Annotated in this window: 111 protein-coding genes and 1 other RNA gene (1 of these 112 running past the window's edge); 100 read left to right on the plus strand and 12 right to left on the minus strand. The window is 40.7% G+C overall.

The window, feature by feature from the left end:
- From AC1Z3S_RS04875 to AC1Z3S_RS04980, 22 genes are all read left to right on the plus strand, one after another.
- The coding region (locus tag AC1Z3S_RS04875; RefSeq protein WP_461739429.1) for a sodium ion-translocating decarboxylase subunit beta at positions 1-839 on the plus strand (839 nt) is incomplete at its 5' end.
- A gap of 95 nt (positions 840-934) precedes the next feature.
- Positions 935-1,060, plus strand: coding sequence for an OadG-related small transporter subunit (locus AC1Z3S_RS04880; protein ID WP_265456672.1), 126 nt, complete (start codon positions 935-937; stop codon positions 1,058-1,060).
- Between the two features lie 177 nt (positions 1,061-1,237).
- Entirely contained in the window at positions 1,238-1,366 is a 129-nt protein-coding gene (locus AC1Z3S_RS04885) for a hypothetical protein (RefSeq protein WP_461739430.1), read from the plus strand.
- Between the two features lie 71 nt (positions 1,367-1,437).
- The gene (citD, locus tag AC1Z3S_RS04890; protein WP_265457755.1) at positions 1,438-1,746 is read left to right on the plus strand and encodes a citrate lyase acyl carrier protein; all 309 of its coding nucleotides are present in this window, start codon (positions 1,438-1,440) and stop codon (positions 1,744-1,746) included.
- The gene (gene citE / locus AC1Z3S_RS04895) at positions 1,734-2,621 is read left to right on the plus strand and encodes a citrate (pro-3S)-lyase subunit beta (RefSeq protein WP_461739431.1); all 888 of its coding nucleotides are present in this window, start codon (positions 1,734-1,736) and stop codon (positions 2,619-2,621) included. Before citD ends, citE begins: the two co-directional genes overlap by 13 nt.
- A gap of 2 nt (positions 2,622-2,623) precedes the next feature.
- Complete coding sequence (gene citF, locus AC1Z3S_RS04900; RefSeq protein WP_461736736.1) at positions 2,624-4,156, plus strand: citrate lyase subunit alpha; 1,533 nt, start codon at positions 2,624-2,626, stop codon at positions 4,154-4,156.
- Complete coding sequence (gene citX, locus AC1Z3S_RS04905; RefSeq protein ID WP_461739964.1) at positions 4,149-4,700, plus strand: citrate lyase holo-[acyl-carrier protein] synthase; 552 nt, start codon at positions 4,149-4,151, stop codon at positions 4,698-4,700. Before citF ends, citX begins: the two co-directional genes overlap by 8 nt.
- Complete coding sequence (locus tag AC1Z3S_RS04910) at positions 4,693-6,087, plus strand: oxaloacetate decarboxylase subunit alpha (RefSeq protein ID WP_461736734.1); 1,395 nt, start codon at positions 4,693-4,695, stop codon at positions 6,085-6,087. The genes citX and AC1Z3S_RS04910 overlap by 8 nt, the downstream gene beginning before the upstream one ends.
- Before the next feature lie 180 nt (positions 6,088-6,267).
- The gene (citC, locus tag AC1Z3S_RS04915; protein WP_461739432.1) at positions 6,268-7,314 is read left to right on the plus strand and encodes a [citrate (pro-3S)-lyase] ligase; all 1,047 of its coding nucleotides are present in this window, start codon (positions 6,268-6,270) and stop codon (positions 7,312-7,314) included.
- 221 nt (positions 7,315-7,535) lie between these two features.
- Positions 7,536-9,827 carry a DNA helicase PcrA gene (pcrA, locus tag AC1Z3S_RS04920; RefSeq protein WP_461739433.1) on the plus strand — a complete coding sequence of 764 codons (2,292 nt, stop codon included), beginning with the start codon at positions 7,536-7,538 and terminating at the stop codon, positions 9,825-9,827.
- Positions 9,828-9,846: 19 nt separating this feature from the next.
- On the plus strand, positions 9,847-11,871 hold the full coding sequence (ligA, locus tag AC1Z3S_RS04925; RefSeq protein ID WP_461739434.1) for an NAD-dependent DNA ligase LigA: 2,025 nt from the start codon (positions 9,847-9,849) through the stop codon (positions 11,869-11,871).
- A 226-nt stretch (positions 11,872-12,097) separates the two neighbouring features.
- Positions 12,098-12,403, plus strand: a complete 306-nt coding sequence (gene gatC / locus AC1Z3S_RS04930) for an Asp-tRNA(Asn)/Glu-tRNA(Gln) amidotransferase subunit GatC (protein ID WP_461739435.1) — start codon at positions 12,098-12,100, stop codon at positions 12,401-12,403.
- Positions 12,403-13,872 carry an Asp-tRNA(Asn)/Glu-tRNA(Gln) amidotransferase subunit GatA gene (gatA, locus tag AC1Z3S_RS04935; protein WP_461739436.1) on the plus strand — a complete coding sequence of 490 codons (1,470 nt, stop codon included), beginning with the start codon at positions 12,403-12,405 and terminating at the stop codon, positions 13,870-13,872. The genes gatC and gatA overlap by 1 nt, the downstream gene beginning before the upstream one ends.
- Positions 13,872-15,302, plus strand: coding sequence for an Asp-tRNA(Asn)/Glu-tRNA(Gln) amidotransferase subunit GatB (gene gatB / locus AC1Z3S_RS04940; RefSeq protein WP_461739437.1), 1,431 nt, complete (start codon positions 13,872-13,874; stop codon positions 15,300-15,302). The genes gatA and gatB overlap by 1 nt, the downstream gene beginning before the upstream one ends.
- 10 nt (positions 15,303-15,312) lie before the next feature.
- Positions 15,313-16,353: a diacylglycerol kinase gene (locus AC1Z3S_RS04945; RefSeq protein WP_461739438.1), complete on the plus strand. Its 1,041-nt coding sequence runs from the start codon at positions 15,313-15,315 to the stop codon at positions 16,351-16,353.
- Positions 16,354-16,706: 353 nt separating this feature from the next.
- Entirely contained in the window at positions 16,707-18,077 is a 1,371-nt protein-coding gene (gene rlmD, locus AC1Z3S_RS04950) for a 23S rRNA (uracil(1939)-C(5))-methyltransferase RlmD (protein ID WP_461739439.1), read from the plus strand.
- Positions 18,078-18,079: 2 nt separating this feature from the next.
- On the plus strand, positions 18,080-18,217 hold the full coding sequence (locus tag AC1Z3S_RS04955; protein ID WP_265457734.1) for a hypothetical protein: 138 nt from the start codon (positions 18,080-18,082) through the stop codon (positions 18,215-18,217).
- Between the two features lie 371 nt (positions 18,218-18,588).
- Positions 18,589-19,989, plus strand: a complete 1,401-nt coding sequence (locus AC1Z3S_RS04960; RefSeq protein ID WP_461739440.1) for a M24 family metallopeptidase — start codon at positions 18,589-18,591, stop codon at positions 19,987-19,989.
- A 23-nt stretch (positions 19,990-20,012) separates the two neighbouring features.
- Entirely contained in the window at positions 20,013-20,492 is a 480-nt protein-coding gene (locus AC1Z3S_RS04965) for a hypothetical protein (RefSeq protein ID WP_461739441.1), read from the plus strand.
- Positions 20,493-20,823: 331 nt separating this feature from the next.
- On the plus strand, positions 20,824-21,459 hold the full coding sequence (gene ccpN, locus AC1Z3S_RS04970; RefSeq protein WP_265457729.1) for a transcriptional regulator CcpN: 636 nt from the start codon (positions 20,824-20,826) through the stop codon (positions 21,457-21,459).
- 27 nt (positions 21,460-21,486) lie between these two features.
- Entirely contained in the window at positions 21,487-22,302 is an 816-nt protein-coding gene (locus AC1Z3S_RS04975) for a pyruvate, water dikinase regulatory protein (protein WP_461736720.1), read from the plus strand.
- Positions 22,295-24,139, plus strand: coding sequence for a fructose-1,6-bisphosphatase (locus tag AC1Z3S_RS04980; protein WP_461739442.1), 1,845 nt, complete (start codon positions 22,295-22,297; stop codon positions 24,137-24,139). Before AC1Z3S_RS04975 ends, AC1Z3S_RS04980 begins: the two co-directional genes overlap by 8 nt.
- An 84-nt stretch (positions 24,140-24,223) precedes the next feature.
- On the opposite strand, the gene AC1Z3S_RS04985 is transcribed toward AC1Z3S_RS04980, so the two are convergent.
- Entirely contained in the window at positions 24,224-25,768 is a 1,545-nt protein-coding gene (locus AC1Z3S_RS04985) for an AcpB/EbpR/MafR family transcriptional regulator (protein WP_461739443.1), read from the minus strand.
- A gap of 196 nt (positions 25,769-25,964) precedes the next feature.
- Here AC1Z3S_RS04985 and AC1Z3S_RS04990 point away from each other — a divergent pair, with 196 nt between their 5' ends.
- The 18 genes from AC1Z3S_RS04990 to AC1Z3S_RS05075 all read left to right on the plus strand — a co-directional run bounded on the left by AC1Z3S_RS04990 (position 25,965) and on the right by AC1Z3S_RS05075 (position 42,451).
- Complete coding sequence (locus tag AC1Z3S_RS04990) at positions 25,965-26,642, plus strand: hypothetical protein (RefSeq protein WP_461739444.1); 678 nt, start codon at positions 25,965-25,967, stop codon at positions 26,640-26,642.
- 1 nt (position 26,643) lies between these two features.
- Entirely contained in the window at positions 26,644-27,150 is a 507-nt protein-coding gene (locus AC1Z3S_RS04995) for a hypothetical protein (RefSeq protein ID WP_461739445.1), read from the plus strand.
- Positions 27,151-27,254: 104 nt separating this feature from the next.
- Positions 27,255-27,524, plus strand: a complete 270-nt coding sequence (locus AC1Z3S_RS05000; protein ID WP_265457718.1) for an ACT domain-containing protein — start codon at positions 27,255-27,257, stop codon at positions 27,522-27,524.
- A gap of 15 nt (positions 27,525-27,539) precedes the next feature.
- Entirely contained in the window at positions 27,540-28,883 is a 1,344-nt protein-coding gene (locus tag AC1Z3S_RS05005) for a PFL family protein (RefSeq protein ID WP_265457716.1), read from the plus strand.
- A 19-nt stretch (positions 28,884-28,902) separates the two neighbouring features.
- Entirely contained in the window at positions 28,903-29,514 is a 612-nt protein-coding gene (locus AC1Z3S_RS05010; protein ID WP_461739446.1) for an HAD-IA family hydrolase, read from the plus strand.
- A gap of 36 nt (positions 29,515-29,550) precedes the next feature.
- A complete protein-coding gene (locus tag AC1Z3S_RS05015; RefSeq protein ID WP_461739447.1) occupies positions 29,551-29,991 on the plus strand; it encodes a DUF1149 family protein in 441 nt (146 codons plus the stop codon).
- A 202-nt stretch (positions 29,992-30,193) separates the two neighbouring features.
- On the plus strand, positions 30,194-31,585 hold the full coding sequence (locus AC1Z3S_RS05020) for an L-cystine transporter (RefSeq protein WP_461739448.1): 1,392 nt from the start codon (positions 30,194-30,196) through the stop codon (positions 31,583-31,585).
- Positions 31,586-31,733: 148 nt separating this feature from the next.
- Positions 31,734-32,105 (plus strand): VOC family protein, encoded by a 372-nt coding sequence (locus tag AC1Z3S_RS05025; RefSeq protein WP_461736711.1) that lies wholly within the window; start codon positions 31,734-31,736, stop codon positions 32,103-32,105.
- A gap of 107 nt (positions 32,106-32,212) precedes the next feature.
- Positions 32,213-33,118: an oxygen-dependent tRNA uridine(34) hydroxylase TrhO gene (gene trhO, locus AC1Z3S_RS05030; protein ID WP_461739449.1), complete on the plus strand. Its 906-nt coding sequence runs from the start codon at positions 32,213-32,215 to the stop codon at positions 33,116-33,118.
- A gap of 181 nt (positions 33,119-33,299) precedes the next feature.
- Complete coding sequence (locus AC1Z3S_RS05035) at positions 33,300-34,034, plus strand: metallophosphoesterase family protein (protein ID WP_461739450.1); 735 nt, start codon at positions 33,300-33,302, stop codon at positions 34,032-34,034.
- Between the two features lie 94 nt (positions 34,035-34,128).
- The gene (locus AC1Z3S_RS05040; protein WP_461739451.1) at positions 34,129-36,306 is read left to right on the plus strand and encodes a Tex family protein; all 2,178 of its coding nucleotides are present in this window, start codon (positions 34,129-34,131) and stop codon (positions 36,304-36,306) included.
- Between the two features lie 20 nt (positions 36,307-36,326).
- Positions 36,327-36,803 (plus strand): SprT family protein, encoded by a 477-nt coding sequence (locus AC1Z3S_RS05045; protein WP_461736707.1) that lies wholly within the window; start codon positions 36,327-36,329, stop codon positions 36,801-36,803.
- Positions 36,775-37,542 (plus strand): YdcF family protein, encoded by a 768-nt coding sequence (locus tag AC1Z3S_RS05050; RefSeq protein WP_461739452.1) that lies wholly within the window; start codon positions 36,775-36,777, stop codon positions 37,540-37,542. The genes AC1Z3S_RS05045 and AC1Z3S_RS05050 overlap by 29 nt, the downstream gene beginning before the upstream one ends.
- Before the next feature lie 363 nt (positions 37,543-37,905).
- A complete protein-coding gene (murC, locus tag AC1Z3S_RS05055; protein WP_461739453.1) occupies positions 37,906-39,240 on the plus strand; it encodes a UDP-N-acetylmuramate--L-alanine ligase in 1,335 nt (444 codons plus the stop codon).
- Positions 39,241-39,466: 226 nt separating this feature from the next.
- Complete coding sequence (locus tag AC1Z3S_RS05060) at positions 39,467-39,955, plus strand: MaoC/PaaZ C-terminal domain-containing protein (protein WP_461736704.1); 489 nt, start codon at positions 39,467-39,469, stop codon at positions 39,953-39,955.
- A 91-nt stretch (positions 39,956-40,046) separates the two neighbouring features.
- Positions 40,047-40,736, plus strand: coding sequence for a Bax inhibitor-1/YccA family protein (locus AC1Z3S_RS05065; RefSeq protein WP_461739965.1), 690 nt, complete (start codon positions 40,047-40,049; stop codon positions 40,734-40,736).
- Positions 40,737-40,892: 156 nt separating this feature from the next.
- On the plus strand, positions 40,893-41,495 hold the full coding sequence (locus AC1Z3S_RS05070; RefSeq protein ID WP_461739454.1) for an NUDIX hydrolase N-terminal domain-containing protein: 603 nt from the start codon (positions 40,893-40,895) through the stop codon (positions 41,493-41,495).
- A gap of 11 nt (positions 41,496-41,506) precedes the next feature.
- On the plus strand, positions 41,507-42,451 hold the full coding sequence (locus AC1Z3S_RS05075; protein ID WP_461739966.1) for an alpha/beta hydrolase: 945 nt from the start codon (positions 41,507-41,509) through the stop codon (positions 42,449-42,451).
- A 60-nt stretch (positions 42,452-42,511) separates the two neighbouring features.
- Here the strand turns inward: AC1Z3S_RS05075 and gap are convergent, their stop codons facing one another.
- Positions 42,512-43,522, minus strand: coding sequence for a type I glyceraldehyde-3-phosphate dehydrogenase (gap, locus tag AC1Z3S_RS05080; RefSeq protein WP_461739455.1), 1,011 nt, complete (start codon positions 43,520-43,522; stop codon positions 42,512-42,514).
- 284 nt (positions 43,523-43,806) lie between these two features.
- Between gap and obgE the strand changes: the two genes are divergently transcribed.
- The 10 genes from obgE (at position 43,807) to AC1Z3S_RS05130 (ending at position 53,571) form a co-directional block, all read left to right on the plus strand.
- A complete protein-coding gene (gene obgE, locus AC1Z3S_RS05085; RefSeq protein ID WP_461739456.1) occupies positions 43,807-45,120 on the plus strand; it encodes a GTPase ObgE in 1,314 nt (437 codons plus the stop codon).
- Positions 45,121-45,271: 151 nt separating this feature from the next.
- Positions 45,272-46,003, plus strand: coding sequence for a polyphosphate polymerase domain-containing protein (locus AC1Z3S_RS05090; protein ID WP_461739457.1), 732 nt, complete (start codon positions 45,272-45,274; stop codon positions 46,001-46,003).
- Positions 45,993-46,679, plus strand: a complete 687-nt coding sequence (locus tag AC1Z3S_RS05095) for a DUF4956 domain-containing protein (RefSeq protein ID WP_461739458.1) — start codon at positions 45,993-45,995, stop codon at positions 46,677-46,679. Before AC1Z3S_RS05090 ends, AC1Z3S_RS05095 begins: the two co-directional genes overlap by 11 nt.
- A 23-nt stretch (positions 46,680-46,702) precedes the next feature.
- Positions 46,703-48,508 (plus strand): carbohydrate-binding domain-containing protein, encoded by a 1,806-nt coding sequence (locus tag AC1Z3S_RS05100; RefSeq protein WP_461739459.1) that lies wholly within the window; start codon positions 46,703-46,705, stop codon positions 48,506-48,508.
- Between the two features lie 82 nt (positions 48,509-48,590).
- Complete coding sequence (locus AC1Z3S_RS05105; RefSeq protein ID WP_461739460.1) at positions 48,591-49,169, plus strand: DUF1269 domain-containing protein; 579 nt, start codon at positions 48,591-48,593, stop codon at positions 49,167-49,169.
- A gap of 67 nt (positions 49,170-49,236) precedes the next feature.
- Positions 49,237-49,920, plus strand: coding sequence for a response regulator transcription factor (locus AC1Z3S_RS05110; protein WP_265457684.1), 684 nt, complete (start codon positions 49,237-49,239; stop codon positions 49,918-49,920).
- An 8-nt stretch (positions 49,921-49,928) separates the two neighbouring features.
- The gene (locus AC1Z3S_RS05115; RefSeq protein WP_461739461.1) at positions 49,929-51,317 is read left to right on the plus strand and encodes a sensor histidine kinase; all 1,389 of its coding nucleotides are present in this window, start codon (positions 49,929-49,931) and stop codon (positions 51,315-51,317) included.
- Between the two features lie 68 nt (positions 51,318-51,385).
- Positions 51,386-52,309, plus strand: a complete 924-nt coding sequence (gene rnz / locus AC1Z3S_RS05120; RefSeq protein ID WP_461739462.1) for a ribonuclease Z — start codon at positions 51,386-51,388, stop codon at positions 52,307-52,309.
- Between the two features lie 12 nt (positions 52,310-52,321).
- Complete coding sequence (locus tag AC1Z3S_RS05125) at positions 52,322-53,110, plus strand: SDR family NAD(P)-dependent oxidoreductase (protein WP_461739463.1); 789 nt, start codon at positions 52,322-52,324, stop codon at positions 53,108-53,110.
- Between the two features lie 14 nt (positions 53,111-53,124).
- Complete coding sequence (locus tag AC1Z3S_RS05130; protein WP_461739464.1) at positions 53,125-53,571, plus strand: LapA family protein; 447 nt, start codon at positions 53,125-53,127, stop codon at positions 53,569-53,571.
- A gap of 122 nt (positions 53,572-53,693) precedes the next feature.
- Here the strand turns inward: AC1Z3S_RS05130 and AC1Z3S_RS05135 are convergent, their stop codons facing one another.
- Entirely contained in the window at positions 53,694-54,554 is an 861-nt protein-coding gene (locus AC1Z3S_RS05135; RefSeq protein ID WP_461739465.1) for a sce7725 family protein, read from the minus strand.
- A complete protein-coding gene (locus AC1Z3S_RS05140) occupies positions 54,554-55,225 on the minus strand; it encodes a hypothetical protein (RefSeq protein WP_461739466.1) in 672 nt (223 codons plus the stop codon). The genes AC1Z3S_RS05135 and AC1Z3S_RS05140 overlap by 1 nt, the downstream gene beginning before the upstream one ends.
- A gap of 149 nt (positions 55,226-55,374) precedes the next feature.
- Here AC1Z3S_RS05140 and recJ point away from each other — a divergent pair, with 149 nt between their 5' ends.
- The 3 genes from recJ (at position 55,375) to AC1Z3S_RS05155 (ending at position 60,712) form a co-directional block, all read left to right on the plus strand.
- A complete protein-coding gene (gene recJ / locus AC1Z3S_RS05145) occupies positions 55,375-57,669 on the plus strand; it encodes a single-stranded-DNA-specific exonuclease RecJ (RefSeq protein ID WP_461739467.1) in 2,295 nt (764 codons plus the stop codon).
- A gap of 89 nt (positions 57,670-57,758) precedes the next feature.
- Complete coding sequence (locus AC1Z3S_RS05150) at positions 57,759-58,271, plus strand: adenine phosphoribosyltransferase (RefSeq protein ID WP_461736682.1); 513 nt, start codon at positions 57,759-57,761, stop codon at positions 58,269-58,271.
- Between the two features lie 302 nt (positions 58,272-58,573).
- Positions 58,574-60,712, plus strand: a complete 2,139-nt coding sequence (locus AC1Z3S_RS05155; RefSeq protein ID WP_461739468.1) for an LTA synthase family protein — start codon at positions 58,574-58,576, stop codon at positions 60,710-60,712.
- A gap of 149 nt (positions 60,713-60,861) precedes the next feature.
- On the opposite strand, the gene AC1Z3S_RS05160 is transcribed toward AC1Z3S_RS05155, so the two are convergent.
- The 3 genes from AC1Z3S_RS05160 to lexA all read right to left on the minus strand — a co-directional run bounded on the left by AC1Z3S_RS05160 (position 60,862) and on the right by lexA (position 63,239).
- A complete protein-coding gene (locus AC1Z3S_RS05160; protein ID WP_461739469.1) occupies positions 60,862-62,055 on the minus strand; it encodes a peptidoglycan-binding protein in 1,194 nt (397 codons plus the stop codon).
- Between the two features lie 241 nt (positions 62,056-62,296).
- A complete protein-coding gene (locus AC1Z3S_RS05165; RefSeq protein ID WP_461739470.1) occupies positions 62,297-62,500 on the minus strand; it encodes a hypothetical protein in 204 nt (67 codons plus the stop codon).
- A 115-nt stretch (positions 62,501-62,615) separates the two neighbouring features.
- Positions 62,616-63,239 (minus strand): transcriptional repressor LexA, encoded by a 624-nt coding sequence (lexA, locus tag AC1Z3S_RS05170; RefSeq protein ID WP_265457656.1) that lies wholly within the window; start codon positions 63,237-63,239, stop codon positions 62,616-62,618.
- 158 nt (positions 63,240-63,397) lie between these two features.
- On the opposite strand from lexA, the gene AC1Z3S_RS05175 reads away from it, so the two are divergent.
- The 15 genes from AC1Z3S_RS05175 to nth all read left to right on the plus strand — a co-directional run bounded on the left by AC1Z3S_RS05175 (position 63,398) and on the right by nth (position 78,890).
- Positions 63,398-63,637 (plus strand): DUF896 family protein, encoded by a 240-nt coding sequence (locus AC1Z3S_RS05175; RefSeq protein ID WP_461739471.1) that lies wholly within the window; start codon positions 63,398-63,400, stop codon positions 63,635-63,637.
- 111 nt (positions 63,638-63,748) lie between these two features.
- Positions 63,749-65,734 (plus strand): transketolase, encoded by a 1,986-nt coding sequence (gene tkt / locus AC1Z3S_RS05180; RefSeq protein WP_461739472.1) that lies wholly within the window; start codon positions 63,749-63,751, stop codon positions 65,732-65,734.
- Between the two features lie 123 nt (positions 65,735-65,857).
- Positions 65,858-66,787 (plus strand): cysteine synthase A, encoded by a 930-nt coding sequence (gene cysK / locus AC1Z3S_RS05185; protein ID WP_461739473.1) that lies wholly within the window; start codon positions 65,858-65,860, stop codon positions 66,785-66,787.
- Positions 66,788-66,906: 119 nt separating this feature from the next.
- A complete protein-coding gene (locus AC1Z3S_RS05190) occupies positions 66,907-67,575 on the plus strand; it encodes a response regulator transcription factor (RefSeq protein WP_461739474.1) in 669 nt (222 codons plus the stop codon).
- On the plus strand, positions 67,566-68,669 hold the full coding sequence (locus tag AC1Z3S_RS05195) for a sensor histidine kinase (protein WP_461739475.1): 1,104 nt from the start codon (positions 67,566-67,568) through the stop codon (positions 68,667-68,669). The genes AC1Z3S_RS05190 and AC1Z3S_RS05195 overlap by 10 nt, the downstream gene beginning before the upstream one ends.
- Before the next feature lie 224 nt (positions 68,670-68,893).
- A complete protein-coding gene (locus tag AC1Z3S_RS05200) occupies positions 68,894-70,168 on the plus strand; it encodes an ABC transporter permease (RefSeq protein WP_461739476.1) in 1,275 nt (424 codons plus the stop codon).
- The gene (locus AC1Z3S_RS05205) at positions 70,165-70,845 is read left to right on the plus strand and encodes an ATP-binding cassette domain-containing protein (protein ID WP_461739477.1); all 681 of its coding nucleotides are present in this window, start codon (positions 70,165-70,167) and stop codon (positions 70,843-70,845) included. Before AC1Z3S_RS05200 ends, AC1Z3S_RS05205 begins: the two co-directional genes overlap by 4 nt.
- A 15-nt stretch (positions 70,846-70,860) precedes the next feature.
- Positions 70,861-72,348: an FtsX-like permease family protein gene (locus tag AC1Z3S_RS05210; RefSeq protein WP_461736670.1), complete on the plus strand. Its 1,488-nt coding sequence runs from the start codon at positions 70,861-70,863 to the stop codon at positions 72,346-72,348.
- 41 nt (positions 72,349-72,389) lie between these two features.
- On the plus strand, positions 72,390-73,064 hold the full coding sequence (locus AC1Z3S_RS05215) for an ABC transporter ATP-binding protein (RefSeq protein ID WP_265457638.1): 675 nt from the start codon (positions 72,390-72,392) through the stop codon (positions 73,062-73,064).
- Positions 73,057-74,676, plus strand: a complete 1,620-nt coding sequence (locus tag AC1Z3S_RS05220) for a PASTA domain-containing protein (protein WP_461739478.1) — start codon at positions 73,057-73,059, stop codon at positions 74,674-74,676. The genes AC1Z3S_RS05215 and AC1Z3S_RS05220 overlap by 8 nt, the downstream gene beginning before the upstream one ends.
- A gap of 151 nt (positions 74,677-74,827) precedes the next feature.
- Positions 74,828-75,259: a peroxide-responsive transcriptional repressor PerR gene (gene perR, locus AC1Z3S_RS05225; RefSeq protein WP_265457634.1), complete on the plus strand. Its 432-nt coding sequence runs from the start codon at positions 74,828-74,830 to the stop codon at positions 75,257-75,259.
- Between the two features lie 17 nt (positions 75,260-75,276).
- Entirely contained in the window at positions 75,277-75,654 is a 378-nt protein-coding gene (locus AC1Z3S_RS05230) for a RidA family protein (RefSeq protein WP_461736668.1), read from the plus strand.
- Between the two features lie 313 nt (positions 75,655-75,967).
- Entirely contained in the window at positions 75,968-77,338 is a 1,371-nt protein-coding gene (locus tag AC1Z3S_RS05235) for an FAD-dependent oxidoreductase (RefSeq protein WP_461739479.1), read from the plus strand.
- 204 nt (positions 77,339-77,542) lie between these two features.
- Entirely contained in the window at positions 77,543-78,253 is a 711-nt protein-coding gene (locus AC1Z3S_RS05240; RefSeq protein WP_461739480.1) for a DnaD domain-containing protein, read from the plus strand.
- Positions 78,246-78,890 carry an endonuclease III gene (nth, locus tag AC1Z3S_RS05245; protein ID WP_461739481.1) on the plus strand — a complete coding sequence of 215 codons (645 nt, stop codon included), beginning with the start codon at positions 78,246-78,248 and terminating at the stop codon, positions 78,888-78,890. Before AC1Z3S_RS05240 ends, nth begins: the two co-directional genes overlap by 8 nt.
- 55 nt (positions 78,891-78,945) lie before the next feature.
- On the opposite strand, the gene AC1Z3S_RS05250 is transcribed toward nth, so the two are convergent.
- Positions 78,946-81,189 carry a PBP1A family penicillin-binding protein gene (locus tag AC1Z3S_RS05250; protein ID WP_461739482.1) on the minus strand — a complete coding sequence of 748 codons (2,244 nt, stop codon included), beginning with the start codon at positions 81,187-81,189 and terminating at the stop codon, positions 78,946-78,948.
- A 3-nt stretch (positions 81,190-81,192) separates the two neighbouring features.
- Positions 81,193-81,801: a Holliday junction resolvase RecU gene (recU, locus tag AC1Z3S_RS05255; RefSeq protein ID WP_461736663.1), complete on the minus strand. Its 609-nt coding sequence runs from the start codon at positions 81,799-81,801 to the stop codon at positions 81,193-81,195.
- A gap of 62 nt (positions 81,802-81,863) precedes the next feature.
- Here recU and AC1Z3S_RS05260 point away from each other — a divergent pair, with 62 nt between their 5' ends.
- The 11 genes from AC1Z3S_RS05260 to AC1Z3S_RS05310 all read left to right on the plus strand — a co-directional run bounded on the left by AC1Z3S_RS05260 (position 81,864) and on the right by AC1Z3S_RS05310 (position 91,299).
- Entirely contained in the window at positions 81,864-82,415 is a 552-nt protein-coding gene (locus AC1Z3S_RS05260) for an SLOG family protein (protein ID WP_461739483.1), read from the plus strand.
- An 84-nt stretch (positions 82,416-82,499) separates the two neighbouring features.
- Positions 82,500-82,925 (plus strand): cell division regulator GpsB, encoded by a 426-nt coding sequence (gene gpsB / locus AC1Z3S_RS05265; protein ID WP_461736661.1) that lies wholly within the window; start codon positions 82,500-82,502, stop codon positions 82,923-82,925.
- Positions 82,926-82,936: 11 nt separating this feature from the next.
- Positions 82,937-83,302, plus strand: an RNA gene (gene rnpB, locus AC1Z3S_RS05270) — RNase P RNA component class B.
- A gap of 204 nt (positions 83,303-83,506) precedes the next feature.
- The gene (locus AC1Z3S_RS05275; protein ID WP_461739484.1) at positions 83,507-84,664 is read left to right on the plus strand and encodes a THUMP domain-containing class I SAM-dependent RNA methyltransferase; all 1,158 of its coding nucleotides are present in this window, start codon (positions 83,507-83,509) and stop codon (positions 84,662-84,664) included.
- 12 nt (positions 84,665-84,676) lie between these two features.
- Positions 84,677-86,173: a carboxypeptidase M32 gene (locus AC1Z3S_RS05280; RefSeq protein WP_461739485.1), complete on the plus strand. Its 1,497-nt coding sequence runs from the start codon at positions 84,677-84,679 to the stop codon at positions 86,171-86,173.
- Between the two features lie 91 nt (positions 86,174-86,264).
- The gene (locus tag AC1Z3S_RS05285; RefSeq protein ID WP_461739486.1) at positions 86,265-86,912 is read left to right on the plus strand and encodes an HD domain-containing protein; all 648 of its coding nucleotides are present in this window, start codon (positions 86,265-86,267) and stop codon (positions 86,910-86,912) included.
- 192 nt (positions 86,913-87,104) lie between these two features.
- Positions 87,105-87,647, plus strand: coding sequence for a DUF924 family protein (locus AC1Z3S_RS05290; RefSeq protein WP_461739487.1), 543 nt, complete (start codon positions 87,105-87,107; stop codon positions 87,645-87,647).
- A gap of 39 nt (positions 87,648-87,686) precedes the next feature.
- The gene (locus AC1Z3S_RS05295) at positions 87,687-88,043 is read left to right on the plus strand and encodes a hypothetical protein (RefSeq protein ID WP_461736656.1); all 357 of its coding nucleotides are present in this window, start codon (positions 87,687-87,689) and stop codon (positions 88,041-88,043) included.
- Positions 88,044-88,206: 163 nt separating this feature from the next.
- Positions 88,207-88,641 (plus strand): GNAT family N-acetyltransferase, encoded by a 435-nt coding sequence (locus AC1Z3S_RS05300; RefSeq protein ID WP_461739488.1) that lies wholly within the window; start codon positions 88,207-88,209, stop codon positions 88,639-88,641.
- Positions 88,642-88,700: 59 nt separating this feature from the next.
- A complete protein-coding gene (locus tag AC1Z3S_RS05305) occupies positions 88,701-89,882 on the plus strand; it encodes a VanZ family protein (RefSeq protein WP_461739489.1) in 1,182 nt (393 codons plus the stop codon).
- Positions 89,883-89,949: 67 nt separating this feature from the next.
- A complete protein-coding gene (locus tag AC1Z3S_RS05310) occupies positions 89,950-91,299 on the plus strand; it encodes a DEAD/DEAH box helicase (protein ID WP_461739490.1) in 1,350 nt (449 codons plus the stop codon).
- 108 nt (positions 91,300-91,407) lie between these two features.
- Here AC1Z3S_RS05310 and AC1Z3S_RS05315 read toward each other — a convergent pair whose 3' ends face one another.
- Positions 91,408-91,851 (minus strand): GNAT family N-acetyltransferase, encoded by a 444-nt coding sequence (locus tag AC1Z3S_RS05315; RefSeq protein ID WP_461739491.1) that lies wholly within the window; start codon positions 91,849-91,851, stop codon positions 91,408-91,410.
- 67 nt (positions 91,852-91,918) lie between these two features.
- On the opposite strand from AC1Z3S_RS05315, the gene AC1Z3S_RS05320 reads away from it, so the two are divergent.
- The 9 genes from AC1Z3S_RS05320 (at position 91,919) to AC1Z3S_RS05360 (ending at position 103,054) form a co-directional block, all read left to right on the plus strand.
- Entirely contained in the window at positions 91,919-92,971 is a 1,053-nt protein-coding gene (locus tag AC1Z3S_RS05320) for a DUF7278 family profilin-like fold-containing protein (protein WP_461739492.1), read from the plus strand.
- Positions 92,972-93,052: 81 nt separating this feature from the next.
- Positions 93,053-94,147 carry a DUF4352 domain-containing protein gene (locus tag AC1Z3S_RS05325; RefSeq protein WP_461739493.1) on the plus strand — a complete coding sequence of 365 codons (1,095 nt, stop codon included), beginning with the start codon at positions 93,053-93,055 and terminating at the stop codon, positions 94,145-94,147.
- Positions 94,148-94,469: 322 nt separating this feature from the next.
- Positions 94,470-97,115 carry an alanine--tRNA ligase gene (gene alaS, locus AC1Z3S_RS05330; RefSeq protein WP_461739494.1) on the plus strand — a complete coding sequence of 882 codons (2,646 nt, stop codon included), beginning with the start codon at positions 94,470-94,472 and terminating at the stop codon, positions 97,113-97,115.
- A gap of 118 nt (positions 97,116-97,233) precedes the next feature.
- Complete coding sequence (locus AC1Z3S_RS05335) at positions 97,234-97,848, plus strand: ECF transporter S component (protein ID WP_461739495.1); 615 nt, start codon at positions 97,234-97,236, stop codon at positions 97,846-97,848.
- A gap of 65 nt (positions 97,849-97,913) precedes the next feature.
- Positions 97,914-99,083: a cation diffusion facilitator family transporter gene (locus AC1Z3S_RS05340; protein WP_461739496.1), complete on the plus strand. Its 1,170-nt coding sequence runs from the start codon at positions 97,914-97,916 to the stop codon at positions 99,081-99,083.
- 160 nt (positions 99,084-99,243) lie between these two features.
- The gene (locus AC1Z3S_RS05345; protein WP_461736646.1) at positions 99,244-100,590 is read left to right on the plus strand and encodes a PTS sugar transporter subunit IIC; all 1,347 of its coding nucleotides are present in this window, start codon (positions 99,244-99,246) and stop codon (positions 100,588-100,590) included.
- Positions 100,591-100,653: 63 nt separating this feature from the next.
- A complete protein-coding gene (locus AC1Z3S_RS05350) occupies positions 100,654-100,914 on the plus strand; it encodes a hypothetical protein (RefSeq protein ID WP_461739497.1) in 261 nt (86 codons plus the stop codon).
- A 12-nt stretch (positions 100,915-100,926) separates the two neighbouring features.
- Complete coding sequence (locus tag AC1Z3S_RS05355) at positions 100,927-102,012, plus strand: DUF871 domain-containing protein (protein WP_461739498.1); 1,086 nt, start codon at positions 100,927-100,929, stop codon at positions 102,010-102,012.
- A 46-nt stretch (positions 102,013-102,058) separates the two neighbouring features.
- Entirely contained in the window at positions 102,059-103,054 is a 996-nt protein-coding gene (locus AC1Z3S_RS05360; protein WP_461739499.1) for a sugar kinase, read from the plus strand.
- A gap of 58 nt (positions 103,055-103,112) precedes the next feature.
- Here the strand turns inward: AC1Z3S_RS05360 and AC1Z3S_RS05365 are convergent, their stop codons facing one another.
- The gene (locus tag AC1Z3S_RS05365) at positions 103,113-103,523 is read right to left on the minus strand and encodes a ribonuclease HI family protein (protein WP_461739500.1); all 411 of its coding nucleotides are present in this window, start codon (positions 103,521-103,523) and stop codon (positions 103,113-103,115) included.
- Positions 103,524-103,575: 52 nt separating this feature from the next.
- On the opposite strand from AC1Z3S_RS05365, the gene AC1Z3S_RS05370 reads away from it, so the two are divergent.
- Complete coding sequence (locus AC1Z3S_RS05370) at positions 103,576-104,001, plus strand: EbsA family protein (protein ID WP_461739967.1); 426 nt, start codon at positions 103,576-103,578, stop codon at positions 103,999-104,001.
- 45 nt (positions 104,002-104,046) lie between these two features.
- Here AC1Z3S_RS05370 and AC1Z3S_RS05375 read toward each other — a convergent pair whose 3' ends face one another.
- Entirely contained in the window at positions 104,047-104,253 is a 207-nt protein-coding gene (locus AC1Z3S_RS05375) for a cold-shock protein (protein WP_265457583.1), read from the minus strand.
- 180 nt (positions 104,254-104,433) lie between these two features.
- On the opposite strand from AC1Z3S_RS05375, the gene AC1Z3S_RS05380 reads away from it, so the two are divergent.
- The 11 genes from AC1Z3S_RS05380 to carB all read left to right on the plus strand — a co-directional run.
- Positions 104,434-106,104: a formate--tetrahydrofolate ligase gene (locus tag AC1Z3S_RS05380; RefSeq protein WP_461739501.1), complete on the plus strand. Its 1,671-nt coding sequence runs from the start codon at positions 104,434-104,436 to the stop codon at positions 106,102-106,104.
- Positions 106,105-106,265: 161 nt separating this feature from the next.
- A complete protein-coding gene (locus tag AC1Z3S_RS05385; protein WP_461739502.1) occupies positions 106,266-106,658 on the plus strand; it encodes a hypothetical protein in 393 nt (130 codons plus the stop codon).
- A gap of 17 nt (positions 106,659-106,675) precedes the next feature.
- Positions 106,676-107,368 (plus strand): CBS domain-containing protein, encoded by a 693-nt coding sequence (locus tag AC1Z3S_RS05390; protein WP_461739503.1) that lies wholly within the window; start codon positions 106,676-106,678, stop codon positions 107,366-107,368.
- 31 nt (positions 107,369-107,399) lie between these two features.
- Positions 107,400-107,870 (plus strand): signal peptidase II, encoded by a 471-nt coding sequence (gene lspA, locus AC1Z3S_RS05395; protein ID WP_322597292.1) that lies wholly within the window; start codon positions 107,400-107,402, stop codon positions 107,868-107,870.
- On the plus strand, positions 107,857-108,762 hold the full coding sequence (locus tag AC1Z3S_RS05400) for an RluA family pseudouridine synthase (protein WP_461739504.1): 906 nt from the start codon (positions 107,857-107,859) through the stop codon (positions 108,760-108,762). Before lspA ends, AC1Z3S_RS05400 begins: the two co-directional genes overlap by 14 nt.
- Positions 108,763-108,985: 223 nt before the next feature.
- A complete protein-coding gene (gene pyrR / locus AC1Z3S_RS05405) occupies positions 108,986-109,522 on the plus strand; it encodes a bifunctional pyr operon transcriptional regulator/uracil phosphoribosyltransferase PyrR (protein ID WP_461739505.1) in 537 nt (178 codons plus the stop codon).
- 7 nt (positions 109,523-109,529) lie between these two features.
- Positions 109,530-110,813, plus strand: coding sequence for a solute carrier family 23 protein (locus tag AC1Z3S_RS05410; protein WP_461739506.1), 1,284 nt, complete (start codon positions 109,530-109,532; stop codon positions 110,811-110,813).
- A 273-nt stretch (positions 110,814-111,086) separates the two neighbouring features.
- Positions 111,087-112,013 (plus strand): aspartate carbamoyltransferase catalytic subunit, encoded by a 927-nt coding sequence (locus AC1Z3S_RS05415; RefSeq protein WP_461739507.1) that lies wholly within the window; start codon positions 111,087-111,089, stop codon positions 112,011-112,013.
- 33 nt (positions 112,014-112,046) lie between these two features.
- Positions 112,047-113,330: a dihydroorotase gene (locus AC1Z3S_RS05420; protein ID WP_461739508.1), complete on the plus strand. Its 1,284-nt coding sequence runs from the start codon at positions 112,047-112,049 to the stop codon at positions 113,328-113,330.
- Positions 113,331-113,332: 2 nt separating this feature from the next.
- Positions 113,333-114,412, plus strand: coding sequence for a carbamoyl phosphate synthase small subunit (locus AC1Z3S_RS05425; protein WP_265457567.1), 1,080 nt, complete (start codon positions 113,333-113,335; stop codon positions 114,410-114,412).
- A gap of 1 nt (position 114,413) precedes the next feature.
- Positions 114,414-115,343, plus strand: the start of a protein-coding gene (gene carB / locus AC1Z3S_RS05430; protein ID WP_461739509.1) for a carbamoyl-phosphate synthase large subunit. Its footprint extends 2,253 nt past the window's final position; only the first 930 of its 3,183 coding nucleotides appear in the window; its start codon is at positions 114,414-114,416; its stop codon lies beyond the right edge, outside the window.

The raw sequence follows: 115,343 nt of genomic DNA on the forward strand, positions 1-115,343 counted from the left end.
ATTTCGGCCCGCTGTTACAAAATCCTTTTCTGTTATTATTCGGTGCTGCGGCCCAATTCGGAATTTTCTTCACAATTATCGTGGCTGTTTTAATCGGTTTTGATATTAACGATGCAGCGTCAATCGGGATTATCGGGGCGGCGGATGGACCAACCTCCATCTTCGTAGCCAATACGTTGAACTCGAAATATCTAGGGGCGATCATGGTTGCCGCCTATTCCTACATGGCGTTAGTGCCAATTATCCAACCGGTGGCGATCAAAGCGGTGACAACCAAACATGAACGCCGGATTCGCATGAACTACCGGGCAGGGGAAGTATCACAAACAGCGAAAATTATTTTCCCAATTGTCATTTCGATTGTGGCTGGCTTAATTGCACCAGCGTCCTTACCATTAGTTGGCTTCTTGATGTTCGGGAACTTGTTAAGAGAATGTGGCGTGTTAGACCGTCTGTCGTTAACAGCCCAAAATGAATTGGTAAATATTATCTCCATTCTATTAGGTTTGACAATTTCCGTGCGGATGCAAGCGAACGAATTCCTGCAAGTCGATACCTTAATGGTTATTGGCTTAGGGTTAGTCGCTTTCGTAATGGACTCAATCGGTGGAGTACTTTTCGCCAAAGTCTTGAACTTATTCCGCAAAGAAAAAATCAATCCAATGATTGGGGCGGCCGGGATTTCAGCGTTTCCAATGAGTAGTCGAGTGATTCAAAAAATGGCAACTGAAGAAGACCCACAAAACTTTATCTTGATGCATGCGGCGGGTGCCAATGTTTCTGGACAAATCGCTTCAGTTATCGCTGGTGGATTAGTTTTAGCCTTGTTAGGCGGTTAATCACAAAATTCTGTTCAAGTATTCCCTCAACCTGTTAAACATTGAGGGAACTTGGCAAAGCGTGCTACACGATATAAAAATGAGGAGGAACCAACATGTCAGAAGCGTTACAAACAGCGTTGCAGTTATTAGTTTTTGGTTGGGGCGGCGTCTTCGTCGTGATTCTAGTCATCTACTTTGCCTCAATGATTTTGAGTAAATTATTTCCAGTTAAAAAATAAAAGAATTGTGGCATAAATCTTTTTACAAAGATATTATCCGTATCAATTATATTAGTCGCTCATTCCAACAGCCTCTACAAAAAGTGGAGGCTCTGTTGGACAAGACGATTTGAAATATAAATTGAAATTGTTTAGCAGCTTCTATTTTTAAATAATATTCGGCTAATACAGGTTTAAATGAACTTGTGCCATAACCCTAATTGTGACAAATATTCAGCAACGAAGGTTGTTTTAAAAGCTGCTATTATTCGGGAAACACCAGATGAAGCCGCTTACCATGACGTTAAAGGACAAGCCATGACTTAAATTACTTTCGCTGTTGGGGAAACAAGCTATCACGATTTGCAATAAACCATCAATTACAGAGGTGAAGAGAAGTGGAAATTATCAAAAATGCTGTAGCCGGCACAGTTGAATCTAGTGATATTATGATTACGGTCAAACAAAATGATGCCAATGAAGTGGCCATCTCGTTAGATAGCAGTGTTGAAAAACAATACGGCCAACAAATTCGTCAAGTTATCAAAACAACTCTTAATAATCTTGGTGTCACTTCAGCAAAAATTGATGCTGTCGATAAAGGTGCCTTAGATTGTACAATCCAAGCCCGTTTAATTACGGCTGTTTATCGCTCAGCAGGGAAAGATGCTTTTGATTGGAAGGAGATTGACTCATGGAACGCTTAAGAAGAACAATGATGTTTGTACCAGGCGCTAATGCTGCCATGCTAAGAGACGCTCCTTTATATGGCGCTGATTCTATTATGTTTGATTTAGAAGATGCGGTATCTTTGAAGGAAAAAGATTCAGCCAGAGCCTTAGTACATTTTGCTTTAAAAACATTTGACTACAGCAACGTTGAAACCGTTGTGCGGATTAACGGCTTAGATACCGTTGGTGCTCAAGATGTTGAAGCGATGGTTTTAGCGGGTGTTAACGTCGTTCGCTTACCTAAAACTGAAACCGCTCAGGATATTGTCGATGTCGATGCTGTGATTACGCAAGTGGAAAAAGACAATGGTATTCTAGTGGGCACCACCAAAATGATGGCTGCTATTGAATCAGCTGAAGGTGTTTTAAATGCGCGAGAAATTGCCGTAGCTTCAGAGCGCTTAATCGGGATTGCTTTAGGTGCTGAAGATTACGTGACTAATATGAAAACTGTTCGTTATCCAGACGGTCAAGAATTACTATTTGCCCGTAGCATGATTATCCACGCTGCCCGGGCGGCTGGCATTGCCGCAATCGATACCGTTTACTCAGATGTTGATAATACTGAAGGCTTCGAAAATGAAGTTCGCCGAATCAAACAGCTTGGTTTTGATGGCAAGTCAGTCATCAATCCACGTCAAATTCCATTGGTGAATGCTATTTATGCACCAACTGAAAAAGAAATTCAAAATGCTAAAGAAGTGATTTGGGCGATTCGTGATGCCGAAGCAAAAGGTTCCGGCGTTATTTCACTAAACGGTAAAATGATTGATAAACCAATTGTTGAGCGGGCAGAGCGAGTGATTGCCTTAGCCAAAGCAGCTAAATTGATTACTGAGGAGGATATTTAATCATGGTTTTAAATAAAGTAGGTAAAGATATTCCTCAAGAATATGCTGACCAATACGGAGTGTTTGAAGGCGAATTAGCAAATATTAAAGATTATCAAGAAGCTAGCCGCAAAATTAAGCCGGTAAAACCTAGAGATACAAAATTAGTTAGCAGTATTCGTGAAGCTGTTGAAAAAACAGGCTTAAAAGACGGCATGACGATTTCCTTCCATCACCACTTCCGTGAAGGTGATTATGTGATGAACATGGTCTTAGCTGAGCTGTCAGAAATGGGCTTTAAAAATTTATCAATTGCACCAAGTTCTATCGCCAATGTTCACGAACCAATTATTGATCACATTAAAAGTGGTTTGATTACTAATATTACTTCCTCAGGCTTAAGAGATAAAGTTGGAGCGGCAATTTCTCAAGGCATCATGGAGAATCCAGTTGTGATTCGTTCCCATGGTGGCCGAGCAAGAGCGATTGCGACAGGCGACATTCATATTGACGTTGCATTTTTAGGTGCACCAAGTTCTGATCCTTACGGCAATGCCAACGGTACAGTCGGCAAAGCAACTTGTGGCTCACTAGGATATGCGATGATCGATGCTAAATATGCTGACCAAGTGGTAATTATTACCGACACTTTAGTTCCTTTCCCTAACACGCCAATTAGTATTCCGCAAACGGATGTTGATTTTGTTGTGGAAGTTGATGCTATCGGGGATCCTCAAGGGATTGCCAAAGGTGCAACACGCTTTACTAAGAATCCAAAAGAATTATTGATTGCTGAATATGCAGCAAAAGTGATTACCAATTCACCTTACTACAAAGAAGGTTTTTCTTTCCAAACGGGTACAGGTGGCGCGGCTTTAGCAGTGTCACGTTTCCTAAGAGAAAAAATGATTAGTGATGGCATTACTGCCAGCTTTGCTTTAGGCGGCATCACCAATGCGATGGTAGAATTATTAGAAGAAGGCTTAGTTGAAAAAATTATCGACGTGCAAGACTTCGACCATCCATCAGCAGTTTCCCTTGGCAAAAACAGCAATCATTACGAAATTGATGCCAATATGTATGCTTCTCCATTAAGTAAAGGCTCTGTTATCAATCAATTAGATACGGCAATCCTTTCTGCATTGGAAATTGATACAAACTTTAACGTGAATGTCATGACCGGTTCTGACGGTGTTATCCGAGGAGCTTCAGGCGGACACTCTGATACGAGCATGGCTTGCAAAATGAGTTTAGTGATTGCACCAATTATCCGTGGTCGAATCGCAACTATTGTTGATCAAGTCAACACTGTTGTGACACCAGGTTCAAGTGTTGATGTAGTTGTAACAGAGATTGGGATTGCTATCAATCCTGAACGCCAAGATTTAATTGAGCATTTCAAAAAATTAGATGTACCACAATTAACCATTGAAGAATTAAAAGAAAAAGCCTACAGCATTGTTGGCACACCTGAAGCGATTCAATATGGCGACAAAGTGGTTGCTCTAATTGAATATCGTGATGGAAGTTTAATTGACGTGGTTAGAAATGTCTAATTCTACCTTTGCTGGTCTAGAGGTGAATCTTTTTGAAATGCTCGATGCAAGAGAAATGCGACGCAACACCCAGTTAGACATTCTTCAAATTGCCGCAGATACAGCTTTATTATCGGCTACGATGAATATTCCGGGTCCGGTTAAACGCTCTGATGAATTAGCTGAGATTTTTAAAGACATGCAGCTAGCAATCGAAGAGGCGCTGGCGGATACACCGCCTTCTGCCAATTTATATCGAGATGAGAAAACCGGACTAGAATATTTTGCCTTGACCACTTTAACGCCACAAGAGCTGAAGCGACGGATGGTCCAGTTGGAAGAAAACCATCCCTTTGGTCGCTTGGTCGATTTAGATGTGTTATGGTTAGCTGATGATGAACTGACTTCAATCAGTCGGGAAGATTTAGGATTGCCTCAAAGACGTTGTCTGATTTGCGAAAAATCAGCCAAAGACTGCGGACGTAATCGGACCCACTCCGTTGAAGACATGCAGGCTAAAATTGTAGAAATTATTGAGAAAGGAAGGATGCACAAAAATGACTAAAAAAATTCGTTTCATGGAAACTGTTTTGCGGGACGGTCAACAGAGCTTAATTGCCACTAGAATGCCGACATCCGATATGCTACCCATTTTAAAAACAATGGACGAAGCCGGCTTCCATTCTTTAGAAATGTGGGGAGGGGCAACGTTTGATTCCTGCCTGCGCTTTTTAAATGAAGACCCATGGGAAAGATTGCGAGCGATTCGTAAAGAAGTAAAAAATGCCAAATTACAAATGTTGTTACGAGGACAAAACCTCTTAGGCTATAAAAATTATGCCGATGATGTGGTGACGGATTTCGTGACTAAATCGATTCAAAATGGGATTGATGTGATTCGTGTGTTCGATGCTTTAAATGACACACGAAATTTGAAAACGTCTGTCTTAGCGGGGAAAGCAGCTGGCGGACATATCCAAACAGCGATTTCTTACACGACAAGTGATTTCCACACAGTTGATTATTTTGTGAAATTAGCCAAAGAAATGGCTGATTTAGGTGCAGATTCAATTTGTATTAAGGATATGGCAGGAGTGCTTACGCCTGAAACTGGTTTTGAATTGGTGAGTCGTATCAAAGACAGTATTGATTTACCATTAGAAGTCCACACTCACGCAACTAGTGGGATTTCTGAAATGACCTATTTGAAAGTTGCTGAAGCGGGTGCGGATATTATCGATACAGCCATTTCTTCTTTTGCTGGTGGCACGAGTCAACCGGCAACGGAATCAGTTTCGATTGCTTTAGAAGGACTAGGCTTTGATACAGGCTTAAACCAAGAAAAATTAACCGAAATTGCCGAATACTTTAATCCGATTCGTGACCGTTTCCGCAACGAAGGCATTTTGAATCCCAAAGTGAAAGATGTCGAACCGAAAACACTAATCTTCCAAGTCCCTGGTGGAATGTTATCGAATTTATTGAGCCAATTAACAGAACAAGGCTTACAAGATAAATACGATGAGGTATTAGCTGAAGTGCCAAAAGTGCGGGCTGATTTAGGTTATCCTCCTTTGGTAACTCCGTTGTCTCAAATGGTGGGAACTCAAGCGTTGATGAACGTGATTTCTGGTGAACGCTACAAATTAATTCCGACTGAAATTAAAGACTACGTGAAGGGCTTATACGGCCAGCCACCTGTGGCTATTTCAGAAGACATTAAAGAAAAAATCATCGGCGACGAAGCAGTGGTGACCGTTCGACCGGCTGATTTAATTGCGCCCCAGTTACCTGAGTTCAGAGAAGAAATCAAAGAGTACGCAAAATCAGAAGAAGATGTCTTAGATTACGCCTTGTTCCCACAACAAGCCAAAGACTTCTTAGGCCGCAGAGAAGATCCTTTCTATGATGTGCCAGTGCAAACAGTAAGTGTCACAATTGAAGCTGAGTAAGGTTGAAAAGTCTGCGATAACGAGGTCTGACCTTTTATCGCAGCTTTTTTTCTAAATAAAAAGCTAGTTTAACTTGCTGCCAATAAAAAATCCTTTTTGTAAAAAAACATAAATCGTCTTTTACCATACATAAAACGATTTTCAATCGTTTGTTAGTTTAAAAAGGAAGGGAAATTTAAAATGAATGATTATCTGATTGGTGAGATTTCACCAAGAAATAAACAGGAAATGTTGATTGTCGAAGGACTTTTAGAACAAGAAGGCATTACCTTAGACGCAAATTTGGATTATACCTGTGGTGTTTTCGACCGTAACCGAAAATTGGTGGCCACTGGCAGTTGTTTTAAAAATTCTTTACGCTGCATTGCAATTGATGAACATTATCAAGGGGAAGGCATTATGAATCAGCTGATTAGTCATCTGATTCAATATCAATTTGAAAGAGGCAATGATCATCTTTTTGTCTACACGAAAAAAGAAACAGCCATCTTTTTTGAAGATTTGGGCTTTTACACAATTGCGAAGGTGGACAATCGCCTTGTCTTTTTAGAAAATCGACGGGATGGTTTCAAAGAATATTTGACGAATCTTGTGCAGACACCAGCAGACAAAAAAACAGTAGCGGCAATTGTTATGAACGCTAATCCCTTTACCTTGGGTCATCAAAAATTAATCGAAAAGGCCGCTGCAGAAAATGACTGGCTTCACCTTTTTATGGTAAGTGAGGATGAAAGTTTAGTCCCTTATACTGTCCGGAAAAAATTGATGATGGAGGGCACTCAGCATCTTAAAAATATCAGCTATCAAGAAACCGGCAGTTATCTGATTAGTATGGCGATTTTTCCCAGCTATTTTTTAAAGGAAGAGAATCAAGTCATTGATGCACAAGCTAGTTTAGATGGGACAATCTTTGCTAATATTTCTCAGCAATTAGGTATTCAGCGGCGCTATATGGGGACGGAACCGACTAGTCGTGTGACTGAACTATATAATCAAAATACGATCAAAGAATTAGCCAAAGTTGGCGTTGAAGTGGTGATTGTGCCTCGCTTTGAAGCTGAAGGTGAGATGATTAGTGCCTCAACGGTACGACAGCTACTAGTCGATCATCAGTTTGGACAAGTAGCTGAATATGTTCCCAAGACGACATTGGCCTTTTTTGAAACAACTGCTGGTCAAAAAATTATTGATCAAATGTCTTTGGCAAAAGAAATTAAGCATTATTAAGGAAATTGTCATTTTAAAAAAAGAGTTGCCTCTAAATTGCTCATGGTTAAAATCCGCTGAGTTTTAGAGGCTCTTTATTTTGATTATTTCAAATTATTTAGAGGTAAATGTTTCATCGGATGTGCTGGCAATGCTATAATGTGAAGGATGATTTTTAAGTTTGCTCGTCTGCGGCAAAAACATACTGAGAAGCTTTTTAAGCAAATAGAAAGGAATTAACCATGACTTCAACCAATGAACTATTAAAAAGCATGAATCCCCGGCAAAAGGAAGCCGTCTTGCATACTGAAGGACCCTTATTATTAATGGCGGGTGCCGGCAGCGGAAAGACCCGTGTGCTGACCCATCGCATCGCTTATTTAATTGAAGAAAAAGAGGTTAATCCTTGGAATATTTTAGCCATCACCTTTACTAATAAAGCTGCTCGAGAAATGAAAGAGCGGGTCAACGGTCTCTTAGGCCAAGGGGGAGAAGATGTCTGGGTCTCGACTTTCCACTCTATGTGCGTTCGTATTTTAAGACGAGATGTTGACTTTATCGGTTATAGTCGTAATTTTACGATTGTCGATTCCTCTGAACAGCTGACTTTGATGAAACGGGTCTTAAAGGAATTAAATATCGACCCCAAAAAATATGATCCCCGTTCCATTTTAGGGACCATCAGTAACGCAAAAAACCAATTGCTCTCTCCAGAAGATTATGCCCAAATGTCCGGCAGCTTTTATGAGGAAATTGTAACAAAAGCCTATGAGCGCTATCAAAAGGAATTGCGGAACAATCAAAGTATGGACTTTGATGACTTGATTATGAATACTATTCGCTTGTTTGAGGAAAATCCGGATTCCTTAACTTATTATCAAAATAAGTTTCGCTATATTCATGTGGATGAATATCAAGATACCAATCATGCGCAATACACTTTGGTTAATTCTTTGGCTGCCCGTTTTAAAAACTTATGTGTGGTGGGGGATGCCGACCAAAGTATTTACGGTTGGCGGGGAGCCGACATGCAAAATATTTTGGACTTTGAAAAGGATTATCCGAATGCGAAGGTTATCTTATTAGAACAAAATTATCGCTCGACTAAAAATATTTTAGCGGCCGCCAATCAAGTAATTGAAAATAACCAAAATCGCCGTAAAAAAGAACTCTGGACCGAAAATTTAGATGGAGAAAAAATTGTGTATTATCGGGCGGATAATGAGCGGGATGAGACCCGCTTTATCGTCGCTCAGATGCAAAAAGAAATGCAGGATAATCAACGTCAGTATGGAGATTTTGCGGTGTTGTACCGGACCAATGCCCAATCGCGGGTGATGGAAGAAACCCTGCTGAAATCAAATATTCCTTACACGATGGTCGGTGGGCATAAATTCTACGACCGCAAGGAAATTAAAGATATTTTAGCTTATCTGACAGTGATTGCGAATCATAAAGATTCTTTGAGTTTTGAACGGGTGGTCAATTCGCCAAAACGGGGTGTTGGCCCCGGTTCGATTGATAAGCTGCGCCAGTTCGCCGAAATCCATGATTTTTCATTGCTTGAAGCAGCTGAAAATATTGATTTAGCAAATATCTCCGGTAAAGCCGGGCGGGAGCTGGGAAATTTTGCGACGATGATTGACCAGCTGACAAAGATGGTCCCTTACATGACAATTACAGAATTGGTTAAGGAAACTTTGGAGCGCAGTGGCTATCAAGAGGATTTAGTTCGCCAAAATAATTTGGAAGCCCAAGCCCGCATCGAAAACTTAGAAGAATTTTTAACCGTGACAAAAGAATTTGATAAACGTTATGAAGCACAAGAAATTGATGAAACGCAAGAAGAATCCCCAGTTGATAAACTGGTAATTTTTCTGAATGACTTGGCTCTCGTTTCAGATTTAGATAATTTGGAGGAAAGTACCTCACAGGTTACTTTAATGACCCTCCATGCTGCCAAAGGATTGGAATTTCCAGTAGTCTTTTTAATCGGCTTAGAGGAAGGCGTCTTTCCGCTGTCTCGGGCGATGATGGAAGAAGCTGAATTAGAAGAGGAGCGGCGCTTGGCTTATGTCGGCATCACCCGTGCTGAAGAAGTGCTCTATGTAACCAATGCCTTTTCCAGAACTTTATATGGTAAGACTCAGTACAATCGGCCTTCACGCTTTTTAAATGAAATTGATGAAGAGCTGATGCAGGTACAAGGCATGCGGACAGCGGGAAGCAGTCAACCGACGCAAACTTTCAATCCGAAAGTTTTTCAACCGGGAGCAGCGGGAAAAAAAGCCTCAACAAGAACCGGTAGTACCCCGAGTCGCACCTTACCTAATCAAAAAGTCACCAGTAAAGTATCGACTGGTGGGGAAGCGACAGGTTGGGCAGCTGGCGACAAGGTGAAGCATAAAAAATGGGGCATCGGTACAGTTGTCAAAGTCGGTGGCAATGCCAAAGATATGGAATTGGATATTGCTTTTCCAGAGCAAGGTATCAAGCGACTGCTAGCAGCCTTTGCACCAATTGAAAAAGTTTAGACGTGAAGGAGGAGTTTCTGTGGGCCAATTAAATTTAACTGAGGCGACGCAGCGAGCTGCCGAGCTACGGCAGGAATTAAATCGTTATTCTTATGAGTATTATGTTAAAGATCAACCCAGTGTTGAAGATTACGTGTACGATAAATTATATGCAGAATTAGTCGCAATTGAAACAGACTATCCTGATTTAGTGACCGAGGATTCGCCAACCCAGCGAGTCGGCGGCAAAATTTTGCCAGGCTTTGAAAAAGTGACCCATGATGTGCCTCTTTATAGCTTGAATGATGTCTTTAGCAAAGAGGAGTTAATCGCTTTTGATGCACGAGTGCAAAAAGCAGTCGGTCAGCCAGTAACGTATGAGTGCGAATTGAAAATTGATGGACTCTCGATTTCTCTTAAATATGAAAATGGCCGTTTTGTGCAAGGGGCAACTCGAGGCGACGGCACGGTTGGCGAAAACATCACTGAAAATTTAAAAACGGTAAAATCAATTCCCTTAACTTTAACCGAGCCAATTTCAATCGAGGTGCGGGGCGAATGCTATATGCCGAAAGCTTCCTTTGTGAAATTAAATCAGCAGAGGGAGGAAGCCGGCCAAGAAATTTTTGCCAATCCCCGCAACGCAGCGGCTGGTAGTTTGCGGCAATTAGATACGAGAATTGCCGCTAGCCGCAACTTGAGCACTTTTTTATATACGGTGGCGGATTTTGGTCCCATGACAGCGACTACGCAAGAAACAGCGTTACAGGAGCTTGATCAGTTAGGTTTTCGGGTCAACCAAGACCGGAAACTGTGTCAGACGATAGCTGAGGTTTGGGATTACATTGAAATGTACCATGACAAAAGAACACAACTGCCTTATGAAATTGATGGCATTGTCGTAAAAGTAAACGAGTTTAATTTACAAGACGAGTTAGGTTTTACTGTCAAAGCTCCTCGTTGGGCGGTAGCCTATAAATTTCCTCCGGAAGAAGCGGAAACAGTAGTCGAAAATATTGAGTGGACGGTTGGGCGCACCGGTGTTGTGACACCGACCGCTGTTATGAAACCAGTCCGAGTTGCTGGCACAACCGTGAGCCGTGCTAGTTTGCACAATGTTGATTTTATTAAAATGAAGGATATTCGTTTGAATGATCCGGTGATTATTTATAAAGCCGGCGACATTATTCCCGAGGTTGCCAAAGTAATTTCAGATAAACGACCAGTTGACAGCATGCCTTATGAGTTTCCAACCCATTGTCCTGTCTGCGATAGCGAGTTGGTTCATTTAGAAGACGAGGTTGCCCTACGCTGTATCAATCCAAAATGTCCCGCACTTTTAAAAGAGGGATTAAATCATTTTGTCTCCCGCAATGCCATGAATATTGACGGCTTGGGACCACGGGTTTTAGAGCAGATGTATGATAAGGGCCTAGTCAAAGATGTGGCTGATTTATATAAAGTTACCGAAGAAAATCTCTTAACACTAGATAAAATTAAAGAAAAATCCGCCAACAATATATTGACGGCGATTGCTGCCAGTAAAGACAATTCTGTTGAGCGCTTGATTTTCGGCTTGGGAATTCGCCACGTCGGAGCAAAGGTGGCGAAAATTTTGGCAGAGCATTTTGGAAATTTAGATAGCCTCAGCCAATCTGATGCCGAAACAATTGTTAATTTGGAAACAATCGGCCAAATTATCGCTGACAGTGTAGTGACCTATTTTTCTAACGAAGAGGTACATGAACTATTAGCGGAATTGAAAGCTGTGGGAGTAAACTTTGAGTACAAAGGCGTCCGCACGGCTGATTTAGCGGAGGTTAGCTCACCCTTTAAAGATAAAACGGTGGTCTTGACGGGCAAGCTGACCCATTACACGCGGGAAGAAGCCAAAGAAAAAATTGAAACTCTCGGCGGTAAAGTAACTGGCAGTGTCTCTAAGAAGACGGATATTGTTGTAGCTGGTGAAGAGGCCGGTAGCAAATTGACAAAAGCCCAAAGCTTAGGAGTTACCGTCTGGAACGAGGCTCAGATGGTGGAAGCCTTGGATAACAGCAGTCTTTAAAAAAACTTTGATATTTTTTTATGAAATATTACAGAAAAATGGAAAACATATGATAGAATAAAGTGAAATTTTTTGTTGAAGTCCTTGATCTCGGCTGAGTTTGCTTCAGAAAATTGTTTTGACAATTTCTTAAACCAGTCTCGGTGTTCTTTCCTATAAAACTTTGGTCAGAATTTTATTTCAGCAAAATTATCATCCTTTACAGGAAGTAGGAGGAGACAAAACAATGGCAATTAGTGAAGAACAAGTCCAACACGTAGCCAAGCTTGCCAAGCTTTCATTTAACCAAGAAGAATTGCAGGGCTTTACTGAACAATTAGGCAAAATTATTGATATGGTGGAATTATTGGAAGAGGTTGATACGACAGGCATTCCGTTTACTTCAAATGTCGCCGAAGCGATTAACGTGATGCGGGAAGATGTGGCAGCCCCTGGTTGGAATCGTGACGAATTAATGCGCAACGTTCCAGAATCTGAAGACGGATTTATTAAGGTTCCGGCAATTATTGACAATGGGGAGGCCGGTGCCTAATGGAAAAATTATACGATAAAACGCTAGTCGAATTACATGACTTATTGGTTTCAAAGGAAGTTACTTCAGCGGATATCACTGGAGCCACCTTTGAACGGATTAAAGCGACAGAGCCAGAAGTTGAAAGTTTTATTACTTTGAATGAAGAAAAAGCGATGGCGCTGGCCAAAGCCATCGACGTCAAAGGTATTGACGAAAATAATATCTTAGCCGGTTTACCGATTGGTATTAAAGATAATATTGTGACCAAAGACTTGCTAACGACGGCGGCTTCAAAAATTTTGTACAACTTCAATCCAATTTACGATGCGACCGTGATGGATAAAGTTTATCAAGCCGATTTAATTCCTGTTGGTAAATTGAACATGGATGAGTTTGCCATGGGCGGAAGTACCGAAAATTCTTATTTTAAAGAAACAAAAAATGCTTGGGATCAAACAAAGGTTCCCGGCGGTTCCTCTGGTGGTTCAGCTGCGGCTGTTGCAGCAGGTCAAATCCCGGTTTCTTTAGGGAGCGATACCGGCGGCTCAATTCGTCAACCGGCTTCTTTTAACGGAATTGTCGGCATGAAACCAACTTATGGTCGCGTATCCCGTTTTGGTTTGATTGCCTTTGGTTCTTCTTTGGATCAAATTGGACCATTGACTCGAACAGTAACAGACAATGCGTTAACTTTGAATGCTATCAGCGGATACGATCCAAAAGATGGTACCTCTGCTGGCAACTCTGTTCCTGATTTCACTGCTGGTTTGACCGGCGACATTAAAGGCATGAAGATTGCCTTGCCAAAAGAATATTTAGGCGAAGGCGTTCAACCGGATGTGCGGGCAGCTATTTTAAAAGCTGCTGAAACCTTTAAAGAACTTGGCGCAACTGTTGAAGAAGTCAGCTTACCCCATTCAAAATATGGAGTAGCCGTTTATTATATCATCGCCTCTTCTGAAGCGAGTTCCAATCTGCAACGTTTTGATGGCATTCGTTATGGTTATCGTTCTGAAAATGTCAAAAACTTAGAAGATGTCTATGTGAATTCTCGTTCGGAAGGTTTTGGTCTAGAAGTGAAACGCCGGATTATGTTGGGTACTTTCTCATTAAGTGCTGGTTATTATGATGCCTACTTTAAAAAAGCTGGCCAAGTGAGAACCTTAATTATGAATGACTTTAAAAAAGTCTTTGATAACTATGATTTAATTATTGGTCCATCTTCGCCGACGGTGGCTTTTGGCTTAGGAGAAAATATCAACGATCCAATCACTATGTACATGAGTGATATTTTAACGATTCCAGTCAACTTGGCAGGACTGCCAGGGATGTCCATTCCGGCTGGATTTTCTGAAGGTTTACCAATTGGTTTGCAAGTGATCGGCAAGCATTTTGATGAAGCCAGCATGTATAAAGCCGCTTACGCCTTTGAGCAAGCGACTGATTTCCACAAACAAAAACCAGTGATTTTAGGGGGAGAAGCATAATGAATTTTGAAACAGTTATCGGCCTTGAAGTCCATGTTGAATTAAAGACCAACTCTAAAATCTTTTCACCAGCGCCAGCTCATTTCGGTGCGGAACCAAATAGTAATACTAATATTATTGATTGGGGCTATCCCGGTGTTTTGCCGGTGATGAATAAGGCCGCCATTGAATTTGGTATGAAGGCCGCTTTAGCTTTAAATTGTGAAATTTCTAAGGATACCCATTTTGACCGAAAGAATTATTTTTATCCAGATAATCCTAAAGCTTATCAAATTTCCCAATTTGATCAACCGATTGGTCATGATGGCTGGATTGAAATCGAAGTTGAAGGCCAAAAGAAAAAAATCCGCATTGAACGGGTCCATTTAGAAGAAGATGCCGGTAAAAATATGCACGGCATCGGCGGTTATTCTTACGTTGACTTAAACCGTCAAGGTACACCATTAATTGAAATTGTTTCAGAAGCTGATATGCGTTCACCAGAGGAAGCCTATGCTTATCTAGAAGCACTTCGGTCAATCATTCAGTTTACTGATGTTTCTGATGTGAAAATGGAAGAAGGCTCGATGCGCTGTGATGCCAATATCTCTTTACGCCCTTATGGTCAAGAAGAGTTTGGGACTAAAACAGAGTTGAAAAACTTAAATTCCATGAGCTTTGTTAAAAAAGGTTTGGCCTTTGAAGAAAAACGCCAAGCGAAAGTCTTATTATCTGGCGGCAAAATCGATCAAGAAACCCGTCGTTTTGATGAAACGACGAACAAAACAATTTTAATGCGGGTTAAAGAAGGCTCTAGTGATTACCGGTATTTCCCTGAACCTGATATTCCTCGTTTTGTGATTGATGATGAATGGATTGACCAGGTTAGAGAAAGCCTACCGGAAATGCCAGCGTCACGTCGTTTACGTTATATCAACGACTTAGGCCTGCCAGAATATGATGCGATGGTCTTAACCTTGACAAGAGAAATGTCTGATTTCTTTGAAGATACTTTGAAAGCCGGCGCCGATGCTAAGCAGGCTTCCAACTGGTTGATGGGGGAAGTTTCTGCCTATTTAAATAGCGAAAAATTAGAATTGACTGAAACTAAAATTACTCCTGATAATTTAGCAGAGATGATTGCTTTAATCGCTGACGGTACTATTAGTTCTAAAATGGCGAAGAAAGTCTTTAAAGAATTGATCGAAAATGGTGGCGGCGCTCGTGAAGTCGTGGAAGCAAAAGGTTTGATTCAATTGTCTGACCCAGCGCAATTACTACCGATTATCAATGAAATTTTGGATAACAATGAACAATCTGTTAATGACTTTAAAAACGGCAAGAATCGGGCAGTTGGTTTCTTAGTTGGTCAAATTATGAAGGCGACAAAAGGGCAAGCCAATCCAGGCGTTGTCAATAAATTATTACAAGAAGAATTAGCAAAACGTTAAGAGGAAGTCTATGAGAAAAGCACGCGTCATTTATAATCCTACTTCTGGTAAAGAAGTCTTAAAAAGAAATTTAGCAGATATTCTTCAAAGCTTAGAAGAGGCCGGTTATGAAGCCAGTGCTTATGCCACAACACCAGAGCCGAATTCTGCTAAAAACGAAGCCCGCCGCGTTGGTGAGTTAGGTTTTGAAGTCGTGGTGGCAGCCGGTGGTGACGGTACGATTAACGAAGTGGTCAACGGCTTAGCACCTTTAGCCACACGCCCTAAAATTTTGGTGATTCCAGCGGGGACTACTAATGATTATGCGCGGGCGTTGCGCATTCCGAGAGGCGACATTAAGGGAGCTGCTGAAATAATTAAACGTAATCAGACGGTTAAGATGGATATCGGCAAGGCTGCTGAAACTTATTTTATTAATATTGCAGCGGGCGGTTATCTGACAGAACTAACTTACGAAGTCCCTTCGGAGTTGAAAAGCATTTTTGGCTACTTAGCGTATTTAGTCAAAGGAGCAGAAATGCTGCCGCGGGTAAAACCAGTCCAAATGCATATTGAATACGATGATGGCGTTTATGATGGCCAAGCGTCGATGTTTTTTATCGGCTTAACCAATTCGGTTGGCGGCTTTGAACAAATTGTACCGGACGCTAAATTGGATGATGGTAAATTTTCTTTAATCATCGTCAAAACGGCGAATATTTTTGAAATTGTTCATCTGATTGCTTTGATGATGAACGGCGGCAAGCACGTCAATGACCCACGGATTATTTATCAAAAGACGAACACTCTTTATGTGGAAACCGAAGAGCTGGATAAACCTTTGATGATTAACTTGGACGGGGAATACGGCGGCGATGCACCGATGCGTTTTGAAAATCTACATCAGCATTTGGAATTTTTTGCCAATACTGATGCGATTCCTGATGAGGCCATCACTGGTGTTGACCCAGAAGAAGCCGAATATGAAGAAGTCGGCAAAGAATTTGTCCGGGAAGTTGAGAAATTAACCGATGAAGACCTCGACGGCGATGGTCAGATTGAAGATAAATAATAGTCATGATGAGTGGCTGTGACATAAGTTATTACAGAAATATTTTTTCGAAGTATATTCAGTAAAAGTTGCTAATGGAGCTATTAGTTAGAGATTCTAACTAAGTTTTCTAATTAGATCTTATAAAGAAAGTTTTAGTTAGAGCTTTAAAGATGGCCTGCTGAGTATTGAGATAGTGTTGCTTTGCTTTTGAGGAACAACTGGGCCACAGAAGCAAAGTCTCTATTCTTCGAGATTTTCTGTAAGAAAAACTTGTGTCACGGGCACTCTCTTTTAAGCTTGCAAGGAATTGATTGCTTTTTAGCGGGGAATTCTTTATGATGTAGCGAGAAGAAAATTTTAAGGAGCACACAATGAAAGAGTACCCTGTAGAAAAAAATCAGCAAATAATTGTTGAAATCACGGATTTGACCCATGAAGGATTGGGGGTTGCCAAGATTGATGGTTATCCCATCTTTATCGAGAACGCCTTGATTGGCGAAGAAGTCAAAGCATTAGTTGTTAAAGTCGGTAACAAGTTCGGCTATGGAAAGGTCTTAGAATTATTAACAGAAAGCCCCGACCGTCAGCCATTGGCTAATTTAGATTTACTAAGAACCGGTATTGCGCCTTTAGGTCATTTGAAATACGAAAAGCAGTTGTTGTTCAAGCAACAACAAATCGAAAAAGATTTAACCCGCATCGCTAAATTGCCAGACGTGCCTGTTTTGCCGACCATCGGCATGGCCAATCCAGTTGGGTATCGCAATAAAGCTCAAGTGCCGGTAAGAAAGATTGATGGCCAGTTGGAAATCGGTTTTTATCGGAAAAATTCCCACGATGTCGTGCCGATTGAAGATTTTGTTATTCAAGATCCAAAAATTGACGAAGCTTTGCAAACAATCAAAGCAATTTTACGTCGCTTCAATGTAAAACCTTATAACGAGGCTGATAACAGTGGCTTTTTACGTAATATTATTATTCGTAGGGGCCATTATAGTCATGAAATGATGGTGACATTAGTAACCAGACTCGAAAAATTCTTTAAGGGCAAAGAATTGGCGGAGCAAATTGCCAAAGAACTTCCTGAAGTGGTGTCAGTCATTCAAAACGTCAACGAAAAAGTGACCAACGTTATCTTAGGTGACAAAGAAATTTTGCTTTACGGCAAGCATTATATTGAAGATCAGCTTTTAGATAATAAATTTGCCATTTCCAGTCGCTCATTTTATCAGGTGAATACTTTGCAGACGGAATTTTTATATCAAACGGCCTTTGACTTTGCTGGTTTGACTAAAGAGGATGTTGTCGTCGATGCTTATTCAGGGATTGGCACAATCGGTCTATCTCTGGCAAAACGGGTGGGCCATGTTTATGGTGTGGAAGTGATTGCTGAAGCGGTTGCCGATGCGAAAATGAATGCTCTGTTAAACGATATCGACAATGCCGATTACAAACTGGGTTCTGCTGAAAAAATGATGGCCAAATGGGTTGCAGACGGAATCAAGCCCTCTGTGGTTTTTGTTGACCCGCCTCGTAAAGGCTTGACCAATAGTCTGATTGACTCGATTGCCGAAAGCGATCCGAGTCGAGTGATTTATATTTCTTGTAAGCCAGCTACTTTGGCACGGGACTTAAAACTCTTTGCCGACTTAGGCTATCAAGCGGAAAAAATTCAGCCGGTGGATTTATTCCCGCAAACTTATCATATAGAAAGTGTCACCTTGCTGACAAAAAGAGCATAAACATGACTGAAAAAAATACCAAAGAAAAAATGTTAGAGATTATCAAAAAGAAACAAGGGGGCGGCAAGTCAGCCAACACCAATACTCCTCGCAATGACCGCAAAAATATGCGCAAAGGACCGAAAATTTATAATAAATAAGTTTTCCACTGAGCCAAGATTTCGTTAGGGAATCTTGGCTTTTCTTTGTCGTTTTTTTTTAAAGTATACAAGCATAATAAGAAGAAACAAGATTTTTAGCCAACAGCGGTTGTGAGAAGCAGAACTTTTTTATTCGTCATTAAGTATTTGGCTAACACTAATCTAAAAAGTTCAATAGCGAAAATATTTTCCGTCGACTGACAAGCATGAAAGCTAGCCAAATGATTTACTGCTAAATTCAGAAGCATTTACAGAGGTCAAGCTTATTTTTCAAGGATAAAAATGTTATAATGATAGGAATCTAAGATTCATTATTAAAATTGCTTCCGACAAAAATAATCACGAAAATTTAAAATAGAAATGAGCGACTTATGAAAATTACATCCGCAAAGCAAATTAATTTAACGAAAATCCAATTACCAGAATTAACAGAATTAAAACGAGTGGCTCTGACTGATGAAACGCTAGCCACTCGAAAAGAAAAAGTCCTAAACCTAATGAAAAAAAAGCAGCTGGACAGTTTAGTAATCTATGCGGACTTGGAGCATGGCGGCAATTTTGAATATTTGACTGGCTTTGTCCCGCGTTTTGAAGAGGCGCTGCTGGTTTTACATCAAGATGGTCGAGGGTTTTTATTATTAGGAAATGAAAACTTAAATAAAGCCGATAAAGCTCGTCTTTCAGTTAAAGCGATTCATGTGCCTCATTTTTCTTTGCCAAATCAGCCGATGACAGACGATCAGCCATTAACGGAGTATCTTATTGAGGCTGAATTAAAGGAAAATACACGTGTTGGTTTAGTCGGTTGGAAATTATTTACTAGTAATCATGCAGACAACCAAAGTCTGTTTGAAGTGCCCTATTATTTAGTAGCGGCTTTAAAAAATGTCGTTGGTGAAGATAACTTAAGCAACGAAACAGGCTTGTTCATAGATAGCAGTCAAGCTGGTGCCAGAACGCAAAATAATGCGAACGAAATTGCCCACTATGCCTTTGGTTCACAATTAGCCGGGCAAGGGATTTTTGCTGCTGTTACGAATCTGCAGCTAGGAGTCAGTGAATTTGAAATTGGTGGTCAGCTAAATCAATTGGGTCAGCCAAATAGTGTTGTCACGATAGCCGCTTTTGGGGAGCGTTTTAAAAAGGCCAATTTATATCCAACAGAAAAAAAATTGACGCTTGGTGAGACGATTTCTTTAACTGTCGGGTATAAAGGCGGCTTGTCTTCTCGAGCGGGTTATGGAGTCAATGAGGCGAGTGAATTACCTGAAGGGCAACAGGATTATTTGGAGACACTAGCGAAGCCGTATTTTGCAACGGTCGTTACTTGGTTAGAGAATTTGCAGGTCGGCCAAACCGGTGCTGAGGTGTATCAATTGATTGAGGAGGCTCTGCCAAAAGCCACTTATCATTGGCATTTGAATCCAGGACACTTAGCTGCAGATGAAGAATGGTTGTCCTCACCAATCTATCCTAATTCAACAGAAGTTCTAACTAGCGGTATGTTATTGCAGTTAGATATTATTCCTTCAATGGCGGGCTATGCCGGGGCAAGTTGTGAAAGCACCTTGTGCCTTGCCGATGAAAAATTGCAAAATGAATTAAAAGCTAGCTATCCAATGCTGTGGCAGGCGGTTCAAACACGGCGAGCCTTTTTAAAAGCTGTTTTAGGTATTCAATTAAGCCCGCAACTTTTACCGCTTTCTGATACAGTGGCTTTATACAGCCCGTTTATGTTGCAGGCCAATCAAGTGTTAACCAAAAAAATGTGATCGCAATCAAGGGGTGAACAGCGATGCCAGTTGAAGTTTCACAAACATTACAAGAACAGCTCCAAACTGATTTTACGAAAGGCTATCGGCAATTTATTCAAAACTCGCCAGTAGAAGCAGGGCTGGCGGAAACTATCGGCAGTCAATTAGGTATTTTTTATTTGTTGGGGGAGGCCTCGTCTTTAGATAAGACTCGTGTGTTGTCGTTTGAGGTTGACGGTCAGCGTCACGCAACTTATTTTCACTGGTCTGAGGATTTGGCGATTCAAGGGGCTCAGAGCAGCCGCTTTTTTCTCCTGTTGACGGAATTTGGCTTACTATCTGGCATAGAAATTCATCATCGGGAGGGAGTGGAGGAAAAAATTTGGCAGGATTTTCTGGGAGAAAAAAGTGTTACAGAGATTAGTGCCAGTTTAAGCAACCTCCAAGAAAAAGGTCATTTTTCCAAAGACCTGCCTCTTATCACTAAGTATGCAGAAATTTTACAAAGTCTTGCTGATTAAATGACGGGAAAATCATCACAGAGACTCAGATTTTAATTAAACTAAAATCAAATTTTGCGAAACGAGCTGGCAACTTCTGTCAGCTCGTTTTTTTATTTTCGAGGCTATCTATTAGATTTCAATGGTAAAGCTACTTTTTAATTTGTAAATCACTTGGTTTATGAAAGAAAAAAATTAGGAAATTAATCTGCTGCTAAGACTACTATCATAGTCTCTTTTTAGTATGTCTTAAATACAAATAAAAGAAATATATATTTTATAGAAAACGTTATTGAAAATATATAGTGTAACATATATAATTAATTATGATCTTGTTAGAGGAGGTGTCTTAGTGGAATTAAGCAAACGTCAATTGAAAATTATCGATATCGTGAAAAGCAACCAACCCATCAGTGGTGAAAGCATCGCCAGTCAATTAGGCTTGAGTCGCGCAACTCTGCGCAATGATTTATCAATCCTGACGATGACTGGACTTTTAGATGCTCGCCCGAAGGTTGGTTATTTTTATACTGGTCAAATGGTGGAACCGCTGATTTATGACCAACTATTTACGATTAAGATACAAGATATCATGGTCAAGCCCTTGTTAATCTCTCAAGAAATGTCAGTGTACGATGCCATCACAAGTTTATTTATGTATGATGTCGGTTCTTTGTATGTCAAAAATGCTGATGAGGAATTAATCGGAGTGGTCTCGAGGAAGGATTTACTGCGCTCGGCTGTCAGTAATTCAAATCTTGAGCGCACACCTGTAGCGATGATTATGACAAGAATGCCCAACATTGTCACCGTTACCCCGGAGGAAACGATTATGCAGGCGGGTAATCTGCTGTTGCAGCATCAAGTTGACTCGCTGCCGGTGGTATCGTCAGAGAATCCTAAAAAAGTTGTCGGGAAAATTACTAAAACCAAATTGATGACTTATTTTGTTGAGTCAGGCAATGCCTTCAAAAATGAAACATATTAATTTAAAAACTTATTAGAGGTGGAGAAAATGAAAGCTGCAAAAATTTACTTGGTATCTGATTCGGTTGGGGAAACAGCACAAAAAATTGTCACGGCGGTTAGCGCCCAGTTTCCTAGTGTAGATTTAAGTGATGTCACGTTGTATCCTTTTACAACAGATGAGGAAAATCTGATTGATATTTTACGGGACGCTTTAAAGGAAAAAGCGATTGTCGTAACGACTTTGGTGGAAAAAAACTTGGTCAATGCCGTCAAAGATTTTGCCAGCCGAACTGGTTTACAAGCGGTAGATTTAATGTCACCCCTTTCGACAATTATTGAATCATCCTTTGGCGTGCCACCATTGGAAGAGCCTGGTGCGATTCATCGGTTAAATCAAGAATATTTTAATCGAGTAGCGGCGATTGAATTTGCCGTTAAATACGATGACGGTAAAGATGCTAAAGGCTTTTTAGAAGCGGATTTAGTAATTTTGGGTGTTTCACGGACATCTAAAACACCCCTCAGTTTGTATCTGGCAAATCGGGGCATTAAAGTTGCCAATCTACCTTTGATTCCAGAAGTGGAGATGCCAAAGGAAATTTTTGAAATTCCCCATGAAAAAATTGTCGGCTTGACCACCAATACAGATCGCTTAACCAATATTCGCAGATCAAGAATGGCTTCTTTAGGCTTAAAGGGCGAATCAAAATATACCAATCCAGAAAGAATCACCGAAGAATTGGCTTATGCAGAAGAAATCTTTGCCAAGCTCGGGGTGGAAGTCATCAATGTCAGCGAACGCTCAATTGAAGAAAGTGCGGTCATCATCGAAGATTCTTTGAAAGCGACCGCAAATGGATAAAACAAAAGCACTAGAAGATTTAGTAGAAGTCATCAATCTTGATGCCATCCAGCATTTGCCGAAACCAACCGAGCATTTTATCAGCGATCTTCATGGCGAATACGATGCCTTTGAGCATATTTTGCGAAATGGTTCCGGCAGAATTCGAGAAAAGGTTGACTATTTATTTAAGCGCCAGCTGCGGTATGAAGAAATTTCTGAATTGTGCTTTATTATTTATTATCCCGAGGAAGTCTTAACAGAAGTCGATTATGACGAGCAGCAGTGGTTTGTTTTGATGGAGCGTTTGGTTAAAGTGGCGCGTTTTAGTGCTGGCAAGTATACCCGTTCAAAAGTTCGCAAGGCCTTGCCGAAGGATTTTGCCTATATCATTGAAGAACTTTTGTATCAATACGACCAAGAGTATGAAAAAGAATGGTATTACGGTTCGATATTTAATAAAATTATTGAACTAGACTTGGCTCAAAAATTCTGTGAAATTTTGGGTCATCTCATTCAGCGGCTAGTCGTGGACCATCTGCACGTGCTGGGGGATATTTATGATCGGGGACCCGCTCCGGATAAAATTATGGACAGCTTGATGACACTGCCTTCTTTAGATATTCAACTGGGCAATCACGATATTTTATGGATAGGAGCTTTTTGCGGATCTTTAGGTTGTTTGACTAATTTACTGCGAATTTCCGCCCGCTATGGAAATTTAGAGTTGCTGGAGCAATACGGGATTGATTTAGCGCCGTTAAAAAAGTTTGCCAAAAAAAATTATCAGGAAAATGCGGCTTTTGCTCCAAAGATTGAACCCGGAGAAATGTCGGCAACAGATTGCAAAGATGCCATGCGGTTGCAGCAGGCCCTAGCCATTATGCAATTTAAGGTTGAAGGCACCATTATTAAGCGACGTCCAGAATTTCAGCTGGAAGAGCGTCTGTTGTTGGATAAATTAACAAGTGACCAGACAGAACTAAACTATCAGGGGACAAAAATTCCACTGGTTAACGGTTGCTTTCAATTAGTCGGTCAAGATGCCTATCAGCTTACCGATGAAGAAGAAATAGTCTTGACAGGCCTGCTGCAGGATTTTCAAAATTCTGAGCGACTGCAAAAGCACATTGCCTTTTTAGTGGAAAAAGGCACATTGTATTTGCGCTATAATGGCAATTTGCTTTTTCACGGTTGCCTGCCCTGTGACCAGCAGGGGGAGCTTCTCAGCTATCAGTTTGGCGGTCAAATGTATCAAGGGGTCGAGTTATTGGATTTTTATTTGGAATCCATCCGAACTAGTTTTAAAAATCCTCAGGAGCATGATGATTTAGCTACAGATATTATTTGGTATTTGTGGTGCGGCGCTGGTTCAACCTTATTTGGGAAAAAGGCGATGAAAACCTTTGAACGCTATTTTATTGCGGATAAAAAGCTGCACACAGAAGAAAAAAATGCTTATTATCAGCTGCGGGAAAAAGCCGCTTTTTGCGAAAATATTTTGCGGGCCTTTGGTTTATCAGAAAATGGCCATATTATCAATGGCCATACACCAGTAAAAGTTGTGAAAGGCGATATTCCCATCAAGGCGGATGGGCGCTTGTTAGTAATTGATGGGGGCTTATCCAAGCCTTATCAAAAGGTCACCGGAATTGCCGGTTATACTTTGGTGGCAAATTCCTTCGGGATGACACTGGTGGCCCATCAGCCCTTCACGAATCGGCAAGAGGCCATCAAAAATCGGCAGGATATTTTATCTCAAAAAGAGATTGTCGTCCGCAAAAATCAACGCCTCTATGTCAAAGACACCGATATCGGTGAAGAGCTGGCCCGGCAGATTGATGATTTGTTGAGATAACTGAAAATAAAAAAAATCCTCGAAGAAATGGCAGCGGCCAAATTCTTTGAGGACTTTTTATTTTGCTGTTTTTTTTGAAGCAACCTAATTTGTGACGGCAGTTTTTTGGTCGATTAGCTGATTGATCTGCAGCTGCAATTCTTCAAAGCCCCGCAGCGACATGTAAGGCTCAATCACATACATAGGTTTATCGTAATAAGTGTAATAGGGGGCAAAACGCGTGCTGACGGAAGAAGTCGAAATAATTAAATCGGTCTTCTCAATCAATTGCGGTTCTTGTTCTAGCTGACTCAAGCTGTCGATGAAAAAGTATTCAATCGGCCCTTTTAATTTTTCTTTAAAGCGGCCAAGAATAAAGCTGTCCGGCAGTGAATACGCCATTGAAACAATTAAAACATTGAGTTTATCCTGCTGATTAGCAAGCTTCAATAATAAATCTGGAAAGTAGGCAATCAGTAAAAATAAATGGGTGTAATACAAGTCTTGAGGAATATCAAAGGTCAGCTTCTGATAGATATCCTTTAAGACAGCGGCAATTTTTTTAATTTGATTTGGATACATCTGGGTATGGGAAATAATAAAAATTTTCCGAAATTCCCCTAAAATCGAAATATAATCACCGGCCACCAAAAACAAATAGTCATCCATACATAATTTTATGCACAGTGCCTCTTTTTGAGAAATAGCAGCAGTTTCGCCGTCTGTTAAGGTTAAAGCCAATGTTTTTTCAAAAATCGAAATCGCTGTATCGGTATCTTTTTTCAGTGAGGCCATCATTTTATTGGTGGATAAAACCAGCTCCCATTGGATTTTGCTGCTGATTAGATAATCGCCATAATAAAGCCAGAGACATTCCCGATACATCCAGCTGTCAAACAACAAAGCAAAGTGTTTTTCGATTTCCAAAATGGCACTTTGAATCGGTGCAAAATCCGGTGTGATAACAGCGGTGGAATTGTTGCGGTTTTCCGGGAAAAAATGGCCGTTACTGATACGAATCAAGCTGACATAAAAGGAATATTCCAATTGAACTTTAGTAGCATAACCCTCGCTAAAATGATTGATTAGCATAAAATCTTCAATCAAAAGACGAATGGCTTGGCTGCCTCTGATTGAGCCGGAAAGTTTAGCGAAATCCAATTTTTTTTCGCGATAATACTCTGTAAATAGATAACGGATGGTAGCTTCATTTCCGACTAACCGCATCGGGCGGCGAGTAATCGAAATATCTAAGCCCTTTAAGGCAGTCGCAATCTTTTTGAAAATCCGTGAGACCGTTGCCGGACTCGTGTACAAGTAGTTGGCTAGATCATGAATGTTCTCATGATTTTCAAAGAGCAGCTGCTCTAGTAAATCAAATTCCAATGAGGATTGAAGAACTTGCGTATAGAGTAAATCAATGCCGTATTCGGAGTCGTGGAGGATTGTGTAGCCCGAATGATTATGAATAATTGTGAATAACGGAAAGACTTGATTGATGGTTTTAATATCCGCATCGAGGGCTTTGATGGGAAAGCCCCAGAGTTGGTCGATTTCCTCGCGGGTTTTCTCTTGTGTCGAAATATAAAGAATTTCAATCAGGCGAATTTGTCGACGAACAGCCTTTGGCAATAAACTGCGTAAATTCATCTTCATCCCCCCTTTTTTCTCACTTTAATTATATCATTGAAGATTAAAATTAGCGGCAGTCCTAGCTTCAGCTTTTTCTGCTAAAAAACAAAAAATGAAATTTTAAGAAAACGTCAAATATGGTAAAATCATGTACTGATTTTCTGAGAATATGTTATTTTGATGAGGTACTATTCAAGGGAAGGATTCAACTTTTATGAATATTCTTTTAGCAGTTGAGTGCGAGGCGACAGCCTATGATTCAACTTTTACCTTTATTTCTTATCAGCAAAAGAGTTTGCTCCTGCAATTTTCGCCTGATTTTCATCTCCACAGTCTGTCTTTAGGGGAGATTTTTCAGGAAAACGGGATTCAGGGAGTCAAGGATTTTTTTGAGAATAATTTTCAACTGGCAATTGATGGCAGCGTTGTCCTCCAGGAAAAAAAATTATTGCGACTTTTAAATAGCTATTTTCCTAAGGGAATCCCTGGATTGACGGCCTCACAACTGATTGCTGACCCTAAAGAGTTTAGTGATTTATTAGCGTATCAGCAAAACATGGAGGGGCCAGAATCAACTTTTGTCTATCAGCGGCATTTTTTGAGAATTCTCAAAAATCAAATTATCCGTAAACGCAATCTCTTAAAGATGAATGTGATTACCCGTCAACTGGTTCAATATATGACGACTGACATCAGTCAACAGCAGCTTTTGAAATTGTTGTTAAGTTTAGTCCGCCAGTCGGCTTCACTGGAAAAATATGTATTTCCCCTCGAAAATACCTATCGCATTTTGCCTGCTGGTCAAAAGCAGCGGCTAAAGATGGTGGATGTGGGGCAAAACGAACGCCTGCTGCGAAATTTTTTGCAGGGAGCATTATTAAAGGAGAGTTAAGATGTCCAACAACTGGCTGAGTAAAATGATGAGCAGCTATTTAAATTATCGCAAATTTATGACGGGCCGCTACGGGAGCTTTGACACGATAAATCGCGCACTTTTGGTGATTGCCTTGATTGCGCTATTGTTTAGACGCTGGTTAAACGGTTATCTGGTTTTGGCGATTGTTGCCGTTACCATTGGCTTAATCATTTTCCGCTTTTTATCCAAGAAAATTTATGTTAGAAGCAATGAAAATCAGCGCTTAAGCCGCTTTTTTGCCGGTGCGGCTCAACGAAACAGCGAGCAAACCCATGAACGGCATCAGCGCAATGCCTATAAGAAGGCCCAGAAACAGCAACGACAAGCGACTAAAATGAAAAATCAACGACAACAGGCGGCAAATATTCAAGCTGTCATTTTCAAATGTGACAATTGTGGTCAAAGCTTGCGGGTGCCACAGGGCAAAGGTAAAATTAAAATTACCTGTAAAAATTGCCAGCATACTTTTATCAAAGAGACTTAAATCCGAATAATCTGAAATAAAAATGCTCTTTAGTTCACAATTCGTGTACTAGAGAGTTTTTTTCTATGCTATAATGAAAAAAATTTGATACAGGAGTTGTTTACATGAAGGCAATAGTAACAGTTATTGGAAAAGATAAAGTCGGCATCGTAGCCGGTGTCAGCAGCAAGCTGGCTGCATTAGAAATCAGCATTCAAGATGTATCACAGACAATTATGGATGATTATTTCACCATGATGATGCTGGTGACTTTTGGCGTGGGCGATATTGATTTTGAAAATGTGCGTAAAGAGCTTAATCAAGTCGGCGATGCACTGGGTGTTAAGGTCAGCATTCAAAATGAAGAAATTTTTAATGCGATGCATAAATTATAACAGGAGGCGGAAACTGTGGAGACCAATCAAATCTTAGAAACGATTCGCATGATTGAAGAAGAAAATCTTGATATCCGCACCATTACGATGGGGATTTCTCTATTGGACTGCATTGACAGTGACAGTGAGCGAGCTTGTCAAAAAATTTATGACAAAATTACCCGCTTAGCTAAAGACTTAGTAAAAGTCGGCGAAGACATTGAAACAGAATTCGGCATTCCGATTATTAATAAACGGATTTCAGTGACGCCGATTGCGATTATCGCAGCGGCAACGCAGGAAACCAGCTATGTTAAATTTGCGAAAGTTTTAGATAAAGCGGCGGCAGCTGTGGGAGTTAATTTTATCGGTGGCTTTACTGCTTTAGTGGAAAAAGGCTACCAGCATGGTGATATTATTTTAATTGATTCAATTCCTGAGGCCTTAGCAGAAACAGATTTTGTCTGCTCCTCAGTCAATATCGGTTCAACAAAGGCCGGCATCAATATGGATGCTGTTGCCCACATGGGGGAAATAATTAAAGAAACAGCGGCAAAATCCGACATGGGCTGTGCCAAGTTAGTCGTCTTTGCCAATGCGGTTGAAGATAATCCTTTTATGGCAGGAGCTTTTCACGGTGTTGGTGAAGCCGATTGTGTCATCAATGTCGGCGTCAGCGGACCGGGAGTTGTTAAGCGAGCGCTAGAAAAAGTCAAGGGTCAGTCCTTTGATGTCGTGGCTGAAACGGTTAAACAAACGGCCTTTAAAATTACCCGCATGGGTCAATTAGTCGGCCAAATTGCTTCACAGCGTTTAGGTGTTCAATTTGGGATTGTCGATTTATCTCTAGCACCGACACCTGCGATTGGCGACAGTGTTGCATATGTATTGGAGGAAATGGGCTTGGAGTCTGTGGGCACCCACGGAACCACTGCAGCTTTAGCTTTGTTAAATGATGCCGTTAAAAAAGGCGGCGTGATGGCTTGTAATCATGTGGGCGGTTTGTCGGGAGCTTTTATTCCCGTTTCAGAAGACGCTGGAATGATTGCCGCAGTGGAAAACGGCTCTTTAAATTTAGAAAAATTAGAAGCGATGACTGCGATTTGTTCTGTGGGCTTAGATATGATTGCAATTCCCGGAGATACACCAGCGCAAACAATTGCTGCAATGATTGCCGATGAAGCCGCAATTGGCGTCATCAATCACAAGACCACGGCTGTTAGAATTATTCCGGCCAAAGATACTAAAGTAGGAGACATGGTGGAGTTTGGTGGTTTGCTGGGCCGTGCACCAGTTATGAAAGTCAACCCGAACTCCTCAGCTGATTTTATTGAGCGGGGCGGGCGGATTCCTGCACCAATCCATTCCTTTAAAAATTAAAGCGACAAAGGAGAAGAATTTGCTAAAACATTTTATTTGGGATTTTGACGGTACTTTATATAATTCTTATCCAGTGATTACCCAAGCAGCACTGGCCACCTTTCAGAAATTTAATCAGCCCTACACAAATCAAAATGATTTTTATCGGCAGCTTAAGATTGGTTCTTTGGGAGAGTTAATTCAAAAAGCCGGCATTGATAAAGTGGCCTTCGACAAAATTTTTGTTGCCAAAGAAGGTCAGGAGCTGGCAAAAATTTTACCTTTTGCGGAGACGAAATCGACGGTGACGGCCTTAGCCAAAAGAGGCGGTCAGCAATTTATTTTAACCCATCGGCAAGTTGCTTCGACTGAAAAGTTATTGCAACGGGATGGCTTACTGGAATATTTTTCAGAAATTGTCGGCGCTGATAGTGGCTTTCCTCGGAAACCGCAACCGGATTCGCTGACGTATCTATTAAATAAATTTCAGTTGAATCCCGCAGAGACTTTGATGGTTGGTGATCGCCGTTTAGATGTTGTTGCCGGAAAAAATGCCGGCTGTCAGACCTGTCTGTTTGACCAAGATGGTTTTTTAGGAGAAATTCCGGCGGATTATCTCGTAAAAGATTTAGCGGAAATTCTATCTTTATAGTGTTATACTAAAAAGAGAACAATAGGAGGGATAAATTTGGAACTTGTTAGATTTAAGGAGTTAGTTGAGGCCTACCATTACGATGCGCGTAATCCTAAAGGCGAATACAAAACAGAATTGAAAGTCGGTTTTTCACCACTGAAAACAGAGGATGAAAAATTTCCTAAAGAGGACACTTTAGTCGGCACTAGAATTGAATTTGTTTTACCCTTTGACCGCTATGTTATTTCTGGTCGGGTCAGCCAAGTCAATCAAGTAAAAAACCGTAAAATTGAAACGCCTAAAGATTTAAGTCAAGCTGAGGTCGATGAGTTAGCGGCACCTTTATTTGATTTAATTCAACGCTTAACCTATGAGGTAACAGAAATTGCCTTGGATGAGCCAGGTATGAAATTAAACTTCAAGGTTGATCCTAATAGCGATCCAAAACCAATGGCTGAGCCAGCTGCTGCAGCTGAAGAAAAAACTGAAGAATAAAATCAGTATTCCGTGATAGTTTGAAGCTATCACGGTCTTTTTTTATTATCAAGAATCTAAAGCAGATAAGTCCCTTCTGACAAAAGTTTGTGTTACGATGAATTTGTCACTGAGTCAACTCAGTGTGATTCTTGAAGAAGAGTCACAGGGAACCTTTACTTCCTTGATGGACTTGTCATCAAATTTATTAGGAGGAAATAAAATGACAACATTCATCACCGTTTTAGTGGTTCTGGCTTTTGTAGCAATTTTATTTGGATTTTTCCTGTTGCAAAAACGCCATACCAAGTTTTCAACCCGCGTATTCCTGGCCTTAGGCGTCGGAATAATTTTTGGCGGACTGCTGCAATTATTTTTTGGCACTGATAGTGAGATTACCACCAATGCCATGAGTTGGATTGGCATCGCCGGTTCAGGTTATGTCCGGCTATTACAAATGCTGGTTATTCCACTAGTTTTTGTTTCAATCGTCGGCGCATTCACTAAGATGCAGGCCTCTAAAAAAATCGGAAAAATCAGTTTTACTGTCTTAGCGACTTTGTTAGGAACAACAGCAATTGCTGCCTTTATCGGCTATGGTTCAACCATTTTATTTGGTTTGAATGGCGCAACCTTTACAGAAGGTGCCGCTGAAACGGCCCGGATTGCCGAATTAACTACTCGTTCAGAAACTGTTGCTAATTTAAGTATTCCAGATCAAATCTTATCTTTCATTCCGACAAATGTCTTCGCTGACTTTGCTGGTACTAGATCAACTAGTACGATTGCTGTAGTCGTTTTCGCGGCCTTTGTTGGGGTAGCTTACCTCGGCATCAAACGCAAAGCGGAAAAAGAAGCAGAATTTTTCGCAAACTTTATCGAAAGCTTATATAAAATTGTCATGCGCATTGTGACCCTGGTTCTGCGTTTAACGCCTTACGGAGTAGCAGCTTTGATGACCAATGTCTTGGCAACCAGTGATTTTGAAGCAATCGTCAATCTGGGACTCTTTGTAATCGCCTCTTATGTGGCCTTGTTTGCAGTCTTGATTGTCCACTCGTTGATTTTAGTTGGCGTGAAGGTCAATCCAATCACTTACTTCAAAAAAGCTTTCCCAGCCTTGAGCTTTGCCTTTACGTCTCGTTCAAGTGCGGGGACGTTACCGTTAAATATTGAAACGCAAACCCAAGCACTAGGTGTTGATGATGCGACTGCGAATTTTGCCGGTAGCTTTGGCTTGTCGATTGGGCAAAACGGCTGTGCCGGTGTTTACCCAGCGATGTTGGCAACGATTGTTGCACCAGCGGCTGGTTTAAATATTTTCAGCTTGGAATTTGTTTTGATGTTGATTGCGATTGTCACTATCAGCTCCTTTGGGGTTGCCGGTGTCGGCGGCGGGGCAACTTTTGCTTCTCTGATTGTTCTAGGTTCAATGAACTTGCCAATCGCGATTGTCGGTTTGGTAATCTCTGTAGAACCTTTGATCGACATGGCAAGAACAGCTGTTAACGTGAGTGACAGTATGTTAGCCGGTGTTGTGACCAGTGCCCGTATTAATGAGTTAGACCGGGATGTTTTAAATGACGCAGAAAAAATTATTGATGCGAACGCATAATTTATTTTAATTGAAAGTAGAGTTGTAATTGACTGTCTGCTGCGATGAATTTTAACGCAGCGACCGTAATTGCGACTCTGCTTTTTTGTAGGCGTTGGCGCAAAAATTTGCTACACTACAAAGGAATCAAAAAAGAGGAGCGTGACCTATGTTTTCAAATGAATTAAAAATTATGCTGTATGTCAATGATGTGCCCGCTAGCAGTCAGTTTTGGCAAGCTATCGGCTTTGTTGAGCGGGAACGGGCAGCCGTTGACGGGACTGTTGTTGTCGAATTGTCTCCGACAGCAGAAAGCCAAACTCGAATTGTCCTTTATGATTTAGGCTTTATTCAACAGCATTCACCAGAAGTTGCCGGCAATTCACCTTCACTGATGTTTGCCAGTGACACTATTTTTGACCTGTATAAAAAAATGCAGGCAGCTCACGTAACGCTTGGGGATTTAGTGCAATTAGGGGAAGAGTATGTCTTTAATTTTGCCGACAATGAAGGCAATTATTTTGCTGTCTCAGGAAAATAAGTTTAACGAAAACAAAGATTTGCGAAAAATAGCACAAGCAGAAACTTAGGTGATTCGCTTTTTTTTCTCTATAATTAATTTCTGAAATTATGCTTAAGGAGATTAGTATGGATTATCAAGTATTGCTTTACTATAAATATGTTAAAATCGCTAACCCGGAGGAATTTGCCAAGGAACATCTGGCTCTATGTAAAAGTTTGAATTTAAAAGGCCGCATTTTGGTGGGGGAAGAAGGCATCAACGGCACATTGTCTGGTTTAACTGCTGATACGCAGGCTTATATGGAATATATGCAAGCAGATGAGCGCTTTAAAGATATCTTCTTTAAGATTGATGAAAGTCCTGAGCACGCCTTTAAAAAAATGTTTGTTCGGCCCCGCAAGGAAATTGTCAGCTTAAATTTAGAAGATGACGTTGATCCCAATCAAATGACTGGTCAGTATCTAGAGCCTAAAGAATTTAAAGCGGCATTATTAGATGAAAATACCGTGGTGATTGATGCCCGCAATGATTATGAGTATGATTTAGGTCATTTCCGTGGCGCCATTCGTCCGGATATTCGCAATTTCAGGGAACTGCCCCAGTGGATTCGCGACAACAAAGAAGAGTTTATGGAAAAACGCGTGGTGACTTATTGCACCGGCGGCATCCGTTGTGAAAAATTTTCCGGCTGGCTCGTCAAAGAAGGCTTTAAAGACGTTGGTCAATTACATGGGGGAATTGCCACCTATGGTAAAGACCCTGAAGTTCAAGGAGAATTATGGGACGGCCAGATGTATGTCTTTGATGAACGGATTGCTGTTGAGATTAATCATGTTGACAAAACAATTATCGGCCGGGATTGGTTTGATGGCACTCCCTGTGAGCGTTACATTAATTGTGCCAACCCTGAATGCAACCGTCGCATTTTAGCCTCTGAAGAAAATGAGCTAAAATACCAAAGCAGCTGCAGCGAGGAATGTCGAAAACATCCCCGCAATCGTTTTGTCTTAACTCATCCACAAGCAGTTTAAGTATAAAAACTTAAGCTATGACAACTTTTAAAATGAATAGCTAAACGAGCTCTGCAAAAGCCAGCTGGTAAATTTTCAAATGAACCAGCTGACAACTTTCGCCAGAGCTCGCTTTTTTGAAAACAATTACACCTTTTGCTAAAAAAAGGTATAATTGAATGGTAGAAAAGGAGTCTTTCATATGCTGAAATTAGTTTATGCCATCAGTGACATCCACGGACAATTAGACTTGTTTGAAAAATTATTGGCGGATTTTGATCCCCAGCTGCATCATCTGGTGCTGATTGGTGATTTAAATGATCGGGGCCCGCAATCGAAGGCTTGCCTCTTAAAGGGCCAAGAATTAGTGGAGGAGTTCGGGGCAACTTATTTGCGGGGCAATCATGAAGAATATCTTTTGCAATTTCTCAATAGCCCTGAAGACTGGTTTGCCGGCTATGTGCGCAATGGTGGCGGTGAGACCATCAACAGTTTGCTGCACCCTGGGGCAACTTTAGAATATTCTCCAACAGAAATTGCCATGATGATTCGCAGTCGCTACCAAGATTTAGTTAAATTTTTAATGGAGCGGCCCCTCTATTATGAATGGGAAAAATATCTTTTCGTCCACGCCGGCGTTGATTTAACTAAAGCCGATTGGCATGATACCTCTGATCGGGATTTTTTATGGATTCGTGAACCCTTCCATCAGGGAAAAAACAATACCGGCAAAACAATCGTCTTCGGCCACACGATTACGCCGCAACTTCATGGAGATATGGAAACAACCGATCTCTGGCAGGAGGATGACAAAATTGGCATTGATGGTGGCGCCATTTTTGGTGGGTCCGTCCACGGGGTAATTTTTGATGCAAAGGGCATTGTCCAAGATATTGAATACCAAAATATGAATGGTCCTTGGCAGCCGCAGTTTTAAATCTTTAAGAGAATCTCGTATCGACGGGATTCTCTTTTTATGTGACAAGAATTTGTGCTAAAATAAATAGCGATTGAATAGTTGGAGGATGAAGATGGATAGTTTAAATCAAACAATTTTAACCTTAGTATCACGGGAATTAAATGAGTTTAAAGGCGGGCAAATCAAAGCAGTTTTAGAATTATTAGCAGATGGCAACACCGTGCCGTTTATCGCCCGCTATCGGAAAGAAATGACCGGCAGTCTTGATGAAGTACAAATTCGTTTAATTGAAGATCGCTATACGTATTTAACCAATTTAGAAAAGCGCAAAGAAGAGGTTGTACGCTTAATCGCTGAACAAGAAAAATTAACACCTGAGTTAGAACAGGAAATTTTAAAAGCAACTAAGATGCAGCAGGTTGAGGATTTATATCGGCCTTATAAGCAAAAGCGGCGGACTAAAGCGACTATCGCTAAAGAAAAAGGCTTGGAACCTTTTGCAACTTGGTTGATGAGCCAACCACAAGCCGGTGATGTTTTAGTTGAAGCTCAAAAATATTTGAATGATGACTTAGAAGTTTTTTCAACAGAAGAAGTTTTGGCAGGAGCTCATGAAATTTTAGCTGAACAAATCGGCGACAACGCTAAGTTTCGAACTTGGATTCGTTCTTATACCTTTAGTAAAGGCGCTTATGTGAGCCAAGTCAAGGCTGCTGAAAAAGATGAAAAAGAAGTCTACCACATGTACTATGATTTTTCAGAACCAATTCATAAAATGGTTTCCCACCGGATTTTGGCTACCAATCGTGGGGAAAATGAAGATATTTTAAAAGTCAGTTTAGTGATTGATGAAGCAAAAATTATGGAATATTTTGACAAGCAATTAATAAAAAACTCTAGTTCGCCGACAGTGCCACAAATTGTTGAAGCCTATAAAGACAGTTATAAACGCTTTATTGGTCCAGCGATTGAGCGGGAAATTCGCAATGAGTTAACGGAAAAAGCCGATGAACAGGCCATCGCTATCTTCGGTGAAAATTTACGGAATTTATTATTGCAGCCGCCATTAAAAGGCAAAGTTGTTTTAGGCTTTGACCCGGCTTATCGGACTGGCTGTAAATTAGCAGTCGTTGACGCAACTGGTAAAGTGTTGGCGATTGAAGTGATTTATCCCCACAAACCAGCAGGTGAGGCCAAGCGCCAAGCAGCCGGCCCAGCCTTTTTGAAACTGATGGAAACCCATCAAGTCGATGTGGTCGCCATTGGAAATGGTACAGCGAGTCGTGAGTCGGAGCAATTTGTCTCCGAACAAATTAAAAAATTGCATCGGGAAGCCTTCTACGTAATTGTCAACGAAGCTGGGGCTTCTGTCTATTCAGCTAGTGATATTGCCCGCAAAGAATTTCCTGATTTGCAGGTAGAGGAAAGAAGTGCCGTCAGTATCGCCCGCCGTCTGCAAGATCCTTTAGCAGAATTAGTAAAAATTGATCCTAAAGCCGTGGGCGTAGGACAATACCAGCATGATGTTTCGCAAAAACGTTTGGCGGAACAATTGGACATCGTTGTTGAAACAGCGGTTAACCAAGTCGGCGTTGATTTAAATACCGCAAGTCCGCAATTACTGCAATATGTTTCCGGCTTAAATAAAACAACCGCTCAAAACGTGGTCAATTATCGGGAGGAGAACGGGGAATTTGCTAGTCGGCCCCAACTGAAAAAAGTACCCCGCTTAGGACCTAAGGCATATGAACAAGCGATTGGATTTTTACGGATTCCCAATGGCAAAAATATTTTAGATAATACTGCGATTCACCCGGAATCTTATGCCGGTGCCAAAGAAATTTTGAAAATGGCAGGGATTACTGAAAAAGATTTAGGAACTGAAGCAGCGACAACGGCCTTAAAACAATTAAAACTAACCGAGGTGGCTCAAAGCTTAGAAATTGGCCATGAGACTGCTAAAGATATTCTGGCCGGTTTGATCCAGCCCGGTAGAGATATGCGGGAAGAAAGTGCTAGTCCACTATTAAGAAAAGACGTTTTGACGATGGAGGACTTAAAGCCCGGCATGGAATTGCAAGGTACCGTCCGCAATGTGATTGATTTTGGTGCCTTTGTTGATATCGGTGTGAAACAAGACGGCTTGGTGCATATTTCAAAACTCAGCAATAAATTTGTTAAACACCCAACTGATGTCGTGGCGGTCGGCGATATTGTGACTGTTTGGGTTGAACAAATTGATGTTAATAAAGGCCGCATCAGTTTGACGATGATTGCTCCGCAGGGATAAAGAAAGTAATAGGTAAGACGATGACAAATCAAGAATTAACTGAGTTGGTGGAAGAAATTTCACTGACCTATTTTAAAAAGCCTTTCCTTCATCAGGCATTTTTCAATCGGCGTTTGAAAACAACCGGTGGCCGCTATCATCTAAAAGACCATCATCTGGATTTTAATCCGTTAGTCTTTGAAAAATACGGCAAAGCTGAGTTAATCAGCGTTATTAAACATGAATTATGCCATTACCATCTGCATATCGCTGGCCGTGGCTATCAGCATAAAGACGCCGATTTTAAACGGCTTTTAAAAGCCACAGGGGGCGCCCGCTACGCTAAGCCACTAGCAGCGCCTAAAAGTCTTTTTTGCTATCAATGTGCCAGCTGTCAGACACCTTTGTATCGCCAGCGGAAAGTTGATACAAAAAAATATGTCTGCGGCCGATGTCGTGGCAAATTAATTTTTATCGGGAGAAAAACCTATGACCACTCAATCCAGCAAACTGGCTGATCTCAATCTGGTGTTAAACTATCTGGCCGACCAGCCTAGCGCAAAGCTTTTTGCCGAAAATAAAACTTATCCATTATTAATTTTAGCTGGCAACAGTCTGCCGCCTTTGACCGAGGCGGCAGGTCAACTAGTCAAAGAAGGAAAAGTTGAAAAAGTTTTGTTAAGCGGCGGCATTGGTCATGCTACTCATTTTTTGCAGAAAAATTATCAAAAAATTGGCTACAATTTTTCTAAGGAGCTGTCAGAAGCTCAGATGAATCAATTATTTTTAATTGAAGCTTGCGGTTTAGTTGAAGAGCAATTGCTTGTGGAAAATGCCTCGACTAATTCTGGTGAGAATGCCAGCTTTTCTTTAGCTATTTTACGAGAAATTTTTGGAACGGCTTTGCCAAAAAATATTTTGTTAACCAATGATCCGCTTTTACAAAAGCGGACCAAAGCGACTTTTAAATTTAACTGGCAGGCAGAAGCGAGCAAGTTTGAAAATTTTGTGCCGATTGTTCCTCAAGTTAAAGAACTGACAGAAGAATTGCATTTCACTGATAGTAGACTGAATCAGCTGTGGCCAAAAGATTATTTCTGGAATCTGGTTTTAGGGGAATACACCCGCTTAAAAGATGATGAAAACGGCTATGGACCAAAAGGCAAAGGCTATATCGAGACCGTGGGGATGCCCGTTGAGGTTGCAGCCGCATTTGACCGGCTCTTAGAAACAGAGAAATTTAATTTACAACGTTAAGAAAGTAAATTTTATTGAATACAACTTTGGTGGATAAATTTTCGTTGTATAGGTTTCCTACAAAATTTGTCGGTCAGATTAACTAACAAGTTTCTGACTTAATAAAAGCTTGATGTAAAAAGATTCAAGTCGGCAAGATTCAGTTTTTTTCCTGTAAATCTTGTCAGCTTGGATTTTTTAGTAAGGCTGGCCATTAAGAAATTTTTTGTTATGTTTTAAATTGGCATACTTCCTTATCATCAAGGATTAATAATGATTGAAATTTTTTTTTATTTGTTAGATAATGATAGGCGTGCCATAAGGTATAAGTTTGTTATTACATATAGCTGAAATAAGCTCTGAGTTAAGAGAAGAGGATAATCAATGGAAAATCAAGATTTAGTTTATCATTTTGTAGGGATTAAAGGTTCCGGTATGAGTTCGCTGGCTCTTGTGCTACACCAAAAAGGTTTAAAGGTTCAAGGCTCCGATGTAACGGAATACTTTTTTACCCAGCGGGATTTAGAAAAAGCCAATATTACGATCTTACCTTTTGCGGCTGACAATATTCATCCAGGATTAGTTGTTATCGCAGGGAATGCCTTTCCTGATAGTCATGAAGAAATTGTTCGGGCTAAGGAATTAGGCATTGAAGTGATTCGTTACCATGACTTTATCGGACAATTTATTCGTCCCTTTACCAGTGTCGCAGTAACTGGCTCCCACGGTAAAACCAGTACGACTGGTCTTTTGTCCCATGTATTAAGCGGAGTAGCACCGACTAGTTATCTAATCGGTGATGGCACGGGCCACGGTGAAGTGGATGCCAAGTTTTTTGCCTTTGAAGCCTGTGAATACCGCCGTCATTTTTTAGCTTACTCTCCTGATTATGTGATTATGACCAATGTTGATTTTGACCATCCAGATTATTATAAGAGTATTGATGATGTGTTCGATGCGTTTCAAACGATGGCTCATCAAGTGCAAAAAGGAATCTTTGCTTATGGTGATGACCCTTATTTAAGAAAATTGCAAGCGGAAGTGCCAATTCATTATTACGGCACCAATGACGATGATGATATTCAAGCCAAAAATATCGAACGGACAACAGAAGGTTCCGCCTTTGATGTCTATGTTAAAAATCAGCTTATCGGCCATTTTGTTTTGCCGGCATACGGACAGCACAACATTATGAACGCATTAGGTGTGATTGCTATTGCTTATTTTGAAGGCTTAGATATGAATTTAATCGCGGATGAAATGAAAACTTTCCCTGGCGTTAAACGCCGCTTCAGCGAAAAGAAGGTCAATGACATGATTATTGTTGATGACTATGCTCATCATCCTTCTGAAATTGCTGCGACAATTGATGCCGCCCGCCAAAAATATCCAACGAAGGAAATCATTGCAGTTTTTCAACCGCATACCTTTACGAGAACGATTGCTTTAATGGATGATTTTGCAAAAGCCTTAGACTTAGCGGACCAAGTGTTCTTGTGTGACATTTTCGGTTCAGCCCGTGAACAAAAAGGCGATGTAAAGATTGAAGATTTAGGCGCTAAAATTGAAAAAGGCGGCCAAGTCATTCAAGAAGACAATGTTTCACCATTGTTGGATTACCACGATGCGGTGATGGTCTTTATGGGAGCCGGCGATGTTCAAAAATTTGAACGAGCTTATGAGAAACTTCTTAGCGAAACAACGAGAAACGTTCTTTAATAAATAAACAAGCTGTGGTAAAAACAGCTTGCCGACAAGTTTGCCCCCTTTGCTTGATTAATTTTTAGCTTGTGCTGAAAATTTTTAATCTAAGGGCAAATATGCGGCAGGTTGTTGATGCCGCAGTTTTTCATTCCTCTAAAATTTAAATAAGTAAATTCAGAATGCTTGTTTTTTTAACGCAATTTGATAAACTTATACTAATGAATAATGGAGGGGTTGTACTTTGAATATAGGCAAGCCGCGAAAAATTGGCAAGACGATTGATGAAATTGAGGAAGGTGACTCGTTATCCTTAACGGAGTCAATTGAAGACAATCAGCTTTTACTTTATTTAGGATTAACGAATGATGCCAATCCTTTATATATTCAACATGACTATGCTGCTAAAACTGAATACGAAAAACCGATTGTGCCGTCGGTGATGCTGATGGGCATCATCACCAGTGCTGTCTCCAAACATTTGCCGGGACCGGGTTCCCATGTCGTTAATTTTTCCATCAATTTTATTGAACCGGTCTATCACTATGAGACGATTACTTTTTTATTGGAAGTCATCAAAGTCGATAAAATGAAAGACGTTATCACGATTTCGGTGGAAGCAGTTAACGAACAGGAAAATCGGATTTTAGATGCGGTTGTGATGGTTCAACCACCGCAACTGGCTACTGAAGGCTTACAAGAAGACGAAGTCATTTCAAAAGCTGCGGAGTAGTAGTATTCAATTTTTAAAATATCAGTAATGCAGTCAACCGGACCTTGCGTCCGAATTAAAAGGAGGAATCTTTATGAATGAAATGCCCGAAATGAATCCTCAGCATGTCCAAGATCAGACGGCTGGGATTAATAAGTTTTACTCAAAGGTTTATGGATTTTTAGGCTTAGGTATTTTACTAAGTGGAATTGTCGCTTATCTTAGTATGCAGGTCTTTCCAGCACAGGTTGCCAGTTTTATCCAAAACTTCCCCTTAGGAATTTTAGGCATTTGGATTGTCGAAATTGGTTTGGTGATTTTATTAAGTGCTAAGGCGGAAAAAAATCCGAGCATTGCGATTGGCGGCTTTATCGGATATTCCTTGATTAATGGAATTGTATTAGCCATCACAGTTTCTTATTATACAAATGCCAGTGTTGCTAGAGCGTTTATCACAGCGGCGGCGATGTTTATCGGCTTATCGATTTTCGGTGTGGTCACTAAAAAAGATTTATCCGGTATCGGTCGGGCAGCGTATAGTGCCTTAATTGGGATTATCATTGCGATTTTGTTAAATGCCTTTATCTTAAACAGCCAACCAGTTGATTATCTCATCAGCTTTTTGACAATCATTATCTTTTCTGGGATTACCGCCTATGATAACCAAATGATTCGGACTTTGTATGTGCAAAGTAACGGCACAGTCGGTAACGGCGTAGCAGTTTACATGGCGTTATCCCTTTACTTAGACTTTATCAACTTGTTCTTAGCCCTATTGAGAATTTTCGGCAAACAAAACTAATCTTAAATTAATTGAAAAGCAGATTCTTCGGAGTCTGCTTTTTTGTTTGCTTTATTTGTAGAGATGTTGCGACTTCGCTATAATACAATGGAGAGTCAATTGATTTTTTATAATAAAAAAAATCTGTCAAATCACGAAATGATTGAGGAGTTTGCTATGAGTAAGATGGAAGAATATCGGCAACTGTTGAACCTAGCCCAAGCGGGAATCTATTATCAAAAGGATATTTATGATTTGGAACGCTATCAGGAAATTCAACGGCTGGCTGTAAAATTAATCGCCGAAAGCAGTCAGGTGACAGAAGCTGAGCTTTATCAAAAAGTCAGCATTGAAGCAGGCTATCCGACACCAAAAGTAGATGTCAGGGCCGTCATTGAAAAAGACGATAAAATTTTATTTGTTGAGGATATTAATACGAAGAAATGGGCGCTGCCGGGAGGCTTTGCCGATGTAGGCTTAAGTCCCATTGAAAATATCAAAAAAGAGGTCAAAGAAGAAACCAATCTGGATGTCCGCTCAGCTGAACTGATTGGCGTGTTTGATACCAATCAACGGCAGGATATTTTTCAATACTTCCAGTATTACAAATTATTTTTTCATTGCCTAGTCGAAGAAAATCAAGCATTTGAAGTCAATAGTGAAACCTCAGCCATCGGTTATTTTTCTTTGGATAATCTGCCGCAGCTTTCCTTAGACCGCACGACTAAAGAGCAATTGATCAGACTTCGCCAGCGGGGTAAGCAGGTGGTTTGCGATTGAAAAAGGGGAGTATGGGTAGTCGCCGAAAAAAATTAATTTGGCGTGTAGGTATCGGCCTAGTTTTGTTGGTGATATTAGGCTTGCTTGGAATTGGTAATTATTTTTATGAATATGCTTTTGTACCTGGAGATAAGGATTTTATCAGCCAAGGCTCTGCCGCCAGTACTGAAAAGGAGCAAGCCGCAGAACAATGGTACCAAGACTCAGAAAATCGACAGGCTTGGTCGCTGACTTCTGAGGATAATTTAAATTTGCAGGCGCTTTTTTATCAAAATAATGCAAGCGAAAAAACGGTTATCATCGCCCATGGTTATATGGGCTCAAAGGAAGACATGGCAGATTATGCCCAGATGTTTTATCAACTGGGCTATAATGTGCTGGTGCCAGATGCCCGTGGTCATGGGGAGAGCCAAGGGGAATATGTTGGTTTTGGCTGGGATGAACGCAAAGATATGCAGCAGTGGATTGCTGAAGTGTTGACTCAATTAGGCAGCACTCAAGAAATTGTTCTTTTTGGCGTTAGCATGGGCGGGGCTACAGTGATGATGACAAGTGGAGAAGACTTGCCCGACAACGTGGTAGCGATTATCGAAGATTGCGGCTATGCATCGGTGACGGAGGAATTAAGTTATCAGCTGCAACAATTATTTAATTTGCCAGCCTTTCCAATTATTCCCGTCACAAATTTAGTGACGAAAGTCCGAGCCGGTTACTTTTTCAGTCAAGCCGATGCAACCAAACAATTGGCTAAAAATACACGGCCAATTTTATTTATCCATGGCACTGAAGATAGCTTTGTACCATTTTCAATGCTGGCAGAAGTGTATGACGCAACCTCGGCACCTAAGGAAAAATATGAGGTCGCAGGTGCTGAACATGCCGCCAGTTTTTCTGTTGATCCAGAAATGTATCACACACGGGTCACAGCTTTTTTAAACCAGTATGTCAGCCAATAAAAAAAGCATCTGTTGATTGCCTGCTTGGCAGGAAAATCAACAGATGCTTTAAAATTTAAATTAGATGTTTGCAAATTTTTCTAACAAACGAATCATTTGGCAAGTGAAACCATATTCATTGTCGTACCAAGCAACTGTTTTAACTAATTGGAAGTCGCCGGCAGAAGTTACTTCAGTTTGAGTTGGGTCAAAGATTGAACCTTGAGTTGTGCCAATCACATCACCAGAAACAATTTCACGGTCGTCATAACCAAATGATGGGTTATCAACAGTATGTTTTTTAATGGCTTCGTTGATTTGGTCAGCAGTTACTTTAGTTTTCAAAATTGAAACCAATTCTGTTAATGAACCATCAACAACGGGTACCCGTTGCGCATGTCCTTGTAATTTACCGTTCAATTCTGGAATTACTAAGCCGATAGCTTTAGCAGCACCAGTGCTGTGTGGAATAGTATTGTCAGCAGCTGAACGAGCAGCTCTTAAATTGCCGCCGCGAACTGGTCCGTCTAATAACATTTGTGTTGAAGTGTAAGCATGAACAGTTGTCATTGTTCCAACTTCAATTCCAAATTCATTATTTAAGAAGTAAGCCATTGGTGCAAGACAGTTCGTTGTACATGAACCAGCTGAAATAATTTTATCGTCAGCACTTAAAGTGTCATCATTTACGTTATAAACGATTGTTTTCATTGCACCAGCCGGAGCAGAGATAACGACACGTTTTACGCCAGCATCCAAGTGAGCTTGAGCTTTTTCGGCAGAAGTATAAAAACCAGTACATTCTAAAACGATGTCAACGCCATTTTCTTTTACCCAAGGAATTTTGCTTGCATCAGGTTCTGCATAAATCCGTGTTGCCACGCCGTCATCGACGATTGAATCTTCAGTTGCAGTTACATTACCTTTGTATGTGCCATGAGTTGAATCAAATTGCAAAAGATGAGCCAACATTGTTGGGCTAGTTAAGTCATTGATTGCCACTACTTCGATGTCATCAGAAACTTCTTTAATGCGGCGGTATGCTAAACGTCCAATCCGCCCAAAACCATTAATACCTACTTTTACTGTCATAAGAGAATTCCTCCTTAAAATTTGAAGCAAGGCTTCGAATTACAATCATAGTTTCCTACTCTTTGTTATTTTTGTCAAAGAAAAGCCCTTGTGCCATTCGTTTCTAAATATTTCATCATTTTTTTCATGGATTGACAGTTTAACGTGGACAAAAGCCGCTGACACCGCTAAAATAATAGGGACTTTTGTTTACTGTGGACTGCTTTACAAAGATTTTTTAAAATAAATTAAAGTGGAAATGAAAGAAAATAAATAAAATTAATTTTTAGACTTGGAGGAAGACAATGTCCATGTTTTTGGATCAAGTAACAATTGATGTCAAAGCCGGCAAAGGCGGAGACGGAATGGTTGCTTTTAGAAGAGAGAAATATGTGCCTGATGGCGGACCGGCCGGCGGTGACGGCGGTCGTGGCGGCGATGTCGTGTTTGTAGTGGATGAAGGTTTGCGAACTTTAATGGACTTTCGTTTTAATCGGCATTTTAAAGCACCAGCCGGCGAAAATGGCATGAGTAAAGGCATGCACGGCCGGGGCTCAGAAGATTTATTAGTTAAGGTGCCACCGGGTACAACGGTGAGAGATGCAGAAACGGGTAGCTTGATTGGCGATTTAATTGAAGACGGTCAAAGCTTAGTTGTTGCCAAAGGCGGTCGCGGCGGTCGCGGTAATATTCGCTTTGCTTCACCGCGAAACCCAGCACCAGAAATTGCTGAAAATGGTGAACCTGGTCAAGAACGTCGTATTGAAATGGAATTAAAAGTTTTAGCAGATGTCGGTCTAGTTGGCTTTCCTTCTGTCGGAAAATCGACGCTGCTTTCAGTAATTTCGGCAGCTCGACCAAAAATCGGCGCCTATCACTTTACGACTTTAGTGCCGAATTTAGGGATGGTGACCACCAACGATGGCCGCAGCTTTGTGGCTGCTGACTTACCCGGTTTAATTGAAGGAGCTTCCCAAGGTGTCGGTTTGGGCACGCAATTTTTGCGCCACATCGAACGGACGCGAGTTATCTTACATGTGATTGACATGAGCGGCATGGAAGGCCGTGACCCATATGAAGATTATTTAGCCATCAATAAGGAATTGGCAGAACATAATCTGCGTTTACTGGAACGTCCGCAAATTATTGTAGCTAATAAAATGGATATGCCAGATGCTGAGGAAAATCTGAAAGTCTTTAAAGAAAAATTAGCCGCCGAGCAAGAGGATGAATTTGCAGAACCGATTCCGGTATTTCCAATTTCCGGCGTGACCCGTAAAGGTATCGAACCGCTATTAAGTGCAACTGCCGATTTATTAGAAACAACCTCAGAATTCCCTCTATATGATGAAGAGCTGGAGGAAGAAGTTGTTAATTACGGCTACCAATCTGACGAACCGGAGTTCACGATTAATCGGGCTCCCGATGCTTCTTGGATTTTAGCCGGCGAAAAATTAGAAAAATTATTTGAGATGACGAATTTCGGCCATGATGAAACCATCATGCGCTTTGCTCGACAATTGCGGGGCATGGGTGTTGATGATGCGCTGCGGGCTAGAGGAGCAAAAGACGGTGACATCGTGCATATTGGTAAATATGAATTTGAATTTGTCGAATAATTTTTGCTAACAAATTTTTAAAGTCTGTGACGAAATTATGAAAATAGTTTGAAAAGACCGCTAAACCTTGAGTTTAGCGGTCTTTTTTAAGTTAGCTTTATGGTAATCCGCTTAAGCTAAGTCCAGAATTTAAAATTTGAGGTGATTGGATATGGTAAAACTTAAACGGGTATTTGAACGAAAGGAAAAAAAATATTTGCTGAGTCTAGCAGATTTTGAGTTATTAAGTGAGTTTCTCGATCCTTATATGGAGGAAGATCAATTTGGTCTCCACACGATAATCTCTGTTTATTATGATACCGATGATTATCGGATGATTAATCGTTCGATTGAAAAACCAAAGTACAAAGAAAAATTTCGTCTGCGAAGTTATGGCGTGCCCCAAAAATCCAGCGAGGCCTTTTTAGAAATTAAGAAAAAGGTTCGGGGAGTTGTCTATAAACGGCGGGTGGCTCTTTCCTATGAGGCAGCTAAAAATTATCATCTTGTAAAAAATTCTCAAGAAGTTGTTGCCCATAAAGACCAACAGATTAGAAATGAGATTGATTGGTTGATTGCCCGTCAAAAAATCACGCCTAAAGTGATGATTGCCTATGATCGTCGAGCGTATCAATTACGGGATGAACAAGAGAATGATTTTCGTGTGACCTTTGATTTTAATATTCGTTATCGGACAAATGATTTAGATATTTCCCATGGAAGTCAAGGAAAATTAGTCGCGCCGGATGTTGAAGTGCTGATGGAAGTTAAAGCACTAGGAGCTTATCCTGTCTGGTTTACCGAAATTTTATCTGAACTGGGGATTTATGCGGGCACGTTTTCAAAATATGCCCAAACCTATCTACGTCATCTGTCAAAGGAGGAAATGCAACATGTTATCTAGTCTCTTAACGGATGCCAGCGGCAATGCGATTACTGCGACACTGCCAGTTGTTTTAATTTGTACGGCCGTTGCCTTAGTCGCAGGTTTAATTGTCGCTTGCGTGCATATGTATCGAAATGTTTATTCGAAAAATTTTGTGATTACTTTAGCCGTGATGCCTGCCTTAGTACAATTGGTCATCATGCTAGTCAATGGTAATTTAGGCACAGGTCTTGCAGTTCTTGGCGCCTTCAGTCTCATTCGGTTCCGCTCAGTAGCCGGCGGTTCCAGAGAAATCACCTCAATTTTTTGGGCAATGGGTATCGGTTTGGCAACAGGGACCGGTTATGTCGGTTATGTTATCATCTTCTCAGTGATTATCAGTGCCTTTTTAATTGTATTGAATACCGTCAAGTTTGGCGAAAATAATAAAGTTGCTGAAAGAGAGCTGCGGATTACGATTCCGGAAGACTTAGATTATCCCGGCTTGTTCGACGATTTATTTGAAAAATATACTTACGAATTTTCAAATACCTCCGTTCGGACAACGACAATGGGTTCCCTATATGAACTGAGATATTTACTTAAACTAAAAGATGTTTATTTAGAAAAAGATTTAATTGATGAAATTCGCGTCCGCAACGGAAACTTGCCGATTGTTTCCGGCAAAGTTGCGACAAATAAAGATGAACTATAATTTATAAAGCAGGTGAACAACTAATGAAGAAAAAATATATTCTCGGATTAACCCTTTCCACGGTTTTAATAATGCTAGCAGCTTGTTCGACAGCCAGTGGTGAAACCAGCACTAGCAGCTCGACGACGACTAGCAGCACAAGTAGCGCAGAAGCCACAACTGTTGCAACCGACAGTGCTGCTCAAAATACTGACGGCACCTACGGCTCTTATACTGATGATGACTACGATGAATCATATGATGAGAGCACCGCTACCACCATTACTTTAAATGGCGATTCAGCAGAAATTGACGGCGAAGGGGCGACAGAAAGTGATGGTGTAATTACTATTACAACCGGTGGTACCTATATTTTAAGCGGCGAGTACGATGGTGAAATTATTGTCAGCGCCGATGCTGACGCCGACGAAGTTCAATTAGTTTTAAATGGCGTGAACATCACTAACGACGATTCTTCAGCTATTTATGTGGAACAGGCTGAAAAAGTTAAAATTACTTTGGCGAAAGGTACCACGAATACTGTTTCAGATGGTAGTGACTATGTTTATGATTCGGCTGATGAAGATGAGCCAGATGCCGCAATTTTTAGTAAGGATGATTTAACCATCAACGGCTCAGGTACATTAATTGTCAATGGTAATTATAATAATGGGATTCGCGGTAAAGATGATGTGGTCATCACCAACGGGAACATCCAAGTAACAGCCGTTAATAACGCAATTAAAGCCAAAGATTCTTTATCGATTGCTGGCGGGACCTTTGATTTAACGACGACCAGCGGTGATGGGATCCAAGTCAACGGGACAGATACGGATACTGGCTGGATTGCTATTGACGGTGGCGATTTTACAATCAACTCAGGCAATGATGGGATTCAAGCAGAAACAAATCTTTCTATTTCTGAGGCGACGATTGAAATTACAGCCGGTGGTGGTGCAGACGCAACTGTTTCTGATACAACTCAAAGTTATAAAGGCTTAAAAGTCGGCGCCAATTTAATTATTGACGCCGGTACGTTTACAATTGATTCAGCCGATGATAGCATCCACAGCAACAATAATGTCACAATCAACGGCGGCAGCTTGGACCTCAGCTCCGGTGATGATGGTATTCACGCTGACAATGCTTTACTGATTACAGATGGGCAAACAACCGTCAATACTTCTTATGAAGGCTTAGAGGGTACGACAGTGACGATTACCGGTGGAACCAATGAAGTGAGAGCTTCTGATGACGGCATTAACGCAGCCGGTGGCAGTGACGATACCACATCATCTGGCGGCTTCGGTTCAGATTCCTTTATGGGCGGCGGTGGCGGTGGTGACACCACCGATGAAGATGCCTTGATTGATATTCAAGGCGGCACAACGACAGTGATTGTCTCAGAAGGTGATGGCATCGATAGCAACGGCAATGTGACCATGAGCGGTGGTACTTTAATCGTTGATGGACCCAATAGCAATGACAACGGGGTCCTTGATTATAACGGTACCTTTGAACTTAGCGGAGGTACTTTATTAGCTGGGGGAACTTCCGGAATGTCACAAACTGTCAGCAGTGACTCTAGTCAATATAGTTTGGCAGTAGTTCCAGACAGTACAATTGCTGCTGGTTCAACGGTGATAGTCAGCACAGACAGCGGTGAAGTGATTAGCTACACGTTTGAAAACCAAGTCAATTATTTAGTGACCAGTTCTGCTGATATGAGTAGCGGCACTAATGTAACACTTTCTGCTGATGGCTCGACTGTGGGCACTTACAGTTTGACTTCTGTCACGACGACTTCTGGAACAAGTTCAGGAAATGGAATGTCAGGCGGTCGCCGCTAAAGCTTAGCGAAGGGAAAGAATATTCTTTCCCTTTTTGCTTTTTTCTTGGTACACTAGGTTTAAATTAAAAGGAGGCAATTAAATGAGTAAACGCGTAATTATTATGAACTTTGATATTGAAAGCAAAGCTTATCAAGCATTTTCTGAGGCGAAAAAAATTGTTGCACAAAACAACATGAAGGCTGAGCAAATGGCGGTGATCCGCCACACCAATGATGGCGCCCATAAATTTGAAATTGAAGACTTTTTAGATTTCACCGGCAATAATAAAGCATCCACCGGCGGCTTTATTGGAATGCTCGTTGGGATTTTAGGCGGACCACTAGGAATTTTATTAGGCTGGTTTGCTGGTGGCATGATTGGAGCTTCCCAAGATGTTAAAGAAATTCGCAATGCTCAAAGCGTTTTTGAATTTTTAACTGACAAGATTGGCGAAGGCGATACCGGACTGATTTTAATTACCAATGAAGAAGACAATCGTCCCTTGAATGATTTAGCGATGTTTCGCTTAGGGGGAGAAATTACCCGTTTAGATTATGATGATGTGGAAGCTGATTTGAAGGATGCTCAGGAATTAGAAAAGCAACCGGATGAAGCAGCAAAAAATAAATGGGCGGAAAAACATCCCCAAAAAACCAGTGACCACCAAGAAGAAAAATAAGTGACTCCGCTAGGGCTGGCGCCAAAGCCGTCCTAGTTTTTTTGTCAACGGAGAAAAGAGGGTTCCCATGAAATTATTAATTGTCGAAGATGATGTGATTCTTTCTGACAGTATTAAAGATGTGCTGCAGGAATTAGGTGAAATCGTGCAGGTCTACGATGGCTCTGAGGCTGTCTATGAAGGCGAGCGGGAAATTTATGACTTGATTGTCCTAGATTTAATGATTCCCGAAATGTCCGGTGAAGAGGTTCTCGCCAGCCTAAGAAACAAGCAAATTTATACGCCGGTTTTGATTTTAACCGCCAAAGATGCCTTTGAAGATAAAATCAACGGCTTTGAAATTGGAGCAGATGATTATTTAACCAAGCCTTTTCATCGGGAAGAGCTTTTCTTGCGGGCGCAAGCGCTCTTGAGACGGTCTTTAGGGATGCATGAAGGCAACGAGATTGAAGAGATGGGGCTAACCATCAGTTTAAAAAATCGTCGCGTGACCTATGGCGGCACAGAAATTGCATTGCAGGGGAAGGAGTTTGACCTCTTGACCTATTTGCTGCAAAACAAGGGCCGGATTGTCACGAAAGATCAGCTCTTTGATCGAATTTGGGGCTTTCAATCAGACACGACATTAACTGTCGTGGAAGTTTATATGAGTAATTTGCGTAAACATTTAAAACCCTTTGGCTTAGACAGTTGGATCAAAACATTGCGTAATGTTGGCTATATTTTACAGCCGATTGCCATTGAGTCCTAGGTGTTGCGATGGGAGAAGACTCATTAAAAAAACAGCAGACCCGTTATTTTGTGCTGACCTTTATTTCCTTTGCAGCAATTTTTATCCTCTTAGGCATTTTAGTGTTTCACTTTGTTCAAAGCTCGATGTATTCGCAAGTTGACACCAATCTGACAAAATTTTACAACAACGAAGCAATTTTGGCGGATACGATATCTCGTACCCAAAATATTAACAATTCGATGAAAAATGGCGATGCGGCGTTCCCTAAAGGCAGTTCACAAAACGGCGAAGGGACTGAAAAAGTTGAAAACTTTCAAGAGCAGGTGATTCTCTGGTCCGCCGATGGTGAAATCTTGAATAGTGATTCCCTTGGCATTCGAATGTATGATTTTGTCAATTTGAGCTTAGACACTTCAAAGTTGAATGAAATCACCAACTTAAGCATTTCTGATGCCGATGATCAAACATTAGGCTTTCGTTCAATTGTTGTTGAAAATGACACGGAGGCAGAACATTACAGCGACCAAGCCACCTCAGAAACTACAACTTCAGAGTCTGCTGAAGCGGCAAGTCAAGTGGCCTATGTCCAGATTTTAACTAATACCGATCAAATTACCCAATCAGTAGATAGTTTCCGCAAAATTTTAATTATCTGTATGCTAGTTTTTGCGGCCTTTTCGATTTTACTCAGCTATTATTTATCCGGGCGCTTCATCCAACCGATTATCGCTTCTTGGCGCAAACAGCAGCAGTTTGTTGAAAATGCTTCCCACGAACTACGGACACCACTGACGATTATTCAGGCCAAATTAGAAGGACTTTTTACCAAGCCGGAGCGAACGATTTTAGAGGAGTCAGAAGACATCGCTCTGTCGTTAAATGAAGTGCAGCGCCTCAGCCGTTTGACTAATGATTTGCTGATGCTGGCTCGTTCCGATAGCGATGCCGTTTTAGCTGTGAAGCAGCCTACGAAGGTCAATGACTTCTTAAATAAAACGTTGGAACCCTACGGCGAAATTTTGGCTGCTGAAGACAAAGAATTTTCTTTAAGCTTAGGCGAAAATCGTCAAATTTCGATTGATCCGGAAAAAATCCAACAGCTTTTATTGATCTTGATTGATAATGCGATGAAATATACGATTGCCGGTGAAAGTGTCACGGTTGTCTCAACGTTTCGCGGCAACGATTGGCTGCTAGAAGTCAAAGATACTGGTTCTGGCATTTCAGATGAAGCCAAAGCCCATATTTTCGATCGTTTTTATCGGGCAGACGCCTCCAGAAATCGTGACACCGGCGGCTATGGTATCGGCTTATCGATTGCGATGTGGATTGTGAAACTCCACGGTGGCAAGATTTCAGTTTTGGATAATCAACCTCGAGGCACTGTCTTTCAACTGCAATTGCCTTTAAAATAAGGAAATGATTTACATTGTAAAAGTTATCTTTTAAAATGAAGTGATTTGAGGAGAAAGTCAGGTAGATTATGGAATTAGAATTTTTAGGAACAGGGGCCGGTGTACCAGCCAAACATCGTAATGTAACAGCGGCCGCTTTAAAATTATTGAACGAACGAAATGAAATTTGGTTGTTTGACTGTGGGGAAGGCACTCAGATGCAAATTTTGCACACGACCATTCGACCGGGAAAGATCAATAAAATTTTTATCACACATCTTCACGGTGATCATATTTTCGGACTGCCGGGCCTTTTGAGCAGCCGCTCTTTTCAAGGTGGAGAAGAAACCCTTGAGCTCTATGGTCCTCGTGGGTTGCAGGATTTTGTGGAAACCGCACTAAAAATTTCCCAGACCCGCTTAAGCTATCCGCTGAAATTTATCGAAGTTCATGAAGGTTTGATTTTTGAAGACAAAACTTTTTCAGTTTATTGCAGCCAGTTGGACCATGGGATTACCAGCTACGGTTACCGAATTGTCGAGCAGGACTATCCAGGGGAGCTGCAGGTTGAAAAATTACAGGCGTTAAACATCCCTTCTGGACCGCTTTATGGTAAATTAAAAAAAGGTGAAGTGGTTGAGCTTGCCGACGGTCGTCAGATTGACGGCAAAGAATTTTTAGGGGCAACCAAAAAGGGTCGTGTGGTGACGATTTTAGGGGACACCCGTAAAACAGATGCTGCCATTCGACTGGCAGCAGGCAGCGATCTTTTGGTTCACGAAAGCACCTTCAATAAAGATCAAAAGAAAATGGCAAAGAATTATTACCATTCCACCACCCACCAAGCCGCTGAAGTGGCAAAAGCGGCCAATGTTGGTCAGTTATTATTGACCCACATTAGCGCCAGATATTTGGCAAAAGAAAGCCAAGAATTAGAAAAAGAAGCACAAGAAATTTTTGTAAATACGAAATTAGTCAAAGACTTTGATATCATTGACATAAAATTTTCTTAGGGGGATTTGAAAATGAATTTGCAGGATAAAGTCGTCGTTGTAACCGGTGGCTCAGCCGGATTAGGCGAGCAGCTGTGCTATGAAGCAGCACGGCAAGGGGCCATTGTGGTCACCTGTGCCAGAAGAATTAATTTGATTGGCAAAGTCAAAGAAAACTGTATGGAAATCAGCGGCAAACCAGCCTACGCTTTACAGTTGGATGTAGCCAATCCAGAAAGTATCGACAATTTTTTTGTAAGATTAAAAGAAGAAGTCGGTCAAGTGGATGTTTTAATTAACAATGCTGGTTTTGGTATTTTCGAAAATTTTGTGGCCTTTGATTTTGAAGACGTCCGCAAGATGTTTGAAGTGAACATTCTTGGCATGATGTACCTGACGCAAAAATTTGCAATTGAGATGGTCGAAAGAGAAGATGGCCAAATTATTAATATTGCATCAATGGCGGGTAAAATGGCCACTGCAAAATCAGCAGTCTACTCGGCGACCAAATTTGCTGTTTTAGGTTTTTCTAATGCCCTGCGCTTAGAATTAAAATCGGCTAACGTGCGGGTGATGACGGTTAATCCCGGACCGATTGCGACTGAATTTTTCGATAAGGCGGATCCAAGTGGCGATTATTTAAAATCTGTCGACATGTTTGTTCTGCAGCCGCAAAAATTGGCTCGCAAAATTATTCGCGGCGTCCAAAGGGAACGACGAGAAGTCAATGCACCACAAGTGATGGAAGTTGCTGCCCGTTTTTACACACTATTTCCTCATGTGGGGGATTTTTTAGCAGGCGGTTTATTCAATAAAAAATAGTTGGGGGAGTTTTTATGAAAAATCAATGGCGGATTATTGTTGGTTTTATTTTAATTTTGATTATTGTGTTGTTTGCCATAACGAATAACAATCAAGTGAATGTCAGTTTTCTAGTGACATCCATGCAGGCTCCGTTAATTCTAATCATTTTAGGTTCGGCGATTATTGGCGGCTTAATCGGTATTTTAACGAGTACAGCGACGGTTTGGAATCAGAAAAAGACCATTAAAAATCAGGAAAAAGAGTTGGCTATCTTTAATGACGATTTAGATAAAAAGGTCCAATCAGCCAATGAAAAACTGATTCGTGATTATGAAAACAAAATTTCTGAATTGCGGGCCACCTATGAAGCGCAGATTGTCGATAAGAATCGCAAAATTGATGAATTGTTACATCAAGAACAGGCGGTTGAAGAAATATCAGCAACTAAAACAGAGAATCATGTGGATTATTTTGACTAGCAAGTCCTCGACTTTCGAAGATGACTACTAATTTTTAATTATCTATATCAGTAGATAATAACAAATAAAACTCCCACTAAAAGTTATTTTTGTAATAACTTTTAGTGGGAGTTTTATTTTGCTTAGACATCCTTCCCCAAAAATCGCCCCATAATCTCCAGCTGATGCATCACGCTAGCTTTTCGCAAAACGCCCATTCCCGGAAAATGGCCTCTCTTAAAGGCTTCAAAAAGAATTTCTCCCCCTAAGGTCATCTTGTCTTCCCATAACTGTTCCTGCCAACCTTTAATTTCTGCCATCACCTGCAGAAAATTTTCCTTTTGAGTGGGTAGTTCCTCGGAGACAAAATGGTGAATGCGGACATTTCCATCCTTCATATAAATCAAATGCAGCGCTAAACGTTTTGAAGGATAACCGTGTTCATAATAGATTCGGCTGTCAATTGAAAAATCAGAAAAACCGCTAAAGCCCCGCAGCGCTAATTTTTTATTACTCTCAAAAATTAATTCGTCAGGGACTTCTGTGTAATAACTATTAGAACCAAGGCGGGTAAAGCCATCTTGGGATAAAATTTTTGGGCCTTTAATTTTAGCCAATAAACGAAATTCTTCGGGCACGAGGACTAAGGATTGATTTTGCTGCCAATCCGATTCTAAAACAATTTGTGGACTTTGAGTGATAATTAAAGGATACGAATTTTCTAATGACTCTAAAGGCTGGTCTAAAATGAAAGCTTTCTCAACTGCCAGCTGTTCCAAACTAGTTAAGCCTTCCTCTGTGGCAAATTCGCCGACCTGTGGATTCACAATCAGATAAAAGGGTTGACGGGCCGCTTGAAATTTCGCAATTAATTTTAAGAGGGCTTTGTTTTGTTTAACCGGCTCAATAATCGGGATGATGCCTTCAGGGAAACGGCCGGCATCTAAGAGAGCCTGCAGCGCCAGCAAATCAAATTGCTTGCTTCTAAAATAGGGATAATACATCAGCGCCCTCCTTCAAATTTTTCCAAAAGTTCAAAATAGGCAGCACGGGTCGCCTCCAATTCTTCTTTTAGACTTTCAACGGCTTGACTCTCGTTGTCATTGGCAAAACGATCGTAATAATTTAAATTGCCGCCGAACAAGTCATATTCTGGTTGGCGCTTTTTTAATTCTTTATATAATAAATCCGTTGAAAATGCTCGCAGGCCGCGAGTCGTTTGCTTGGCCTTGCCGACTTCTCTCGCTTGAGAAGAGATTAGGCGAAAGAGGAGCGCTTGTTCGTTGACCAAAAGCTCTTGGCGTTTCGGTTTCTTGGCAACGGTAAAATAGCCCGGCAGATTTTGCTCGTCTTTAATAGCGTATTGGTGGTAAACCAAAACGCCAATTTCTAGTGGGATTTCCACCTCAACTTTTTCGTATAGGGCTTTTGGCAAAACAAAATAATTGTAATGGCCGATAAAAGATAATTTTGCTTTTGAACGAAAGTCAGCTTTCGAGACCTTCAGCTCATAACAACGCCATTCAAATTGATTGTCCAAAAGTAACCGACAGCTCAAAGTATCGACAATTCCTTGATCTTCTGGCATCGTCACTTCCTCGACAACAATATCGCCATTTTCCCGACAATAGCGGTACAAGACTTCTTCCATTTCGATTGTTAAAGGTGTTTTCATAGGCTTCCTCACAAAAATTTTATTGCGTGACTCTTATTAACTATAAAACATACGTTCCCTTTTTTAAAGGGGACTTTATAAATTTTTATTTTTTTGGCTATTCTTTTTAGGGAAGCCTCTGCTATAATACCTAGGTTAGGAGTGACGACGTGAAAGCAGCGAAATTTCAATGGCAACTACCTGAAAGAGAAACTTTACCAACAGAATATGAAGAATGGTTGAGTGCTCATCAACTCTCGCCGTTTCTAGGAAAAATTCTTTGGCAAAGAGGTTATCAAACAGTAGCGGATTTAGAAAGTTATTTTGATAACGACTTAAATAATTTACCTGATCCTTATCTTTTTTTTGAGATGGAAAAAGGTGTGGAACGGATTAAAGCCGCCGTTTTATCCGGCGAAAAAATTATGATTTACGGCGATTATGACGCAGATGGCATTACCAGCACGACTGTCATGAAGGAAACTTTAGAGCTGTTGGGAGCCGACGTCAATTATTTTCTGCCAAATCGTTTTAAAGAAGGCTATGGTCCCAATCTAGCCAAGTATCAAGAATTTGTGGCGGAGGGCTACCAATTATTAATTACAGTTGATAATGGCGTTTCTGGCATGGAGGCTATCATCTATGCTCAAGAAAATGGTTTAGATGTGGTTGTGACCGATCATCATGAACTACCGGCTGACTTACCGCCGGCCTATGCAATTATCCATCCTCGACATCCTGAGGGCAAGTATCCCTTTGAAGATTTAGCAGGTGTTGGCGTTGCCTTTAAAGTGGCCACCGCTTTATTAGAAGAGGTGCCTGCTGAATTTTTAGATTTAGTGGCGATTGGAACCATCGCGGATTTAGTTTCATTAACCGGTGAAAATCGGCTCTTGGTCAAAGCAGGCTTAAAAGCTATTCAACAAACCGAACGGATTGGGCTGAGTGCCTTAATTCGTAAAAGTGGCATTGAAATCAGCAATTTTTCCGAAGGTGATATTGGTTTTGGCATCGGACCGCGGTTGAATGCGATTGGTCGCTTAGGCGATGCTTCCCCCGGAGTTGAATTGATGTCAACCTTTGACGAAGAAGAAGCTGAGCAGCTAGCAGATTTTTTAGAGGAAAAAAATAATCAGCGAAAAACAATCGTTGAAGAAATGACAGCAGAAGCTTTGGCTGCAGTTGACCCGGCAAATGAAATTCAATTGATTGCGCAATCCGGTTGGCAAGAAGGGGTTTTAGGGATTGTCGCCGGGAAAATTTTACAAACCACCGGCAAACCGGCAATTTTATTGACATTAAAAGAAGACGGTACGGCAAAAGGTTCAGGCCGCAGTGTCGCTCAATTAAATATGTTTGCCATGCTAGATAGCATGCGGGAATTGTTCACTCATTTTGGTGGTCATCATGCGGCGGTGGGGCTGACCTTGCCTGCAGAAAATCTTGGCGAATTACAAAAGCGAATGAATGACTATATTCGCTCCAATAATATTGATTTAACGCAGGGAGGTCCGCTGCAAATTGATGAAATTCTACAGCCGGAAGCCGCGACGATTGCCTTAATTAATGAATTAAACACTTTGGCTCCCTTTGGAACGGATAATCCAATTCCGACATTTTTGTTCAAAGATGTTTTGCCGCAAAATGTTAAAGTGATTGGTGCTAATCAGCAGCATTTAAAGTTTGCGGTTGGTGAGGCTGCTGATTTAGATGTTTTGGCCTTTAGTTTTGGTGCGGAAGCTAATGAATTTAGCGGACCAATTGATGTGGCCGGCCAGCTGAATATCAATGAGTGGAACGGCCGTAAAAAACCTCAGGTGATGCTGCAGGATTATCAAAATGAGGCACTGCAATTCTTTGACTGGCGCAATAAATACCGGTGGCAGGAAGTGCTGGCTACTGAGAGCACTCTGATTTTGGCCTTTCAAGAGGCCAGTCTGAAAATTTTACCTGAGGCGATGAAAAATGGCGCTATCGTCTACAATAATTTAGCAGATATTCAAGAGTTGATTGCTAAAAATCATTATCAACAGCTAGCTTTAGTAGATGTGCCAAAGGATTTGACCTTTATTAAAGAGATTTTAGCTGCCGGCAGTTTTTCTAGAATTTATTTTTATGGCTATTCTCCAGACGAAGCCTATTTGAATGGCATGGGCAGTCGAGAACAATTTGCACGCCTGTTTAAGTTAGTTCAACAGCAGGAAAAAATCGATGTCCGCTTTAAGCTAGATCAACTGGTCAATTATTTAAAAATTCCTAAATCCCTCTTAGTTTTTATGATTCAAGTGCTTTCTGAGCTGAAATTTGTTAAAATAGAAAACGGTGTTTTATCAAAAGTAGCGGTAACCGAAAATCAGCCATTAACAGCTAGTCAATTGTATCAAGACCGTCTGCAGCGCATTAAAAATGAAGAATTTTTACTACTGACGGACAGTGAGGGTCTGAGAAAATGGCTGCTGGCTTAAAAATGTTGAACGTGTTAACAAAATTTTGATAAAAAGAGTTTAGATTGCTCCTAAACAGTGAGCAGACAATGAAAGGAACCAGAAACAAAATGAACTTAAAAGATTATATTGCAAGTATTCCCGATTATCCCTCTGAAGGTATTGTCTTTAGAGATATTTCACCATTGATGGCAGATGGGGCGGCCTACCGTGAAGCCACCAACCAGATTGTCAATTATGCGCAGGAAAAACAAATTGATATGGTGGTTGGGCCAGAAGCACGGGGCTTTATTGTTGGCTGTCCGGTGGCTTATGAACTCGGCGTTGGTTTTGCACCTGTCAGAAAAAAAGGGAAATTACCCCGTAAAACGATTGAAGTGTCTTACGAAAAGGAATATGGTTCAGATATTTTGACTCTTCATGAGGATGCGATTAAACCAGGGCAACGGGTGTTGATCTGTGATGATTTATTAGCAACTGGTGGTACGATTAAAGCCACCACTGATTTAGTTGAACAATTAGGCGGCGAAGTAGTCGGCTGTGCCTTTTTGATTGAACTGATGGACTTAAAGGGCCGTGATTTGATTCAACAATATGATATTTTAACTTTGATGGAATACTAATTTTAAAAGACTGTAGGATCATAGGAAGCAGAGAAATTTTATTTTGCTCTTCAAAAGGCACATTATTGGTGATATCTTACTGATGATAGGCAACTCAAGCTGAGCAAAAGCAGAAGATTTCTAAGCAAAGATTCTCCAGTCTTTTTATTTGTTCTCGTCATACTTTCTTATAAGAAAATTCATATTTAGCCAATTTTTTTAAGGTATCGTTAAATAGATAAATTATGATGAAAATAAATGGATTTTTTCATGAAAGAGTTTTATGATGAAGTGAATACGGAAAAGAAAGTATGGAGGCTGTTATGAAGAAGAAACTAGCAACAATTTTTCCATTGTCTCGTGGAAAGTACATTATCTTATTGGCTGGATTGCTGTGGCTTAAATCAATTTTTGCATATCTCGTGGACTTTAAACTCAGTTATGATGAAGTGTATCAATATTTAATCCTGTTAGTAAATCCCCTTGGATCGATTGTTTTATTACTAGGATTAACCCTCTTTATTAAACGCAAGTCGGCCTTTGCAATTACCAGCATGGTAGTTTATACCTTGATGAATGCGTTGATTGTCTTTAATGTATTGTACTTTAGAGAGTATACGGACTTTATAACAATTAATACGGTTCTAGGCTTTGGTAAAGTTGCCAGCGGGCTAGGGGAGAGTGCTTTACAGCTATTTCGCCCTTATGACCTGATTTATTTAGCCGATTATGTTATTTTGATTATCTTGTTTATCCGCAAAAAAATAGACTTCAGTGAAGTACGTTTGCCAAAACGCAAAGCAGTTGCTACTTTGGCTTTGTCGGCCATCCTGTTGAGTGTCAATTTATTTACGGCAGAAATTTTCCGTCCAGGCTTACTGACTAGAACTTTTTCAAGAGAATATATTGTGAAGTTTTTAGGACTGAATGCTTTTGTTGTTTACGACGGAGTAGAGACTTATAATACCAACCAAGTGCGGGCCGAAGCTAGCGCAACTGACTTGGATTCAGTTGAAGAATATGTCAGTGAACATTATGCCGCACCTGACACAGAAATGTTTGGCACCGCCGAAGGTAAAAATGTGATTGTGATTCACTTAGAAAGCTTCCAACAATTTCTGATTGATTACAGCTTGGTGGATGAAGATGGCGTCGCACATGAGGTGACACCTTTCTTAAATAGTTTATATCACAGTAATAGCACCTATAGCTTTAGTAATTTCTTTAATCAAGTTAGCGCCGGGCGGACAAGTGATGCGGAAACACTGATGGAAAATTCACTGTTTGGCTTAAGCGAAGGCTCGCTCTTTACTAAATTGGGGAGTGAAAATACTTTTCAAGCAGCTCCGGCAATTTTGGATCAGACGCAAGGTTATACCTCAGCCGTGTTCCATGGAAATTCTGGAAGCTTTTGGAATCGTAACGAAACCTATAAGCAATTTGGTTATGATTATTTCTTTGATTCTTCTTATTATGATGTGACGGATGAAAATTCCTTCCAATATGGCTTGATGGATAAACCATTTTTAAGTCAGTCAATTCAATATTTGGAGCATTTGCAACAACCGTTTTATACGAAGTTCATCACCGTTTCTAATCACTATCCATATAATAATTTAACTGGTGATGACGTTGGCTTCCCGTTAGCGACTACTTCTGATGATACAATCAACGGTTACTTTGCAACAGCTAATTATCTTGATTCAGCGATTGAAGAATTTTTCAATTATTTAAAAGAGTCAGGCTTGTATGACAATTCGATTATTGTTTTATATGGCGACCACTATGGTATCTCAAACTCCCGTAATACCGATCTTGCGCCGTTACTCGGTCAAGACAGTGCCACATGGGATGATTTTGACAACACACAAATGCAACGGGTACCTTATATGATTCATGTTCCTGGTGCAACGGATGGTTATGTAAATGACACATATGGTGGTGAAGTAGATGCCTTACCAACACTGCTGCATTTATTAGGTGTGGATACTTCCAGCTATCTACAATTAGGACAAGATTTGTTCTCTGCAGACAATCAACAATTAGTCGCCTTTAGAAATGGGAACTTTATTACACCGGATTATACTTATGTTAACGAAACAATTTACGATAATGCAACCGGCTTAGCCATTGAAGAGCCTTCTGAAGAGCTCCTTGCACAAATCGAAACGTGGAAAGAAGAAGTCAATCTACAATTGACGACTTCTGATGAGATTAATAATGGTGATTTACTACGCTTCTACACGGATAGCGGCCTAACTGAAGTTGATTCTTCTGATTATAATTATCTGAACCAAACTCAGCAATTAAGCGACATTGAAGCGGAGTTGGGGGATGCGTCAACCAGCTTGTACAGTCAAAACAATGACGTTTCCACCGTTGATTTATTCAAAATTGAATCTTACCAGGAAGAAGCGACTGGTACTAGCACGACTAATTCGACTGCTGAGACCAGTAATTAAATCAGTTTAAAATTTAAAACAGGAACTGAATTCACTAAAATAAAGTGAGTTCGGTTCCTGTTTTTTTATTTTTTTCGTGAAAAATAAAAAACCAAACCAATCGAAAAAAATTCCTCAATGGTTTGGTTTCTAGTTTGTGTGCTTAAAGATTAATTATTCATTGCTGCTTCAGCTGCTTCGATAATTGCTGATAAGTAACCAGCAGAATCAGAGAAGGTAGCACCAGTGACAACATCCGCTGGGCTGTCGTCTTCACTTAAACCTTCTAATTCAGTAACTGCTGCTTTTAGTTCATCAATTGTTTTGCCTTTAGCAAATTCATCAATTGCTTCAACATTTTCCATCCATGTTTGGGTTGCGCCGCCGCTTGAAGCCATCATTTCAGAGTAGGCTTCGTTGTTTGCAAATTTAGAAGCTAAAACTTGACCATCTGCAACACCTTCGCCAAAAGTAGCGTCAGAGTTTGGCACGCCGCCGTAAGAAGCAGGATCTGAATATTGGAATTCATCAACAAAGGTATTGGCAACAACATCGCCATCCATCGCAACAGTTACCACTGCAAATGAACGATCTCCGTGAGGTGCAGCCAGAACCATTGCTTCACTTAAATCAGTATTGCTAGTTTCAATTCCTGTTGAAACCATGCCTTTAGTTGCTGTGTCGACAATTGCTTGTAAGTAACCCGCTGTATCGGCAAAGGTTGCGCCCGTTACAACATCAGCTACTTCGCTGCCGCCAGTTAATTCATCAATTGATGTTTGAATTTCTGCTGCTGTTTTACCAGCTACGAAATCGGTGATTGCTTCCATGTTGTCTTTCCAAGTTAAAGTAGCACCAGACTCAGCCATCATTTCCGAATAGGCTTCGTTGTTTTCTTCTTTACCAGCTAAAATAGTTCCTTCTGGATAAGATTCACCAAAAGTTGCATCTGAGTTAGGCACGCCAGTCCAAGTACCAGAGCCATCGTCTTCAATATATTGGAACTCATCCATGCGGGCGGAGATAATCGTGTCGCCATCCATCGTTACGTTTGTAATGGCAAAGGCTCGATCTCCGTGGGGTGCAGTATACAATTGACGCATGTAAATTGTACCAGCTGCTGGAATTTCTTGTGTTTCACCAATTTCTGAACCATCAGAAATCCAAATAGTTCCAGCTTCGCTTTCGCTAGCACCAGAAGTGGCATCGCTAGAAGCTTCAGTTGCTTCCTCGCTTGATGCGGTTGTTGATTCTACGGTTGAAGAAGCACTAGTTGAATATTCCAACGTGTCTTCGTCTGCCTGACAAGCTGCTAATGTCAGCACAGAAAATAAAGTAATGCTAGTTAATAGCACTTTTTTCATAATGATACCCCCAAAAATAAAATAGAATAAAAAAAATATTATGCTAGTTAATTATATCACAAAATAACAAAAGACCAAGCTTAAAATGTGTTAGCTTTGATTAGTCTTTTCTAATTTTTTTCTAGCTAAATCATGAGAATTTCTTTTAGAAAGTATTTTTTGAAGGGGAGAGAAATAACAGGCTTTGAAAAGCAAAAAAGTCTGCAACTGCAGACTTTTTCAAAAATATTTTAGAGAATCCTTACTGATAATAATGGGGATAATACTCATCTTTTTTTGCTTGTTTACGTTTTTGTACACGATATTTTTTTTCATCCCACAAAATAAACCAGATAATAAACAACGGAGCTACTATTAAAATGGCATTTTCCATACCAAGATTACCGACGAACATCCCAACAACTAAAATCAACAAGACTAACCCAAAGCGACGAATTGCAATCATGTTATTCACCTCATTTTTAATATACGAACAAATGTTTGTATATGTATTATACGAACTTTTGTTCGATTTGTAAAGAAAAAAATAAAGCCATTTTTAAATGACTTTATTTTGCCTTCTAATAGATATGATCGCGATACAGGCTGACAACTTTTCCTAAGATGGAAACATCAGCTAAAATGATTGGAGCCAATTTATCATTTTCTGGTTGTAGTCGAATATGATCGGTTTCTTTAAAAAATCTTTTACAGGTCGCTTCGTCTTCATCGGTCATCGCAATGACAATGTCGCCGTTTTGTGCGGTGCTTTGCTTGCGGACAATTACGAAATCGCCGTCAAAAATGCCAGCATTAATCATCGACTCACCGCGAATCGTCAACATAAACAACGAACCTTCTTCATTTGATAAGTTCGGTGGAATCGGGAAGAAATCAGTCGCTTCTTCGACTGCTAAAATCGGCTCGCCGGCAGTTACAATCCCCAGCATTGGAATGGTCTCACTGCGAATGCCTAATTTTTCCAGACCTCGCTGAGTTAATTCAATCGCCCGTGGTTTAGTTGGATCCCGCTGCAATAAACCTTTTTTTTCTAGTCGTGATAAATGACCATGGACAGTTGATGTCGAGGAGAGGTTAACCGCCTCGCCAATTTCCCGGACCGTTGGCGGGTATCCTTTAGCTGTGACACGATCATGAATATATTGCAGGACTTCTAACTGGCGACTCTCTGTTCGCTTAGCCATTGTCGCACCTTCTTTCTATAATAACCAAAGTTTACCATAGCTTTTTAGCTAAATCAAACGTTTGTTCGCTATTTTGTCATTAGCAAAAGAATTGCTTGGCTTTCAGTTGTAAATCTTTAGAGTTTTTACTATGATAAACAAAGAGAGGAGCTGGTAATATGCTTTCAGAAGAAAAAATTAATCGAATTAACGAATTGGCTCGCAAGAAAAAGGCTGAAGGGCTGAATGAAGCTGAATCAAAAGAACAAAAATTTTTGCGGGAAGAGTACCTAAAAGCTTTTCGTTCTGGCATGAAACATCATATAGAAGGAATGAAAGTTGTCGATCCTGAGGGAACTGATGTCACTCCGGAAAAATTGAAACAGATTCAAAAAGAAAAGGGTCTCCATAATCGCTGATTAATTTCAGTAAAAAAAACTAAAAAAAGTTTGCTTGATAAAATAGAATCGGTTACAATAAAAACAGAATAAAAGTAAAATAAACCAAAACCAAAAAACGGAGGGATTCTTTTGTTTGATACAATCGACCAACTAGGTGTAAATGCAATTCGTACTTTGAGTATTGACGCAATCCAAAAAGCTAATTCAGGACATCCAGGGTTACCAATGGGAGCTGCCCCAATGGCTTATACATTGTGGACCAAACATTTAAAAATTAATCCAGCAACTTCAACGAACTGGGTAGATCGCGATCGTTTTGTCTTGTCTGCCGGTCATGGCTCTGCAATGTTGTACAGCTTATTGCACCTTGCTGGCTATAAAGTTTCGATTGATGATTTGAAAAATTTCCGTCAATGGAACAGCTTAACCCCAGGACATCCAGAAATTCATCATACAGATGGTGTTGAAGTTACAACGGGTCCTTTAGGGCAAGGAATTGCAATGTCTGTTGGGATGGCAATGGCGGAAGCTCATCTTGGAGCTACTTACAACCGGGAAAGCTTTAACGTGATGGATCATTACACATTTGCATTGTGTGGCGATGGCGACTTGATGGAGGGCGTGTCTCAAGAAGCAAGTTCTTTAGCAGGTCATTTAAAACTTGGTAAATTAGTTGTCTTGTATGATTCAAATGATATTTCTCTTGATGGTCCAACCAGCAAAGCCTTTACTGAAAGTGTTAAAGGTCGTTATGAAGCTTATGGTTGGCAATATATTCGTGTGCAAAATGGCAATGATTTAGATGCCATCAACAAAGCGATTGAAGAAGCAAAGGCTGAAACAGATAAGCCTACTTTAATCGAAGTTAAAACAATTATTGGTTTTGGTTCACCAAAAGAAGGCACCTCTGCTGTTCACGGTGCGCCTTTAGGTCAAGAAGGCATTGACATGGCTAAAACAGTTTACGGTTGGGATGCACCCGCATTCACAGTTCCTGATGAAGTAACTGCTCGTTACCAAGAAGCGATTGGCGACCGGGGAGCTAAAGCGGAAGCTGAATGGGATGAAATGTTTAAAAATTACAAACATGCTTACCCAGATTTGGCAGCGCAATTTGAAGCAGCCTTTGCCGGTCAATATCCTGAAAAATGGGAAGCTGCATTACCAAGCTACGAAGTTGGCACAAGTCAAGCCAGCCGCGTTTCCAGCAAAGAAATTATCCAAGCAATTTCAAAAGAAGTGCCAAGTTTCTGGGGTGGTTCTGCTGATTTATCTGCTTCTAACAACACGATGGTCGCAGCTGAAAAAGAATTTCAACCTGGCCAATACGAAGGCCGCAACATTTGGTTTGGTGTGCGGGAATTTGCGATGGCAGCAGCTATGAACGGAATTCAAGTCCACGGTGGTACCAAAGTTTACGGCGGAACATTCTTTGTTTTCGTTGATTACCTGCGTCCAGCGCTGAGATTGTCAGCTATTCAAAAAACACCAGTAGTTTATGTGTTAACCCATGATTCTGTGGCAGTTGGTGAAGATGGCCCGACCCATGAGCCTGTTGAACAATTGGCAAGTGTTCGTTCCATGCCAAACGTCCAAGTGATTCGGCCAGCCGATGGCAATGAAACAGTTGCCGCATGGAAAATTGCTATGAAGACAACTGACAAACCAACTGTCTTAGTTTTAAGTCGTCAAAACTTGCCAGTTATTGAAGGCACAAAAGAACACGCTGATGAAAATGTTCAAAAGGGCGGCTATGTAATTTCTGCTCAAAAAGGCGCAATACCGGAAGGCATTTTAATTGCGACTGGTTCTGAAGTAAACTTAGCTATCGAGGCCCAAGCTGAATTAGCTAAAGCTGGTAAAGATGTTTCAGTTGTCAGCTTGCCAAGCTTTGATTTATTTGAAGCTCAAGATGCCGCCTACAAAGAAAGCGTCTTACCAAAAGCTGTCACTAATCGTTTAGCAATTGAAGCTGCTTCTCCATTTGGTTGGGATCGTTATGCGAAGGCTTCTGTTACAATCAATCACTTCGGCGCATCTGCACCTGGTGATAAAGTCTTAGCCGAATTTGGTTTCACTGTTGAAAATGTTGTTGCTCGCTTCAACGAACTATAAAAAAACTTTTACCGTTTGCCAAAACTAGGCAAACGGTTTTTTTGAGTTGAATTGCTTTAAAAAAAAGCAATTCTTCGCTATGATTGTTGGTACAAACAGGTTAGCTGAAAGGAAGTAACGTATATGTCAAAAATTTATTCATCGATTACTGAGTTAATTGGCAAGACACCGATTGTAAAATTAAATAGAGTCGTCCCTCAAGATGCAGCGGAAGTTTTCGTTAAGCTGGAATTTTTTAATCCCGGCAGCAGTGTGAAGGACCGGATTGCTCTAAGCATGGTGGAACAAGCGGAAGTGGATGGCCGTTTAACGCCTGGCACGACCATTATCGAACCGACCTCTGGGAACACAGGTATTGGTCTAGCGATGGTGGGAGCAGCCAAAGGATATCCAGTTAAAATTGTGATGCCTGATACGATGAGTATTGAACGCCGCAAGCTGATGCAGGCTTATGGAGCAGAATTAATTTTAACACCGGGTGCAGAAGGTATGAAGGGTGCGATTGCGACAGCAACTGAATTAGCAGAAGCGAACGGTTACTTTATGCCCTTGCAATTTGACAATGAAGCCAATCCGGAAATTCATCAAAAAACAACAGGTCCTGAAATTGTCGAAGCTTTTGGCGATGCTGGCGTGGATGCTTTTATTTCGGGTGTTGGAACCGGCGGCACAGTGACTGGTGCCGGTCATGAGCTGAAAAAAGTTTATCCGAATATTCAAGTCTATGCAGTGGAACCGACAGAATCACCAGTTCTTGAAGGCGGCCAACCTGGTCCCCACAAAATTCAAGGTATTGGAGCTGGCTTTGTTCCCAAAGTGTTGGATACTAAAGTCTATGATGGTGTCTTAGCGGTTTCTAGTGATGATGCGATGGCAATGGCCCGCAAAGTTGGACAAGAAGAAGGAATTTTAGTTGGAATTTCTTCAGGTGCGGCAATTTTTGCGGCAATTGAAAAAGCGAAAGAGCTGGGTGCTGGCAAAAAAGTTGTCGTGATTGTACCTGACAATGGCGAACGTTACTTGTCGACGGCCCTCTATCAATTTGAAGATTAAATAAGCTGTTTAAAAAGCAAAGTTGTTCGCAGCTTTGCTTTTTTTTATGAAAAGGCTAATAATTTTCCTGCTTTTCTGTTTTAATAGTAATGAAGACACGAGGCAGTGGAGGAAAATTTATGCGGGTTTTAATCATCGAGGACAATCAAAAGTTGGCAGACTCAGTTAAAGTGGGTCTTGAAAAAGAAGGTATTTCTGTAGATTTAGCTTATACCGGTGTTCAAGGGGAAGAAAAAGCCTACATCACGGATTACGATGTCATTTTATTGGATTTGAATTTACCAGATAAAGACGGCTTAGAAATTTTGGAGTTTCTCCGTTCAGAAGGAATTCAAACACCAGTTATCATCGGTTCTGCCCGTGATGAAATCAGCGACCGCGCATTAGGCTTAAATATTGGAGCAGATGACTATCTCGTGAAGCCTTACGATTTAATCGAATTAATTGCCCGCTTGCGGGCGGTGGTCCGCAGGTTCCAAGGTCGCAGCAACCCCACCATTATCATTCGCGATCTTGAGATCAATCCAATTCGGCATGAGCTACTATTAAAAGGAAAAAGAGTCAAATTAAAACCAAAGGAATTTGATATTTTACAGTTTATCGCTGAAAAACATCCCGCCGTGGTCTCTCTGGAGGAAATTGCAGAGCATGTCTACGACGAAAACTTCGATCCTTTTTCTTCGGTTTTACGGGTCCATTTAGCCCGCTTAAAAAAACAATTAAAGGAAAGCGGCGGCGAAGAAGTGCTCTTGACGATTCGTTCCAAGGGGTATCGTTTATGGGAATAAAACGCAATATTAATTTTTGGCTGCGCCTGTTAATCAGTGCGCTGGCTATTAGTTTAGGTATCGTTTTTTTAATCGTCTTTATTCTGTGGATTACCGATTTTCAGCACGTACTGCTTGATTATTACGGGCAAACGCAGTTTCAAACCCAATCGAATACCCAGTATTTTAATAACGATGCGTCTTCTTTCAGCTCTAATTATAGTTTTCAACCGGGGACGACAATCAGTGGAACACAGCTAAATACCCTGATTTTGCGAGAATTATTCAATCGCTTAGGCCTCTTGTTTCTCTTACTTTTTTTAATTAGCTTTAGTTTGTTGGTACTTTTTTGGCGCTTATTTGAAGGTTATCATCGCAAAAAAACTTTACGGATGATTGAAAACTTAAAACAAGTGGAAACTTTAACTGATTATCAAGGGGATGACAGTCAAGAGGTGCAAAGGGTGTTACACGAGCTGCAGGAATCTTACAGTCAGCGTTATGAAAATTTTCGGCGCCTTAACAGTTATCTAGCCCACGATCAAAAAAATACGATTGCGATTATTAAAACCCGCTTAGCCCAAAGTACAGAATTTCAAGAGGAGGCGGTGCTGCTAGATTACTTGACCCATTCTGTCGATGATATTTTAACGCTTTCCAGCAGTGAAACTGAGACCACGGAATTTGTCGATGTTGCCTTGTTAGCAGCCGAGGTCTGTGATGCTTATAAAAAAGTGTATCCTCAATTGAGTTTTGAATTTTCTGAGATTGCTGAGACGACTATTTTAGCGAAAAATCGCTGGATTTATCGTGCTCTAGCTAATCTAATTGATAATGCGATTAAATATGGTGAAGGTCAAAAAATTGAAGTTTCCGTCAGCCGCCAGTATCAAAATGTCGTGGTGGCAGTAAAAGATCAGGGGATTGGCTTAACAGAAACAGAGCAGGAAAATATTTTTAAAGAGTCTTATCGGGTCAGAGGGTTGAAATCCGATGGCTACGGCATTGGACTAGCCGTCGTCAGTCATGTGTGCGATCTTTGCCAAGGCTATGTTTTTGTCGACAGTAAAGCCAAAAAAGGTTCCACCTTCTACATGAGTTTCCCCCTTGCCTAGTGGGGCAGTTTATAAAAATAAAATTAAATCAGATAATATTTAACCATGACAAACTTTTTAGTCGAAGAATTTCCTAGCAGGGTTTTTGAAAAAGGCCACTAGGGATTTTCGGGTAAAGAGTTTGTCATTTTCTTTTGCAATATTTTTTTATTTACTGGATAAAAAAGAGTTAACAAAAAATTAACAAAGTTTTTGGTATGATAAAAAAACGAAGGGAGGTTGTCATGCAGATGATAAAAGATTTTTTTAAACGAAAAAAAATTCTGCTGTTCCTGCTGCTGGCTCTCACCTTATGTTTTTCGACTGAACTATTTTTATTGAGTGGTCAACAAAAATTTCAACGGACTGCTCACCAAGTGGAAAACCACTATCGTTCACAGGTTAGTCTAAATCAAGTCTATTACGAGGATGATACGACGGGATATGAGTACAAACCGCTATTTCTTTCTGATATTCGCAAATTTGGCAGTTCAAATTATGTTAATTATTACACAATTCGAGGCACAGCCTTTTTGATTGCAGAGGATTTAAAAATACCTGAGTCGGATTATTCAACAACCACTGAAGAAACTCCCTACATCAATCTGACGTTTATTAAAAAATCACAATTCAGCGGAAATTTAGAAAAGAAATTAGTTGCCGGAAAGTTGCCGGAAAAAAATCATGAATGCTTAATCGGCAAGGAATTAGCGGACTTAAATAACTTGAAAATCGGTGATAGCATCAAAGGATTGATGCAAAATAATCAATCCGCCAGTTTGACAATTAGCGGTATTGTCTCAGAGACACTTTTTGATTTTCCAGAAATCATGCTGACTGTTGACGGGGCCGAGGCTATGTTTAAAGCTGATCCGACGGCTGTCTATTGGGAGGCGAATTATACGCTAAAAGATCAGACGATGTTGCGGCAGTTTGAAGCGCAGCTGCGGCATTGGGGCTTACCAATTGATTACGAGCTTTATACGAATCGGGAATTCGGCGATTTATTGGCTGAACCTTTAAGGGAAGCGCAAAATCAATTTCAAACCGTCTTAATCTTATTTAGCGCTCTCAGTTTAATTTTGTTAGGAATCGGCATGATGCTTGTTCTAAAGCGCCGCAAACAGCGGGTTATCTATCAACTGGTGATTGGCTTTAGCAAAATGGATTTAATCAAAAAGGCACTATTACAAGGCGGTGGCACTGTCGCTGTCAGCGGAGTCTTAGCCTATCTGTTAAATTTAAAATTCAGTCCCGCTGTTGGCCAGCTTTTCTTAAGCTGGCAGGAAAACCAGCTGGGATTAAATGTTGAAAATGTCTTAACCGAGATTGGCCTTGATAATATTGACGCGGCAGAAGTTTTGGGGACTGTCAGCAATCTAACAATTCAGCCTCAGGTCAGCTGGCTGTTAATCGGTCTATTATTCAGCTACTTTTTGGTTCTTTTGGTACCGCTCATCTATCAGATCAAACAGTTGGATTTGCGGAGGATTTTAAAGGAGGGAGGACGAGGACTATGACCTTAGTATTAGATCACGGAACACTCTATGCTCAAAATCAGGAGCGGCCACTTTTGGAAAATCTCAATTTTAGTTTTGAGAAAGGAAAAGTCTATTTTGTCTATGGTACTCAGCCGCAGGAAAAAACGATGTTGGCGGCGGCAATGGCAGGTTTAGTTCAATTTGACAAAGGAGGTCTAAAATTTGCTGGCCAATTGTTGACCAGTAAACAATTGACTTATTATCGTAAGCAGCAAGTCGGCTTGATTTTGCGGGAGTATAACTTCCTACCGTTTGAAAGTCCTTTGACTAATTTATTGTATTATTGTCGGTTAACCGATAAAAAGGTGACACCAGCAGATTGCTTGGCCCGGTTAAAAAAAGTTGGCATTGAAAAAGAAACCAGCAAGTTGCCGTTAGAAAAATTAGATTTGATTACGCAAAAGAAATATGAGTTAGCCAAGGCGGTGGGTCGCAATCCTGAGGTATTTGTTGCAGACGGATTATTGGAGGACCTTGATAGTTATACTGAGCGTTTGTTTTTAAACTTTTTGGATTATTTAGCCAAAGAACTGACAATTTGTGTGGTTGTGATGGTCAGTCAACAGCATTTAAATCATTTTCCCGACGTTGTTTTAGGACTTAATCGTGGGAAGTTGAATTTTATTAAAGCTAAAGAAACTATTTTGAAGGGATAATTGGGGGGAATTGAAATGAATTTTATACAACGTGCATTAGCGAGTGTCACCCGTCGTAAAGGCAAGTCTTTGATTTTATTTTTAGTAATTTTTATTTTAGGTAATGTGATTGCCGGAGCGATTGCCATTCAGCAGTCAACAGCCAATGTTGAAAAGAAAATGAAAAATGATTTAGGCGCTACCGCCACCGCTGAGATTGATCCGGAATTTGATTGGGAAACCAGTGAAGCACCAGAGAATTTATCGGAGGAAACCATTCAAGAAATCGGCAACTTATCCTATGTGAAGGAATATGATTATAGTGTCCGCGCCTATATCAACACGGCTAATTTTAAAACCATGCAGCCTGATTATGGGGATGAAGGGGGCGTTGTCTATGGCAATTCAGAGCAGCCACAGCTAGAATTAGTCGGAACCAATTTGGAAACCCCGCTAAGCTTTTCTGATAAAATTGTCGATTTAGTTGATGGCCGTTATTTTACCGCTGAAGAGATTGCCAATGGCGCTCAGGTCGGCATCTTTTCTAAAAAAGTTTCCGAAGAGAACGGCTTTAGCGTAGGAGATCAAGTCGTTGTCGATTCGCAAAATTATATTTATTCGGAAACAGAAGAAAGTACCTATGAAAAAGGCATCGATTTTCCAGTTGAAGTCATCGGCATTTTTGATCCGCAGGTGATTGAGACAAAACAGGAAGATAGCGAACAAGGCAATCAACAATTTTTTGATCAAGTTTATGTGGAGGCTACTCAGTTTAATTCCGTTTATATGCCAAACCGAGCAGTTCAGGAAATTAATGTCCAATATTGGCGCAGCCAGTTTGAAGCTGATCCAGATCTTTACGGTGGTGAGTTCGACGAAGAAGAAACAAATCAATTTTATGCAACACCAAATTATCAATTGAATTCACCTGAGGATGTTGAGGCCTTCCGTCAAGAGGCCGAAACATTGCTGCCAAGTGCTTATATTATTCGCGCTTCGACAGATACCTATGATGAAGTCGGCGGCAGCATGAAGAAATTATCGCAGATTTCTGGTTATGTTGTGATTGTTGCGGTGATTGCCACCTTGGTGATTATCTCATTAGTGGTTGTCTTGTTCTTAAGAGACCGCAAGCATGAGCTGGGGATTTACCTGGCAATCGGCGAACATCGCCGCAATGTTGTGCTCCAGATTTTGATTGAACTTTTAATTATCAGCATCATTGCAATGGGACTTTCATTAGTCACGGGGAATTTTTTAGGCGGCAGTCTTTCAGAATCTCTGCTGCAAAGTGACATGTTAGCTTCCAATGGCAATAATATGGATAATATGAGCTATTATTATGATGTCTTTACCAACAATCCATCATTAACGGCAGATCAGATTCAAAATGCTTATGAAGTGACTTTCTCAATGGGCTACATTGTTACCTTTATCGTAACAGGACTTTTAACGGTCTTTGCTTCAGCTCTGTTGCCATTGATTTATATTTTACGCTTAAATCCTAAGAAAATTATGATGTAACAGGATTTAACGACTTGTAAAAAAGAGAGGATGGAAAGCAAATGGCCTTATTAAAAACAGAAAAATTAGAATATTTTTATCAAGATGGTGATCGGCGCAGACGGATTTTAAAGGAAACCTCCGTCAGCTTTGATAAAGGTAAATTTTATACGATTTTAGGACAATCTGGTTCCGGGAAAACAACCTTTTTATCTTTAATTGCGGCCCTTGACGAACCAAAGGCAGGCAAAATTTTATTTGAAGGCAAGGACATTAAAAAAATCGGCTATGAACAATATCGGCGGGATAATATCAGCATCGTCTTTCAAAGTTATAATTTAGTTCCTTATTTAACTGCGATGGAAAATGTCTTAGTGGCGATGTCGATTACCGACAATCAGCTACCGGACAATCATCAAGAAATTGCCTATAATCTTTTAGATTATATCGGCATTGACCGAACGAAGGCTGATCGCAAGGTCAATCAGCTCTCCGGGGGAGAACAGCAGCGGGTGGCGATTGCCCGGGCGTTGTCCACGAATGTCGATATTATTTTAGCGGATGAGCCAACAGGAAACCTTGATGAAGAGATGGAGCTGGAAATTGTCGAAATTTTTAAAGAGCTGGCTAGAGATCATGGCAAATGTGTCATTGTCGTGACCCACTCCAACGATATTGCCAATCAGGCAGATCAAACTTTTTATCTAAAAAAAGGCGAGCTGAAGGCTTATGAGTGATTTTCTATCCAACTTCAACAAGGAGAATTATCAAAAGCGCGAGCCTCGTGAAAACAAAGACAAAGGGCCGAAAAAAGACGTTTTAGATCAAGATTCGCCTAGAAATTCGACAGAACAAAAGCAGCCAGCACCTGTCGAAAAGAAAGAAAAAGTTGTTGAAGAAGCCGAAAGTTCCAAAGTTCCCGATTCAGCTGTGACACCTGCTGAAACTTTAATGCATCACAAAAAAAGAAGTAAAGAAAACCAGAAAAAGACAAATGAGAAAACCAATCATAAAACCAAAGACCAGCCGGTTGATCAAGACGTAACTGGGCAACGAAACCCGAAGAAAAAAAAGTCTCTCTTTAAAAAGAAGAACAAAGAAGCTCAAGGAGAGCCGACAATCTTAGCTGACGGCAGCGAATTTGATCCTACTTATAAGCGCAAAAAAATTATTCGCTGGTCAATTATTGGGGCAATTCTTGCAATTGTGGTGGCGTTAGGCGGCTTTGGCTATTATCAAATGAACCATGTGCAGCTGCCTGATTTTACCGGTGAATCCTTAGGGGATGCTAGAAGCTGGTTGACGGAAAACAATTTGCAAATTGAAGTAATTCAAGAGTACGATGATTCAGTCGCAATCAATCAGGTGATTAAGCAATCACCTAACACGGCTAAAAAAGTCAAAAAGGGTTCTGTAGTGGCAATCACTGCCAGTAAAGGTCCTGATCCAGATGCGGTAATTGCCATGCCAGATTTTATGACCATGAGCAAAGCGGCAGCAGAAGAGTGGAAGGAACAAAATCAGGCCAATAATTTTTCAATCATTGAAGAATATAGTGATACTGTTGAAAAAGATCAGCCGCTGCGATTAGAATTTGGCAATAAAGAAACCACTAGAGAGACGTATCAGCGCAAAGAAATGGCTAAATTGTATATTTCTAGAGGCAAAGAAGTTTTTGAAAAAAATATTACGATGCCTGACTTTACCAATAAGTTGAAAAGTGAGGTCGAGAGCTGGGCCAAAACCAATGAAATTTCGGTGACCTATGAGGAGCGAGCTAACAATGAGGTGGAAGCTGGGGCAATCATAGAACAAAGTGTACCTAAGGATGAAAAAGTTGCCAAAAGAGATGCTCTGACAGTTGCAGTTTCTCTAGGCAAGGCCATCATTGTGCCGAATTTTGGAGACTATACGGCGGAAGAAGCAACTTCGGCTAGTGCCGATTTATTAGTGCTAGTGAAAACAGTTTATTCAGACAGTGCGGCATACGGAAAACTGATTTCTCAAAGTGTCCCTGCCGGAACGGAATTAACCGCCAACAGCAATACGCAAGTTGAAGCAATTTACTCATTAGGCCGTCCTTATATTAAAGATTTACGGGGCACGATGGTCGAAGGCGATTTGCCGAAGTATTTCTTTGATGAATACCAATCAAAAGGGGCTCAGATTACGTCTCAGGTCCGTTATGTCGATTCTGCTGAGACCAAAGGCACCGTTGTCGGAATGAGTGTCTTTAATCAATATTTGGCGATGACGGATTCAGTAACTTTTGATATCAGCAAAGGAAATCTGACAGCGCCACAAAATTATCAGTCAGATGACTTAGATGACGCTGCAGCATTTGAATAATTTCAGCCAATAATCTTTTTGTGGTCAAAACTTAAAGATTATTGGTTTTTTTGTGATTAAACTGATTAGTAGTTTACAAACATGCTAAAAAACCTTACAATAAAGCTAATAAAAGGGTTACAAACAAAACTATAGAAAAGGAGGGTAACGAATGGAAAACGAAATGGTCAAAGATGCCATTAGTAAGTTAAAAGAAGCTAACATTCGTATTACACCTCAGCGGTATGCCGTACTGGAGTATCTAGTCGAATATCATACTCATCCGACTGCTGACGAAATTTATCGTGCATTAGAAAGCCGTTTTCCTAACATGAGTGTGGCAACTGTTTACAATAATCTAAGAATGTTAACAGAATTAGGACTCGTACAGGAAATGAAATACGGAGATGCCTCTAGTCGTTTTGATTTTAGTACCCATCGACATTATCACGCCATCTGTCAAAACTGTGGTAAAATTGCGGATTTCCATTATCCAAGTCTGGATGATGTGGAAATTGCAGCGGGCCGTTTGACAGGCTTTGATATTCAAGATCACCGGTTAGAAGTCTATGGTATTTGTCCTGAATGCCAAGAGAAAATGTAGAAGAATAGAGGTCTCTGATGAAAATTATTCAAACTGATCAAGCACCAAAAGCGATTGGTCCATATGTTCAAGGTAAAGTGGTGAATGGTTTTCTTTTTGCTTCCGGCCAAGTACCTTTGGATCCTGAGAGCGGCGCAGTAGTTGGGACAACTATTAGCGAACAGACCACGCAAGTCTTAAAAAACATTGCGGCGATTTTAAAAGCGGCAGACACTGATTTTAATAATATTGTGAAGACGACCTGCTTTTTAAAAAATATGGAAGACTTTGCCGCCTTCAACGAAGTCTATGCAACTGCCTTTCAAGCCGACTTACCAGCACGTTCTGCTGTTGAGGTAGCTCGACTGCCAAAGGATGTCCTAGTGGAAATCGAAATCATTGCAGCAGTGAAATAAAAATAACTCTAATGAAAGTTCAGAGTTTCAATCACCTTTGATTGGAACTTTGAACTTTTTTGAATTGGCAATTAAAGAAACTTTAAATATATTTTCACTTTTATTTTCCGAAAATTTATTGAACAAGAATGATTTTCAATTAAAAACTTATCTTCACTGTCAGAAAGCCTTTTGAAAAAAGCTTTCTTTTGAAAAATCATTTCATTACCAATTAGAATAAGTATTGTGAAATCACAAGCAAAAAACTGTTTCTTAAGACAGTCCTTTGATATATTCAAAATGTACCAAAAACTTATCCGAAGGAAGGTCTCAAATGAAAGTAGTTGTAATTGGCTGTACCCATGCCGGCACAGCAGCAGTAAAAAATATTTTAGCAACAGAGCCAAACGCAGAAGTGATTGTTTACGAAAGAAACGATAATATTTCTTTCTTATCTTGTGGAATCGCCCTTTATGTCGGCGGTGTTGTCAAAGATCCAGCGGGGTTGTTTTATTCTAATCCTGAAGAATTAGCGGGCCTTGGCGCCACTGTAAATATGGAACACAATGTGACAAGTGTTGATGTTACTAAGAAAAAAATTGTCGCTGAAGATTTGAAAACTGGCACGAGTGAAACCGTTGCTTACGATAAATTAGTATTAACAACCGGTTCTTGGCCGATTATTCCGCCAATTCCGGGCATTGATTCAGAAAACATCTTGTTGTGTAAAAATTACAATCAAGCCAATGAAATCATCGCAAAATCCCATGATGCTAAAAAAGTAGTTATCGTAGGTGGCGGTTATATCGGGATTGAATTGGTTGAAGCTTTTGCTGAATCAGGCAAAGAAGTGACCTTAATTGATGGCTTAAGCCGCATTTTAAATAAATATCTTGATCAGCCCTTTACTGATATCTTAGAGGAAGATTTAAAAGAGCGGGGTGTTACTCTTGCTTTAGGTGAAAATGTTGCTTCTTTTGAGGCGGATGAAGCGGGCAAAGTTAAGATGGTGAAAACTGCCAGTCAAAGTTTTGATGCTGACATGGTGATTTTATGTGTTGGTTTTATGCCAAACAATGAATTAGTTAAAGATCAATTGGAAACTATGCCAAATGGTGCCTTGAAGGTAAATGACTACATGCAAACTAGCCATCCAGATGTTTTTGCGGCTGGTGACTCTGCAGTTGTTCACTATAATCCAACTGGTGAATTGGCTTACATTCCATTAGCAACCAATGCCGTGCGTCAAGGAATGATTGTCGGTAAAAATATTAAACAAAATCAACTCCGTTACCGGGGAACGCAAGGAACTTCTGGCTTGTACTTGTTTGGCTGGAACATCGGCTCGACTGGCTTAACCAAAGAAAGTGCCCGCCTGCAAGGAGTTGAAGTCGATTCAATTATCATCGATGATAATTATCGTCCAGAATTTATGCCAACAACTGAAAAAGTTTTCATGGAGCTGGTTTGGGAAAAAGGCACCAACCGGATTGTTGGGGGGCAATTATTGTCTAAATATGATATTACACAATCTGCTAATACCTTATCAGTAGTTGTGCAAAATAAGATGACCTTAGAAGATTTGGCTTTACAGGACTTCTTCTTCCAACCGCATTTCGATCGTCCTTGGAACTATTTGAACATTTTAGCTCAAGCGGCTTTAGAACAAGCCAACGGCAATCTACGGAACGATTCCTCAATTTAATTTAGTTAAATGAATAGCTGTGGTATCAGTTTACAAAAATTCTTAGAAGGCCTGCTGAAGATAGCAGATTTTCTGAAATTCCTTTTGAATTTAAAAACTTTGAAAGGAAAAAAATGGATTTTTGTTAAAAGCTGAGACCACAGCTTTTTTTGCTGAAAAAAACCGATGATTTTAGTATACTTGTAAAAGAAGCGGGGGAACAAGATGAGCAAATTAAAAGATTACTATCGGGATGATGGGGTTTACATCCCGAATTTATTATTAAATAATTACCAGAAGCTGTTAATTTCTCCAGAGGAAATGATGCTGTGGATTCAATTAGCGGGAAAACAACGGACGGGTGATTTTTTTCCGGATTTAAGCCAGATTGCTGAGACGATGGGCATTCCTCAAGAGCGGGTCTTTTTATTGTTGAATCAACTGGTGGGGAAAAAAATGATTGAAATCATTACCACCGATGATGCCAACGGCCGTAGCAGCGATCAATATGATTTAAGCTTGATTTTTGACCGGTTAGAGGAAAATCTTACACAGCAGGCGGACGCCATTAAAGAACAGGCCGAAGAATCAAAGGTTGCCGGGATTTATCAGAGTTTTGAAGAGGAATTTGGCCGGCCTTTATCACCAATTGAGTACCAAAGAATTGGCCAGTGGTTAGAAGAAGATTCCTATCAGCCTGAATTGATTCAGCTGGCGCTAAGGGAAGCCGTTTTGAATCAAGCCTATAATTTAAATTATGTTGATCGAATTTTATTGGCTTGGCAGAAAAAAAATATTACTACCAAGGCGCAAGTCCAACAAGAACAGCAACGGCGTAAAGATGCTTTGTTAAAAAAGGAAGCACCAGAATTAAGTAGAGAACCGTTACCTAAAGTCAGTCTCCACAATTGGTTAAAGGAGGAGTCTCGTGATTAGTAAAGAAAAAACTCAGTGGGCCTTAGCACAAATGTACCAAATGTTTCCTGATGCTTACGGGGAACTGGTTCATCGCAATCCCTTTGAACTATTGATTGCAGTTATTTTAAGTGCTCAGGCAACCGATGTTTCGGTCAATAAAGTCACACCACAGCTTTTTGCAGCCTATCCGACTCCTGAAGCTTTGTCGGCAGCTCCTTTAGAAGATATTATTGAAAAAATAAAATCGATTGGCTTGTATCGTAATAAGGCTAAAAATATCAAAGCCTGCGCCCGGCAATTGTTGGATAATTTTAATGGGCAAGTGCCGCAAACTAGAGAGGAATTGACTTCTCTAGCCGGTGTAGGCCGTAAGACGGCCAATGTTGTGATGGGAGATGCCTTTGGGATTCCCGCAATTGCCGTGGATACACACGTTGAACGAGTATCAAAGCGCTTGAGAATCTGCAAACTGGATGCCAATGTTTTACAAGTAGAAGAAACTTTGATGAAAAAAATACCCAAAACAGATTGGGTCAAAGCTCATCATACGATGATTTTTTTTGGCCGGTATCACTGCTTAGCCCGTAGTCCTAAATGTGATCACTGCCCTTTGTTGAGTATTTGCCAAGAGGGAAAAGAGCGCATGAAAAAATAAAAGGAGCAACAGTCATAAGTTAAAAACCTGTGACTGTTGCTCCTTTTATTTTCAATTAAGCTGCTGGTTGTTCAGAACTGCTTGTTGCCGGTTGGCTATCTTGGGTTTGACTAGAACTACTAGTTGGCGTTTCTTCACTGGAGCTCGGTGGTGTTTCTTCAGAGCTGCTCGGCGGCGTTTCTTCAACGCTGCTAGACGAGCTAGAAGAACTTGAAGAGCTGGACGAGCTACTAGAGGAAGAACTACTGTAAGAACTTGATGAAGAGGCGTCGGTTGTGTAGCCGTCTAAATAAAGTTCACCGTTAATTCGACTGACACCATCAGGCATTACCCAGTCTTGATTTTCCACGCTGCCGGCTAGATAGGACATTAATTCTCGATAAACAGAACTGGCAACAGAAGTTCCATTTGAAAGAACTGGTGTTAAGCGGTCGTTATAGCCAGTCCAAACGGCTAATGAATAGCTTCTCGTATAACCGACAAAATTACTATCTGGCACAGCACCATAAGTCGTGGTGCTGTTCAAGTTGGCGTAGTCACCATCTTCATAATTTGAAGTTCCCGTTTTTCCTGCTTGATACAAGCCACTGATGGCCGCATTGGTACCAGTTCCCATACTGATAACGTCTTTTAACATGTCAGTAATCATATAAGCGGTTGTTTCCGACATTGCTTGGCTGCCTGTTGAGGCGAAGCTTTGTTCCGTTCCATCGGAAAAGACAACTCGATTGATATAACTTGGCTGGTAATAAGTTCCACCATTAGCAAAAGCTGCATAAGCTGCTGCTAATTTTTCCGAAGAAATACCATAAGTGGTCGTGCCATCAGTGTCGGTATTACTAGAGATTGAGTTTGCATCAACGATTGGATTATATTGAATGCCTAAGCCGCTTAAAAAGGCGGCGGCATCTTCCTGGCCAACATCTTCAAAGACTTGAGCTGCCACTGTGTTACGGGAGAGATAAAGCGCCCGGCGAATACTCATTGTACCTAAATAGGTTCTGTCGGCATTATTGACAGCATCATCTGTCCCCGGCCAATCATAAGCCTTATCTTGATAAGTTTTAGCGGTTGAATAATGTAAATTTTCAATCGCTGGTGCATAATCAGTAATTGGTTTAACTGTTGAGCCGACATCACGGGTGACATTTACTGCTAAATTCTGACCGAGAGAAACATCTTCAGAAATATTGCGGCCGCCGATTTGAGCAACAACATTGCCGGTATTGACATCAACCAAAGTTGCGGCGACTTGCATGTCGGCATCAGGATAAGAAACATAATTTTCTGAATTGACGATATCATACAGTCGTTGCTGCGCATCCATATTAATATTTGTATAGATTTCCAAACCGTCATTGTAAACGTCTAAGCCAGCTTCTTCGGCTTGGTTTAAAACCTCAACCAAGTAAGGATCGATTAAGCGGGCCTCAGTATTATCATTCGTTTGAGCTACAATTCCGTCATTAATATCTGTCGCCACCGCTGCATCATAATCAGACTGACTGATGGTGTCATTGTTCAGCATGGCGCTTAATACAATATCCCGGCGTTCTTTAGCGGCTTCTGGATTTGTGTACGGGTCATAGGCGCTCGGGGCATTGGGTAAGCCCGCAAGTAAAGCGGTTTGAGCTAAAGTTAAATCAGCTAGAGTCTTATTATAATAAGACTGAGCCGCAGTCGCCATGCCATAAACACCATTGCCCATATAAACTTTATTGATGTAATAGGTTAAGATTTCTTGCTTAGAAACTTCCCGTTCCAATTCAATTGACATCCAAGCTTCTTGAATTTTTCTTTTTAAAGTCTGGTCTGAGGCATCTGTTGAGAAAAAGGAAAGTTTAATCAACTGCTGAGTTAAGGTAGAACCACCCTGCAGCCCTGAGTCGCTAGTTAAGTTGCTAACGGCGGCCCCGGCAATCCGAATCGGGTCAACCCCGATATGATCGTAAAAACGACGATCTTCGACGGATACGATGGCATCTGTTAACTGCTGAGGCACATCGGTTGCTGTAACTTTTTCCCTCTGTTCGCTGCCTAAATCTAAAACTAAATTACCACTGCCATCAAAAATTTGTGTGGACTGGATAGAATCGATTTCGCTTAAATCTAATTCAGGAGCATCCTTGGCGTAATACCAAAAAACACCCGCTCCTGCGAGTCCTCCGACAATCAGCAGGGCAAACAAGATGAGGAAAATTCGCAATAGCACTTTTCCGAAGGTCAATTTTTTCTTAGGTTTCTTGTCCGGCTGCTGCTGCTTTTGAAATTCAGCTCGAGACATTGGTTGATCTGACATAATTTAACTCCTTTGTTGCAAATATTGGTCGACAGCCGCTAAAAAAGGTACGCGGGGTGCCACACCTAAGTGAATCTCAATCCCATTTTTTTCCAGAAAACTAAGGGTCAATGATTTCCGCTCAGTTGACTGCTGATGCCATTTGGCAACAAAAATTTCGCTTGGTAAAAAAAAACAACGATTTAAAGCAGAAAACGACATGAGAATAAAACAGATTCCCTCTTGGGCCAAACAATCCTCCATATGTTTAATTTGATGAGGATGAAAGTTTTTGAAGGGAAAGGAGGTTTTATTTTTAGTTTCCTTAGCTTCGAAATCGAGATAACGGCCACGATAGACACCATTATAATCCGTGGTTGACGGTTGACGAAAATAGGCTTCACGGATAACGGCAGCACTTCGTCTTGGATAATCTACTTTGACGATTTGAACAGGGGTGGGTTTTTTATGAATGACTGCGATTTGATGATTTAAATAATAGTCATTACTAATGTTAATGGCCTCTTCAAAGCTCATACCCCGATTGGCGAAATCGACTTTTTTTGCTTGCACTTTCCGTTGATTTGCGCCACTATGAAGAGGAGTCTGGCCATTGGGATAGCGAATTGTCATGGATAATCACACTCCTATGGGTCATTATACCAGAAAAAAAGTTAGGGAGGAAAGAATCAGCGATGGATGTGATTAAAACCTTGGTCTTAACCGGCTATCGCAGCTTTGAGCTAGGGGTTTTTCAAGATAAAGACCCGAAAGTTGCGGTCATTAAGAAAAGTTTAAAAATGACGCTGCTGCCCTACGTTGAGAACGGTTTAGAATGGGTCTTAACCAGTGGACAATTAGGAACAGAAATCTGGGGAGTTGAGGTGGTTTCAGAATTAAAAGAGGACTATCCAGAATTACGTTTAGGCTTAATTTTTCCTTTTGCTGATTTTGGTCAGCAATGGAATGAGAATAATCAGCAAAAATTAGCCCTCGTTAAAAGTCTCGCTGATTTTGTTGACAGCACTAGCCACAAGCCTTATCAAAATCCGCAACAGCTGCGAAATCACACCAAATTTTTATTAGAGCATTCTGGCGGCTGTGTCATTTTGTTTGACGAGGAAGCCCCCGGTAAGCCGGAATTTTTTTATCGAGATGCCAAACAATTTCAAGAAAGATTTCCCTATGAAATCATCCAAATTACCTTTGAGGATTTACAGAATTCTTTAGAAAACCCTTATGAATGACAGAATCTATTTGATTTTATAGGTTTTTTTTAATACAATGATACAGGAAAACATTAAGAACCAATAACGAGGTGTAAATAGAAGATGGCAAACCCCAATTATAGCCCCAAAGATATTTTACAACAGGAATTCAAAACAAAAATGCGGGGCTACGATCCTGCAGAGGTAGATGAGTTTTTAGATAATATTATTAAAGACTATGAATACTTCAATAAACAATTGATTGGCTTAAGAGAAGAAAACGAGCGTTTAAACGCCCGTGTTGGTCAATTAGCGAAATCAAACGAAGTCGCGTCAAGAGTTTCATCAGACAATAAGAGCACGACTGTGACTAACTTTGATATTTTAAAACGCTTGTCAAACTTAGAAAAAGAAGTCTTTGGCAGCAAAATTAATCAAGAAGAAAATTTTAGTGGTGGCTACAGCAGTCCTTCAAGAAGTTCTGTCAATGCTGAAAATTATTCCAATGCAGATAATAGTTCTGAGTTGGATAAAACCCGCTTATTTTAAGAAATTTTATGATTTTCGGGTGATCGCGGCTAATTTTTTAGCTGAGGAAAGTCCATGCTCGCACAGACTGCGATGTCTGTAGTGTTCGTGCTTAGCGAAACCATAAGCTAAGGTACCAATTTTGGTAACGGCAGAAAAAACAGCTAAGGCTTCGGCTATGCTGAAGTATTCTTGAAAGTGCCACAGTGACGAAGCGTCTGGAGAAATCCTGACGGTGGAACGCGGTAAACCCCTCGAGCGAGCAACCCAAACAACGGTAGGGGCACTCTTTTTAGTAGGAAATGAACGAATGAAGGAGCCAGTTTTAACTGGAGATAGATGATGACCCCTGTTTATTTCTCCCTGGAGATGAACAGGACAAAACATGGCTTATAGAAAATCATAGCTCAGGGGACCTCCAACGCTTGTTGGAGGTTTTTGTTTTGAAAAAAATTTGCATGGGAAAAGATTGCTTTTAAGCAACTCTTTTGATAAAACTAAGTAGTAATCAACTTACAGAAAAAATTTATGAATGCATTTTATTATGATTGGAAAAACATACGTAATTTAGAGGAGTTTTTATTAAATTAAAGGAGCATATGATGGGACAAAAATTTAATTTAGTGGCAACAGCTGCCAGCGGTTTAGAGGCTCTTGTCGGCAAAGAGCTACGGGATTTAGGGATTGAATGCCAAGTTGAGAATGGTCGCGCTCGTTTTCAAGGGGATTTAACGACCATTGCGAAAACCAATTTGTGGCTGCGAACAGCGGACCGCATTAAAATTGTGGTGGGGGAATTCGATGCCTTTACCTTTGATGAATTATTTGAAAAGGTCAAAGCTTTGCCGTGGGAAGATTTTTTACCGCTGGATGCTAATTTTCCAGTAGCCGGTAAATCAATTAAATCGAAATTGTATAGCGTACCCGATTGTCAGGCCATCACCAAAAAAGCGATTGTTGAAAGATTACGGCAGGTGTATCACCGTCCTGCCAGTGTGCCCTTTGCTGAGACAGGGGCTTTATACAAATTAGAAGTTGCTTTATTAAAAGATCATGTAATGGTGACTTTAGATACTACTGGTCCTAGTTTGTTTAAACGGGGCTATCGTTTGGAAAAAGGCGGCGCTCCTTTAAAAGAAAACATGGCGGCAGCTTTAGTGATGCTGACCAATTGGCGCAAATATCGCCCGTTTTATGATCCAGTTTGCGGTTCCGGAACGCTGTGTATTGAAGCAGCTTTAATCGGGCATAATATCGCTCCAGGCTTCAATCGCGAATTTGCCTGTGAAGCTTGGCCTTGGTTTACACCAGACGTGTTTGAAGCAGTCAGAAAAGAAGCGGATGAAGCGGCGGATTATGACGTGCAATTAGATATCACGGGTTCTGATATCAACGGGCAATTAATTGAAATCGCAAAAGCCAACGCAGATGAAATTGGCTTGGGAGATTCCATCACTTTTAAACAACAAGCGGTCAAAGATTTCAAAACGGAAAAAGAATACGGTGTGCTAGTTGCCAATCCGCCGTATGGTGAACGTTTAGGTGAAGAGGAGAGTGTCCGCCGTCTCTACAAAGAAATGGGCACCGTCTTTCGTCCTTTGAAAACCTGGAGTAAATATATTTTAACCAGCGATTTAGCCTTTGAGGAATATTATGGCGCTAAAGCGACTAAAAAGCGCAAATTGTACAATGGAGCTTTGCGGACAGATTTATTCCAATATTGGGGTGAACGGCCGCCACGGGTCAAAAAAGTAGATTAAGGATGTGTTGAAATGTTAGAAGCAGATTTTTTAAATGAATTAAAAGAAATTAATGTTCTTCAGCAGGCTTTAGCTATTTTAGAATGGGATATGCAAACGGGCATGCCTCAAAAAGCCAGTGAATATCGCGGCGAAACAGTTGGCTATTTGACTAAATTGAAATTTGAAAAAGAAATTGGGCCAAAAATGCAGGAGTATTTAACTTTTTTTGCTGAACACCCAACAGAGCTGAGTGAAGTCGGTCAAGCGGCCTATCAAAAAGTCAAAGAGGAATTTGACTTGAATCATGCGATTCCAGTTGAGCAGATGCAGGCTTATAGCAAAGCCATTTCAATGGCGGATAGCGCTTGGCAACAGGCCCGCAGCAGCAAAAGTTTTGCCGATTTTGAAACAGCTTTAGCAGAAAACATTCACTTTACGAAGGAATTTATTCCTTATTGGCAAAAAGATGAAAAAACGCCTTATGATGTTTTGTTGAATCAATATGAACCAGAGATGACGACTGAAATTTTGGATCAAGTTTTTGACCAAGTGTTGACAGGGATTACGGAAATTAGAGAAAAATTAGCGACTGGCACAGCGCCAAGAACTGATTTTCTAAGCCGGTATGTTTCCCGTGAGCAGCAGGAGGAATTTGTTAGAAAAGTGATCACTCAGTTGGGCTTTGATTTTTCTCGTGGGCGTTTAGATGACACGGTGCATCCTTTTATGACCGGAATTAATCCTGATGATGCAAGAATCACCACCCGTTGGCATGAAAATGATTTTACGATGGCGACCTTTGGCGTGATTCATGAAGCAGGTCATGGCATGTACGAACAAAATATTGATAAAAAATACGCTTATACCCCTTTGTATGCGGGCACTTCGATGGGCATCCATGAGTCCCAATCCCTTTTCAATGAATTAATTATCGGCGGCAATCGTAATTTCTGGGAAAAACAATTTCCTTTGTTTATTGAAATCACCGGTGATACCTTTAAAGACATTGACTTTGAGACTTTTTATAAGGGTTCAAAGGAAACCAAGGCCAGCTTAATCCGGATTGAATCGGACAGTTTGACCTATCCGATTCATATTATTATCCGTTATGAGATTGAAAAAATGATTTTCAATGAGAATTTAGCTGTGGCGGATATTCCAGCTGTTTGGAATCAAAAATATCAGGAATACTTAGGTGTGGCACCAAAGGATGATTTAGAAGGTGTCTTGCAGGATGTCCATTGGGCGGGGGGCAGCTTTGGCTATTTCCCATCTTACGCCTTAGGCTACATGTATGCTGCCCAATTGCATCATAAAATGATTCAAGAGCTGCCCTTTGATGAGATTTTAAAATCAGAGGATTATTCGCCAATCCGCAAATGGTTGACTGAAAATATTCATCAATATGGCGCTAGCCGCAAACCAAATCAATTGATTAAAGATGCGACTGGTGAGAGCTTGAATCCACAATACTTGTTAAATTATTTAAAAGCGATGTATTATCCTGTTTATAATGTAACAGACTAAAAAAATAAACTGCAGCAAAATAGGTTCAACGGCTTTAAAAATATTTCAGCTGTTGAAGTCACTTTGCTGCGGTTTTTTGTCGGAGGAATTTATGGAAAATAAAATGCGCGCCATTTATGATTACGCCAAGGGAAAAATGGCTCAAGATTTTTCCGGTCATGGCTTTGACCATATTTTACGAGTAGTGGCCAACGTAGAATTGTTGTTAAAGACAGAAACGCAAGCAGATGCTTTTGTCACTGTGGCCGCCGCCTATCTGCATGATACGGTCGATGATAAAGTGGTAACCGATGAACAAGCTGCTTATTTGGAATTGCGAAATTTTTTAATTTCTATAAAGTTATCAGAGGAGCAGGTTGTAGCTATTTTGGACATTTTACAAAATATGTCCTTTTCAAAATCTTTAGATAAAAAGGAAATTCGTTTGAGCTTAGAAGGGCAACTCGTTCAGGATGCCGATCGTTTGGATGCCTTAGGTGCTGTCGGGATTTTGCGAACTGCTTATTTCGGTGGCAAAAAGGGGCACCCGATTCATGATCCGGACATTAAGCCAATCGATTACCAAAGCAAATCGGATTATCGCAAAGGTTCAACAGTTATCAATCATTTTTACGAGAAGCTGCTTTTATTAGCAGCTACAATGAATACGGAAGCCGCTAGAATAGAAGGACAGCGACGGACTGAATTTATGGAAGATTTTTTAAAAGAGTTTTTTTATGAATGGCCGACAACGGAATAAAAGTCTTGATTTAGTAAATATTTATCAATAATTGCCACTTTAAAAGGTTTTTTTGGAAACCTTTTAAAGTGTTATTTCTTGCCTTTTTTGCATTTTTGATAGACACTAGCGGTAGAAGAGAGAAATAATTATTGAACTATTATCAGATGTAACTGATTTAACTTATGTGTTTAAGGGGAAAGAGGGAAGTTTTTGGTAACTGCAAATGAAGTGCTTCAGTTTTGGTTTGAAGAGTTGACACCAGAACAATGGTTTAAAAAAGATGAGACCCTTGATGATAAGATTAAAGAACGTTTTAGCGCTACGTTACTAGCGGTGTCTCGCGGTGAAACTTATGAATGGCGAACAACAATTGCTGGCCGTTTAGCCGAAATTATCGTCTTGGATCAATTTTCTCGGAATATTTATCGGGGACAGGCGGAAAGCTTTGCTTTTGATGGTCAGGCTTTGATTTTAGCGCAAGAAGCGCTGAAAAATCCGCAACTAGATCAATTGACAACGCTGCAAAGAAGTTTTCTTTACATGCCATTTATGCATTCGGAGTCACCGATGATGCATAAAATTGCCAGAGAGCTCTTCACTGAACCGGGCATGGAAAACAATCTTGAATTTGAAGAGAAACACTGGGCAATTATTGAAAAATTCGGCCGTTACCCCCACCGCAATCAGATTTTAGGACGGAGTTCCACACCGGCTGAGATTGCTTTTCTCCAAGAACCAAACAGTTCTTTTTAGGATCTGGATTCATCAGAAAAGTTGAAAGGGGGCTTTAAGATGTATTTCCAACAAGTAGTCAAGCTCAAGGAATTAATCCGCCAACTGACCTATGTTGCTGAATGCTGCTTTTTAGTGGACAGTGACTTGCAGGAAAAAAAATACCATGTTGCTGTTTATAAATATTTAAGCGAGTATTATCTTTTACAAGATGATCAAGTTATTGAGGCGATTAGTAATATTGTTGACAAAACCGGTAGTGAAGAAGATGTGTTGTCCTTGATTGAAGAAGCCTTAAATCGCAATCATTATATTATTGTCGATGAAAATTTAGTGTTTTTAGATTTGAAAACACTCAGTCAAGTTGACAAAGAGAAGCATCAAATTAAATCGCGGATTTTTGAATTTGGAAAATAATGAATTTTGATAACATGAACTAAGCTGTGACTTAAGACCTTTTTAGATGACTTATCCAAAAATTAATTTTGTACTCTTTGTAGTTTTTAGTAAAGGGGGGATTAACTTCGGTTAAGTTTATCAACGGGCTTATGTTGCAGTTTTTTTGTAGGAGGAAAATAAAATGGCAATTGTAATTAGAGAGGTGCAAGTAGAAGACCATCAAATGTTGGCCCAAATTATCTCAGAGGATTTAGGCTATCAGTTAACCGAGGACTTTTTAGCAGAACGTCTAGAAACTGTCAGTCAACTTTCGGATAATCATTTGTTTGTGGCAGCTGATGAAAAAAATGTGATGGGCTTTATTCAATTTGAAGAATATCAGACTGTTTATTTTGCACCGCTGCTGAATATTCTTGGCTTAGCCGTTGCGAAGCAGGCCCAAGGGCAAGGTGTTGGCCGTCAGCTCGTCAGTTTTGCTGAAGAATGGGGGCAAGCGGCCGGTTTTGCCGGTGTTCGACTGAATTCTGGAGCCGAACGAGTTGAAGCTCACCGCTTTTATCAAAAAATCGGGTATACTCTAAGAAAACAACAGGCAAATTTTTTCAAAATGTTTTAATGGAAATGAGCCGTTTAAGTCGTTTGTTTTTGAAAAAAAATTAATTGAAGGAGCAGTCAATGAACGCTTATACGATGCCAATTTTAAATGCCATTCTTTGGTTTCCTTTTATCGCTTTATTAGTCTCATTGCCTTTTTTTGTAATACAATATCGCCGCTATGGCCGCTTTACTATTAGTCGGGGCTTGATTCTTTATGCTTTTGTCTTTTATTTGCTATGTGCATATTTTCTGGTGATTTTACCGCTTCCCGCCAGAGAAGCGGTGGCTGAGATGACCGGCCCAAGATATAATTTGGTTTTTGGAAAATCGTTAAGTGATTTTCTTTCCCAGACTGTTTTTAGAATTAGTGAGCCAAGCACCTATCTGCCTGCATTACGGCAAGAGGTCTTTTTAGAACCGATGTTTAATATTTTGCTACTTTTTCCTTTTGGGATTTTTCTAAGATATTATTTTAAATTTAGTCTGAAGAAGACAATTTTGTTCAGCTTTTGTTTGTCATTGTTTTTTGAGTTGACCCAATTATCTGGGCTGTACTTTATTTATCCGCGGCCTTATCGTTTATTTGATGTCAATGATTTGTTTCATAATACCTTGGGGGGGACTTTGGGGTATTTATTTACGCCCCTCTTTACCTTTATGCTACCCACCCGCCAGCAGATGGACGAATCTGCTTATGCCAAAGGTCAGCAGGTTACTTTAATTCGCCGGCTGGTGGCGTTGGTGATTGATTGGCTGATTATTTCCGTTGTCTATTTCTTTGCAGCGATGATTTTATTGTTAATCAATCAAGACTGGAGCATCAATGATTCGACCTTTATTGGTTATACTGTCCAGATTTTATTGTATTGGGTGCTGTTAAATTATTTGCTGAAGGGGGCGACTCCAGGCAAACGCCTAGTTAAAATACAAATTGTTCAAGAAGGGCGTGCCCGGGTTTCTCTATGGGCTTTATTTGTTAGATATAGCTTGTTATATTTGGTGTTTAATTATTTAGGTCGTATCAGTGGAGCATTAGTCCCTTATCTGAATGATAGCAATCATAATGTGCAGGTGGTAGCTCTCTTGGTGTTTATTTTCACAGCCATCTTAAGCCTGTTATATGTCGTCAATATCCTTTTAGCTTTTATTTTACGCAAGCGAGTCTTGTTTTATGAAAAAGCCAGCCATACCCATGTTATCAGCCGAGTCTACAATCGAAAATTAGCCGAAGAAGTGGCAGAGGATCATTTGGAGGAATAATTTTTTTACGAGTAGCAGCGAAACTGTGTTATAATCCACAAGATGATTTAAGAAAAGAGGTGTCACCTTGACAGATTTTAAAGAATTTACGTTTCAAGATTTTATTTACACGGCATTGGCAGACAAAGGTTTCCAACAGCCGACAGAAGTGCAGGAAAAATTAATTCCAGTCATTCAAAAAGGTCGGAGCGTGGTGGGTCAATCACAAACCGGTTCTGGAAAAACCCATACGTTTTTATTACCGCTAATGGATAAAATTAATCCGGCCCTTGATGAAGTGCAGGTTGTAATTACTGCTCCCAGCCGTGAGTTGGCCGGACAGATTTATCAAGCAGCATTGCAAATTGCTAAATTTTCTAATCCGGAGATTCGTGTGACAAATTTTGTCGGCGGTACGGATAAACAGCGGCAATTAGACCGTTTGAAATTTCAACAGCCCCATGTGGTCGTGGGCACACCAGGCCGCATTTTAGACATGATGAACGAGCAGGCTTTAAAAATTCACACAGCTTTTGCCTTTGTTGTCGATGAAGCTGATATGACATTAGACATGGGCTTTTTAACGGAAGTCGATCAGATTGCCGCTCGATTACCGGAAAAAATCCAAATGCTGGTTTTTTCAGCGACGATTCCGGAAAAATTGCGGCCCTTCCTCCGCAAGTATATGGAAAACCCTTTGATTGAAGAAATTCGTCCCAAAGCGGTGATTTCAGAGACCATTGATAATTGGCTGATTTCCACTAAAGGAAAAAATCGCAATCAATTAATTCATCAATTGCTGACGATTGGCCATCCGTATTTGGCGATTGTCTTTGCCAATACTAAACAGCGGGTGGATGAGCTGACTGGATTTTTGAAGAGCAAAGGCTTAAAGGTTGCCAAGATTCATGGGGATATCACTCCGCGGGAACGCAAGCGGGTGATGCGCCAAGTGCAAAATTTAGAATACCAATATGTCGTGGCGACTGATTTAGCTGCTCGGGGGATTGATATTGAAGGCGTCTCCCATGTCATCAATGCCGAAATTCCGGATGATTTGGAATTCTTTATCCATCGAGTGGGGCGGACTGGCCGTAATGGTCTGCCGGGAATTGCCATCACCTTGTATGACCCAAGTGAAGAACAAGCGGTGATTGCTCTAGAAAAAATCGGCGTAAAATTTGAACCGCGGGAAATTAAAAATTGTGAGATTGTCGAAACCTATGACCGTAATCGCCGGGACAAACGGGAAAAATCCCGGGATGTTTTAGATCCGACTTTAATCGGTCTGGTGAAAAAGAAAAAGAAAAAAGTCAAACCCGGCTACAAACGCAAAATTAATCGGGCTATCTCAGAAAGCAATAAACAAAAACGCAAAGTGGCTCGCCGTCAAGAAGGTCGGACGACCCGCAAGAACAAGAAAAATTCCAATAGCTAACTGCTGCTGATTTTGAAAATAAAAGCACTTCATCCGGTTTTTCAGACAGGATGAAGTGCTTTTGATTTGTATTTTTTTATTGGTAAGAGCAACGTTAAAAATTTTCCGTTACTCATTCGTTTCAAGTAAATCTTTTTTCATGGAGACACATAAAATTCCATCCTCGTAAAAAGGTTTGGAGACAGTCTTGTAGCCTAATTTTTGGTAAAAATTTGCAGCGGTCATTTCAGCAGATAAAATGGAAGTTTTACAGCCGGCAGCCACGCCGCGTTTTTCTAGTTCGGTAAAGAGCGTTTTGCCGATGCCTTGGCGGCGATACTCTTTGGCAACACAAAAACGGTCTGGATGCAGCTGACTCGGTGAATCCAGCTGCCAGCGAATCGTGGCGACCGGCCGTCCTGCGATAAACGCTACGCCGTAAATTCTCTCGTTGTCATCTAATGCATCAAATTCATCGGTCGGCTTGATCCCTTGTTCTAAAACAAAAATCTGATAGCGTAGGTAAAATGCGCTGGCTTTCAGCCAAGCCTTGTGACCCCATAAAATCCCCATTTTTAAAACACCGCCTTTTTATTATGCTATACTATATTAGCATAAACATTTGAAGGGAGCAGACTTTGTGGATTTCATTTCAATGCTAGAGTGGTCCGTTTGGAAAAAACTGACAGATCAAGAAAAAACGATGGTGATGAATCAGGTGACGATGTATTTTGTCTCACCTTTATTAAAAATTTCTGATGTTCGCCTAGAGGAGCACGAATTATTTGGCATAAAGAGCCGGACCTTCTCTTTAAAAATTAACGATGAGGAATTTCTTTTAGTTCCCGGCAATTCAGAAGCAATTTTAGGCTGGGATTTAGGTGTCAAGGGGCTGCCGCCTTTTGAAATTATTTCCGATCAGAAAAATCCCCGCAAATTAAAGCTGGCTGTTGAGACTGAATATGATTTCAGTGATTTAGAATCAATCGGCCAGTATATTAATGATTATACGACACCTTTAAGACGGGTAAGTGTACCGCCAATGCTGGTCCAAAAGTATTCTTTACCAGCTGGTACTTCCTACATGGGTACTTTGAATATGATTACCGGTGAATTTACCGGTGATATCGGCAGCTATAATTTATTTGAAACCCAGATTAAAAATATTATTTATCCTGAGCTTTCTGCCGAGGAATCTTTAAGCTGGTCATTTCCCCGCAGCGCCCTCAAGGAAGAAAAATTCTTTATGGAATTAACTGCCGGCGGAGAAAGCTACCGGATTTACCGTCATCATAATTGGAATTATTTTGAACAGGAAAAAGTTTTAAATAAATATGCCTTTGAGCTCTTAACGGAAGACCAATGGGAGTTTGCGGTGGGTGCTGGCACCCGCCGATTATTCCGTTGGGGCAATGAATTAGTCTTTGACGAGAGTATCTCCCGACGGATGATTCAAAATCAAATCAGCCTTGCCAACATGTTTGGGCTAGTTTTTGATGCCACAAAATCTCGTTTGGAATTAACCCGAAGTCCGCAGGTTTTAAAAATGGATGATTATGGGGAAGCTTTCTACCCAATTGTCAATATGTTGCCACTAGCTTCTTATTATCACAGCGGTAAGGCCTTGAACCCGCAGGAAAAATTAGATCCTAGCAAGTATCTCTATCGTAAAGCCGTCATTATTGAAGCGTGAAGCTAGTAAAAAAACATTAATTTCAGCAGAAATCTGCTAAAATAGATAAAGGATGACTAAATTTATTTTAGGAGGAAGCCTATGCCTATGAAGGATGGGAACAAACGGCCGACTAAGCCAGCGCAGCCGAGAAAAAAACGCAAGCGCAAAAAAAGTCAATACAGCCAAAAGTTATTGCCTTTTAATTTAGCCAGTGGTATTTTGGCTATCTTCAATAGTATTTTTTGTTTTGTGTACTTAATTGCTTTATTCGTCTCGGCAATTTTGTCGAGCGGGGCCTTTTTAGGATTTTTAACCGTCTGTTTTACTGCATCATTAATCTTGCACATTATCGGTCTGCATTACAACAGCCAATACAAGCTAGGGTATGGCGGTCACATCTGTGGGATTATCGCCTCTGTGATGATGATTATTTTACCGGCCTTTTTATTTCTCCCAGCCTTTATTCTATACATCATTGCGGCTGCGATGAATCTGAAAAAAGTTCGCTATCGCTTGATACCAGCCCGCCGCTTAACGGCTTTTTATAAAAAGCCATTGGTGGATGTTTTTATTGTAGTTGCCGTTATACTTGGGGCTATTGGAGTGTTTGGCTTCAATGCAGCCAGTGATGGAGACAATGAGCCAACGTTTTCAACAATTAATTCTGAGGGAAGTTCAGCCAACAGCAGTCAGTCCTCAGAGGGAAGCTCTGAGACAGCAACTACTGAAACTGCTACTGATGACAGCACGGACGCTTCCACAGAATCTTCAGAGGCGGCATCTGAAACAGTTGTGCCAGTTTTTGAAAGCTACGACGGAGAAGAATTTCGTATCGCTGTCACGGAGATTCGTATGGAACGGGAGATTCGTGAATCCGATTTGCTGAGTTATACAGCTGACGAGGGAACAAAATATTTGCTAGTCTATTTAACTGTCATGAACACTTCTGACAGTATGGGCTCGTTTTCCACCAGTGATTTTAGGGTAATTGATGAAGCAGGGGCGCAATATTCGCCGACAACTTTATTGGGCCTATCAGACAACATTTCCTTTGAATCGATGAATCCGGGAATTGAAACGCGGGGCTTTTTAGCCTATACGGTCCCGGAAAGTTTAGAAATTACCGGCCTGGAATTGGCGTATAGCGGTTCAAGTCTATTTTCTAGTGAACGGGTTTTATTCGCTTTAAGCTAAACTTTCCTTTGACATTTCCAGAAGTTTTTCATATAATTTCAGTAGCAAAAATATGATTTAATTTTCACTCTTCACAGAAAATCCTGCATTGCTGAGAGCAGGATAAGAGTCGGTTAAATTGCTCTTTTGTAGATTTGATAGCAATATCAACGGCAACTCACCGTTAACGAGTTTAAGAGGTAATGATCGACATCATTGCAATCAAGGTGGTACCGCGAGTGTTCGTCCTTGAGTGCAGTGGTGTCTTTTTTGCATTTAAAAGTTGGTAAAAATTTTGTCAGCTTTTAAACTAGCGCCATTTTAAAAAACGAGGAGATTAGTTATGAAACAATTATCAAGTGCCCAAGTACGGCAAATGTTTTTAGATTTTTTCAAATCTAAAGGCCACAGTGTAGAACCCAGTGCATCTTTAGTGCCAGTGAATGATCCAACTTTACTATGGATTAATTCTGGCGTTGCGACTTTGAAAAAATATTTTGATGGCAGCGTAGTACCGGAAAACCCCCGGATTACCAATGCCCAAAAATCAATTCGTACCAACGACATTGAAAATGTCGGCAAAACTGCCCGTCACCACACCATGTTTGAAATGCTCGGCAATTTTTCGATTGGTGATTATTTTAAAGAAGACGCCATCACCTTTGCTTGGGAATTTTTAACCTCATCAGAATGGATGGGCTTTGAGCCGGAAAAAATTTACGTGACCGTCTATCCCGAAGATGCCGAAGCAAAACGGATTTGGCGGGAAGTCATCGGGCTGACAGAAGAGCATATCGTGGAGATTGAAGATAATTTTTGGGATATCGGCGCTGGTCCCAGCGGTCCCGATTCAGAAATTTTCTATGACCGGGGACCTGAATTTAATAATCTAAGTGAAGATGATCCTGAAAATTATCCTGGTGGCGAAAATGAGCGCTATTTGGAAATTTGGAATCTCGTTTTTTCTGAGTTTAATCACAAACCAGATGACACCTATGAACCATTACCCCATAAAAATATTGATACGGGGATGGGCTTAGAACGGATGGTTTCGATTATTCAAAACGCCCCCACAAATTTTGAAACAGATTTATTTTTGCCGATTATTCATGAAACGGAAACCTTGAGCGGTCAATTTAAATATGCCGCAGATAAAACAAAGGATATTTCCTTTAAAGTAATTGCCGATCACATTCGGGCTTTATCGTTTGCGATTGGGGATGGCGCCTTACCTTCAAATGAAGGCCGGGGTTATGTGTTGCGCCGTTTACTACGTCGAGCAGTCATGCATGGTAAAAAATTAGGCATCAATGAACCATTTTTATACAAATTAGTACCGATTGTCGGTGATATCATGGTCAGCTATTATCCAGAAGTGACCAATCAAAAAGACTTTATCGAAAAAGTTGTTAAATCAGAGGAAGAACGCTTCAATGAAACCATCAACGAAGGCTTAGCAATGCTAGACCAAGTGATTGCTGAAGTTAAAGCGGCTAACGAAGATACGTTAAAGGGAGAAATTATTTTCAAACTGTATGATACCTTTGGCTTCCCCGTTGAATTAACTGAAGAAGTCGCTGAAGATGAAAATCTAAAGGTTGATCATGCCGGCTTTGAAGTTGAAATGGCTGCTCAAAGAGAACGGGCGCGTGCTGCCCGCAGCAAAGAATTATCAATGGGTACCCAATCAGCCTTGTGGACAGATATTAAAGTTGCTAGTAAATTTGTCGGCTACGAACATTTGGAAGCAGAAACAGAATTAATTGTCGCCGTGCAAAATGAAGAGGTTACACCAGAAGTTCATGACGGCACAGCGCAATTACTTTTTGCAAAGACACCATTTTATGCAGAAATGGGGGGCCAGATTGCTGATAAAGGAACTTTAGTCAGTCTTGAAGGTGAAGTGGTTGCTAACATTATCGATGTGCAAAAAGCACCGAACGGCCAGTTTATGCATGAAGTTGAAATTGTTAGACCTGTGTCTGTTGGTAAAACTTACTTTTTACAGGTGGATGCTCACCGCCGCAATAAAATTTTGAAAAATCATACGGCGACACATTTATTGCACAAAGCTTTGAAGGAGGTCTTAGGCACCCACGCCAATCAAGCGGGTTCACTTGTCGCGCCAGGTCATCTGCGTTTTGACTTTACCCACTTCGGTCAAATCACCACCGAAGAATTGGCAGAAATGGAAAAAATCGTCAACCAAAAAATTTGGGAGGCAATTCCTGTTGTCACTTTGGAAACAGATTTAAAAACGGCAAAAGAAATGGGCGCTATGGCATTATTTGGTGAAAAATACGGCAACGATGTGCGGGTGGTCAATATCGGCGACTGGTCAATTGAACTCTGCGGGGGTACCCATGTAGCCAACACCGAAGACATCGGTATTTTCAAAATTATTTCTGAGTCTGGCATTGGCGCTGGTGTTCGCCGAATTGAAGCAGTTACGGCTCAAGAAGCTTACGAAGCGTATCGGGAAGAAGAAAATCTTTTGACGGCTGTAGCTCAAACGATTAAATCACCACAGGTAAAAGAAGTCGTGAACAAGACAGAACAGTTGCAGGCGCAATTAAAAGAATTGCAAAAAGAAAATGAAAAATTAGCAGCTAAATTAGCTAATCAACAGGCCGGTGATGTCTTCCAAAATATTCAAGAGGTTGCTGGATTAAAAGTTATCGCAGCTGAGGTCAACGTTAAAGATATGAACCAGCTGCGTCAATTGGCAGACCAATGGAAGCAAAAAGAATTGTCGGATGTTTTAGTATTAGCCACAGCTCAAGAAGACAAGGTGAGTTTATTAGCGGCGATGACCAAAGCTACGAATGAAAAAGGCTTAAAAGCTGGCGATTTAATTAAAGCAATTGCACCGTTAGTTGGCGGCGGCGGTGGCGGTCGTCCAGATATGGCTCAAGCCGGCGGTAAAAATCCAGCTGGCATTCAAGCGGCCTTGGCAGCTGTACCAACTTGGTTAACAGAACAAAAATAATTTATTTGTAAAAAAATCTAGGTAAAATAAATCCAGTAATTCAGAGTAATTGCTGGATTTTTTTCACAGGATAGAGCATAATAAAAAAACGAAAATATTTATTCTGGAGGTCTTTAAAATGAGAGAGCAGGATCGAACCTATCGCTTGGTTTTACGGGGAATTTTATTAGCCATTATTATTGTGCAGGCGATGGTGCCGTTTTTAGGCTTTATTCCTTTAGGGGTTATTAGCTTGACCATCATTCACATCACGGTGATTGTCGCAGCTGTTGTTTTAGGAACAAAAGACGGAGCCATTATCGGCTTGTTTTGGGGGATTGCTACGATGGTGCGGGCCTATGCGATGCCAACGACACCTTTTGATACGTTGGTCTTTACGAATCCGATTATTTCTGTTTTGCCTCGCATCTTAGTTGGTGTCGTGGCCGGAATTGTCTTTAATCAAATTTATCGCCGCAAAAAATCAGTGGCTTTAGCTTCCGCTGTCGGAGGAGTTTTAGGATCCATCGTCAATACTGTTTTAGTGCTTGGCTTGATGGGCTTGTTATACAGCTCTGCTACGGCCACAGCTTATGGGACTGACACTTCAACTCTGTTTACCGTTTTATTTGGTGTTGGCGTGGCCAACGGGATTCCTGAAGCGATTGCGGCGGGAATTATCACACCGCTAATCGCCTCTGCTTTATTTGCAGCCACACCACTGACACCAAATCATGGTAAAATAAAGTCGTAGATTATCTGCGGCTTTTTTATTATTAGCTATTGGTTTTGTTTTATAAAGAAAAAAAGGGGACAGCTATGATTCAATTTATTTTAAATAAATTAGAAAAATCTGATCAAGATGCGACACTTTTTCGCAAAAAAGTTGGCAACACCGCCGCAATCATTGGTCTTTTAACAAACGGCTTATTGTTTGCTGCCAAAATTTTAATTGGTTTACTTTCCAACAGTGTCTCAATCATGGCGGATGCGATTAATAATTTATCAGACACGGCTTCATCACTGCTAACTTTGGTCGGCTTTCGCATTGCTGCCAAGCCTGCCGATCGTGAGCATCCCTATGGCCACGAGCGTTTTGAATATATCAGCGGCTTCTTAGTTTCCTTATTGGTGACTTATGTCGGATTTCAATTTTTGCATACCTCCTTTGATAAAATTTTAAATCCCTCCAGCACGTTAATCACTCCATTAGTTTTTGTGGTGCTGCTCTTATCGATTATTATCAAAATCTGGCAGGGAAAAATGTACCGCAGCTTTAGCCGGCGCATCAAATCAGAAACGTTAAATGCCACGGCACAAGATAGTCTTAACGATGTCTTCACAACAGTGACTGTTTTAGTTTCAGCGCTGATTGAATTTATCACGGGTTGGCAGCTGGATGGTTATATCGGTTTTTTAATTGCACTGTATATTTTATATAGTGGCATCAAAATGATTAAAGATTTTATTGATGAACTGATGGGCAGCCGGCCGACGACTGAGGACATTGTGCAGATGGAGGAGCGTTTGGAAACTTATCCTGATATTTTAGGTTTCCATGATTTGTTGGTGCACAATTACGGGCCAAACAAAAATTTCGCCACCGTTCACATTGAGGTCAATGAAGATTTAAGTTTGGAAGCGGCCCATCATATTATTGATGGCATTGAAAAAGATTTTAAAAAATCCCTCAATATTAATTTGGTTTGCCATGTGGACCCCGTGCCGGTGAATGACCGACAGTTCATGACGAATTTTCATATTGTTAAAACAATTATTGAAGAATTGAAATTAAACCTGCGGATGCATGATTTCCGGATGGAAAAAAATCCAGAAGAGCTAGCTTTTGATTTAGTAGTCCCGCCGAAATGTCCCTTAAAGGACGAAGAAATTTATCAAAAGATTCAAGCCAGGTTGTTGCAGATACTAGGCCCAACCAAGCTGAGCATCGACTTTGACCACAATTATTTGCTGACCAAAAATAATTGATAAAATTTTTTTAAAACTGAATCCAGTAGCAGAACCCTTTCAAAAAAGCGGCAAAACTTTTTTCGAAAGGGTTCTTTTTTGCTATTTACAAGTCGGTTTTATTTTGTTATTATGAATGCGCAAACATTATAATGTTATTATTTTGAAAAGGGGAAGTATGATGGATAAGTTTGTTAATGTGTTAGAGCAGAAGATTATGCCTTTTGCTAACAAAATCGGAATGCAGCGTCACATGGTCGCAATTAGAAAAGGGATTATCGCGACAATGCCTTTAACAATTGTCGGCTCGTTTTTTACCATTTTGCTAAACATGCCAGTTGATTCTTTGGCACAGGCAATTGAACCGTATCGGGATTTATTGGATATTCCTTTTCGTTACACAGTCGGGATTTTAGCTTTATATGCAACCTTTGGTATTGGTTCGGCCCTCGCTAAAAGTTACAAGGTGGATTCATTGACCGCTGGAATTTTATCTTTGATGGCTTTTCTCGTTACAGCAGCACCGCCAATTCGTTTAGTCGATGGTGTTGAGGGCGTGATTGATGCAGGTCGCTATATTAATATTGCTAATTTAAGTTCTTCGTCTTTATTTGGGGCCATTGTTACTGCCATTGTTTCTGTAGAAATTTATCGAATATTCATTCAAAAAAATATCACGATTAAAATGCCAGAGGGCGTGCCACCAGAAGTTTCCAATTCCTTTATCGCATTGATTCCCGGAGCTGTTATCTTAATTTTATTCTGGGTCTTACGTCATGTTATCGGTTTTGATTTAAATGGTTTCTTGAGTAGTATCTTAATGCCGCTGAAGGATGTTTTAGCAGGTAATAGTTTATTTGGTGGATTACTAACTGTCTTTCTAATTTGTTTCTTCTGGGTGCTGGGAATTCACGGACCAGCCATTTTAGGTCCAGTCATTCGTCCCTTCTGGGATATGTCGATTGCTGAAAATATGGATGCTTTTGCAGCTGGTGTCAGCGCTCATAACATGCCGAATATTTTCACGGAGCAATTTATCCAATGGTTCGTTTGGATTGGCGGTTCAGGAACAACTTTAGTGCTCGTCTTTATGTTTATGTTCTCTAAATCAAAATATTTGAAGAGCTTGGGACGCTTGTCCTTTTTACCAGGTATTTTTAATATCAATGAACCGATGATTTTCGGTGCGCCAATTGTAATGAATCCAATTTTAGCCATTCCATTTATCGTTGCACCGTTAATTACGACAACCGTAGCTTATTTTGCCACAATAACGGGAATCGTTCCGATGATGGTGGCTCGGCTAGGCTTTGCGATGCCAGCGCCAATCGCAGCATGGATGAGTACCAACTGGAGTGTCTCGGCGGCAATTTTAGTCTTTGTTAATTTCTTTATTACCTTTGCGATTTACTATCCATTCTTTAAAGTCTTTGAAAAACAACAGCTGGAAAAAGAAGCTGCTGAAATTGCGCAAGAAGATGCGCAAAGAACAACAATGGAAATGGTTGATGAAACAACTGGAAAATAATAAGTAAGTCCTTGTGATTATTGTGACGACAGCACCAGTTTTAAAAAAGAAAGATGGGATAATATGACAACCTTTAATTTTATACTTGCAGTAGTAGTTTTTATTGCCACTCAAGTTATTGTCGAGAAAAAAATTGCACCTGAAAAAATTCAACAGATTAAACTTCGTTGGCTGATGCTACTATCAGTTGTTGCCATCGGGGGAGCTGTCTTTCTTGCCACTCAGCTGCATTTAGGTGCAGCACCGGTGTTGGTCGTTACAATTATTGCTGCGACAATTCTTAGCCAAAAATATCGGTTGAAATCAGCAACATTTTATAATTAGAGGAGACAAATCATGAAACGAGCCTTAGGAGTATCGGTCTATCCTGACCACAGCAAGCTTGAGGATGATAAAAATTATCTGCAAAAAGCTCACCAGTACGGATTCTCACGGATTTTTATGAGTATGCTGGAGGTGACGGAGGGAAAAGAAGCCGTCCAAAAAAAATTTAAAGAGTTGATTGACTTTGCCAAGGCGCTAAATTTTGAAACCATCTTGGATGTCGCTCCTAATATCTTTGAAGAGCTAGGAATTTCCTATGATGACCTGACTTTTTTCCACGAATTAGGTGCTGATGGCATTCGGCTAGATTTAGGTTTTGATGGTAATAAAGAAGCAATGCTGACCTATAATCCCTTTGGTCTAGCAATTGAATTAAATATGAGTAACGATGTTGCCTATCTGGATAATATTTTGACTTACCAAGCCAACAAACCGTTTTTATACGGCTGTCATAATTTTTACCCACAGGCCGGCACAGCCTTACCCTATGATTTTTTTGAAAAATGTAGCAGCCGTTTTAAAAAGGCTGGTATTCGTACGGCAGCCTTCATCACCTCACAAGCGGGAAAAATTGGCCCGTGGGATATTAATGATGGCCTGCCAACATTAGAAATGCACCGCCACTTGCCAGTAGAAGTTGCCACAAAACATTTCTTTGCTACTGGTCTGATTGACGATGTAATTATCGGCAATGCCTATGCCAGCGATGAGGAACTGCAAAAAATGGCAGCGGTCAATCGTTATCAAACAGAGTTTGCTGTTGACTTTGTGTCAGCAGTTAATCCTGTTGAAAAAGAAATTGTGTTAGCTGAACAGCATTTTCGCCGCGGGGATATCACGGATCAAGTGATTCGTTCAACCCAAGTTCGCAAAAAATATAGCCAAGCAGCCAATCCGCCCCACGATAACGAAATTGAGTTTCAAGTAGGGGATATCGTCATCGGCAATGATCAGTTTGGCAAATATAAAAATGAACTACAGGTAGTCTTGGAGCCCCATAAAGATTCCCGTAAAAATAAAGTCGGGCAAATTGCTGAGCAGGAAAAGATTCTCTTGCCCTTTATCGAGCCTTGGAGTAAATTTAAGTTTCAAGAATAATTAAATTGTCAGTGAAACAATTTAAAAAAAATGAGGAGTGTGCTGTATGCGGGTAGCTGCTTTTGGGGAAGTCATGATGCGTTTAAGTCCCCCGGAATATTTGCTTTTGGAGCAGACCAATCAATTACGAATGGATTTTACCGGTTCAGGCGTCAATATTTTAGCGAATTTAGCTCATTTTGGACAAGAAGTGAGTCTGCTGACGGCTTTACCGGATAATCGCTTAGGCCAGGCCGCCGCCGCTCATCTGCGAAAACTGAAAATCAATGATGACTACCTGCAATTTTGTCATCAGCATTTAGGCAGTTATTTTGCTGAGATGGGCTATGGTGCCAGAGCTACTCAAGTAACGTATCAAAACCGACTCAGCAGCTCATTTGGACAAAGCGGACCAGCAGTTTACCCATTTTCAGAAATGATTGCCAATTTTGATTTGTTTCACATCTGTGGCATCTCTCTTAGTCTGACAGATCAGACCCGAGCAGCGGCGCAAAGTTTTGCCGAAAAAATTGCTGCCAGCGGGAAGCCAATTTGTTTTGATTTCAATTTTCGACCAAGTTTGAATACTGAGGCGGATAAATTGCAGTTGATGCGCCAGCAATATCAAACAATTTTACCCCATTGCCAAATTGTTTTTGGCAGCAGCCGTGATTTAACTGATTTATTAGGTATTGAGCAAAAAGGTACCGAAGAAGAAATAATTCAGGACTTTATGGCGGAGTATCAAATTGAATTATTTGCCGGTACGAAAAAAATCTCTAAAGACGGGAAACAGTACGTTCAAGGCGTTTTATATGCTCAAGATAAAAAGGTTACTAGTCCATTATTTGAATTGCAGGTTTTAGATCGGATTGGAGCAGGGGATGCCTACGCCGCTGGAATTTTGCAAGGCTATTTAGAAGGCTGGGAGCTAGAGCAAACCGTAAATTTTGCCACCATGAATAATGTCTTAGCTCATACCATGCACGGGGATGTGCCACTCACCACAGAAAAAGATGTCTGGTTGGCTTTAAAACATCCAGAAATTAATTTAATTCGGTAAACATAGCCGAGTAAGTCTGAGGATTCAAAGACTTACTCGGCTATGTTGTTTGAAGCGGCTAATTCGTTTTTTTCTTCAGCTGTTTTTGCAATCCTTGACGGGCTAGATTATCAGCCCCTTTATTCTCTTTTTCAGCTAGCCACTGGATTATCAGCAAAGGAAAAGTAGTTTCCAATTCTTGAAATTCAGCGAGATACGGTTGAAAAGCGGCATTGCTGGTATAATTTTTTTCAATTGTTTGTGCTAACACCTTACTATCAGTGAAAATAAAAATGGTTTCTTGATTAAGCTCTTGTTTTATTAGCAGCTGTAAAGTTTTGATTAAGGCAGCAAACTCGGCCTCATGATTGCTCATAATGCCTAATGGAAAACTGAGTTGTTGATACTGACCGGCGCCAGTAATCATGGCGCCACCGCCGCTGGGTCCGGGATTGCCTTTTGTGGCAGCATCGATATAGACTTTTAACATTTGGGTCCTCACTTCTTTTTCAATCTATGTTATGATGGTTTTATTGTACTTTATGGATGGGGAGTTGTGGGCTATCAAACAGGAACATTCGCGATATTACTGGCAACCTGAGCCGTATTTTGCTTTTGCTTATTGGGGTTGTGCAGTTAGTCTGATTTTATTATATGCGGTTTTCGCCGTCGAGGACAGTATCTTCAATTATAAAGGCCTTTTTTTGCTGGCCATTGGGCTGGTGATGATTTTTCTCGGCAGTCGCCGACAAATGTATTTTCACGAAAAAACTTTATATATTCGCACATGGCTGCCGATTTATCGGGAAAAAATTCCGGTGGCTAATATTGAAAAAATTAATCATCATTCCCGTCATTTGATGATGATTGTCACAGGGGAGAAACGGCCCCGGGTTTATTTGATGAACCAAAAGCGGCAAGTCTTTTTCTTAAAAGAATTGGCCACATTACAACAATTGGATAATTAAAAAAGGCTAGCCCGAAAAGATGGGTTAGCCTTTTACTTTTTGTGACTATTCGACAATCTTTCGCACATGTGCGGCTTGCGGTCCCCGGGCGCCTTCACGAATCTCAAAGCTGACCAATTGATTTTCATCGAGGAATTTGTATCCTTCTTCTTCAATTGCAGTAAAATGAACAAAAATTTCTTCTGAGTCATTGTAACTAATAAAGCCGTATCCTTTTTTTGCGTCAAACCATTTTACATTCCCTGATTCCACAAACGCCACAACCTTTCATGCAAGAAGTATGCCTCTATTATAACGGTCAAAGGAGCTACTGGCAAATTAGGGATTTTTCTCTTGTTTTCAGGTGATTTTCTTTTGAAAAACGTTTATAATAAGAAATAACTTAACAAAAGAATCAACTCAATAAAAAATAGTTCGGAAATGAGGCTGGAAATGAAAACGGATATTGAAATTTCACAGGAAACAACTTTACAACCGATTAAAGAAATTGCAGCACAGGTTGGTTTAACAGAAGATGACTTGGAATTATATGGAAAATATAAGGCAAAAGTGGAATTTGAAACGATTGCAAAGGTGTCAAAAAATTCTCAAGGGAAATTAATTTTGGTGACCTCGATTAATCCTACACCAGCGGGCGAAGGCAAATCGACGGTAACTGTCGGCTTAGGCGATGCGATGAATGCAATTGGGAAAAAGACTGTGATTGCACTAAGAGAACCGTCACTTGGTCCAGTAATGGGGATTAAAGGTGGCGCAACTGGCGGCGGCTATGCGCAAGTTTTGCCGATGGAGGATATTAATCTACATTTTACTGGCGACATGCATGCAATTACGACAGCCAATAATGCGTTATCAGCGTTATTAGATAATCATATTCAACAAGGCAATGAATTGAATATTGATCCCCGCAGAATTATCTGGAAACGTGTCGTTGATTTAAACGACCGGGCTTTAAGAAATGTCGTTATCGGTTTAGGAGGACCCATCCAAGGTGTGCCCCGTGAAGATGGTTTCGATATTACCGTTGCCAGCGAAATTATGGCAATTTTATGTTTAGCAACTGATTTGGAAAATTTAAAACAACGGTTAGGCAATATTGTCGTTGGCTATACTTACGACAAAGAACCGGTTATTGTCAGCGACTTGAAAATTGAAGGGGCCTTGGCCTTACTTTTAAAAGATGCGATTAAACCAAATCTAGTCCAAACTATTTTCGGTACGCCGGCTTTAGTTCACGGCGGACCTTTTGCTAATATTGCCCATGGTTGTAATAGTATTTTAGCAACGAGAACGGCCCTAGGCTTGGGTGATTATGTGATTACCGAGGCTGGCTTTGGCGCTGACCTTGGGGCTGAAAAATTTTTAGATATCAAAGTGCCAAACTTAGGCAAAGCCCCGGATGCAGTTGTGATTGTTGCGACCATCCGTGCGTTGAAAATGCACGGCGGTGTGGCGAAAACTGATTTAAGTGCAGAAAATGTGCCAGCCTTAACTGCCGGCTTTGCTAATTTGAAAAAACATATCGAAAATATGCAAAGCTACGGCCTACCAGTCGTGGTGGCAATCAATGAATTTATCAGTGACACCGATAAAGAGCTGGCTGCTCTAAAAGAATTGATTGAAAATCAAGGGGTTAGCGTGGAAGTGGCTAGCGTGTGGGAAAAAGGACCAGAAGGTGGAAAAAAATTAGCGGAGCTAGTTAGTCGTGTGATTGATGACTCCGACCATAATTTTAAAACAATTTACAAGAGTGCCTCTGGTTTAGAAGAAAAAATTGAAACAATTGTCAAGAAAATCTACGGCGGAAACGGCGTGAATTTCGCACCAAAAGCAAAAAATCAATTAGCAACCTTTAGTCAATATGGCTGGGATCGTCTACCGGTCTGTATGGCGAAGACTCAGTATTCTTTATCTGACAATCCGCAGGCATTAGGTGCACCAACTGATTTCACAGTGACGATTAGAGAATTGGTACCAAAAGTCGGGGCTGGTTTTATTGTTGCCTTAACCGGTGATGTGATGACAATGCCGGGCTTACCGAAAAAACCGGCTGCTTTAAACATGGATGTCGATAAAGATGGCAATGCTATTGGCTTGTTCTAAAATCTTGTTTATCACCCTCTCTTGATTTTTTCAAGAGGGGTTTTTCTATGCAAGTCAAAAAATCCAGCTAAGCTAGATTTTTTCTTTAAAAAGGTTAAGCACAAGACGAACTTGCCTCTTGTGTTTTATAATAGGTTCAGAGATAATAGGAGGCGCTGATTATGCAGGTTTTTATTAAACGCAAGACTGGTTTTTTTGGCTACGGCAGTCCTTTGATCTTGAAAATTGACGGGGAAAAGAAATTGCTGATTAATGAAAACCAAGAAAAAGATTTTATTCTGAATCAGACTAGCCAGTTGCAGGTCGTTTTTTACTGGTTAAAGAGTCAGCCGCTGACAGTAGCTGCTAATCAACGGGAGCTAAATCTAAAAATTGTTATGAATCCAAGGCTAGTGACTATTTATATTGGATTATTTTTGGCGGCCTTTTTAATTCCGCTATTTTTCCGTTATTGGCTGATAATTCCAGTGTATCTATTAGCCTATGGATTTTTCGTAATGCGCCAGTTCAAACAGGCTTATATAATTCAAGTTGTCAATGATTTTGATGACTAGCTGAAGGGGGAGACCGTGTGACACGGGCTGAAGAATTTTTAAATAGTTTCAATCGAGTAGAGAAATGGTTGAAAGACGAGCTTAATAATCCCAGCAGTATGGGGTTTAGTGAGATGGTGCGGCGGCTCGCTCATCGTAAAGACTTGCCGGTGAAAGATTATGAAGATGATCTCTTACAGATGGCGCAATTACGAAATGCGATTGTTCACGAAAAAATTTCGGATGATTTTATTATCGCCGAGCCTAATCAATGGGCAGTTGATCGAATCAGCAAAATCGAAAAGCTGTTAGCCGAACCAGAAAAAGTTTTGCCCCGCTTTAAAAAAAATGTCACTGGTTTTGAGATGGATTTGCCGATGAAGGATATTTTAAAAACGATTCGGCAAAAGCGTTATTCGCAGTTTCCCTTGTATAACAGAGGGAAATTCGAGGGCTTAATTACTCTTCGGACCATCGGCTATTGGTTGGCGACAGAAGCTGATGAAGAGACAATTAATTTGAAAAATCGCCGGGCGCAAGATTTTCTAATGAGCGACGGCAAATCAGCAAACTACCGCTTCGTCAGTCAAACGACAGAAGTTTACGCTGTTGAAAAAATGTTTCAAGAGCTAAATTCGTTAGAGGCGGTATTAATTACGAAGGATGGCAATCCTGATGGAAATCTTTTGGGGATTATTCGGCCAAGGGATATTTATCAGCAGGAAGATTAGCGCTTATTTATAACTGAAGGAGATTTACGGAATGCTTATTGTGTATTTATTGTTGGCAGTGGCAGTGATTGCTGTTGACCAAATGGTGAAGCTTTGGACCGTTGCCAACACGGCTTTAGGAGAGGTTCATAGTTTTATTCCCAATGTACTTTCACTGACCTATATTCAAAATACTGGTGCTGCTATGGGAATTTTAGAAGGAAAGATGTGGATTTTCTACATCATTACTGTCGTGGCAGTTGTCGGCTGTTTATATGCTTTGTGGCGCTTTCGAAAAGGCAGCAAGCTATTGGGCTTTGGAATTGGCTTAATTTTGGCGGGGGCGATCGGCAATTTCATCGACCGGGTGCGCTTAGGCTATGTGGTGGATATGTTTAAAACGGATTTTGTTGATTTTTGGATTTTTAATGTTGCTGACGCCGCGCTAACAATTGGTGTCGTCTTGATTTTAATTTATCTATTTTTAGATGAAAGAAAGGACAAGCAGCATGGAACAAATTGAAGTGATTATTCATCAAGAAAAAGGCCGGCTGGATAAAATCTTAGCGGAGCGTTTACCTGAGTATACCCGTTCGCAAATTCAAGGCTGGCTCAAAGAGGACTTAGTGGCAATTTCTGATCAACCAGTCAAAGCAAATTATAAAGTTAAGACTGCAGATCGAGTTGTGATTACCTTACCTGAACCTGAAGAGTTGGATTTAATTCCCGAGAATTTACCTTTAGATATTGTTTATCAAGATGAGGATGTTGTCGTGGTCAACAAACCTCAAGGAATGGTAGTCCATCCCTCGGCTGGTCACAGCCAAGGCACACTGGTGAACGGTTTACTTTACCATGTCAAAGATTTATCGACAATCAACGATGTGGTGCGCCCAGGGATTGTTCATCGGATTGACAAAGATACATCTGGTCTTTTAATGGTAGCTAAAAATGATCATGCCCATGAAGCGCTTGCTAAACAATTAAAGGATAAAAGTTCTTTAAGAAAATACGTGGCTTTAGTTCACGGGGAAATTCCCCACGAAAAAGGACGGATTGAAGCACCCATTGGCCGTTCAAAAGTCAATCGCAAAATGCAGGCGGTCGTGGATGACGGCAAACCAGCTGTGACTCATTTTACAGTTTTAGAACGCTTTAAAGATTTTACTTTTATCGAATTGCAGCTGGAAACCGGGCGTACTCATCAAATTCGGGTTCACATGCAATATATCGGCTATCCGGTTGCCGGTGACCCGCTTTATGGACCGAAAAAGACTTTAAAGGGTCAGGGACAATTTTTACATGCGAAGCTGTTAGGCTTCACGCATCCAACAACTGGTCAAGAAATGGTTTTTGAAGCGCCGCTGCCAGATATTTTTGAAAAAACTTTAGAAATGTTACGGAATAATCATTGATTTTTTCCGCTAATAACGGTATAGTCTTCTAGAGAGAAAATTTAATAGCTCCTTTAAGAATAGTCCCGTGAGGCTAAGAAGGAAATGCAAGTGGCTTATTGGGTGCGCCTAATAGAAAACTTGCCTACTTTGTTGCAGTTAAAACTGCCTTAACCAAGTAACTTCCTCCTGCCTGTTTTGGGTAGGAGTTTTTTTTTGAAAAAAATTAATTGGAGGAATCACAATGCAAGCAAAAGAAGTCGTGGATAACGTTACAATGAAACGGGCCTTAACGCGGATCACCTATGAAATCATCGAGCGCAACCACAGCATTCAAGACATTGCTTTAGTCGGAATTAAAACCCGGGGAATTTACATCGCCCAACGGATTGCCGAGCGCTTAAAACAATTAGAGCAAATTGACGTTCCCGTTGGAGAATTGGACATCACATTGTATCGTGATGATCAAAAATCACCAGATGAAGCTGAATTGCATTCTTCGGATATTCCGTTTCCGATTGAAGGCAAGGAAGTCATTTTAGTCGATGATGTCCTATTTACTGGCCGGACGATTCGCGCATCGATGGATGCAGTGATGGATTTTGGCAGACCACGAAAAATTTCTTTAGCCGTGTTAGTTGACCGAGGTCATCGGGAGCTCCCGATTCGTGCCGATTACGTCGGCAAAAATATTCCAACTTCCATGAAGGAAGAAATTGTAGTCGAGATGGAAGAATTAGATGGTCAAGATCGGATTTTAATTGAAAAGATAGGGGAGTAATGGGCAAATGTCGCAACCAGAAGATTTTCACAACGATGATGTGGTGTTAGATATCCACGACCGGCCAAAGCTAGGACACTGGATTGGCTTGAGCATTCAACATTTGTTTACCATGTTTGGCGCCACAGTTTTGGTACCAATTTTAGTCGGAATTAATCCCAGCATTGCCTTAGTCAGTTCCGGCCTAGGGACAATTGTTTACTTAACAGTCACTAAGGGAAAAATCCCCGCCTATCTCGGCAGCAGCTTTGCTTTTATCGCTGCGATGCAATTATTAATGCAAAGCGATGGCTATCCGGCGATTGCCCAAGGCGCTTTGACAACCGGTTTAGTATACTTGATTGTTTCATTTATCATAAAAAAAATCGGCAGTGCTTGGCTGGATAAAATTTTACCTCCGATTGTTGTCGGACCAGTCATCATGGTTATTGGTCTGGGCTTAGCAAGTAATGCCGCCAATAATGCAATGTACAATGGTAGCGAGTATGATTTTCGTTTCGTTTTTGTCGCCCTAGCAACCTTAGCCGTGACCATTATCTTCAATATGTTTTTAAAAGGATTTCTCGGTTTGATTCCTATTCTACTAGGCATCATCTGCGGCTATCTAATTGCTTTGATGGTGGGGATTGTCGACTGGCAATCGGTAGTTGATGCTCCATGGTTTCAATTACCGGCCTTTGAAGTTCCCTTTGTCCAATATACGCCGAAACTTTATTTGAATGCCATTACTATCATGGCACCAATTGCTTTTGTAACGATGACAGAGCATATTGGTCATCTGATGGTTTTAAATAAATTAACCAAGCGTAATTTTTTTGAAGATCCGGGTTTAAGTCGCACACTTATGGGAGATGGCTTAGCACAAATTGTGGCCGGAGTTGTCGGCGGTCCGCCAGTTACTAGTTACGGTGAAAACATCGGTGTACTTGCTATCACTCGTGTCCATAGCGTTTTTGTTATCGGTGGCGCAGCTGTCTTTGCAGTCGGCCTAGGTTTTGTCGGCAAGTTGAGCGCCTTAATCTTAAGCATTCCCAACCCAGTTATTTCAGGCATCAGTTTTGTGCTCTTTGGAGTAATTGCTTCCAGCGGCTTGAAATTATTAATCGAAAATAAAGTTGATTTCGATCAAAAACGTAATTTATTAATCGCCTCAACAATCCTAGTCATTGGAATCGGCGGTTTAGTCTTTGAAATCGGCACCTTCACCTTATCAGCAATGGCTTTAGCAACCGTCTTAGGAATTTTCCTAAACTTAGTGTTACCAGAGCAAGCGGCCAGTGAGAAAGAATAACGATTGAAGAAAATATTATTTTAAAATTGAACTAGGATGTCAGTTCCGCTTTTTGCAGAATTAAGCAGCCAGCTGTTTAGCGGAATGATATGCGTACGAGAATAAAATTAAATTTCTGTGAGGAAATTTAATACCTTAAAATGAGTTAGCTTGTCAGTTCCGTTTTTCGCAGTATTAAGCAGCCAGCTGTTTAGCGGAATGATATACGTATGAAGATAAAACTAAATTTCTCTCGAGAAATTTAATACATTAAAACGAACTAGGAGGACTGTCATGATCATTCCATCAGAACAAGTTAGTTTGAAACATTTGTTAACAGTGGAGGCTTTGAGCGATCAGGAGGTTATGGGGTTGATTCGCCGAGGACAGGAGTTTAAAAATGGTGTCCAGTGGATGCCGCAGCGGCGTCAGTATTTTGCGGCGAATTTGTTTTTTGAAAACAGTACCCGGACCCATAAGAGCTTTGATGTCGCTGAGCGTCGGTTAGGGTTGGAAGTGATTGAATTTGACATCACGACTAGTTCGGTACAAAAGGGTGAGACCTTGTATGACACTGTCTTAACTCTTTCGGCGTTGGGCATCGATATTGCGGTTATCCGTCATGGAGATGAAAACTATTACGATGAATTAATTCAAAGTAAAACCATTCAATGTTCGATTGTCAACGGCGGTGACGGCAGCGGTCAACATCCTAGTCAATGTTTGTTGGATTTAATGACCATCTATCAAGAATTTGGTGGATTCAACGGATTAAAAGTAGCCATTGTCGGAGACATTACCCATTCTCGGGTGGCGAAATCAAATATGCAAATGTTAAAACGTTTAGGGGCTGAAGTCTATTTTTCCGGACCGGAAATCTGGTACGATGAATCCTTTGAAGTGTATGGTCACTATCAACCACTGGATGAATTAATTCCTGAGATGGACGTGATTATGCTGTTGAGGGTTCAACACGAACGTCACGACGGCAAAGAAAGTTTTTCTAAAGAGGCGTATCATCGAGAGTATGGTTTGACCATCGAGCGGGAAGCAAAGATGAAAAAATCCGCGATTATTATGCATCCAGCGCCAGTCAATCGGGATGTAGAAATTGCCGATTCTTTAGTAGAAAGTATGAAATCAAGAATTGTTGAACAGATGACCAATGGTGTTTTTGTACGAATGGCCATCTTGGAGGCAATTTTAAACGGTAAAGCATAGTTGAAGGAACCGACTAAATGAGGGGGAACTAATATGAAAACATTAATTAAAAATGGACGGATCAATACCTTTGGCAACCAGACAACAGCTGCTGCCATCTGGTTGGAAAACGGCATTATTCAAGGCATTGGAGTCAATTTTCCAGAAGCAGACTTTGATCAGGTGTATGATGCACAAAATCAATTAATCACACCGGGCTTAGTGGACGTCCATGTTCATTTAAGAGAACCAGGCTTTACCTATAAAGAAACGATTAAAACCGGTTCACAGGCAGCGGCAAGAGGCGGCTTTACCACCGTCTGTGCGATGCCCAATTTAAATCCAGTTCCAGACACTGTCGAAAAATTTACCGCCTTAGAAGAAATCATCAAGCGGGATGCTGTTGTCAAAGTTTTACAATATGCCCCCATCACCGAAGAATTGCGCAGTGAAATTTTAACCGATCAAAAAGGCTTAAAGGCTGCTGGTGCCTTCGCCTTCACCAACGATGGCGTTGGCGTTCAAACAGCTGGGACGATGTATCTTGCGATGAAGGAAGCTGCAGAAAATAATATGGCAATTGTTGCCCACACTGAGGATGAATCTTTACTCTTCGGTGGCGTGATGCATAAAGGTGCTGTGTCAGAGAAATTAGATTTGCCGGGAATCATGAGTGCGACCGAATCCTCACAGATTGCCCGTGACTTAATTTTAGCGGAAGAAACTGGCGTTCATTATCATGTCTGCCACGTTTCGACCAAGGAAAGTGTCCGAGTAATTCGCGATGCTAAAAAAGCTGGCGTACATGTAACCGCAGAAGTTTCCCCTCATCACCTAATTTTGATTGATGAAAATATTCCTGAAGATAATGGCTTTTGGAAAATGAATCCGCCACTAAGAGGGGATGAAGACCGTCAAGCGTTAATCGAAGGCTTATTAGACGGCACGCTTGATTGTATCGCAACGGACCATGCCCCCCATGGTTTAGAAGAAAAACAACAAAGTTTCTTAAAAGCACCTTTCGGGATTGTCGGTAGTGAAACGGCCTTTCAATTAATTTATTCCAACTTTGTCGAAACTGGCATTTTCACTTTGGAACAAGTGATTGACTGGATGGCTGTGCAACCGGCCCGCATTTTTGGTTTAGAAGTTGGCACATTGACAATTGGCCAACCAGCGGATATCGCTGTCTTTAATCTAACAGATGAGACTGTGATTGATGACAAAGACTTTCAATCGATGGGTGTGAACACGCCCTTTGTCGGCTGGAAAATTAAAGGGGAAACCTTAATGACATTTGTCGATGGCAAACTTGTCTATCAAAAGGAGGCCAAATAAGTATGAAAAGACTTTTAGTCTTAGAAGATGGTTCAGTGTTTGAAGGAGAAGCCTTTGGCGCTGACGTGGATGTCTTCGGTGAACTAGTGTTTACAACTAGTATGACAGGTTACCAAGAAACAATTACCGACCAAAGTTTCAACGGTCAAATTATTACTTTTACTTATCCAATGGTGGGGAATTACGGAATTAACCGTGATGACTACGAAAGTATTTCACCGACCTGTAAAGGGGTAGTCGTTAAAGAACATGCCCGCCGCGCTTCCAATTGGCGTAATCAAATGACCTTGGATGAATTTTTAAAACGCAAAAATATTCCCGGGATTTCAGGAATTGATACCCGCGCTTTAACGCGAAAAATTCGCAGCTTTGGTACGATGAAAGCTAGCATGGTAGATGTCGGTGATGAATTCAATCATATTTTTGATCAACTGAAGGCAACGGTTCTACCAAACAATCAAGTAGCACAGGTTTCCACAACGAAACCTTATCCAAGTCCGGGAATCGGTCGCAATGTAGTGGTCATTGATTTTGGTTTAAAACACAGTATTTTGCGGGAACTTTCCAAAAGAGAATGCAATTTAACAGTGATGCCCTACAATACGAATGCTGAAACTATTTTGGATTTGCATCCAGATGGCGTGATGTTAACCAACGGGCCGGGAAATCCTAAAGATGTGCCGGAAGCCATTCAAATGATTAAAGAGATTCAAGGTAAGGTGCCGATTTTTGGTATTTGCTTAGGCCATCAGCTTTTTGCCTTAGCGAATAATGCCGATACCTACAAGATGAAATTTGGTCATCGAGGCTTGAATCATCCGGTCAGAGAAATTGCGACTGGCCGCATTGATTTTACTTCGCAAAACCATGGCTTTGCGGTGGACCCAGAGACAATTGACAACGAAAAATTAATGATTACCCACGTTGAAGTGAACGACAATACGGTGGAAGGTGTTCGTCACCGTCAGTATCCGGCTTTCTCTGTTCAATTTCATCCAGATGCAGCACCGGGACCACATGACGCCGTACATTTGTTTGATGAGTTTATGGAAATGATGGACGCTTGGAAGGAGCAGCGATAAGATGCCAAAAAGAGATGATATTAAAAAAATTATGGTCATCGGTTCAGGTCCGATTATTATCGGCCAAGCCGCTGAGTTTGATTATGCTGGCACCCAAGCGTGTTTAGCTTTAAAAGAAGAAGGCTATGAAGTTGTTTTAGTCAATTCCAATCCAGCAACAATTATGACGGATAAAGAAATTGCCGATCAAGTCTACATCGAGCCGATTACATTAGAATTTGTTTCACGGATTTTACGAAAAGAACGGCCAGACGCGTTACTACCGACATTAGGCGGGCAAACCGGCTTAAATATGGCGATGGAATTAGCCAGCTCAGGTATTTTAGATGAGCTGCATGTGGAATTATTGGGAACTAAATTATCAGCCATCGATCAAGCTGAAGATCGTGATTTATTTAAGCAATTAATGGAGGATTTAGAGCAGCCCATTCCAGAATCAGAAATTGTTAATACGGTTGCCGAGGCTTTAACCTTTGCTGAAAAAATTGGCTTCCCTGTGATTGTTCGTCCAGCCTTTACCCTAGGTGGAACTGGCGGCGGCATGTGTGATACACCAGAAGAATTGGCCGTTGTCGCTGAAAATGGTTTAAAACTTTCACCAGTAACCCAATGCTTGATTGAAAAAAGCATTGCTGGCTTTAAAGAAATTGAATACGAAGTGATGCGGGATTCAGCCGACAATGCGATTGTCGTTTGTAATATGGAAAACTTTGATCCGGTGGGAATTCACACCGGCGATTCGATTGTTTTCGCCCCGAGCCAAACTTTATCCGATAACGAATACCAAATTTTACGGGACGCTTCTTTAAAAATTATTCGGGCCTTGAAAATCGAAGGCGGCTGTAATGTGCAGCTAGCCTTGGACCCTTACAGCTTTAATTACTATGTGATTGAAGTGAATCCCCGGGTTTCTCGTTCGTCAGCTTTAGCG

This window comes from Enterococcus sp. LJL90, assembly GCF_056924355.1.

Excerpts from the sequence above, each read along its gene's own strand:
- AC1Z3S_RS04990 (WP_461739444.1), top strand. The coding sequence starts at position 25,965 with ATGAATATTCTTTTAGCAGTTGAGTGCGAGGCGACAGCCTATGATTCA.
- AC1Z3S_RS05155 (WP_461739468.1), top strand. The coding sequence starts at position 58,574 with ATGAAGAAGAAACTAGCAACAATTTTTCCATTGTCTCGTGGAAAGTAC.
- trhO (WP_461739449.1), top strand. The coding sequence starts at position 32,213 with ATGGATTATCAAGTATTGCTTTACTATAAATATGTTAAAATCGCTAAC.
- AC1Z3S_RS05065 (WP_461739965.1), top strand. The coding sequence starts at position 40,047 with ATGAATCCTCAGCATGTCCAAGATCAGACGGCTGGGATTAATAAGTTT.
- AC1Z3S_RS05335 (WP_461739495.1), top strand. The coding sequence starts at position 97,234 with ATGAGAGAGCAGGATCGAACCTATCGCTTGGTTTTACGGGGAATTTTA.
- AC1Z3S_RS04965 (WP_461739441.1), top strand. The coding sequence starts at position 20,013 with ATGCCAGTTGAAGTTTCACAAACATTACAAGAACAGCTCCAAACTGAT.
- AC1Z3S_RS05040 (WP_461739451.1), top strand. The coding sequence starts at position 34,129 with ATGGATAGTTTAAATCAAACAATTTTAACCTTAGTATCACGGGAATTA.
- AC1Z3S_RS05110 (WP_265457684.1), top strand. The coding sequence starts at position 49,237 with ATGAAATTATTAATTGTCGAAGATGATGTGATTCTTTCTGACAGTATT.
- AC1Z3S_RS04985 (WP_461739443.1), bottom strand. The coding sequence starts at position 25,768 with ATGAATTTACGCAGTTTATTGCCAAAGGCTGTTCGTCGACAAATTCGC.
- AC1Z3S_RS04975 (WP_461736720.1), top strand. The coding sequence starts at position 21,487 with ATGAAAGCTGCAAAAATTTACTTGGTATCTGATTCGGTTGGGGAAACA.
- AC1Z3S_RS04960 (WP_461739440.1), top strand. The coding sequence starts at position 18,589 with ATGAAAATTACATCCGCAAAGCAAATTAATTTAACGAAAATCCAATTA.
- gatC (WP_461739435.1), top strand. The coding sequence starts at position 12,098 with ATGGCAATTAGTGAAGAACAAGTCCAACACGTAGCCAAGCTTGCCAAG.
- AC1Z3S_RS05340 (WP_461739496.1), top strand. The coding sequence starts at position 97,914 with ATGATTCAATTTATTTTAAATAAATTAGAAAAATCTGATCAAGATGCG.
- AC1Z3S_RS05235 (WP_461739479.1), top strand. The coding sequence starts at position 75,968 with ATGAAAGTAGTTGTAATTGGCTGTACCCATGCCGGCACAGCAGCAGTA.
- obgE (WP_461739456.1), top strand. The coding sequence starts at position 43,807 with ATGTCCATGTTTTTGGATCAAGTAACAATTGATGTCAAAGCCGGCAAA.
- AC1Z3S_RS05205 (WP_461739477.1), top strand. The coding sequence starts at position 70,165 with ATGACCTTAGTATTAGATCACGGAACACTCTATGCTCAAAATCAGGAG.
- lspA (WP_322597292.1), top strand. The coding sequence starts at position 107,400 with ATGCTTATTGTGTATTTATTGTTGGCAGTGGCAGTGATTGCTGTTGAC.
- AC1Z3S_RS05425 (WP_265457567.1), top strand. The coding sequence starts at position 113,333 with ATGAAAAGACTTTTAGTCTTAGAAGATGGTTCAGTGTTTGAAGGAGAA.
- AC1Z3S_RS05050 (WP_461739452.1), top strand. The coding sequence starts at position 36,775 with ATGACCACTCAATCCAGCAAACTGGCTGATCTCAATCTGGTGTTAAAC.
- AC1Z3S_RS05160 (WP_461739469.1), bottom strand. The coding sequence starts at position 62,055 with ATGAAAAAAGTGCTATTAACTAGCATTACTTTATTTTCTGTGCTGACA.
- AC1Z3S_RS05130 (WP_461739464.1), top strand. The coding sequence starts at position 53,125 with ATGAAAAATCAATGGCGGATTATTGTTGGTTTTATTTTAATTTTGATT.
- AC1Z3S_RS04980 (WP_461739442.1), top strand. The coding sequence starts at position 22,295 with ATGGATAAAACAAAAGCACTAGAAGATTTAGTAGAAGTCATCAATCTT.
- AC1Z3S_RS05125 (WP_461739463.1), top strand. The coding sequence starts at position 52,322 with ATGAATTTGCAGGATAAAGTCGTCGTTGTAACCGGTGGCTCAGCCGGA.
- rnz (WP_461739462.1), top strand. The coding sequence starts at position 51,386 with ATGGAATTAGAATTTTTAGGAACAGGGGCCGGTGTACCAGCCAAACAT.
- AC1Z3S_RS04910 (WP_461736734.1), top strand. The coding sequence starts at position 4,693 with ATGACTAAAAAAATTCGTTTCATGGAAACTGTTTTGCGGGACGGTCAA.
- AC1Z3S_RS04955 (WP_265457734.1), top strand. The coding sequence starts at position 18,080 with ATGACTGAAAAAAATACCAAAGAAAAAATGTTAGAGATTATCAAAAAG.
- AC1Z3S_RS05345 (WP_461736646.1), top strand. The coding sequence starts at position 99,244 with ATGGATAAGTTTGTTAATGTGTTAGAGCAGAAGATTATGCCTTTTGCT.
- AC1Z3S_RS04880 (WP_265456672.1), top strand. The coding sequence starts at position 935 with ATGTCAGAAGCGTTACAAACAGCGTTGCAGTTATTAGTTTTTGGTTGG.
- AC1Z3S_RS05220 (WP_461739478.1), top strand. The coding sequence starts at position 73,057 with ATGAGTGATTTTCTATCCAACTTCAACAAGGAGAATTATCAAAAGCGC.
- citX (WP_461739964.1), top strand. The coding sequence starts at position 4,149 with ATGTCTAATTCTACCTTTGCTGGTCTAGAGGTGAATCTTTTTGAAATG.
- AC1Z3S_RS04945 (WP_461739438.1), top strand. The coding sequence starts at position 15,313 with ATGAGAAAAGCACGCGTCATTTATAATCCTACTTCTGGTAAAGAAGTC.
- AC1Z3S_RS05410 (WP_461739506.1), top strand. The coding sequence starts at position 109,530 with ATGTCGCAACCAGAAGATTTTCACAACGATGATGTGGTGTTAGATATC.
- citE (WP_461739431.1), top strand. The coding sequence starts at position 1,734 with ATGGAACGCTTAAGAAGAACAATGATGTTTGTACCAGGCGCTAATGCT.
- AC1Z3S_RS05400 (WP_461739504.1), top strand. The coding sequence starts at position 107,857 with ATGGAACAAATTGAAGTGATTATTCATCAAGAAAAAGGCCGGCTGGAT.
- AC1Z3S_RS05200 (WP_461739476.1), top strand. The coding sequence starts at position 68,894 with ATGCAGATGATAAAAGATTTTTTTAAACGAAAAAAAATTCTGCTGTTC.
- AC1Z3S_RS04885 (WP_461739430.1), top strand. The coding sequence starts at position 1,238 with ATGAACTTGTGCCATAACCCTAATTGTGACAAATATTCAGCAACGAAG.
- AC1Z3S_RS05215 (WP_265457638.1), top strand. The coding sequence starts at position 72,390 with ATGGCCTTATTAAAAACAGAAAAATTAGAATATTTTTATCAAGATGGT.
- AC1Z3S_RS05095 (WP_461739458.1), top strand. The coding sequence starts at position 45,993 with ATGTTATCTAGTCTCTTAACGGATGCCAGCGGCAATGCGATTACTGCG.
- perR (WP_265457634.1), top strand. The coding sequence starts at position 74,828 with ATGGAAAACGAAATGGTCAAAGATGCCATTAGTAAGTTAAAAGAAGCT.
- AC1Z3S_RS05135 (WP_461739465.1), bottom strand. The coding sequence starts at position 54,554 with ATGTATTATCCCTATTTTAGAAGCAAGCAATTTGATTTGCTGGCGCTG.
- AC1Z3S_RS05020 (WP_461739448.1), top strand. The coding sequence starts at position 30,194 with ATGACAACATTCATCACCGTTTTAGTGGTTCTGGCTTTTGTAGCAATT.
- pyrR (WP_461739505.1), top strand. The coding sequence starts at position 108,986 with ATGCAAGCAAAAGAAGTCGTGGATAACGTTACAATGAAACGGGCCTTA.
- AC1Z3S_RS05350 (WP_461739497.1), top strand. The coding sequence starts at position 100,654 with ATGACAACCTTTAATTTTATACTTGCAGTAGTAGTTTTTATTGCCACT.
- citF (WP_461736736.1), top strand. The coding sequence starts at position 2,624 with ATGGTTTTAAATAAAGTAGGTAAAGATATTCCTCAAGAATATGCTGAC.
- AC1Z3S_RS05280 (WP_461739485.1), top strand. The coding sequence starts at position 84,677 with ATGTTAGAAGCAGATTTTTTAAATGAATTAAAAGAAATTAATGTTCTT.
- AC1Z3S_RS05365 (WP_461739500.1), bottom strand. The coding sequence starts at position 103,523 with ATGTTAAAAGTCTATATCGATGCTGCCACAAAAGGCAATCCCGGACCC.
- AC1Z3S_RS05230 (WP_461736668.1), top strand. The coding sequence starts at position 75,277 with ATGAAAATTATTCAAACTGATCAAGCACCAAAAGCGATTGGTCCATAT.
- AC1Z3S_RS05360 (WP_461739499.1), top strand. The coding sequence starts at position 102,059 with ATGCGGGTAGCTGCTTTTGGGGAAGTCATGATGCGTTTAAGTCCCCCG.
- AC1Z3S_RS05105 (WP_461739460.1), top strand. The coding sequence starts at position 48,591 with ATGAGTAAACGCGTAATTATTATGAACTTTGATATTGAAAGCAAAGCT.
- AC1Z3S_RS05075 (WP_461739966.1), top strand. The coding sequence starts at position 41,507 with ATGGGTAGTCGCCGAAAAAAATTAATTTGGCGTGTAGGTATCGGCCTA.
- gpsB (WP_461736661.1), top strand. The coding sequence starts at position 82,500 with ATGGCAAACCCCAATTATAGCCCCAAAGATATTTTACAACAGGAATTC.
- murC (WP_461739453.1), top strand. The coding sequence starts at position 37,906 with ATGGAAAATCAAGATTTAGTTTATCATTTTGTAGGGATTAAAGGTTCC.
- AC1Z3S_RS05240 (WP_461739480.1), top strand. The coding sequence starts at position 77,543 with ATGAGCAAATTAAAAGATTACTATCGGGATGATGGGGTTTACATCCCG.
- AC1Z3S_RS05090 (WP_461739457.1), top strand. The coding sequence starts at position 45,272 with ATGGTAAAACTTAAACGGGTATTTGAACGAAAGGAAAAAAAATATTTG.
- AC1Z3S_RS05190 (WP_461739474.1), top strand. The coding sequence starts at position 66,907 with ATGCGGGTTTTAATCATCGAGGACAATCAAAAGTTGGCAGACTCAGTT.
- AC1Z3S_RS05260 (WP_461739483.1), top strand. The coding sequence starts at position 81,864 with ATGGATGTGATTAAAACCTTGGTCTTAACCGGCTATCGCAGCTTTGAG.
- AC1Z3S_RS05385 (WP_461739502.1), top strand. The coding sequence starts at position 106,266 with ATGCAGGTTTTTATTAAACGCAAGACTGGTTTTTTTGGCTACGGCAGT.
- AC1Z3S_RS05150 (WP_461736682.1), top strand. The coding sequence starts at position 57,759 with ATGAACTTAAAAGATTATATTGCAAGTATTCCCGATTATCCCTCTGAA.
- AC1Z3S_RS05100 (WP_461739459.1), top strand. The coding sequence starts at position 46,703 with ATGAAGAAAAAATATATTCTCGGATTAACCCTTTCCACGGTTTTAATA.
- cysK (WP_461739473.1), top strand. The coding sequence starts at position 65,858 with ATGTCAAAAATTTATTCATCGATTACTGAGTTAATTGGCAAGACACCG.
- AC1Z3S_RS05415 (WP_461739507.1), top strand. The coding sequence starts at position 111,087 with ATGATCATTCCATCAGAACAAGTTAGTTTGAAACATTTGTTAACAGTG.
- alaS (WP_461739494.1), top strand. The coding sequence starts at position 94,470 with ATGAAACAATTATCAAGTGCCCAAGTACGGCAAATGTTTTTAGATTTT.
- AC1Z3S_RS04995 (WP_461739445.1), top strand. The coding sequence starts at position 26,644 with ATGTCCAACAACTGGCTGAGTAAAATGATGAGCAGCTATTTAAATTAT.
- gatB (WP_461739437.1), top strand. The coding sequence starts at position 13,872 with ATGAATTTTGAAACAGTTATCGGCCTTGAAGTCCATGTTGAATTAAAG.
- AC1Z3S_RS05285 (WP_461739486.1), top strand. The coding sequence starts at position 86,265 with ATGGAAAATAAAATGCGCGCCATTTATGATTACGCCAAGGGAAAAATG.
- AC1Z3S_RS05355 (WP_461739498.1), top strand. The coding sequence starts at position 100,927 with ATGAAACGAGCCTTAGGAGTATCGGTCTATCCTGACCACAGCAAGCTT.
- rlmD (WP_461739439.1), top strand. The coding sequence starts at position 16,707 with ATGAAAGAGTACCCTGTAGAAAAAAATCAGCAAATAATTGTTGAAATC.
- AC1Z3S_RS05420 (WP_461739508.1), top strand. The coding sequence starts at position 112,047 with ATGAAAACATTAATTAAAAATGGACGGATCAATACCTTTGGCAACCAG.
- AC1Z3S_RS05325 (WP_461739493.1), top strand. The coding sequence starts at position 93,053 with ATGCCTATGAAGGATGGGAACAAACGGCCGACTAAGCCAGCGCAGCCG.
- AC1Z3S_RS05295 (WP_461736656.1), top strand. The coding sequence starts at position 87,687 with ATGTATTTCCAACAAGTAGTCAAGCTCAAGGAATTAATCCGCCAACTG.
- AC1Z3S_RS05115 (WP_461739461.1), top strand. The coding sequence starts at position 49,929 with ATGGGAGAAGACTCATTAAAAAAACAGCAGACCCGTTATTTTGTGCTG.
- AC1Z3S_RS05380 (WP_461739501.1), top strand. The coding sequence starts at position 104,434 with ATGAAAACGGATATTGAAATTTCACAGGAAACAACTTTACAACCGATT.
- gatA (WP_461739436.1), top strand. The coding sequence starts at position 12,403 with ATGGAAAAATTATACGATAAAACGCTAGTCGAATTACATGACTTATTG.
- AC1Z3S_RS05070 (WP_461739454.1), top strand. The coding sequence starts at position 40,893 with ATGAGTAAGATGGAAGAATATCGGCAACTGTTGAACCTAGCCCAAGCG.
- AC1Z3S_RS05275 (WP_461739484.1), top strand. The coding sequence starts at position 83,507 with ATGGGACAAAAATTTAATTTAGTGGCAACAGCTGCCAGCGGTTTAGAG.
- AC1Z3S_RS05045 (WP_461736707.1), top strand. The coding sequence starts at position 36,327 with ATGACAAATCAAGAATTAACTGAGTTGGTGGAAGAAATTTCACTGACC.
- AC1Z3S_RS05300 (WP_461739488.1), top strand. The coding sequence starts at position 88,207 with ATGGCAATTGTAATTAGAGAGGTGCAAGTAGAAGACCATCAAATGTTG.
- AC1Z3S_RS05370 (WP_461739967.1), top strand. The coding sequence starts at position 103,576 with ATGGATGGGGAGTTGTGGGCTATCAAACAGGAACATTCGCGATATTAC.
- gap (WP_461739455.1), bottom strand. The coding sequence starts at position 43,522 with ATGACAGTAAAAGTAGGTATTAATGGTTTTGGGCGGATTGGACGTTTA.
- AC1Z3S_RS05195 (WP_461739475.1), top strand. The coding sequence starts at position 67,566 with ATGGGAATAAAACGCAATATTAATTTTTGGCTGCGCCTGTTAATCAGT.
- citC (WP_461739432.1), top strand. The coding sequence starts at position 6,268 with ATGAATGATTATCTGATTGGTGAGATTTCACCAAGAAATAAACAGGAA.
- AC1Z3S_RS05250 (WP_461739482.1), bottom strand. The coding sequence starts at position 81,189 with ATGTCAGATCAACCAATGTCTCGAGCTGAATTTCAAAAGCAGCAGCAG.
- AC1Z3S_RS05035 (WP_461739450.1), top strand. The coding sequence starts at position 33,300 with ATGCTGAAATTAGTTTATGCCATCAGTGACATCCACGGACAATTAGAC.
- AC1Z3S_RS05000 (WP_265457718.1), top strand. The coding sequence starts at position 27,255 with ATGAAGGCAATAGTAACAGTTATTGGAAAAGATAAAGTCGGCATCGTA.
- pcrA (WP_461739433.1), top strand. The coding sequence starts at position 7,536 with ATGACTTCAACCAATGAACTATTAAAAAGCATGAATCCCCGGCAAAAG.
- recU (WP_461736663.1), bottom strand. The coding sequence starts at position 81,801 with ATGACAATTCGCTATCCCAATGGCCAGACTCCTCTTCATAGTGGCGCA.
- AC1Z3S_RS05315 (WP_461739491.1), bottom strand. The coding sequence starts at position 91,851 with ATGGGGATTTTATGGGGTCACAAGGCTTGGCTGAAAGCCAGCGCATTT.
- lexA (WP_265457656.1), bottom strand. The coding sequence starts at position 63,239 with ATGGCTAAGCGAACAGAGAGTCGCCAGTTAGAAGTCCTGCAATATATT.
- AC1Z3S_RS05210 (WP_461736670.1), top strand. The coding sequence starts at position 70,861 with ATGAATTTTATACAACGTGCATTAGCGAGTGTCACCCGTCGTAAAGGC.
- AC1Z3S_RS05165 (WP_461739470.1), bottom strand. The coding sequence starts at position 62,500 with ATGATTGCAATTCGTCGCTTTGGGTTAGTCTTGTTGATTTTAGTTGTT.
- AC1Z3S_RS05305 (WP_461739489.1), top strand. The coding sequence starts at position 88,701 with ATGAACGCTTATACGATGCCAATTTTAAATGCCATTCTTTGGTTTCCT.
- AC1Z3S_RS05140 (WP_461739466.1), bottom strand. The coding sequence starts at position 55,225 with ATGAAAACACCTTTAACAATCGAAATGGAAGAAGTCTTGTACCGCTAT.
- AC1Z3S_RS05025 (WP_461736711.1), top strand. The coding sequence starts at position 31,734 with ATGTTTTCAAATGAATTAAAAATTATGCTGTATGTCAATGATGTGCCC.
- AC1Z3S_RS05175 (WP_461739471.1), top strand. The coding sequence starts at position 63,398 with ATGCTTTCAGAAGAAAAAATTAATCGAATTAACGAATTGGCTCGCAAG.